The 109,590-nt window shown below is 46.6% G+C and carries 124 protein-coding genes and 7 tRNA genes (2 of these 131 cut by a window edge); 68 read left to right on the forward strand and 63 right to left on the reverse strand.

Features of this window, described 5'->3' with window-relative positions:
* Positions 1 to 842, reverse strand: the 5' portion of a protein-coding gene (locus tag GACE_RS06190; RefSeq protein ID WP_048092041.1) for a DEAD/DEAH box helicase. 1,852 nt of this gene lie to the left of the window's left edge; 842 of the gene's 2,694 nt are visible here — the first part of the coding sequence; its start codon is at positions 840 to 842; the stop codon falls past the left edge of the window.
* 36 nt (positions 843 to 878) lie between these two features.
* Positions 879 to 1,514 (reverse strand): helix-turn-helix domain-containing protein, encoded by a 636-nt coding sequence (locus tag GACE_RS06195; protein WP_048092042.1) that lies wholly within the window; start codon positions 1,512 to 1,514, stop codon positions 879 to 881.
* A 120-nt stretch (positions 1,515 to 1,634) separates the two neighbouring features.
* On the opposite strand from GACE_RS06195, the gene GACE_RS06200 reads away from it, so the two are divergent.
* From GACE_RS06200 to GACE_RS06210, 3 genes are read left to right on the forward strand one after another with little or no spacing between them, the layout of a single operon-like run.
* Entirely contained in the window at positions 1,635 to 3,134 is a 1,500-nt protein-coding gene (locus tag GACE_RS06200; protein ID WP_048092044.1) for a DUF2193 domain-containing protein, read from the forward strand.
* A 28-nt stretch (positions 3,135 to 3,162) separates the two neighbouring features.
* Positions 3,163 to 3,372, forward strand: a complete 210-nt coding sequence (locus tag GACE_RS06205; protein WP_048092046.1) for a DUF2180 family protein — start codon at positions 3,163 to 3,165, stop codon at positions 3,370 to 3,372.
* A gap of 2 nt (positions 3,373 to 3,374) precedes the next feature.
* Positions 3,375 to 4,109: an MIP/aquaporin family protein gene (locus GACE_RS06210; RefSeq protein WP_048092048.1), complete on the forward strand. Its 735-nt coding sequence runs from the start codon at positions 3,375 to 3,377 to the stop codon at positions 4,107 to 4,109.
* A gap of 25 nt (positions 4,110 to 4,134) precedes the next feature.
* Here GACE_RS06210 and GACE_RS06215 read toward each other — a convergent pair whose 3' ends face one another.
* Positions 4,135 to 5,928, reverse strand: coding sequence for a sensor histidine kinase (locus tag GACE_RS06215; protein WP_158413821.1), 1,794 nt, complete (start codon positions 5,926 to 5,928; stop codon positions 4,135 to 4,137).
* 107 nt (positions 5,929 to 6,035) lie between these two features.
* Here GACE_RS06215 and GACE_RS06220 point away from each other — a divergent pair, with 107 nt between their 5' ends.
* From GACE_RS06220 to GACE_RS06235, 4 genes are read left to right on the forward strand one after another with little or no spacing between them, the layout of a single operon-like run.
* Positions 6,036 to 7,043 (forward strand): 2-hydroxyacid dehydrogenase, encoded by a 1,008-nt coding sequence (locus GACE_RS06220; protein ID WP_048092052.1) that lies wholly within the window; start codon positions 6,036 to 6,038, stop codon positions 7,041 to 7,043.
* On the forward strand, positions 7,043 to 8,716 hold the full coding sequence (locus tag GACE_RS06225) for a thiamine pyrophosphate-dependent enzyme (protein WP_048092054.1): 1,674 nt from the start codon (positions 7,043 to 7,045) through the stop codon (positions 8,714 to 8,716). Before GACE_RS06220 ends, GACE_RS06225 begins: the two co-directional genes overlap by 1 nt.
* Positions 8,717 to 8,734: 18 nt before the next feature.
* The gene (locus GACE_RS06230; protein ID WP_048092055.1) at positions 8,735 to 9,745 is read left to right on the forward strand and encodes a M42 family metallopeptidase; all 1,011 of its coding nucleotides are present in this window, start codon (positions 8,735 to 8,737) and stop codon (positions 9,743 to 9,745) included.
* 40 nt (positions 9,746 to 9,785) lie between these two features.
* On the forward strand, positions 9,786 to 9,980 hold the full coding sequence (locus GACE_RS06235) for a ferritin family protein (RefSeq protein ID WP_318249134.1): 195 nt from the start codon (positions 9,786 to 9,788) through the stop codon (positions 9,978 to 9,980).
* Here the strand turns inward: GACE_RS06235 and GACE_RS06240 are convergent.
* The gene (locus tag GACE_RS06240) at positions 9,967 to 10,998 is read right to left on the reverse strand and encodes a hypothetical protein (protein WP_048092056.1); all 1,032 of its coding nucleotides are present in this window, start codon (positions 10,996 to 10,998) and stop codon (positions 9,967 to 9,969) included. The two genes, GACE_RS06235 and GACE_RS06240, sit on opposite strands and share 14 nt — an antisense overlap.
* Positions 10,999 to 11,139: 141 nt before the next feature.
* On the opposite strand from GACE_RS06240, the gene GACE_RS06245 reads away from it, so the two are divergent.
* The 6 genes from GACE_RS06245 (at position 11,140) to GACE_RS06270 (ending at position 15,318) form a co-directional block, all read left to right on the forward strand.
* On the forward strand, positions 11,140 to 12,183 hold the full coding sequence (locus GACE_RS06245) for an acetate and sugar kinases/Hsc70/actin family protein (protein ID WP_048092057.1): 1,044 nt from the start codon (positions 11,140 to 11,142) through the stop codon (positions 12,181 to 12,183).
* Between the two features lie 81 nt (positions 12,184 to 12,264).
* Positions 12,265 to 12,816, forward strand: a complete 552-nt coding sequence (locus GACE_RS06250) for a hypothetical protein (RefSeq protein WP_158413822.1) — start codon at positions 12,265 to 12,267, stop codon at positions 12,814 to 12,816.
* Positions 12,813 to 13,616, forward strand: a complete 804-nt coding sequence (locus tag GACE_RS06255; RefSeq protein WP_048092059.1) for a MinD/ParA family ATP-binding protein — start codon at positions 12,813 to 12,815, stop codon at positions 13,614 to 13,616. The genes GACE_RS06250 and GACE_RS06255 overlap by 4 nt, the downstream gene beginning before the upstream one ends.
* Before the next feature lie 50 nt (positions 13,617 to 13,666).
* A tRNA-Trp gene (locus GACE_RS06260) sits at positions 13,667 to 13,802 on the forward strand.
* A gap of 244 nt (positions 13,803 to 14,046) precedes the next feature.
* Positions 14,047 to 14,391 (forward strand): hypothetical protein, encoded by a 345-nt coding sequence (locus tag GACE_RS06265; protein ID WP_048092060.1) that lies wholly within the window; start codon positions 14,047 to 14,049, stop codon positions 14,389 to 14,391.
* Positions 14,392 to 15,318: a hypothetical protein gene (locus tag GACE_RS06270; RefSeq protein ID WP_048092061.1), complete on the forward strand. Its 927-nt coding sequence runs from the start codon at positions 14,392 to 14,394 to the stop codon at positions 15,316 to 15,318.
* Positions 15,319 to 15,342: 24 nt separating this feature from the next.
* Here GACE_RS06270 and GACE_RS06275 read toward each other — a convergent pair whose 3' ends face one another.
* Complete coding sequence (locus tag GACE_RS06275) at positions 15,343 to 16,164, reverse strand: hypothetical protein (protein ID WP_048092063.1); 822 nt, start codon at positions 16,162 to 16,164, stop codon at positions 15,343 to 15,345.
* A gap of 173 nt (positions 16,165 to 16,337) precedes the next feature.
* Here GACE_RS06275 and GACE_RS06280 point away from each other — a divergent pair, with 173 nt between their 5' ends.
* The 3 genes from GACE_RS06280 (at position 16,338) to GACE_RS06290 (ending at position 17,888) form a co-directional block, all read left to right on the forward strand.
* Positions 16,338 to 17,111, forward strand: coding sequence for a hypothetical protein (locus GACE_RS06280; RefSeq protein ID WP_048092065.1), 774 nt, complete (start codon positions 16,338 to 16,340; stop codon positions 17,109 to 17,111).
* Positions 17,112 to 17,172: 61 nt separating this feature from the next.
* The gene (locus tag GACE_RS06285) at positions 17,173 to 17,577 is read left to right on the forward strand and encodes a hypothetical protein (RefSeq protein WP_048092067.1); all 405 of its coding nucleotides are present in this window, start codon (positions 17,173 to 17,175) and stop codon (positions 17,575 to 17,577) included.
* Between the two features lie 50 nt (positions 17,578 to 17,627).
* On the forward strand, positions 17,628 to 17,888 hold the full coding sequence (locus tag GACE_RS06290) for a type II toxin-antitoxin system RelE family toxin (protein ID WP_048092069.1): 261 nt from the start codon (positions 17,628 to 17,630) through the stop codon (positions 17,886 to 17,888).
* Here GACE_RS06290 and GACE_RS06295 read toward each other — a convergent pair.
* The 3 genes from GACE_RS06295 to GACE_RS06305 form a co-directional block, all read right to left on the reverse strand.
* Positions 17,885 to 18,073 carry a hypothetical protein gene (locus GACE_RS06295; protein ID WP_048092071.1) on the reverse strand — a complete coding sequence of 63 codons (189 nt, stop codon included), beginning with the start codon at positions 18,071 to 18,073 and terminating at the stop codon, positions 17,885 to 17,887. The genes GACE_RS06290 and GACE_RS06295 overlap by 4 nt on opposite strands.
* Positions 18,074 to 18,119: 46 nt before the next feature.
* The gene (locus tag GACE_RS06300; protein WP_048092073.1) at positions 18,120 to 18,362 is read right to left on the reverse strand and encodes a hypothetical protein; all 243 of its coding nucleotides are present in this window, start codon (positions 18,360 to 18,362) and stop codon (positions 18,120 to 18,122) included.
* 171 nt (positions 18,363 to 18,533) lie between these two features.
* Positions 18,534 to 19,289: an enoyl-CoA hydratase/isomerase family protein gene (locus GACE_RS06305; RefSeq protein ID WP_048092075.1), complete on the reverse strand. Its 756-nt coding sequence runs from the start codon at positions 19,287 to 19,289 to the stop codon at positions 18,534 to 18,536.
* 169 nt (positions 19,290 to 19,458) lie between these two features.
* On the opposite strand from GACE_RS06305, the gene GACE_RS06310 reads away from it, so the two are divergent.
* The gene (locus GACE_RS06310; RefSeq protein WP_048092076.1) at positions 19,459 to 20,970 is read left to right on the forward strand and encodes a xylulokinase; all 1,512 of its coding nucleotides are present in this window, start codon (positions 19,459 to 19,461) and stop codon (positions 20,968 to 20,970) included.
* 110 nt (positions 20,971 to 21,080) lie between these two features.
* Here GACE_RS06310 and GACE_RS06315 read toward each other — a convergent pair whose 3' ends face one another.
* The gene (locus tag GACE_RS06315) at positions 21,081 to 23,003 is read right to left on the reverse strand and encodes a KamA family radical SAM protein (protein WP_202962729.1); all 1,923 of its coding nucleotides are present in this window, start codon (positions 23,001 to 23,003) and stop codon (positions 21,081 to 21,083) included.
* A 169-nt stretch (positions 23,004 to 23,172) separates the two neighbouring features.
* On the opposite strand from GACE_RS06315, the gene GACE_RS06320 reads away from it, so the two are divergent.
* A complete protein-coding gene (locus GACE_RS06320; protein ID WP_048092077.1) occupies positions 23,173 to 25,119 on the forward strand; it encodes an IGHMBP2 family helicase in 1,947 nt (648 codons plus the stop codon).
* On the opposite strand, the gene GACE_RS06325 is transcribed toward GACE_RS06320, so the two are convergent.
* Both GACE_RS06325 and GACE_RS06330 read right to left on the reverse strand, forming a co-directional pair.
* A complete protein-coding gene (locus tag GACE_RS06325; protein ID WP_048092078.1) occupies positions 25,116 to 25,943 on the reverse strand; it encodes a DMT family transporter in 828 nt (275 codons plus the stop codon). The genes GACE_RS06320 and GACE_RS06325 overlap by 4 nt on opposite strands.
* 61 nt (positions 25,944 to 26,004) lie before the next feature.
* The gene (locus GACE_RS06330) at positions 26,005 to 26,655 is read right to left on the reverse strand and encodes a hypothetical protein (protein ID WP_048092079.1); all 651 of its coding nucleotides are present in this window, start codon (positions 26,653 to 26,655) and stop codon (positions 26,005 to 26,007) included.
* A 114-nt stretch (positions 26,656 to 26,769) separates the two neighbouring features.
* Here GACE_RS06330 and GACE_RS06335 point away from each other — a divergent pair, with 114 nt between their 5' ends.
* Positions 26,770 to 29,349, forward strand: coding sequence for an ATP-dependent helicase (locus GACE_RS06335; RefSeq protein ID WP_048092081.1), 2,580 nt, complete (start codon positions 26,770 to 26,772; stop codon positions 29,347 to 29,349).
* Here the strand turns inward: GACE_RS06335 and hypD are convergent.
* From hypD to hypA, 4 genes are read right to left on the reverse strand one after another with little or no spacing between them, the layout of a single operon-like run.
* On the reverse strand, positions 29,344 to 30,402 hold the full coding sequence (gene hypD / locus GACE_RS06340) for a hydrogenase formation protein HypD (protein ID WP_048092083.1): 1,059 nt from the start codon (positions 30,400 to 30,402) through the stop codon (positions 29,344 to 29,346). The genes GACE_RS06335 and hypD overlap by 6 nt on opposite strands.
* Positions 30,378 to 30,593 (reverse strand): HypC/HybG/HupF family hydrogenase formation chaperone, encoded by a 216-nt coding sequence (locus tag GACE_RS06345; protein ID WP_048092085.1) that lies wholly within the window; start codon positions 30,591 to 30,593, stop codon positions 30,378 to 30,380. Before GACE_RS06345 ends, hypD begins: the two co-directional genes overlap by 25 nt.
* Positions 30,571 to 31,233 carry a hydrogenase nickel incorporation protein HypB gene (gene hypB, locus GACE_RS06350; RefSeq protein WP_048092087.1) on the reverse strand — a complete coding sequence of 221 codons (663 nt, stop codon included), beginning with the start codon at positions 31,231 to 31,233 and terminating at the stop codon, positions 30,571 to 30,573. The genes GACE_RS06345 and hypB overlap by 23 nt, the downstream gene beginning before the upstream one ends.
* A complete protein-coding gene (gene hypA, locus GACE_RS06355; protein WP_048092089.1) occupies positions 31,233 to 31,568 on the reverse strand; it encodes a hydrogenase maturation nickel metallochaperone HypA in 336 nt (111 codons plus the stop codon). Before hypA ends, hypB begins: the two co-directional genes overlap by 1 nt.
* A 49-nt stretch (positions 31,569 to 31,617) precedes the next feature.
* On the opposite strand from hypA, the gene hypF reads away from it, so the two are divergent.
* The 5 genes from hypF to GACE_RS06380 are packed head-to-tail and all read left to right on the forward strand — an operon-like array spanning position 31,618 to position 37,252.
* The gene (hypF, locus tag GACE_RS06360) at positions 31,618 to 33,852 is read left to right on the forward strand and encodes a carbamoyltransferase HypF (RefSeq protein ID WP_048092091.1); all 2,235 of its coding nucleotides are present in this window, start codon (positions 31,618 to 31,620) and stop codon (positions 33,850 to 33,852) included.
* Positions 33,853 to 33,854: 2 nt separating this feature from the next.
* On the forward strand, positions 33,855 to 34,886 hold the full coding sequence (gene hypE / locus GACE_RS06365) for a hydrogenase expression/formation protein HypE (RefSeq protein ID WP_048092093.1): 1,032 nt from the start codon (positions 33,855 to 33,857) through the stop codon (positions 34,884 to 34,886).
* 37 nt (positions 34,887 to 34,923) lie between these two features.
* Positions 34,924 to 35,805, forward strand: coding sequence for a mevalonate kinase (gene mvk / locus GACE_RS06370; protein ID WP_048092095.1), 882 nt, complete (start codon positions 34,924 to 34,926; stop codon positions 35,803 to 35,805).
* The gene (locus GACE_RS06375; protein WP_048092096.1) at positions 35,768 to 36,475 is read left to right on the forward strand and encodes an isopentenyl phosphate kinase; all 708 of its coding nucleotides are present in this window, start codon (positions 35,768 to 35,770) and stop codon (positions 36,473 to 36,475) included. The genes mvk and GACE_RS06375 overlap by 38 nt, the downstream gene beginning before the upstream one ends.
* Before the next feature lie 21 nt (positions 36,476 to 36,496).
* On the forward strand, positions 36,497 to 37,252 hold the full coding sequence (locus GACE_RS06380) for an SPFH domain-containing protein (protein WP_048092097.1): 756 nt from the start codon (positions 36,497 to 36,499) through the stop codon (positions 37,250 to 37,252).
* A 21-nt stretch (positions 37,253 to 37,273) separates the two neighbouring features.
* On the opposite strand, the gene GACE_RS06385 is transcribed toward GACE_RS06380, so the two are convergent.
* From GACE_RS06385 to GACE_RS06395, 3 genes are read right to left on the reverse strand one after another with little or no spacing between them, the layout of a single operon-like run.
* The gene (locus tag GACE_RS06385) at positions 37,274 to 37,657 is read right to left on the reverse strand and encodes a PaaI family thioesterase (protein ID WP_048092098.1); all 384 of its coding nucleotides are present in this window, start codon (positions 37,655 to 37,657) and stop codon (positions 37,274 to 37,276) included.
* Between the two features lie 8 nt (positions 37,658 to 37,665).
* Positions 37,666 to 39,876 (reverse strand): efflux RND transporter permease subunit, encoded by a 2,211-nt coding sequence (locus GACE_RS06390; RefSeq protein WP_048092099.1) that lies wholly within the window; start codon positions 39,874 to 39,876, stop codon positions 37,666 to 37,668.
* Positions 39,873 to 41,684 (reverse strand): COG1361 S-layer family protein, encoded by a 1,812-nt coding sequence (locus GACE_RS06395; RefSeq protein WP_048092102.1) that lies wholly within the window; start codon positions 41,682 to 41,684, stop codon positions 39,873 to 39,875. Before GACE_RS06395 ends, GACE_RS06390 begins: the two co-directional genes overlap by 4 nt.
* Positions 41,685 to 41,751: 67 nt before the next feature.
* Here GACE_RS06395 and GACE_RS06400 point away from each other — a divergent pair, with 67 nt between their 5' ends.
* Entirely contained in the window at positions 41,752 to 42,384 is a 633-nt protein-coding gene (locus GACE_RS06400; RefSeq protein ID WP_052400245.1) for a TrmB family transcriptional regulator, read from the forward strand.
* On the opposite strand, the gene GACE_RS06405 is transcribed toward GACE_RS06400, so the two are convergent.
* From GACE_RS06405 to thsA, 3 genes are all read right to left on the reverse strand, one after another.
* Positions 42,381 to 42,638, reverse strand: coding sequence for a helix-turn-helix domain-containing protein (locus GACE_RS06405; protein ID WP_048092104.1), 258 nt, complete (start codon positions 42,636 to 42,638; stop codon positions 42,381 to 42,383). The genes GACE_RS06400 and GACE_RS06405 overlap by 4 nt on opposite strands.
* Before the next feature lie 61 nt (positions 42,639 to 42,699).
* Positions 42,700 to 44,067: a single-stranded-DNA-specific exonuclease RecJ gene (locus GACE_RS06410; protein WP_048092106.1), complete on the reverse strand. Its 1,368-nt coding sequence runs from the start codon at positions 44,065 to 44,067 to the stop codon at positions 42,700 to 42,702.
* Positions 44,068 to 44,104: 37 nt separating this feature from the next.
* Positions 44,105 to 45,751, reverse strand: coding sequence for a thermosome subunit alpha (gene thsA, locus GACE_RS06415; protein ID WP_048092108.1), 1,647 nt, complete (start codon positions 45,749 to 45,751; stop codon positions 44,105 to 44,107).
* 190 nt (positions 45,752 to 45,941) lie between these two features.
* Here thsA and GACE_RS06420 point away from each other — a divergent pair, with 190 nt between their 5' ends.
* Positions 45,942 to 47,015, forward strand: a complete 1,074-nt coding sequence (locus tag GACE_RS06420; RefSeq protein ID WP_318249143.1) for an acyl-CoA dehydrogenase family protein — start codon at positions 45,942 to 45,944, stop codon at positions 47,013 to 47,015.
* A 34-nt stretch (positions 47,016 to 47,049) separates the two neighbouring features.
* Here GACE_RS06420 and GACE_RS06425 read toward each other — a convergent pair whose 3' ends face one another.
* From GACE_RS06425 to GACE_RS06445, 5 genes are all read right to left on the reverse strand, one after another.
* The gene (locus GACE_RS06425; RefSeq protein WP_048093740.1) at positions 47,050 to 47,823 is read right to left on the reverse strand and encodes a CoA-transferase subunit beta; all 774 of its coding nucleotides are present in this window, start codon (positions 47,821 to 47,823) and stop codon (positions 47,050 to 47,052) included.
* Between the two features lie 10 nt (positions 47,824 to 47,833).
* Entirely contained in the window at positions 47,834 to 48,796 is a 963-nt protein-coding gene (locus tag GACE_RS06430) for a CoA transferase subunit A (protein WP_048092110.1), read from the reverse strand.
* Positions 48,797 to 49,015: 219 nt separating this feature from the next.
* On the reverse strand, positions 49,016 to 49,279 hold the full coding sequence (locus GACE_RS06435; protein WP_048092113.1) for a hypothetical protein: 264 nt from the start codon (positions 49,277 to 49,279) through the stop codon (positions 49,016 to 49,018).
* Complete coding sequence (locus GACE_RS06440) at positions 49,280 to 49,486, reverse strand: DUF7557 family protein (protein WP_048092115.1); 207 nt, start codon at positions 49,484 to 49,486, stop codon at positions 49,280 to 49,282. It lies immediately after the preceding gene.
* A 742-nt stretch (positions 49,487 to 50,228) separates the two neighbouring features.
* Positions 50,229 to 50,301: transfer RNA gene (locus GACE_RS06445), tRNA-Asn, on the reverse strand.
* 79 nt (positions 50,302 to 50,380) lie between these two features.
* Here GACE_RS06445 and endA point away from each other — a divergent pair.
* From endA to GACE_RS06465, 4 genes are read left to right on the forward strand one after another with little or no spacing between them, the layout of a single operon-like run.
* Complete coding sequence (endA, locus tag GACE_RS06450) at positions 50,381 to 51,283, forward strand: tRNA-intron lyase (protein WP_048092116.1); 903 nt, start codon at positions 50,381 to 50,383, stop codon at positions 51,281 to 51,283.
* A gap of 50 nt (positions 51,284 to 51,333) precedes the next feature.
* Positions 51,334 to 51,732: a biotin/lipoyl-containing protein gene (locus tag GACE_RS06455; protein ID WP_048092118.1), complete on the forward strand. Its 399-nt coding sequence runs from the start codon at positions 51,334 to 51,336 to the stop codon at positions 51,730 to 51,732.
* Positions 51,729 to 52,238, forward strand: a complete 510-nt coding sequence (locus GACE_RS06460) for an NTPase (protein ID WP_048092123.1) — start codon at positions 51,729 to 51,731, stop codon at positions 52,236 to 52,238. Before GACE_RS06455 ends, GACE_RS06460 begins: the two co-directional genes overlap by 4 nt.
* A complete protein-coding gene (locus GACE_RS06465) occupies positions 52,228 to 53,271 on the forward strand; it encodes a tRNA (guanine(10)-N(2))-dimethyltransferase (RefSeq protein ID WP_048092125.1) in 1,044 nt (347 codons plus the stop codon). Before GACE_RS06460 ends, GACE_RS06465 begins: the two co-directional genes overlap by 11 nt.
* Here GACE_RS06465 and GACE_RS06470 read toward each other — a convergent pair.
* From GACE_RS06470 to GACE_RS06485, 4 genes are read right to left on the reverse strand one after another with little or no spacing between them, the layout of a single operon-like run.
* The gene (locus tag GACE_RS06470; protein WP_048092127.1) at positions 53,249 to 54,313 is read right to left on the reverse strand and encodes a Cdc6/Cdc18 family protein; all 1,065 of its coding nucleotides are present in this window, start codon (positions 54,311 to 54,313) and stop codon (positions 53,249 to 53,251) included. The two genes, GACE_RS06465 and GACE_RS06470, sit on opposite strands and share 23 nt — an antisense overlap.
* Positions 54,310 to 54,819, reverse strand: a complete 510-nt coding sequence (locus tag GACE_RS06475; RefSeq protein WP_048093741.1) for a MogA/MoaB family molybdenum cofactor biosynthesis protein — start codon at positions 54,817 to 54,819, stop codon at positions 54,310 to 54,312. Before GACE_RS06475 ends, GACE_RS06470 begins: the two co-directional genes overlap by 4 nt.
* Positions 54,819 to 55,829 carry a flap endonuclease-1 gene (gene fen, locus GACE_RS06480; RefSeq protein ID WP_048092128.1) on the reverse strand — a complete coding sequence of 337 codons (1,011 nt, stop codon included), beginning with the start codon at positions 55,827 to 55,829 and terminating at the stop codon, positions 54,819 to 54,821. Before fen ends, GACE_RS06475 begins: the two co-directional genes overlap by 1 nt.
* Before the next feature lie 32 nt (positions 55,830 to 55,861).
* A complete protein-coding gene (locus GACE_RS06485; protein WP_048092129.1) occupies positions 55,862 to 56,182 on the reverse strand; it encodes a hypothetical protein in 321 nt (106 codons plus the stop codon).
* A 199-nt stretch (positions 56,183 to 56,381) separates the two neighbouring features.
* Here GACE_RS06485 and GACE_RS06490 point away from each other — a divergent pair, with 199 nt between their 5' ends.
* Entirely contained in the window at positions 56,382 to 57,446 is a 1,065-nt protein-coding gene (locus tag GACE_RS06490; RefSeq protein WP_048092130.1) for a phosphotransacetylase family protein, read from the forward strand.
* Here the strand turns inward: GACE_RS06490 and GACE_RS06495 are convergent.
* From GACE_RS06495 to rpl7ae, 8 genes are all read right to left on the reverse strand, one after another.
* Positions 57,426 to 58,070: an RNA-binding protein gene (locus tag GACE_RS06495; protein ID WP_048092132.1), complete on the reverse strand. Its 645-nt coding sequence runs from the start codon at positions 58,068 to 58,070 to the stop codon at positions 57,426 to 57,428. The two genes, GACE_RS06490 and GACE_RS06495, sit on opposite strands and share 21 nt — an antisense overlap.
* Positions 58,071 to 58,079: 9 nt before the next feature.
* Positions 58,080 to 58,697, reverse strand: coding sequence for a methyltransferase domain-containing protein (locus GACE_RS06500; RefSeq protein WP_048092133.1), 618 nt, complete (start codon positions 58,695 to 58,697; stop codon positions 58,080 to 58,082).
* 3 nt (positions 58,698 to 58,700) lie between these two features.
* Positions 58,701 to 59,090, reverse strand: coding sequence for a 30S ribosomal protein S6e (locus GACE_RS06505; RefSeq protein ID WP_048092135.1), 390 nt, complete (start codon positions 59,088 to 59,090; stop codon positions 58,701 to 58,703).
* 104 nt (positions 59,091 to 59,194) lie between these two features.
* Entirely contained in the window at positions 59,195 to 60,961 is a 1,767-nt protein-coding gene (gene infB, locus GACE_RS06510; protein WP_048092137.1) for a translation initiation factor IF-2, read from the reverse strand.
* Positions 60,958 to 61,410: a nucleoside-diphosphate kinase gene (gene ndk / locus GACE_RS06515; RefSeq protein WP_048092139.1), complete on the reverse strand. Its 453-nt coding sequence runs from the start codon at positions 61,408 to 61,410 to the stop codon at positions 60,958 to 60,960. Before ndk ends, infB begins: the two co-directional genes overlap by 4 nt.
* Positions 61,411 to 61,412: 2 nt before the next feature.
* A complete protein-coding gene (locus tag GACE_RS06520) occupies positions 61,413 to 61,601 on the reverse strand; it encodes a 50S ribosomal protein L24e (protein ID WP_048092141.1) in 189 nt (62 codons plus the stop codon).
* 13 nt (positions 61,602 to 61,614) lie between these two features.
* Entirely contained in the window at positions 61,615 to 61,830 is a 216-nt protein-coding gene (locus GACE_RS06525) for a 30S ribosomal protein S28e (protein ID WP_048092143.1), read from the reverse strand.
* A gap of 26 nt (positions 61,831 to 61,856) precedes the next feature.
* Positions 61,857 to 62,219, reverse strand: coding sequence for a 50S ribosomal protein L7Ae (gene rpl7ae / locus GACE_RS06530; protein WP_048093742.1), 363 nt, complete (start codon positions 62,217 to 62,219; stop codon positions 61,857 to 61,859).
* 290 nt (positions 62,220 to 62,509) lie between these two features.
* On the opposite strand from rpl7ae, the gene GACE_RS11415 reads away from it, so the two are divergent.
* From GACE_RS11415 to rbr, 3 genes are all read left to right on the forward strand, one after another.
* Entirely contained in the window at positions 62,510 to 62,683 is a 174-nt protein-coding gene (locus GACE_RS11415; RefSeq protein ID WP_084063688.1) for a 5-formyltetrahydrofolate cyclo-ligase, read from the forward strand.
* Between the two features lie 96 nt (positions 62,684 to 62,779).
* A complete protein-coding gene (locus tag GACE_RS06535) occupies positions 62,780 to 63,304 on the forward strand; it encodes a ferritin-like domain-containing protein (protein WP_048092146.1) in 525 nt (174 codons plus the stop codon).
* Positions 63,305 to 63,337: 33 nt separating this feature from the next.
* Positions 63,338 to 63,913 (forward strand): rubrerythrin, encoded by a 576-nt coding sequence (rbr, locus tag GACE_RS06540; RefSeq protein ID WP_048092148.1) that lies wholly within the window; start codon positions 63,338 to 63,340, stop codon positions 63,911 to 63,913.
* Between the two features lie 40 nt (positions 63,914 to 63,953).
* Here the strand turns inward: rbr and GACE_RS06545 are convergent, their stop codons facing one another.
* Genes GACE_RS06545 through fni form a run of 3 tightly spaced genes read right to left on the reverse strand, consistent with a single transcriptional unit; the run spans position 63,954 to position 67,640 of the window.
* A complete protein-coding gene (locus GACE_RS06545) occupies positions 63,954 to 65,612 on the reverse strand; it encodes a glutamate--tRNA ligase (protein WP_048092149.1) in 1,659 nt (552 codons plus the stop codon).
* Complete coding sequence (locus GACE_RS06550; RefSeq protein WP_048092150.1) at positions 65,612 to 66,571, reverse strand: polyprenyl synthetase family protein; 960 nt, start codon at positions 66,569 to 66,571, stop codon at positions 65,612 to 65,614. Before GACE_RS06550 ends, GACE_RS06545 begins: the two co-directional genes overlap by 1 nt.
* Positions 66,561 to 67,640, reverse strand: coding sequence for a type 2 isopentenyl-diphosphate Delta-isomerase (fni, locus tag GACE_RS06555; protein ID WP_048092151.1), 1,080 nt, complete (start codon positions 67,638 to 67,640; stop codon positions 66,561 to 66,563). Before fni ends, GACE_RS06550 begins: the two co-directional genes overlap by 11 nt.
* Positions 67,641 to 67,959: 319 nt before the next feature.
* Between fni and GACE_RS06560 the strand changes: the two genes are divergently transcribed.
* Together GACE_RS06560 and GACE_RS06565 are read left to right on the forward strand one after the other, a co-directional pair.
* Positions 67,960 to 68,328 carry a cell division protein SepF gene (locus GACE_RS06560; RefSeq protein WP_048093744.1) on the forward strand — a complete coding sequence of 123 codons (369 nt, stop codon included), beginning with the start codon at positions 67,960 to 67,962 and terminating at the stop codon, positions 68,326 to 68,328.
* Entirely contained in the window at positions 68,325 to 68,927 is a 603-nt protein-coding gene (locus GACE_RS06565) for a ZPR1 zinc finger domain-containing protein (RefSeq protein ID WP_048092152.1), read from the forward strand. The genes GACE_RS06560 and GACE_RS06565 overlap by 4 nt, the downstream gene beginning before the upstream one ends.
* On the opposite strand, the gene GACE_RS11225 is transcribed toward GACE_RS06565, so the two are convergent.
* The 5 genes from GACE_RS11225 to GACE_RS06590 are packed head-to-tail and all read right to left on the reverse strand — an operon-like array spanning position 68,911 to position 72,834.
* Positions 68,911 to 69,960, reverse strand: a complete 1,050-nt coding sequence (locus GACE_RS11225; RefSeq protein WP_052400246.1) for a cytochrome c3 family protein — start codon at positions 69,958 to 69,960, stop codon at positions 68,911 to 68,913. The two genes, GACE_RS06565 and GACE_RS11225, sit on opposite strands and share 17 nt — an antisense overlap.
* A complete protein-coding gene (gene nrfD, locus GACE_RS06575) occupies positions 69,957 to 71,114 on the reverse strand; it encodes an NrfD/PsrC family molybdoenzyme membrane anchor subunit (protein ID WP_048092154.1) in 1,158 nt (385 codons plus the stop codon). The genes GACE_RS11225 and nrfD overlap by 4 nt, the downstream gene beginning before the upstream one ends.
* A complete protein-coding gene (locus GACE_RS06580; protein ID WP_048092156.1) occupies positions 71,115 to 71,816 on the reverse strand; it encodes a 4Fe-4S dicluster domain-containing protein in 702 nt (233 codons plus the stop codon).
* Positions 71,817 to 71,827: 11 nt separating this feature from the next.
* Positions 71,828 to 72,514 carry a cytochrome c3 family protein gene (locus GACE_RS06585; protein WP_048092158.1) on the reverse strand — a complete coding sequence of 229 codons (687 nt, stop codon included), beginning with the start codon at positions 72,512 to 72,514 and terminating at the stop codon, positions 71,828 to 71,830.
* A gap of 29 nt (positions 72,515 to 72,543) precedes the next feature.
* Positions 72,544 to 72,834, reverse strand: coding sequence for a hypothetical protein (locus GACE_RS06590; protein WP_148305942.1), 291 nt, complete (start codon positions 72,832 to 72,834; stop codon positions 72,544 to 72,546).
* Between the two features lie 303 nt (positions 72,835 to 73,137).
* On the opposite strand from GACE_RS06590, the gene GACE_RS06595 reads away from it, so the two are divergent.
* Positions 73,138 to 74,172 (forward strand): S-methyl-5-thioribose-1-phosphate isomerase, encoded by a 1,035-nt coding sequence (locus GACE_RS06595; RefSeq protein WP_048092162.1) that lies wholly within the window; start codon positions 73,138 to 73,140, stop codon positions 74,170 to 74,172.
* Positions 74,173 to 74,179: 7 nt separating this feature from the next.
* Here GACE_RS06595 and purF read toward each other — a convergent pair whose 3' ends face one another.
* The 3 genes from purF to GACE_RS06610 are packed head-to-tail and all read right to left on the reverse strand — an operon-like array spanning position 74,180 to position 75,962.
* The gene (gene purF / locus GACE_RS06600; protein WP_048092164.1) at positions 74,180 to 75,550 is read right to left on the reverse strand and encodes an amidophosphoribosyltransferase; all 1,371 of its coding nucleotides are present in this window, start codon (positions 75,548 to 75,550) and stop codon (positions 74,180 to 74,182) included.
* Position 75,551: 1 nt separating this feature from the next.
* Positions 75,552 to 75,731 (reverse strand): 50S ribosomal protein L37e, encoded by a 180-nt coding sequence (locus GACE_RS06605; protein WP_048092165.1) that lies wholly within the window; start codon positions 75,729 to 75,731, stop codon positions 75,552 to 75,554.
* Positions 75,732 to 75,740: 9 nt separating this feature from the next.
* Entirely contained in the window at positions 75,741 to 75,962 is a 222-nt protein-coding gene (locus tag GACE_RS06610) for an LSm family protein (protein ID WP_048092167.1), read from the reverse strand.
* Positions 75,963 to 76,206: 244 nt separating this feature from the next.
* Here GACE_RS06610 and GACE_RS06620 point away from each other — a divergent pair, with 244 nt between their 5' ends.
* Positions 76,207 to 76,674 (forward strand): DUF1947 domain-containing protein, encoded by a 468-nt coding sequence (locus GACE_RS06620; RefSeq protein ID WP_048092171.1) that lies wholly within the window; start codon positions 76,207 to 76,209, stop codon positions 76,672 to 76,674.
* 114 nt (positions 76,675 to 76,788) lie between these two features.
* Here the strand turns inward: GACE_RS06620 and GACE_RS06625 are convergent, their stop codons facing one another.
* Positions 76,789 to 77,454: a phosphoglycolate phosphatase gene (locus tag GACE_RS06625; RefSeq protein ID WP_048092173.1), complete on the reverse strand. Its 666-nt coding sequence runs from the start codon at positions 77,452 to 77,454 to the stop codon at positions 76,789 to 76,791.
* 44 nt (positions 77,455 to 77,498) lie between these two features.
* On the opposite strand from GACE_RS06625, the gene GACE_RS06630 reads away from it, so the two are divergent.
* The 7 genes from GACE_RS06630 (at position 77,499) to GACE_RS06660 (ending at position 84,941) form a co-directional block, all read left to right on the forward strand.
* Complete coding sequence (locus GACE_RS06630) at positions 77,499 to 78,335, forward strand: tetrahydromethanopterin S-methyltransferase subunit H family protein (RefSeq protein WP_048092175.1); 837 nt, start codon at positions 77,499 to 77,501, stop codon at positions 78,333 to 78,335.
* Positions 78,328 to 79,788: a DUF2193 family protein gene (locus GACE_RS06635; protein WP_048092178.1), complete on the forward strand. Its 1,461-nt coding sequence runs from the start codon at positions 78,328 to 78,330 to the stop codon at positions 79,786 to 79,788. Before GACE_RS06630 ends, GACE_RS06635 begins: the two co-directional genes overlap by 8 nt.
* Before the next feature lie 34 nt (positions 79,789 to 79,822).
* Positions 79,823 to 80,227 (forward strand): hypothetical protein, encoded by a 405-nt coding sequence (locus GACE_RS06640; protein WP_048092179.1) that lies wholly within the window; start codon positions 79,823 to 79,825, stop codon positions 80,225 to 80,227.
* 48 nt (positions 80,228 to 80,275) lie between these two features.
* The gene (locus tag GACE_RS06645; protein ID WP_084063689.1) at positions 80,276 to 80,845 is read left to right on the forward strand and encodes a 4Fe-4S binding protein; all 570 of its coding nucleotides are present in this window, start codon (positions 80,276 to 80,278) and stop codon (positions 80,843 to 80,845) included.
* Positions 80,846 to 80,876: 31 nt separating this feature from the next.
* Positions 80,877 to 81,704 (forward strand): TatD family hydrolase, encoded by an 828-nt coding sequence (locus GACE_RS06650; protein WP_048092182.1) that lies wholly within the window; start codon positions 80,877 to 80,879, stop codon positions 81,702 to 81,704.
* Between the two features lie 147 nt (positions 81,705 to 81,851).
* Entirely contained in the window at positions 81,852 to 82,676 is an 825-nt protein-coding gene (locus tag GACE_RS06655; protein ID WP_048092183.1) for an FTR1 family iron permease, read from the forward strand.
* Between the two features lie 39 nt (positions 82,677 to 82,715).
* The gene (locus GACE_RS06660; protein ID WP_048092184.1) at positions 82,716 to 84,941 is read left to right on the forward strand and encodes a DEAD/DEAH box helicase; all 2,226 of its coding nucleotides are present in this window, start codon (positions 82,716 to 82,718) and stop codon (positions 84,939 to 84,941) included.
* 86 nt (positions 84,942 to 85,027) lie between these two features.
* Here GACE_RS06660 and GACE_RS06665 read toward each other — a convergent pair whose 3' ends face one another.
* The 5 genes from GACE_RS06665 to GACE_RS06685 all read right to left on the reverse strand — a co-directional run bounded on the left by GACE_RS06665 (position 85,028) and on the right by GACE_RS06685 (position 88,316).
* Positions 85,028 to 85,603, reverse strand: coding sequence for a cytochrome c3 family protein (locus GACE_RS06665; protein ID WP_148305943.1), 576 nt, complete (start codon positions 85,601 to 85,603; stop codon positions 85,028 to 85,030).
* A gap of 16 nt (positions 85,604 to 85,619) precedes the next feature.
* Positions 85,620 to 86,204: a hypothetical protein gene (locus GACE_RS06670; RefSeq protein WP_048092186.1), complete on the reverse strand. Its 585-nt coding sequence runs from the start codon at positions 86,202 to 86,204 to the stop codon at positions 85,620 to 85,622.
* Between the two features lie 106 nt (positions 86,205 to 86,310).
* On the reverse strand, positions 86,311 to 86,997 hold the full coding sequence (locus tag GACE_RS06675; protein WP_048092187.1) for an ATPase domain-containing protein: 687 nt from the start codon (positions 86,995 to 86,997) through the stop codon (positions 86,311 to 86,313).
* Complete coding sequence (locus tag GACE_RS06680) at positions 86,997 to 87,740, reverse strand: hypothetical protein (RefSeq protein WP_048092188.1); 744 nt, start codon at positions 87,738 to 87,740, stop codon at positions 86,997 to 86,999. The genes GACE_RS06675 and GACE_RS06680 overlap by 1 nt, the downstream gene beginning before the upstream one ends.
* On the reverse strand, positions 87,741 to 88,316 hold the full coding sequence (locus GACE_RS06685) for a DUF7504 family protein (RefSeq protein ID WP_148305944.1): 576 nt from the start codon (positions 88,314 to 88,316) through the stop codon (positions 87,741 to 87,743). It abuts the gene before it with no gap.
* A 202-nt stretch (positions 88,317 to 88,518) separates the two neighbouring features.
* On the opposite strand from GACE_RS06685, the gene GACE_RS06690 reads away from it, so the two are divergent.
* From GACE_RS06690 to GACE_RS06700, 3 genes are all read left to right on the forward strand, one after another.
* Positions 88,519 to 88,592: transfer RNA gene (locus tag GACE_RS06690), tRNA-Pro, on the forward strand.
* A gap of 192 nt (positions 88,593 to 88,784) precedes the next feature.
* Positions 88,785 to 89,723 (forward strand): DUF7490 domain-containing protein, encoded by a 939-nt coding sequence (locus GACE_RS06695; protein ID WP_048092193.1) that lies wholly within the window; start codon positions 88,785 to 88,787, stop codon positions 89,721 to 89,723.
* A complete protein-coding gene (locus GACE_RS06700) occupies positions 89,693 to 89,896 on the forward strand; it encodes a hypothetical protein (protein WP_048092194.1) in 204 nt (67 codons plus the stop codon). Before GACE_RS06695 ends, GACE_RS06700 begins: the two co-directional genes overlap by 31 nt.
* Here the strand turns inward: GACE_RS06700 and GACE_RS06705 are convergent, their stop codons facing one another.
* Positions 89,897 to 91,177, reverse strand: coding sequence for a TrpB-like pyridoxal phosphate-dependent enzyme (locus tag GACE_RS06705; RefSeq protein WP_048092195.1), 1,281 nt, complete (start codon positions 91,175 to 91,177; stop codon positions 89,897 to 89,899).
* Positions 91,178 to 91,345: 168 nt separating this feature from the next.
* Between GACE_RS06705 and thiC the strand changes: the two genes are divergently transcribed.
* Both thiC and GACE_RS06715 read left to right on the forward strand, forming a co-directional pair.
* Complete coding sequence (gene thiC / locus GACE_RS06710; protein ID WP_048092196.1) at positions 91,346 to 92,626, forward strand: phosphomethylpyrimidine synthase; 1,281 nt, start codon at positions 91,346 to 91,348, stop codon at positions 92,624 to 92,626.
* A gap of 41 nt (positions 92,627 to 92,667) precedes the next feature.
* Positions 92,668 to 92,752: transfer RNA gene (locus tag GACE_RS06715), tRNA-Leu, on the forward strand.
* 418 nt (positions 92,753 to 93,170) lie between these two features.
* Here the strand turns inward: GACE_RS06715 and GACE_RS06720 are convergent.
* From GACE_RS06720 to GACE_RS06730, 3 genes are all read right to left on the reverse strand, one after another.
* Positions 93,171 to 93,245, reverse strand: a tRNA-Arg gene (locus GACE_RS06720).
* Positions 93,246 to 93,413: 168 nt separating this feature from the next.
* Positions 93,414 to 94,772 carry an adenylosuccinate lyase gene (purB, locus tag GACE_RS06725; protein WP_048092197.1) on the reverse strand — a complete coding sequence of 453 codons (1,359 nt, stop codon included), beginning with the start codon at positions 94,770 to 94,772 and terminating at the stop codon, positions 93,414 to 93,416.
* 40 nt (positions 94,773 to 94,812) lie between these two features.
* Positions 94,813 to 94,992, reverse strand: coding sequence for a hypothetical protein (locus GACE_RS06730; protein ID WP_048092198.1), 180 nt, complete (start codon positions 94,990 to 94,992; stop codon positions 94,813 to 94,815).
* A 76-nt stretch (positions 94,993 to 95,068) separates the two neighbouring features.
* On the opposite strand from GACE_RS06730, the gene GACE_RS06735 reads away from it, so the two are divergent.
* Positions 95,069 to 95,141, forward strand: a tRNA-Val gene (locus GACE_RS06735).
* A gap of 782 nt (positions 95,142 to 95,923) precedes the next feature.
* Here the strand turns inward: GACE_RS06735 and GACE_RS11230 are convergent.
* Entirely contained in the window at positions 95,924 to 96,646 is a 723-nt protein-coding gene (locus GACE_RS11230) for an ArsR/SmtB family transcription factor (protein ID WP_148305987.1), read from the reverse strand.
* A gap of 90 nt (positions 96,647 to 96,736) precedes the next feature.
* Between GACE_RS11230 and GACE_RS06745 the strand changes: the two genes are divergently transcribed.
* The 8 genes from GACE_RS06745 (at position 96,737) to GACE_RS06780 (ending at position 102,008) form a co-directional block, all read left to right on the forward strand.
* The gene (locus GACE_RS06745) at positions 96,737 to 96,928 is read left to right on the forward strand and encodes a ribbon-helix-helix domain-containing protein (RefSeq protein ID WP_048092200.1); all 192 of its coding nucleotides are present in this window, start codon (positions 96,737 to 96,739) and stop codon (positions 96,926 to 96,928) included.
* Positions 96,929 to 96,949: 21 nt separating this feature from the next.
* Positions 96,950 to 99,925, forward strand: a complete 2,976-nt coding sequence (locus tag GACE_RS06750; RefSeq protein WP_048092202.1) for a DNA-primase RepB domain-containing protein — start codon at positions 96,950 to 96,952, stop codon at positions 99,923 to 99,925.
* Positions 99,922 to 100,116: a hypothetical protein gene (locus GACE_RS06755; protein ID WP_048092204.1), complete on the forward strand. Its 195-nt coding sequence runs from the start codon at positions 99,922 to 99,924 to the stop codon at positions 100,114 to 100,116. The genes GACE_RS06750 and GACE_RS06755 overlap by 4 nt, the downstream gene beginning before the upstream one ends.
* Positions 100,113 to 100,541 (forward strand): hypothetical protein, encoded by a 429-nt coding sequence (locus GACE_RS06760; protein ID WP_048092206.1) that lies wholly within the window; start codon positions 100,113 to 100,115, stop codon positions 100,539 to 100,541. Before GACE_RS06755 ends, GACE_RS06760 begins: the two co-directional genes overlap by 4 nt.
* A gap of 120 nt (positions 100,542 to 100,661) precedes the next feature.
* On the forward strand, positions 100,662 to 100,898 hold the full coding sequence (locus tag GACE_RS06765) for a DUF736 family protein (RefSeq protein ID WP_318249147.1): 237 nt from the start codon (positions 100,662 to 100,664) through the stop codon (positions 100,896 to 100,898).
* Between the two features lie 5 nt (positions 100,899 to 100,903).
* Positions 100,904 to 101,272, forward strand: a complete 369-nt coding sequence (locus GACE_RS06770) for a hypothetical protein (RefSeq protein ID WP_048092208.1) — start codon at positions 100,904 to 100,906, stop codon at positions 101,270 to 101,272.
* Between the two features lie 50 nt (positions 101,273 to 101,322).
* A complete protein-coding gene (locus GACE_RS06775; protein ID WP_048092210.1) occupies positions 101,323 to 101,658 on the forward strand; it encodes a hypothetical protein in 336 nt (111 codons plus the stop codon).
* On the forward strand, positions 101,655 to 102,008 hold the full coding sequence (locus tag GACE_RS06780; RefSeq protein WP_048092212.1) for a hypothetical protein: 354 nt from the start codon (positions 101,655 to 101,657) through the stop codon (positions 102,006 to 102,008). Before GACE_RS06775 ends, GACE_RS06780 begins: the two co-directional genes overlap by 4 nt.
* Positions 102,009 to 102,415: 407 nt before the next feature.
* Here the strand turns inward: GACE_RS06780 and GACE_RS06785 are convergent, their stop codons facing one another.
* The 3 genes from GACE_RS06785 to GACE_RS06795 form a co-directional block, all read right to left on the reverse strand.
* The gene (locus GACE_RS06785; protein ID WP_048092213.1) at positions 102,416 to 103,342 is read right to left on the reverse strand and encodes a hypothetical protein; all 927 of its coding nucleotides are present in this window, start codon (positions 103,340 to 103,342) and stop codon (positions 102,416 to 102,418) included.
* A gap of 682 nt (positions 103,343 to 104,024) precedes the next feature.
* Positions 104,025 to 104,096, reverse strand: a tRNA-His gene (locus tag GACE_RS06790).
* Positions 104,097 to 104,145: 49 nt separating this feature from the next.
* Positions 104,146 to 105,000 carry a hypothetical protein gene (locus GACE_RS06795; RefSeq protein WP_048092215.1) on the reverse strand — a complete coding sequence of 285 codons (855 nt, stop codon included), beginning with the start codon at positions 104,998 to 105,000 and terminating at the stop codon, positions 104,146 to 104,148.
* Between the two features lie 51 nt (positions 105,001 to 105,051).
* Here GACE_RS06795 and GACE_RS06800 point away from each other — a divergent pair, with 51 nt between their 5' ends.
* The 9 genes in view from GACE_RS06800 to GACE_RS06840 are tightly spaced (at most 44 nt apart) and all read left to right on the forward strand, a layout consistent with a single transcriptional unit that may run on beyond the window.
* Positions 105,052 to 105,420 carry a CBS domain-containing protein gene (locus GACE_RS06800; protein WP_048092217.1) on the forward strand — a complete coding sequence of 123 codons (369 nt, stop codon included), beginning with the start codon at positions 105,052 to 105,054 and terminating at the stop codon, positions 105,418 to 105,420.
* Positions 105,421 to 105,425: 5 nt separating this feature from the next.
* On the forward strand, positions 105,426 to 105,647 hold the full coding sequence (locus GACE_RS06805) for a hypothetical protein (protein WP_318249148.1): 222 nt from the start codon (positions 105,426 to 105,428) through the stop codon (positions 105,645 to 105,647).
* Entirely contained in the window at positions 105,647 to 106,243 is a 597-nt protein-coding gene (gene trmY / locus GACE_RS06810) for a tRNA (pseudouridine(54)-N(1))-methyltransferase TrmY (RefSeq protein ID WP_048092219.1), read from the forward strand. The genes GACE_RS06805 and trmY overlap by 1 nt, the downstream gene beginning before the upstream one ends.
* The gene (locus tag GACE_RS06815; protein WP_048092221.1) at positions 106,227 to 107,348 is read left to right on the forward strand and encodes a tRNA pseudouridine(54/55) synthase Pus10; all 1,122 of its coding nucleotides are present in this window, start codon (positions 106,227 to 106,229) and stop codon (positions 107,346 to 107,348) included. The genes trmY and GACE_RS06815 overlap by 17 nt, the downstream gene beginning before the upstream one ends.
* A gap of 23 nt (positions 107,349 to 107,371) precedes the next feature.
* On the forward strand, positions 107,372 to 107,668 hold the full coding sequence (locus tag GACE_RS06820) for a 50S ribosomal protein L21e (protein WP_048092223.1): 297 nt from the start codon (positions 107,372 to 107,374) through the stop codon (positions 107,666 to 107,668).
* Position 107,669: 1 nt separating this feature from the next.
* Positions 107,670 to 108,020, forward strand: coding sequence for an RNA polymerase Rpb4 family protein (locus tag GACE_RS06825; protein WP_048092224.1), 351 nt, complete (start codon positions 107,670 to 107,672; stop codon positions 108,018 to 108,020).
* 44 nt (positions 108,021 to 108,064) lie between these two features.
* Positions 108,065 to 108,631 (forward strand): DUF655 domain-containing protein, encoded by a 567-nt coding sequence (locus GACE_RS06830; protein WP_048092226.1) that lies wholly within the window; start codon positions 108,065 to 108,067, stop codon positions 108,629 to 108,631.
* Positions 108,632 to 108,638: 7 nt separating this feature from the next.
* On the forward strand, positions 108,639 to 109,370 hold the full coding sequence (gene rsmA / locus GACE_RS06835; protein WP_048092228.1) for a 16S rRNA (adenine(1518)-N(6)/adenine(1519)-N(6))-dimethyltransferase RsmA: 732 nt from the start codon (positions 108,639 to 108,641) through the stop codon (positions 109,368 to 109,370).
* Positions 109,312 to 109,590, forward strand: the beginning of a protein-coding gene (locus GACE_RS06840) for a HemK2/MTQ2 family protein methyltransferase (protein WP_048092229.1). The gene runs 303 nt beyond the window's last position; only the first 279 of its 582 coding nucleotides appear in the window; it begins with the start codon at positions 109,312 to 109,314; its stop codon lies beyond the right edge, outside the window. The genes rsmA and GACE_RS06840 overlap by 59 nt, the downstream gene beginning before the upstream one ends.

The raw sequence follows: 109,590 nt of genomic DNA on the forward strand, positions 1-109,590 counted from the left end.
ACGTCCTTTGAAAGCGAACCGTGATGCACCTCTACATCCATAACCTTCTTAAGGTGTAGAGCGAGAGCCTCAGCGGTCTGCCTGGTGTTAACGAAAATAAGTGTGGAGCGATGACTTTCCGAAATCTCTTTTATTTTCATCAGTTCTGCGGAGAATCCGGCATCTCTTTCCAGCAGCTCTTCAGCCCCATTTTCACCGGCTTCAGCCTTCACAACGCTGAACTCATAGCGCTTCTGCCCGTAGAATTCAATCACATCCTCACAGCCGAAGTATTTCGCAATCGTTTCCCTGTCACCAACCGTGGCTGAAAGAGCAACAGTCTGAAAATTTGAGTATTCCCGCAGCCTTTCGAGTGCTACCGAGAGCTGGACTCCCCTCTCGCTGTCAGCAAACTCATGAACCTCATCAAGAACGACGAATTTTACGTTTTTCAGGGCTTTTCTCAGATTTTTTCCGAGAAACAGTAGCTGGAACGTCTCCGGCGTCGTTATGAGAATCTGGGGCGGCTTAAGAGACTGTCTTCGCCTCTCCCCCTCTCCAGTATCACCATGCCTTACGGCTATGCTTATTCCAAGCTCCTTTGCAATCTGTTCAATCCTCCTGAGCATGTCCCTGTTCAGAGCTCTGAGAGGAGTAATGTAAAGCAGGGCTATGCCCGGAAGATTTTCCTCATATATTTTCTCAATAAGGGGTATAACAGCAGCTTCAGTCTTTCCACTACCGGTTGGTGCAATAATCAGACAGCTTTTACCCCCAGTTATTTCAGAATAAGACATCCTCTGCAGTTCGTTCAGTTCCCTGATACCGAGCTTTTCAAGTACCTCTTTCAGCCTGCTGTTCATCCAGATTAACCGCTTGATGCTCAGAATTTTTAACGTTTACTCAGTCTCTGCAAAATACCTTGAAATTATCTTGCAAAGCCCTTCCTGGATGTGCTTGTGGACAGCACTTTTGGAGACGTTCAAGGCGGTGGCAATGTCCTCAAGGGTTACCTTCCGCTTTCTGTCGAAATATCCCATTTCGTACGCCGCCTTCAGCACTGCGTACTGCCTTTCAGTGAGAGTCTCACCCTTTTCACCGATTATGCTCCTCACCTCGAGGACCTCCCAGTTGCCGACCTTCCTCAGCTTTTCATAGGCATTTCTGAGAAACTTGAGTTCAGGAGCATAAACCGTGTAAAGTTTTGAACCGTTTTCAACGATGATTGGTGGCTTTATGAAGCAGTATGATTCCTCAAAGGCTTTAATGCCGGTTGTATCTCGTATAACCGCAAGGAAATCCAGGTTCGTCTTGGTCTTCTCAAGAATTTGAAAAAATCTCGTGCTGGGATGGTTTTCTATTGCATTGAAGCACTTGCTTGGATCTCCGTCCATTCTTGTTATCCTTCCGAGAAAAAGAGCTTCCTCGTCATTCAAAAGAATGTACTCAAGAAGTTCAATCGTTGCGTTACCCATTGTCGTGGCAACTGCGAGAGAACAGGTGTGCTGATTCACCCTGATTTTTGCGAGATACATGGTGTATATGTCAACTTAATCATATTTAACAATGAGCGTTGACATTTCCACGCACAAAGGGTAGATTTGTCAACCAGAGTATATATTTATCATTAATGATTATATTATTTCGGTGATTAGATGAAGGAAGTCATTGAGAAGATGGTCGAGGAGGCCATCGCCGCCCAGTGGGCGGATGTGAACGTGATTAAGGAGAAGAGAGGAGGAGAGTTTGTTATAGATGATGTAAAGCCGTATGTGGATGCGGTAAACAACATGAAGGCAGTTGGAAACCAGAGCAAGGCAGTAATAAGACTGCACGTGGACAGCGTGAATGCCCACTTCGAAATTTTGAGAAGTCTGACAAAGACCGTAAGGCCGGAAGACGACCCGTTCGTGGAGCATTACCAGACGCCGGCAATTCTTGAAATCCTGTACGAGGAAGATGAAAGTTTCAGAAAGAGTGTGGACAAGTTTATTGAGGCCATAGGGAAAGCCGAAGCCCTGATAGGGCTGGAGGTTGTCAGGAGATATGGCGGTTTCTACGGCCCCACCTGTGTTGTGGACTTTGCCCTCATACCGGGAAGCACAAGCAACATCGTGAACAGAATTTTAAAAACGGTTGACATACCGAAGGAGCATGCACAGGCAATCCTTGCCTCTAAGTCGTGGGGAATGAACACTTCCTACGGCTTTGGAGAGGTTTTTGCAAACGAGATTGAAAAGGGCGCAACACTGAGCGATGCTATAAAGAAGGAAATCGAGATGATCAAGCTCGTTTACGACCAGCCAATAGAAGCCCAGGCAAGGCTGATGGATGAGCACGGCCACGAGAGCTTCGACGTGAGGAAATACATGAGCGAATACAAGAACAGGATGAGAGGAGCGGTTAAGGAGGCAATGGATGACGGTGTGCATTACGGCAACATTGTAACCGTGCCGGCATACTGTGTTGGAGATGCCGCCCACCACATTGCCCAGTCAACATTCAACATGTGCAAGGATGACGTTGTCATGGCAGTCATCGAAGCTGTCAGCAATGTCATGGAATCGACTCTCAGGGCAAATCTCGACAGATTCACAAGCGAGTATCAGCCACTGACTCTGGCAACAGGCTCAACAGCAGTTGCAACAGAGTACATCTTAGAGCTTGACGGGTTCAACGCCCCGATGATCGTTGATCTGCTCACCAAGAGGTACCACAACTACGTCCAGCTTTATCCGACGAGGGGTGGTGCTGCCGAGCTGCACAACCACGACTTCATGGACATGATATACAGGGGATGGAAGTACCTCGACAAGGCAAGAAGAGACAGAAACGGCCTTTCAGACAAGCTCGTGCCAAAGGTCTCGGGCTTCGAAGTGAACCTCGACCCAATCCACGAGAATGAGGTCCTGATGAACCCGCAGCGCTATGCATATCCGGGATGTGCCATCAGCGTAAGGTTCTCGGCTCTGATGAGACTGGCAGACTATCCATGTCTGCTCACGAGCGAGCCAGTTACGGCAACCATGATGACCAACATCATCGCGCTGCACAAGGATACACCTGCATCACCGGCAAGAGTCTGTAAGGACTGTGCCACGGCAGCGCTTGTGGACTTCAGACACTCATATTGCCAGTGGAAAGAGGCTGTTTAACCCTTTCCCTTTTTTTGGGTGAGCGCTTATGAAATGTTATATTTGTAAAGAGCAGGGGAAAGATACCGAGGCTGTTGCGATCTGCATTGTCTGCGGAATGGGAGTCTGCATGGAGCATCTTGTGAGGAAGGACGTCGAGCTCTGGAAAGGAGATTACCCCTTCCCATCAAGAAAGCTGAAAAAGACCGTGCCGAGAATCCTGTGCTCCATCTGCAATGAAGCGTACGAGGAGGGCTGAGGATGACACTTGTAAAGAAATGCGTCTCCGAGCTCGTGGGAACTGCTCTGCTCGTTTATTTCGGTGCAGGTTCTGCAGTAATCACGCTCATGATCTCCAACAAAGCCCAGACACCAAACGAATTCAATATCGGCATTGGAGCTCTGGGTGGACTTGGGGACTGGCTCGCAATAGGAATGGCCTTCGCGCTGATAATATCTGCCGTCATATACTCACTTGGGAGGGTCAGTGGAGCCCACATCAACCCCGCCGTAACCATTGCGCTCTGGGCAACAAAGAGGTTTCCAACCTCTGAAGTCGCACCGTACATCGTTGCACAGCTGATTGGGGCGAGTCTTGGCAGCATTCTCTTCCTGGCAAGTGTCGGGAGCAACGCAGCGCTTATCGGAGGAATGGGTGCCACCGCACCATTTCCGGGAATAAGTTATGGGCAGGCCATCATTACAGAGGCGATCGGAACTTTTGTGCTGATGCTGGTCATAATGGGTGTCGCAGTTGATGAACGTGCCCCACCGGGGTTTGCAGGGCTTATAATCGGCCTTACAGTCGGAGGAATAATCATAACAATCGGAAACATCACAGGCTCATCACTGAACCCTGCAAGAACCTTCGGACCTTACCTCGTGGATTCGATGTATGGTATAAACCTCTGGCAGTACTTCCCGATATACATCATCGGCCCGATACTGGGGGCAGTTGCTGCAGCATTCCTTTACGACTATCTGGCAGGCAAGTAAAGGGCTCTTTTTAATTTTTTCAGCATCATTTTTTAATTCTGATGATGAACCTTGCCCCCTGCTCTGACCTCTCGATGGTAATCTCGCCATCGTACCTCGTGAGCATAAGCTTCACAATGTACAGTCCAAACCCACCTCCAGACGTGCTGAAACCTGGATCGAAGATTTTGTCCGCAATTTCATCAGGTATGCCCCTTCCATTATCATGATACTCGATTATGCAGTATTCCGGAGTCTCTTCAATCCGTATGTCCACTCTGGTAGCATTCCCGTGTTTTATGGAGTTCTGTATGAGGTTGTCAAACACGACCTCTATGCCACTATCAACACTAACCCTGCAATCGCCCTCCACGTTGATTTCAATTTCCGGATAAAGCCTGCCCACCTTCACCAGCACGTCTCTGAGGTTTACCTCTCGTTTCTCGCCCTCCTTGAGAACAGCTTCCAGAACTCTTGAAACATCCAGCACCTTTTTCAGCCTTTCGAGTGATGCTTCCAGCCTTAAGAGGTAATCTTTCTCTCCAGTCTCCTCATACATCTCGAGATAGATCAGTGCGGAGGTGAGGTGGTTTGCTATGTCGTGCCTGATTATGGAATTAACAAGCCTGACCCCATCCCCATACTCCTCAAGCCTCTTGGAATACTTGTACAGGTTTTCCTTCATTTCACCAATGGCCTCTGAAAGCAGCCTCGCTTCCCTGTAATCTCTTCTCGGTCCGATTTTCATTTCATACAGTCCTCTGGATATCAGCCTGGATTTCTGAATGAGGTCCTCAATTGGCCTTAAAATGAAGTTCGAGAGAACGAGCCCCAGTATGGCAAATATCCCCGCAATACCAACGGCACTTATCATCGCACCCCTGTAAGACTCATAGAGAAGCCCGGTAAGAACATCCGACTTCACGGCGCTGATAATGAGATAATCTCTCCCGTTCTTGAGTCTGGCCCACTTGTAATACCCGTAAAACTCAGTCTCGTTGCCATAAGAGAATTTAACGAAACCCTCTTTATCCCGAAAATCAGCGAGATTCAGCAGCGGACACACCGGACAGGATTCGTTAAACTCCCTGGACGGATCGACAGTATTCACAATGAACCTCGGTCCCAGGATTTCGCCCTCGGCGTTTTCATAATGCGGATCTACAATGAAGATATGCTCAGACCCGTTCATGTAAAGCTCCTTAATAATCGAAAAAGACTTTTCAAAGTTGTAATTTGCAATAAGCAGGCCCATTACCTGACCATCATAGTAGAGTGGCATTGTGTATCTTATAGCCGGTGTTTCCGTGTGTCTCGCAATGTTTATCGGAGATATGTAGATGTCGGAAACGTTGCCGGATATTGTCTCCTCAAACCACTTTTTATCGCCCTTGTAATCAAAAAAATCCTCTCGTTCGTAAACGGTCCCCGCAACCACGTAGCCATCCTTCCAGAAGATCCTCAGCATTTCAATGTCATCACTCGAATTGCCCACAGACAGGAAAAGTTCGATTAATCTGCGGTATTCAGAGCTGTTACTGAACTCGGAAGGATAGGGAGGACTCAAATTTCCGGACATTTTGGTTTTTGCGAACCTGTTGAAAAAAGAAGAGACTTCCCTATGTGATGCGACAAACATGAACTCCTTCTTCTGAGCATCTATTTTGCTGTTGAGAAGTTTCTCAATGGAGTTCACCTTAGTCTTCATTTTTTCTTCAATCTGAGTGCTGAAATGTGTGGTATAGGTGTCCAGATTGATGTAAGCGACGGTAATTGCAGCCGAAATTACGGAGGATATGAGAATGGCGGTGATCAAAAATGCGAGAGTAACTTTGTCCATTGAACTCAGATTTTTCAGTGAGCAAATAAATCTTTTTATTTCATGCTTCCTGAGGGAATGTTCAACAGAAGAAGGATATTTATACATGCAAATCATCAGCATTAATCATGACACAGGAAGAGTATGTTGTCGTTTCCATGAGCCCGCTGCCGGAGTCTTTTGTGGAGAGCCTTTTTGCACCCTTTAAAAGCCAGCTGAAAGGAGACCTGAAAATTATAGGGGTGTTCGGGAAACCGAGAGACGAGGTGCTTGAAATTCTTGAAAACGCAGATGTCGTGCTTGGGGACTACAGCTTCCAGATGAAGATTGACGAGGAGATGGTTGAACACATGAAAAAAGTCAGGCTGATTCAGCAGCCGAGCACGGGTTTTGACCACATAGACCTCGAGGCATGCAGAAAGCATGGCATTCCCGTCGCAAATGCAGGCGGAGCCAATACAGCAAGTGTTGCCGAGTGGTCAGTCATGGCGGCCCTCATGCTTATGAAGAGAATTCTCTACGCCCACGAAACAACGAAAAACTGGGAATGGGCACAGTGGAAGCTCATGGACATGGGCACATTTGACCTCTTAGGCAAAACATGGGGGATTATCGGTTTCGGACGGATTGGGAGGGAGACTGCCAGAAGGGCAAGAGCTTTCGGCGCGAGAATAGTATATCACGACAAATTCAGAAATGAACAGGCCGAGAGTGAGCTTGAGGCCGAGTTCTCAGACCTCGGAAAGCTTTTGAGGATGAGCGACGTCATTTCAATCCACGTCCCCCTGACCCCCGAAACAAAGGAAATGATCGGCCAGAAGGAGCTTAGAATGATGAAGCCAACGGCCATTTTCATAAATCCATCGAGAGGCGAGCTTGTGGATGAAGAAGCTCTTGCCAGAGCATTGAAGGAGAAGTGGATCATGGGCGCTGCGATTGACGTGTATTCCAAAGAGCCTCCCGACAGGGACCATCCTCTGCTTAAACTTGCGAAGGAGGCGAAGGTTAACCTGCTCCTGACACCGCACATAGCCGGAGCAAATGCTGATGCACGAGCGAGAATCATTCAGCACAGCGTTCAGAACATACTGAGGGTGCTTGCCGGTGGTCAGCCCGAGTCAGTCGTGAACATGTGATGGATATGAAGACGGTTGCAGAGTTTCTCGCAGAGGCACTTATAGCGGCAGGAGTGGAAAGGGCCTACGGCATCGTCGGGACTTCGGTCCTGGATTTTTATGACGCTCTATCCTCCCATTCCGGTAAACTTGAGGTTATAACGGTAAGGCACGAGCAGACAGCAGTCTCTGCGGCTGATGCAGAGTTCAGGAGTTCCGGAAAGCTTTCCTGTGCGATAGTGCATGCCGGTCCCGGATTCCTCAATTCTGCAATTTCTCTGGGCATAGCGATGAAGGACAGGGTTCCTCTCCTCCTGATTTCCGGAGGTGTAAAGAGGAGGCTCAGGGGAACAGATGCGTGGCTTGAGGTCGAGCAGAAGAGCGTTGCAGATGGTCTGGTTAAGGTTTACGAAGTTGTAGACGACGAAAATGACCTTCCTGAGGTATTTTCAAAGGTTTATGAAAGCATGCTTACCTGGCCGTACGGGCCGGGAGTAATAGAAATCCCGGAAGACCTGTGGGATGCCGAGCTATCGTCAGTCGAACATGTTGAACCACCTCAGTTCCAGGTTCCCAAAGAGGCTCCGGAAACACATGACCTAATTGAAAAAATGAGGAATGCAAAGCAGCCTGCAATCCTTGCATGTGGGGAGCTTGTCAGAAGACCCGACTACAATCCCGAGAGCCTGAAGGTTCTGAGTGAGAGATTATCAGCGTACGTGATAACATCGGGGAATGGCAGGGGTGCAATTCCGGAAGATGATGCGATGTGTGCCGGGAGGGTGGGATTTGGAGGAGGATCGCTAACAGCTGACAGGATACTGGAAGACTGTGATTTTCTGCTTGTACTGGGCAACGAGCTTGATGATGTAACAACGTACGGCTACACCCTACTGCCTCGAGGAGATGTTGTTGTCGTCTCCGAGGATCCTTCGGCAGATGTGCGACCCCTGTATTACACCCGGATAAGAGCCGACCCGGCCCACGTTCTCAACGAGCTTGCCAGGAAAGCCCTGAATGCAGAAACAGCAGACAGAGAGGAGTGGGTAAAAAGGGTCAGGTCCTACACAGAAATGTGGAATTCAACACTTTCGAGCTTCAGTTCCAAGGAAACAAAGCTTGTAAACCCGGCAAGATTCTTCGATGTTCTCAACGAAAAACTCGGCAGAGAGAGGATTGTTGTGGGTGGCCAGGGGACACACGTCATATTCGCCAACAACAATCTGAAGGTCTTCAGCCCCGGCACATACCTTGCAGCCACGAACCTCGGAGCCATGAGCTATGCACTTCCTGCCGGCATAGGTGCCAAAAAGGCAAATCCCGAAAGAGATGTCGTGGTCGTTGCTGGTGACGGAGAGATAATGATGACCATTCAGGAGCTTGAGACTGTGAAAAGAGAGAACCTGAACCTGAAAATCGTGATAGTCAACGATAACTCGTACAGAGTGCTTTACATAAAGCAGCTACTTCAAAAGCAGGGAAGAGTCTTCCAGACCATCCTGGAAAACCCTGACTTCGTCATGCTTTCAGAGTCGTTCGGAATTCCGGCGATGAAGGTCGACAGCAACGACCAGATCGAGGAGGGGGTAGAGTTTATAATCCGGGATGGACCAAGGCTGGTCGAACTGGTCATAGACAGGGACGAGATTCCTCCCCTCAACCTGAATGCAACGCTGAAGATGGGGTCAGTCTGACACACTCGAGGTGAGAGAATGGAGCTTGTGAATAAGCTGAAAGAGCTGGCATCAATACCCGGAATATCCGGATATGAGGATCAGGTCAAGGAAAAACTCAGAGAATGGCTCAAACCGTACACAGACGTTAAGGAGGACAGGATAGGAAATCTCATAGTTGAAGCAGGTAGTGGTGATGAAAGAATCGTTTTTATGGCACATGTTGACGAGATTGGTCTTCTGATAACAGGAATAACACCCGATGGAAAGCTCACGTTCAGAAAGATCGGCGGAATTGATGATCGACTGCTGTATGGACGGCACGTTGATGTCATAACCGAAAATGGAAAGATAGATGGCGTGATTGGGGCAATACCGCCCCACCTCAACATAGAGGGGAGATCAGACACGGTTCCCTGGCATCAGCTCACCATCGATATAGGTGCTGAAAACAGGAACGAAGCTGCAGACCTCGGAGTCAAAGCACTTGATTTTGCAGTATTCAAAAAGCACTTCTCAATCCTGAATGGCAGATACGTTTCCTGCAGATCCCTTGATGACAGGTTCGGTGCGGTTGTGCTTTTCGAGGTTATCCGGAGAATTTTCACTGAAAACCTTGAACCCGGGCTGAACGGTAAAATTGTTTTTGCATTCACGGTTCAGGAAGAGAACGGACTTAAGGGGGCCAGATTTCTTGCAAACAGCTACTCCCCAGATTACGCCATTGCAATAGACTCTTTCGGCTGCTGTAATCTTCTGACTGGAGATGTCAGACCTGGGCAGGGGCCGGTAATACGAGCGGTGGACAACTCAGCAATTTATTCACGAAAACTCGCTTTAAGGGTAAGGGACATTGCCACGAAGGCAGACATCCCCGTGCAGGTGGGTACCACAGGAGGAGGTACGGATTCCTCGGCGTTCGAACATAAAAGCGAAATTCTGACCCTGAGCGCTCCGATAAAATACCTGCACAGCGAGGTCGAGATGATGAATCTGAAAGATATAGAAGCTCTGGCCAATCTCCTTACCCTTGTGGCACTGAAGCTCTGAAATTACCCAAATTTTATATCCTTCAACATTCCAATTCAGGATGATGGGCCCGGAGGAGATACTGGAGAAAGCGAGGGAAATGGAAAGAGATGCAATCAAAATATACACTGAAATGAAAAAGAATGCAGACCACGAAACCAGCGAACTTCTGGATTATCTCATCAATCAGGAAAAGGAGCACCTTCGAATGATTTCCGAGAGATTGAAGGCTCTCAGAATAATCAAAAGAAAATAGTGTAAAGGATTATCGCAATGCACAGGCTGATTAGCATCAAATACACTACAAGTTTCCTTCCAACCCTCCTTTCAAGGAGGTATTCACCAAACGCCTCAGTCAAGAGCGGCACTGTCGCCGAAAGCACCGTGAGTGTCAGGAGTGACAGCCATTTCGGAAGCATGCTAAGATCCGCATATTTGCTCCAAATGCCCATTGTGTAGTAAAATACCACAATAAACTCGATTACTGCCGCTGCGACCTGAAGCGCAGAGGTCCTCTTCTGCAATTCCAGTGTTTCCCTCCTCTGTATGGATTCCAGCTTGAGATGTATTGTTTCCAGTGAGTCCCTCACCGACCTGAGCGTCTGATCAAAGCTCATTTCGTAGTACCTGAGGTTGGAAAGTACATCCTCATATTCAGGAGTCAGCTCATACAGAAAATGTCCGTACTTCCTTGAGAGGCTCTTGAATCTTATCAGAGACTGTCCGATCTCCTCTATTTCGTCCTTGAATTTCATGTATCTGGAAATGAACTTCCCCTTCAGAGAAGACAGCTCAAACGCCAGGTCTTCCAGCACTGATATGTCCATTGTTCCCGCATTTTCCAGAATTCTGACTGTGCGGTCTATGATCTTCGTCTCCTCCTTCGACAGGAATTCACCTCTGTTTCCCGCATCTATGGAAAGTGTCTTCAGAGCTGCAAGCTCCGAGAATATTGGTGACAGCTCGAGAAAATCCATTTCCCGCTCAGGCTGAATCTCCACAGTGTTTTCTTCAAAACGGTAGGTTCCGAACTGGAAATCCCTGCCGTTCTCAAGCTCCCTCAGAACTATCCTGAAAGTCTCAATCGGAGCGTTCTCAAATTCCAGCTCTCCGGATGAAAGCACGATAACATAGTTCCTGTATTTCCCAACTCTGACCTCTTTGTTTTCCGCAATAACCTCCACGTTGCCCAGTTTTCTGAAACTCGGCTTTAAATCTGGTATGCTGTTCAGAACGTCTTCCAGCTCTTCTGCATGGAAAATGCTGAGCTCCACAGGAATAACCTCTCTTCATATTTAAAAATTTGATGAATCGATTTTCTCTATAACTCTCCGCTGTAATTCAAAAAACCCATGCTGGTTGATTGGTAAATTTTAAAAACGCATAACCATAGCAATTATACGGAGGTAATTATTATGGCAGAAGGTAATGGTGGCAACGAAACAAACAAAAAGCCAGGCGTTATTCCTGTGGGTATAAAGGTCGGTTCTCAGAAAACCGTTATTGCGATGGGAGACGAGATACACGTTGAGGAGACCTGCATTAGAGAAAAGGAGAATCCCGTTACCGGAGCAAAGGACTACATCATCGGTAACGATGCTTCCGAGCTTTATGGAGATGACGTCACATACATGCTCAGAGGAGGTTTGCCGGCAACAGAAGAGGAGGCTGAACTGCTCAGAATCTTTCTCGGAGAGGTGGCCAAGAAGTACGGGATTCCTGAAAACTCCTACGTCACGTATGCCATCCCATCCACGGAGCTGGAAGAGGGCATCGCACTTTTCAAGAAGGTTGTGAGTCAGGTTCCAATCGGATGGTCGGGGAAAGAAGTCTGGAATGACTCATTTCTGGCATCACTCGCCCTTCCAGAGGGTCTGGGAATTCTCGACAGGACATACGCAGTTATAAACCTGGGCTCCACAACCACGGAATTTGTTGCCGTGAGAAAGGGTGAAATCGTATTCAGCATGGTTACCGGAGAGGTTTCGGGAGACGTGGTTGACAGGTGGATAAAGAACGAAATCATGAACCTCACGAGAGGTGCGGTTAACGTTGACCTGTCCACCGCAAGAGAATACAAGGAGAGGTATGCAAATCTGCTCGAGTGGAAAAACATAAAGGAGACGGTTCAGCTCTTCGAAAAGGGTCAGTTCACATTCAGACTTGATGAGGCTGTGAACAGACCTGTGGAAAGATATCTTGATGGACTGATAGACTTCGTGACCCTTGAGGTACTGCCATCCCTTGCAGAGTTCAATTTCAAGATTTACAGGCTGGTAACGGGTTCAGAATTCGTGCTGACCGGCGGTATGGCGAGGATTCCAGGACTCAAGGAGAAGTTCGAAACCAAACTGTCAGATGCTCTGGGAAGTGCCATAAAAATCAGAGTTCCGGATGACCCGCTGACAGCCTCAGCAAGAGGTGCACTCACGATAAGCACTCTGAGAATCAAAAAGTGAGCGTGAAAGGTGATGTCCGCTGAAATCCTGAAAAAATGGGACCATCTGTTTGAACAGCTGAAAAAATTCGTTGAAGAGGATTTGCCGGCCCTTGAAGAAGCAATAATACAATCTACAGAACAGATAAAACATATAGATTCCAAAACCGAAGAATTGAGGTCAGAATTCCTTGAAGAACTTGAAAAAAGAGATGATCAGATAAAGAAGATTACGGAAAGAGTCGAAAACCTTGAAAAACTGGTAGACAGTTCAAAAATCAGTGAGCTCATCAAACAAGTGCTTTCATCAATTTCTTTCCAGAAAAAATACAAGGAAGATCTGGAAAACCTCAAACTACTGATTTCTGATCTCGAGAACAAAATAGAAGAAATCAACGCAAGTAGTGTTTTCAACGAAATAAGTCAGATGAAGGCGGAGATCTCACGATTATCAGAATCCCTTGGTCAGGTCGATACCATTTCTGAAGAGGCTTCTGCAAAAGAGCTCGAAAAATTATCAACCGAAATGGCTGAACTGAAGAATGCTGTCGCTCAAATAAGTATGGAGATCGGACAGCTGAAGAACAGCGTCAGTGAGAGATACTGGGTGAGTAAGGAAAGGAAAACAGAGAGTAAATCCCCGAGGATTCTATGAATACAGCAGACACGCTAATCGAGCTCACAAAATTCGAGCGGAAGCTCAGAAGGATTGTGAGAGACTACTTCAGATTAAAAACAGCCGGTGCAAGGGTTTTAGCTTTTCCTTCGGGCAAAGGGGGAGTTGGAAAAACCACGGTAACAATGAACCTGGCCTCTGCTCTCGCTCTGAGAAAAAGGAATGTAATTGTGATAGATGCAAATCTCGCGCTTCCAAATGTCCATACGTTCATTGAAGAGATGCCAGAAAAAACTCTGACAGAGTATCTCATGGGAAACGCTGGCGTTGACGAGATAAAATCCAGAATGAAGGTGAGAAATACTGGATTCGACGTTATTCCGGCAAAATCTCTTGTTGACGTGGAAAAGGGGATCGAAATTGAAAAAGTGAGGGATCTGATACTTGCCCTGAAACCAGATTATGATTACATCCTGATAGATTCCTCGCCCGGATTATCGAAATACGCACTGTATCCTGCCATGATCTCGGATACAACATTCATAGTCTCTGCCGAACTGAAGCCAGCATACATTGACGCAATCAAGGTGGAATCGGTTCTCAGCAGACTCGGTGTGAGCTTAGAAGGGTACATCATAAACATGGTTACAAAATCCGGGATCAAATACTTCTACAACAAAAACATATTCGGGATAATCCCTTATGACGGAAAGCTCAAGAGCATGTTCTCCACAGGCAAGACAATATTTCACTCATGGCTCAGCTTCCTTTACCCGAGCAGAAATGCATTCCTGCACCTTGCCGACAGGATTGTTGCAGAATACCCTCCCATGGTCTGATTCACTCAAACGCAACAGTTATATTCAAATCGTGATAATGCTGAAAGCAGGGGGTCGTGGCGTAGCCAGGAAGCGCGGCGGGCTCCAGCGGTGTGATGACTGATGGGTCTGCTGAGCGGTGATGATCCGCTGGAGTGCTGACCCGGGGAGACCCGCCAGTCGTGGGTTCAAATCCCACCGGCCCCATTCCGATGTGGGTTGGCAATTCCGCCAAACCCCCACATTCATTTTTCTCACACTTCTGGAACTGCATCCGCATACCGGCTGCATCTCCATTAGGGAGATATGTTCAGGACAGTTCAGCACCCCTACAATCAGAATTGTCCATTAAATTAGTCGGACGTGATTGCCCACAAACCACCTATGTTTACAGTCATACAATCTTATTCAACCAACAAATATACTATGAAAAGATACAGCAAAAGTCGTAATGAAAGAAAACCTGATGAAAAATCTGAAAAAACTCTCCAAAACTGGAAGCTTCAAAATACTGATTGCCTTAAATGACGGTTCCAAAAGATGGAGTCAGTTGGAGAAAGTAACTTACAAGAAGAGTCCATACCAAAGCATCAATGGGCTTTTCGATATAGACCTGATTGAAGTAACAGTAGCTCAGGATGTTTCTACAGGCTTGAAAGCCTACCAGTTCGCTCATCCAGGCAAAAAAGTTGTTCAGTATCTGGAGCAGATTGAGAAGGAGTTTGAGGAGTACCATTCCAAGGCTCCGCCTAAGGATCCGGAGGAGTTTATTGGGGAGTTGATGGAGGAAGATTGAATGCTCAATATAGACCTACTGACCAATCTGTCCAACCATCTCAGCAACACGTTAGTGTTAGCGATAATAACGGCCCTTTTAACAGCATTGGTGAATCAATGGTGGGAAACAAGTATAAAGAGAAAAAATATTATAGGGTCGCTAAAAAATCATGAGACTGTTCGCAAATTGATATCTCATGCCAATTTTTATCCCACTAAGACGATTTTTATTTTAATTATGTTATATGTTTTATTGATGTTTCTGATTCCCATTTATGAAATTTATGGTCCCGAAACTTTTAACACATTAATCCACACTCCAATTAAAGATTTAGACGACGACGTACCTGCACGTATGTCTATTTGGAGTTCGTTTCTACTCCTTTTCTTTTACCTAACCTATACTGTGGCGCTCAGAGTTTTCCAACAGCGAGAAAATTTCCTCAAGAAACATTGCGAAGAACTATATACTTTTAAAGTACTCGCTGATGCTTTATTTTCAACTGCAATAGCAGTATTCATAGCAATATTTATAATAGAGTATCTTAAAGCAGTAAATACTGGAATTATCTGGTTTACTGCCGTATTGCTGATCTTAACTGCAATCATTTGGAGTTATATGTATTCAGTTAACCATGATATCTACCTACAATTGAAAAACTACTTGATAACTTCTAAACTAGAGATCTTCGAGCACGAACTACCGTATGTAATAGTTTCAACAAAAAGTGGCAAAGCAGAAGGGAATATTTGGAATTTGTTTGATAAAACAAGTTTGGTTCTTAACACACGTTATGGAAGTCGTATTTACATCCTATGGAACGAAATCTCATGGATCAAAGTAATAGAGCCTAAAGATCAAAACGAGGTATTTATTAAGGAACTCAAAAAAGATGATAGCAATAAGAGTTCCTTCCGGAAACGTGTGTTAAGATTGTTGAAGTGACGAAGAGAAAAAATAACTAAGTTCTCATCTCCTCTTCCTCTTCTTAACCAGCTCAAACGTCCACCCGCCCCTCCTTCTGACCTCTGCCTCAACCTCCACGTATTTAATCCCGTCTTCATCCAGCAACTCCAGAATGTCGTCGATGTTTACTCCCTTTCCAATGGGCCTGACAATGACTGCCGCCACATCTCTGAGCCTTTTCCGATATATTCTGAGCTGAGTTGGCAAATAAGCCAGCCCGGTACTGTCTGCGATCTTGACCTCTATACCATATACTCCATCTATGAGGATGTCAACTCTTTTCCCTCTTTCGATGGTTACCTGCCTCGCCACTCTATCCTCGCCTAGATGCACTTTCAGGAACATGGCCAACTGCTTTTCCAGATCCTCTTCATCCCTCGTCATTTCCGGCCTGAATTCCCTCTGGATCAAATCGAGAATCTCGTCGAACTCGCTTTCAGGTTGAAGATCAACATCTTCCTCTTCACCAAATAGCTCGGCCTCAAACTCTTCGAGATCTCGAAGAATATCCTGATACCTGACTCCAAATTTCTTGGCATACTCTACAACATCGTCAAGATCAAGCTCATCCACAATCAAATCGATAAACTCGTTCTTGCTCCTCGCTTTTCTCGGCCCTCTTTTTCCCTCAACATACGGAGGGATGTCTTCCGATATGCAAATACGCTCAAGCTGCCAGACAGCAAAACGTGAAAGTAAAAGAAGTTTACTCTCATATACTCTCCTATAGAACTCTCTTTTTTTCATATATGTGTCTGCAGCCTCTGAAACTTTCTCAACTGCCCTTTCTGCCAGTTCTTTAAATCGATTTATCCAGTCAGACATATGTTCTGGGATATGCCAATAAATTTTAAAAATTTGCTTTTACGCTAACATATATTGGCTGATTGGCAAACTTTTAAATAAGTATTTATGCGAGAAAAATTGGGCTAACAAAAGTATGTTTCGCCTGAGGGTCTTGAAGGGGCTACAAATGGGACTTTAAGGGAGGAGAGAAAATGGGTGACGCTCTACGCATGGCTATTCTTGTAGGGATCAAAGAGAAACTCGGACACATTGGTGAAGTGGCGTCTGAATTGAGTGCAAATGTTAAGAATGAAAGAAAAAGTTACAAAAGTGACTATCAAAACCAAATCTCGAATTTAGTCAGATTATATGAAGATGCTCAAAAAGAATTAAAGCTAACAGGATTTGGTCAAATATCGGAAATTATGCCTTCCGTATATGTCCCATTATTTCCTAACAAGGAACAGCTGTTGAGTATGTTAACCGAAGTAACTGCCGGATGTGTTGCGGGAATCACAGCTATTAAAGAGCTACTAAACCGGCAAGCACTCCCAGAAGAGTTCGTCAACAAATTAAAAGGTTTCAGAAAAAGATTAGAAACAATTGAAGACATTGATCCACTAATCCACAAGAACCTCGACAAAGCCATTTTAGAAATGGAACATGGCCATTATCTTGCTTCGGCCCTAATATCTGCGAGAGTTGTCGTCTGGATTCTCCAACAAATTCCCCCTGAAGAAAAAGATCTGGAGAACAAAACAAAGAAGAAAATAGAGACTCTAATCAATATGGGGATAATTGACAAAAGCTCAAAAGATGAAATTAAAAAGCTCATTCAAGCGGCTGGATTGGCAAGAAACTTTGTCTCTCACAGAATTTCAGTATTTCCTGAGCCAGAGGAGGCCATGATTTTGCTCGGAAATGCTGTTAAGCTTGCTAAGATCTATACAGAGTTTAAGAAAATGGGCGGATTAAAGGAGGAATAAAACATGGGGTGGAAGCTGAGATATTACGACTCCTTCCACCGGACTGGAGAAAAAGGTTAAGGTGGAGATCGCTCAAAACAGGCTTGAGATCGAGTCCAAACACCTGAAAAAGACCGTTTTCATCCAGCACATCAACTCCATAGAGCTGAAAAGGGATCCAGCGTGGAGATATCTTATCGGCGGAATCATCTTAACGGTTCCGGGGATTCTGCTAATGCTGAACGTCGATCAGATAATGGCCTCTTTGAAAATCACTGATCAATTTCTTAAGTTCCTGATTGTAATGGGGAGCTTTTTCCTGATTCTTTTTGGAGTTATCACGATCGCCTACTGGTGGTATTTACGCAGGTTCATCCTGACGATTTACCTCTCCGGGGATGCTGTCCCGCTCTACGACAGAAAAGAGAAGCCTTTGAAGGAGATTTATACAAGTCTTCAATCTCTCAAAGAACAAACTTCTCATTAATTGATTTGTAGCGAATAAAATAATAAAGACCAACACAAACATTCGATTACATGACTTGGACAATCGTAACAAAAGATGAATTTGAACGCCAGTTCAGGGATCTAACCAGAAAAGACAAACCACTGGCTGGAAGGCTGGCCAAAGCCATTCTGAAGCTGGAAGATAACCCGCATCTGGGAAAACCTCTTTCCTACGATCTCTCGGGATTGTGGTCTCTGAGAGTGGGGAAATACCGGATTATTTACGAAATCAACGAAAACGAAAAGAAGGTTATTCTAAGAGCTGTTTCCCACAGAAAAAAGAGCTATTAAGCGTCAATATCCAGCTCTTCCAGAAATTCCCTGAACTCCCTTTTCTCCGGCTGGGTTTCAGACCTTTTCAGAGACTCCATCAGCTCTTCGTCACTCATTATCTCCAAGGTCTCAATGAGTGAGTCCAGTCTGTCTCTGAGCTCCTTAAGATCCTCGAGAATTCTTTTACCGGCAGCGGTTTGCATACGAATCATTGTTGGATCTATCATTTATAAAGCTATCTTCCCGATTTCAAAAGCTCATCCTCTCAGCAAACTCTTCAATAGCTCTTTTAACCTTTTCCAAGGGCAGCATATACATCAAAATCTCCCAGAACTCCATCACCAGATCCTCTCCCATCTCCACCCTGATCTGCTCCAGATCCAGCCTGTAGGTTCCGTTCACCTTGTTTATGTTGTTCCTCAGGGCGATCTTCCTCGCATCAACTGCCACGGCGTGATCCTTCCCGTTCCCGCGTATTATCGGCACAGTCATGCAAGAATTTGCAACAACTTGTAACTGTTAAATTTCTCTCCATCAAAGAATATCTCAGAACACATTATGACAAAATGCCCCGGTGAAAGTAAGAGAGTGCCGGTGTTCTTGCTGAAAATATGCCATAAGCACAAAAGGAATGGGACATCGGTATGTGTGAGGGAAAGATTATTAAAAACTCTTCATCGCCTCCCTCAACCTCTGCTGAGCCTCATCGCTGAACCAAAGCTCGACAAAGACATCAACATCTCTCTCCAGGCGTTTTATGATGTCTTCCCTCACCCTTTCTGTCCTGTTTGCCTTAACAGCCGCAAATGCTCTGCCAGGGAGTTCTCCAATTTTCTTCACCCTCTCAACGGACTTCTGAAGCAGCTCTTCCGGAGCAAAGACGCCATCCACCACCCCCATCTCAAGAACCTTCTCTGGAGGATAGAAATCTCCCCCGTACACCATTTCAACCGTAACCCTGTCTCCAGCAATTTGCTGGAGGATTCTCTGTGGAAGGTAAGGCACAGACACGCCCAGCTTGACCTCGTTCAGGCCAAACAGCTTTTTTCCCTCGCTCATATATCTGAAATCGCAGCACAGAGCGAGAATGCACCCTCCAGCTATCGCATGTCCGTTTATTGCGGCAGCAGTAGGCTTTGGCAGAGTATAGATATCCAGGCAGAGGAGGTTGAAATCCATTATGAATTCCCTGAATTCCGTTTTGTCATAATCGATCAGCTCCGGCACATCAAGCCCTATTGAGAAAAATCTGTCGTTTGAGCTTGTGAGAACTGCAGACGTTATCCCTCCATCCTCCCTAACCTGCTCAATAACCTCTGAAAGATCACCAACAAACTCTGGATTTATTGGATTCTTTTTTCCTCTGTTAAGCCTGACAACCGCAACACCATCCATGTCCTGGAGATCAACAGTATTCATGATCCAGAGTGAAATCCTGCATATATCAAATTTTTGAAAATTACATTCGGATTCGCGCACATTTGGCATGCCAGATACCATCAGTGAACATGCATTATCCTGTCCGCAACCCCCGGCGGGGTTGTTTCATAAAGTCAATTATAAATAATTTCAAATACAATACATCTGCATGCCCGATTACTTCGCTCTTGTGGATGCCGGCACAACATCGATCAAGGCAGGAATCGTTGAGAGCCAGAGGTTCAAAGTAGTCAGAGAAAAATCTGAGAAAACAGAGGTCGTTCATCCAAAAGAAGGTTATGCTGAAAAAGACCCGGAATTCCTGTGGGAACAGGTAAAATCTCTTTTAGCCGAAATTATAGAGGGTTATGAAGTCAGGGCAATCGCATTCACGGCCCACATGGCTGGTTTCGTCCCTGTGGACAGGAACGGCGACCCACTGTTCAACATGGTTATATGGCTGGATGAGAGAGGCAAGGGCTATCCCGAAGACCTTTTCAGAGACTTCCCATCCATATCGGGATACAGTCCGTTGAGATTGCTCAGGTTCCTGAGGATTACAGGCGGAGCTCCAAGCAAAACAGGCAAGGACGTTCTGCCAAAGATCCTCTGGATGAGAGACAACGAACCGGAGGTGTTCTCCAGAACCTGGAAATTCCTCGACGTGAAGGGGTACCTGATTTACAGATGCACGGGAAAAGCCGTGACGAGCCATGACGAGGCACACCTCACATGGCTCGCCGACACGAGAAGAAACAGGGCAGAATGGCATGAGGGCCTCATGAGAGACTACGGTCTGAAACCAGACCTTTTTCCGGAGATAATGAACAGCACAGATGTGGCCGGATTTCTTGATGAAAGCGTTTCAAAGGAACTGGGCATAAACAGGGTTCCGGTGGTCGTTGGCGCGGGAGACATGTGCACAACGGCAATAGGTTCGGGAGCTGTTGAGAACAACAGAATCCATATTTACTTGGGAACAAGCGACTGGATTGGAGCACATGTGGACAAAAGAAAGGCCGACGTGAAGCATTACATAGGCACAATACTGAGCGGGATTCCGGAAAAGTACTTGCTTGTTGCTGAGCAGGAAATTGCAGGAGGGGCAATTGACTGGGTGATGAACATTCTGAATCTGAAGGATTACGAGAAAGTCGATGAAATCGTTAAAATGACCGAAACTGACCTCATATTCACACCATGGTTTTTCGGAGAGCGGGCCCCAATTGACGACCACTACATCAGGGCGAGCATCTTCAACCTGAGTCTGAAAACCGGAAAAGATGAGATGCTCAGGGCATTGTTCGAGGGTGTGGCAATGAACATAGCATGGGCGTACCATTTCGTGGAAAAGATGACCGGAACCAATGAGTCCGTAAGAATTACGGGCGGAGGTGCAAGATTTGACTCGCTTTGTTCAATAATCGCCTCTGCAATAAACAGAAAAGTCGTGAGAACGGCAAAACCGGAACATGCCGGGTTGAGGGGCTTAGCCACAATAGTAAATACTGCAGTAAACGGAGAAAGCTGCCAGGATGCGGTTAAAAGGTTCGAACATGAAAGAGAGTTTCATCCAGACGCACAGCAGCACAAAAATCTCCAGAACAAGCTTGAAATCCTGAGAGAATACTATAGAAAGACAGCCGGAGTTTTCAAAAAGCTAAACAGAGGTGTTCTTTAACCCCACCCCCGGTTGCAGAAAAACTTATTACACTTCCTGCCAAAAAAATTCAGGGATGATGAATTTGGCAGGACCTGAGCGAAAGCGATGATGAAGGCTGTACTTTCTGATCAGTAGTAATACCAGATGGTCCTGTAATCCTCCAGACTCTCACCCATACTTTCCAGGAAATCAAGATACTCTTTTATTGGAACGTCCGAATACGTGTATGGCTTGGTTTCACTTATGCCCTTCTCCCATGGGTGCATGAGGTACACCCTGCTTCCATCTGGCTTTACAGCTATGAGTTCTCTGTCCTGCCATGCCCGGAGGTGATTTTTGCCCATTCTCGGGACGTTGAAAACGGGTTCATCTCCTCTGAAAACGCCTGGCAGAAGTCTTGCCTCTTCCTTCCCTTCCTGCACGATTCTCGCAATTGGAATCAGGTAGTCTTTCTGCTCAATTTTACCTTTGGGGAAGAAGGTGTAATACGGCTCAACGCCCGCCTTTTTCAGCGCAATTCTGAGGACAACGTTCTCGAACCTTCTGCTCACCATTCTGTGGTACACGTGCTGGTTGTAAATGATGATGCCATACTTTCTGAGCCTGTAGGCAGCCTCACTGACTTCGGGCGTTACCTCGTATGCAGTTTCAAAGTGGGTCGAAACAGACAGGTTCCTCTTACCGGGCTCTATGTAGCTCCCGAGCATCTCCGCAAGGTTTTCAGTTATCCTCATCGGGACCGTAACGATCACTCTCGACCCTATCCTGATGTTCGCCACATGATCGAATTCCGCAACCCGTCCAATGATCCTCTCAAGGGTTTTATCACTGAGAGCCAGCGGGTCCCCTCCGGTGATCAGGACATCAATCATGGAATCGTGCTCACCAAACCACTCTATTGCCCTCTCGATTTTCTCCCACCCCGGAAAAGCGTTTGCCATGAATGGCTCGGTGACCTCCCAGTTTCTCTGGCAGTACACACATATCTGGGGACAGGTTTCATAGGGCTTGACAATCGCAATCATCGCATATCTTCTCGTTACAAGGTCAACCGGTGAGGTGTCGTGCTCACCCATGAAGTCGAAGTAAATTTCCCTGTCATCCTTGTGACCGAGCATGTTCATGACATACCATTCAGGGGGCATCACCTGTCTTCTGACGTGCATGTCATGTCTGTAAGGCTCCTCAAAATCCCAGAGGTGGAGATAGTAGGGCGTTATACCCCACGGGATGTGATTCTCAATCGCAAGCTCCACGAGCTTCAGATTGTCCTCTGGCACCTTCACGATCCCAAGCTCGTTTAGTTCCTTCAGAATCTGAAGGCCCTTTTCTCTTTTGAGGACATGCGAGAACTGCCATTTGTAGCTGTTCCACCTGTCTTCATCTATTCCCCAGAATTCAATCAGCTTTTCTTTCTGTTTCTTTCTCTTTTCAATAATCGCATCATCGAGACCGGTTGGATACCTGTCCACGTAACCCTTTATAATCCTCCAGGCCTCATCAAGATGCTTTGACCGTATCTCGGCTGCTTTTCTGCCCTTTATCCGGTCAAAATCGACAAATTCCACACCCCTTTCAGAGAGCATCTGACCGAGCCAGCCCTTCGAATAATCTGCCTTACCCGCCATTGCCCTGAAAAGGTGTCTGAACTCCTCCACGAAGCCCTCTGTAATGACCGATAAAACGTTTTCATCTCCCTTCGTTGCTCTCCAGAGATACTCCAGAGTTGAGAATCCTGCAACATTCTCCATGTATTCAGACGTCAGGTTCATAAAAACGCCTATCGCCTCTTCGCACAGCCACCTTTCCACCGGTTTTGAGGCTATTTCGCCATTCTTGCATTTAATCAGTAGCTCTCCAGAAAATTTCTGTGCAAGATTTCTGGCTTCATCAATACTCTCCGCCTTCAGCAATAACTCCTTCAGCTCCGGAAGAGGTTCAAATATTTCGAGGAAGTTAGAGTGAGATACACCCTGTTCCAGTCCCCAGGGAGATTTTTCAAGATTTATAAGCTCATTATCGGGCATTTTTACATTGTCCGCATACTCCATATTCTTATTTTTTCTTAGGGATACAAGTTTTTTACGCCCACTTGCTAATACAAGACAAGGACAATATGTATCTCCGCCAGAACATTAGTATGACAGTTCGTATCCAGAAACATGAGTTAGAACCCACAACTGATTTAACCCGCCACGCCATGATATCCAAGGTGGCTGAATGGAGGAGTATTACGACTATCTCGAACACCTGAAAAACCTGATTGAATCCGAAAGAGAAGAGGAAAGAAGAAAGGCAATCGAGGAAATAAAATCCCTCTCCGCAGCACAGAGGGAAAAGTCAGGCAAGACGATTACAGGACTGAAGGGCAAGGTTGTCTCCAAAAATCCTAAAAAGACAGTCATACGATTCGGAAGACGGGTTGAAATCAAAACTGACATAGGTCCGGGAGATGTTGTTCTTGTAAGCAACGGAGACCCGCTTAAAAAGGCCTCCGAAGGAGTGGTTATTGAGAGGGGTGGCAGATATGTTGATGTGGAATTCCTGAAAATACCGGACATCAGGCTCGACAGTGTCAGGGTTGACCTGTTTTATGATGACACAACCTTCAACAGGATGGAGGAGAACCTCGACAGACTGTTTTACGGCGGAATGAAGGCCATAAAGCTGATTTTTGGAGATGATGACGTCAGCGAGGCAGAAACGGTTGATTTCCGACCATTTGATAATAAACTGAATCCCTCTCAGAAAGCAGCAATTTCAAAGGCTCTGGGCAGTGAGGACTTCTTCATCATCCACGGTCCTTTCGGAACAGGGAAAACACGAACGCTTGCAGAGTACATCCTGCAGGAAGTTGAGAGGGGAAACAGGGTCCTCGCCACCGCTGAAAGCAACACGGCGGTGGACAATCTGGTTGAGAGGCTGGCCGGTAACGCGAAAATCGTGAGGGTGGGACATCCGTCAAGGATTGGTGAAAAGCTGAGAAAGGTCTCCTTAGAGGAGAAAAAGAAAGAACATGAATGGTACAGAGAACTGGAGGATATCTGGAAAGAGATTGAAGAACTGATGAAAAGAAGAGAAATGGAAATACAGCCAACACCGAGATTCAGAAGGGGAATGAGCGACAGAGAAATCATGGAACTCGCCCAGAAGCGAGTGAGGGCATACAGGGGTGTTTCAGGAGCTGCAATAAGGTCCATGGCAAGGTGGCTTGAGATTAACGAAAGGCTGAAAGAGCTTTTCAGCGAAGCAGAGAAAATCGAAAAACGAATCGAAAAAGACATTTTTGAAAAAATGCAGGTTGTGCTTACCACAAATTCGACCGCATTTACAGTTGATGCCGGATTCGACGTTGCTGTAATTGACGAGGCGACGCAGTCGATAATACCCAGCACCCTAATCCCAATCAATAAAGCCAGAAAGTTCATTCTTGCAGGAGATCACAAACAGCTTCCGCCTACAATCCTCAATTTAGAGGCAAAAGAACTTGAGAGGACGCTTTTTGAGATTTTGATTGAAAGGTATCCCTTCAAATCAGAAATGCTTGATACACAGTACAGGGCCAGAAGAGAGATTGCCGACTTCCCATCAATGACGTTCTACGGTGGAAGGGTAAAAACCCACGAAAATGCAGAAAAAATATCGATTTCAGACCTCAACCCATCAGCCAGGAGTGCAGCCGAAAGATTTCTCGCCAGCTATCCGCTCATCTTTATCGATACGGAAAAGTCAGGAGGGGAGAGAACCAAGAAAGGGAGCAAATCATACCATAACCCTGTTGAAGCGAAGATTGTGGAAAGGGTTGTCAGAAAACTTGAAAGAATGGGAATAGACAGAGATTGCATAGGTGTTATCTCGCCATACGACGATCAGGTCAGGCTGATAAGAGATCTGGTGGACTGTGAGGTCAAGAGCGTTGACGGCTATCAGGGGAGAGAAAAGGAGGTCATCATAATTTCCTTCGTTAGAAGCAATGAAAAGGGTGACCTCGGATTTCTGCGAGATTACAGAAGGCTGAACGTTGCACTTACAAGAGCGAAAAGGCTTCTTATAGCTGTGGGTAGTGCTGAGACCCTGAGCAAAGATGTTGTTTACAGGAGGTTTATCGGATACGTAAAGGAGAGGGGTGCAGTAATCGGTGCCTCCACTTTTTTAAGCCTTGATTAATCTGTAACCTCATCCCTCAGCGATACGAGCAGGACTGCTACGAACAGGAGGGCAACTCCTGCATACTGGAGCATGTCGAGACGCTCACTGAGAAATACGGCCGCAAACATGTAGGAAAACACACCCTCCATTGACAGAATTATTCCGGCATCAACCGACTTTGTATGTGCCTGCATGTAATTCTGAAGAATCTTTGCAATGAACGTCGCCAGCAAACCCGTAAGCAGCAGGGCAAAAAGAACGTAGCTGTTCAGCGCAAATCTGTCGGTTGTGAAAACCGCCGGCAGGGCTGAAAACATCCCCACAGCCACAACCTGCCAGCCCGCAAGACTCAGAGGGTTCAGATTTTTCGCATAGTGAGATATCATTGCGATTTCAAGGGCGAAAGCTATTGCACAGAGGAGAATGAGCAGATCACCGTAGTTAAAACCAGAATATCCGGAAAGAAGATAAATGCCCGCAAAAGCAAGGATAACAGCCACAACCTCAATCGGTGAGACTCGCTCTCTATAGAGCAGAAAAGCTAGGATGGGCGTTATCACGATGTACACAGAGGTTATGAACCCCGCATTCGTTGCTGTTGTGTACTGAAGTCCAGCGGTCTGAAACGCATAGCCGAGAAAGGTTGCAGAGCCGATGGCAATTCCAGCCCGGATTTCATTCATCCTCAAAAACGGAAGGAACAGCAGCCCCGTGAAAATGAATCTTACCGCATTGAAGGCAAACGGAGACATGAATTCAAGTGCTACCTTGACAACGGGAAAAGTCGCACCCCATATCAACGCCACGGCCAGCAGACCGAGGTCAGCGTAAAGTCGTTTCATCGGACATGAGAAAAAAGGTGGGTAAAAAAATTTTGTCAATTTTTATCAAAATAGCAGTATGTCACCCCTGTGGTGGAGTCATCATCATTGTTACCGAACACACATTTCCATCGGGCTGGAAAAGCGTTAGATCAGCATCAACAAATTTTCCTTCATAGTTCTCCATAACCTGTCCCTGATAGCTCACAGTCGCTGTAAATGCATCTCCCACAGGTTCATCCTTAAGCTCCTCGGCCTCTCCAGGACTGACAGTCTGAGTGGTTTTTACCATAACCCAGTCGCAGTTGGGAGACACAGGCATATTCTGCATCCCTTTCATGTACATGGTCATTGTAAGGGTATTATCCTCGTACTTGTTCCGCATTATGACAACCCCGCCCTCAGAATGCTCCATTCGAATCATCTGCTCGTTGTTATCTGCATCGTAGTAATACCAGAACTCCACCGTCCTTGTTTCTCCATTCTCCACCACCGTTGCTTTACCATAATACATCTTTTTAGCCACAAACAGGTCGTAAAGCGTGTTAATCCCACCAGCAGATGCCCCGCTCCCACCAGAACTCCCGCCCTGTGCTGGTTCAGGGGTTCTCTCAGCTTCAGGCGTTGAGACAGGGGTCGGTGTTGCAGCAGGTTTGGCCCCCTCATTCTGGCCAGAACAGCCAGCCATCAGAAGTACCAGAGCTGCAAAAACAACAATCAGTATTTTCCTCATGCTCTAACCTCCGTCAATTATCATGATTTTAGCTTAAGAATTATATATGGTTTTTCACAGACCGGAGTGCTGCATTGAGATACCACAACATTTTAAGCACCCTCACAGAACCGGATGCTGGTGATAGTTCAGGGAAAGGCATACGACGATGAGGAGATAAAATCCAGGCTCAATCCCATTCTGAGGGAATGGTTCGAAGAAAAATACGGCGAATTCACCCCACCTCAGAAGTACTCAATAATGGAGGCTTTTAACGGCAATAACGTGCTCATCTCATCTCCCACGGGCAGTGGGAAGACTCTTGCGGCCTTCATGACAGCTCTGAGCAGACTTCTCGACAGGGCAGTGGAAGGGACGCTCGAAGACAGAGTGTACGTCGTGTATGTGTCTCCCCTGAAAGCCCTTAACAACGACATAAGAAAAAATCTCGAAGAACCGCTGAACGAAATCTACGAGCTGGCTGGGAGAAAAAAGATCGGGATTCAGAAGATAAGGGTGGCTGTGAGAACCGGAGACACGGACTCAAGCGAGAAACAGAGGCAGCTCAGGAAACCTCCACACATCCTGATTACAACCCCTGAGAGTCTCGCAATTGCCCTTTGCTCACCCAAATTCTCAAAAGTCCTGAAAAGGGTGGAGTTTCTCATAATAGATGAACTTCACGCTCTCGCAGAGAACAAACGTGGCACCCATCTTTCACTCTCGGTGGAGAGGCTCCAGGAAATTCAGGAAGGAAAGATGGTAAGGATCGGTCTCTCAGCAACCATTCATCCACTTGAAGGGGTTGCAAGGTTCCTTGCCGGATACGAAAACGGCAGGGAAAGAGACTGTGTGATTGCAGATGTGACATTCGAAAAGAAAATAGACATCTCCGTGCTTTCACCCGTAGAAAATCTCTTCAACGCCACTGCTGAAGAGATAAGCGAGAAGCTTTACCAGACGCTGGCAGAAATGATAAGAGGGGCAAAGACCACGCTGATATTCACAAACACGAGAAGTGCAACGGAGAGAGTAGTGTTTCATCTCAAAAAAATAATGGGAGACGAGTTTCCGGTTGCCGCCCACCATTCATCCCTCTCAAGGGACGTGAGGCTCGAAGTTGAGGAAAAGCTGAAGAGTGGAGAACTCAAGGTCGTGGTGAGCTCAACAAGCCTGGAACTGGGCATAGACATTGGCTACGTTGACCTGGTCGTTCTCATAGGTTCTCCAAAAAGCATAAACAGAGCACTGCAGAGAATTGGCAGAGCGGGGCATAGGCTTCACGAGACGAGCGTGGGCAGAATTGTTGTTCTTGATCATGATGACCTCGTCGAGTGTTCGGTTCTCGCTAAAGAAGCCCTTGAGAGACGACTTGACAGGATCCACATTCCGGAAAAGCCTCTCGATGTGCTGTGTCAGCACGTTGTGGGAATGGCAATCGAAAGAAAATGGGGTGTCGATGATGCTCTCAGGGTCGTGAAAAGAGCCTACCCGTACAGAAACCTCACAAAAGAAGAATTCGTTGCTGTGCTGAAATATCTGGCAGGGAAATACTCAGAGCTTGAGGAGAAGAACGTTTACGGGAAGATATGGTTTGACGAAGAGACAATGGAATTCGGTAAGAGAGGCAGAATGGTGAGACCCATCTACTACCTCAATACCGGTACAATTCCGGATGAGGTTGCAGTGTCGGTCGTGACAAAGGAAGGACACCATGTGGGAAAGGTCGAAGAGGAGTTCGCAGAGAGGCTCGTTAAGGGGGATATCTTCGTTCTTGCTGGAAGGACGTTCAGATTTTTGAGATCGAGGGGTATGCGCATAATAGTCGAAGAAGTTAAGGACGAGAAACCCACCGTCCCGAGCTGGTTTTCCGAGCAGTTACCTCTGAGCTACGATCTCGCACTGAGAATACAGGAGTTCAGAAGGGTGATGGACGAAAACCTTGAGAGTGCCCATAAGATACTGAAAAGCTTTCCAGTAGACGGAAATGCTGCTGAGTCCATCATCAGGTACTTCGACGAGCAGAAAAGGTTCAGCATCATACCACACAGCAAGAGGCTTGTGGTGGAGAAGCTTGAGGAGGACAGGAACTACTATTTCTTCCATACTCTCGTGGGCAGAAGAGCCAACAGTGCCATCGCAAGGACATTCGCTTACAGAGTTGGAAGGGCAAAGAAGTGCAATGTCCAGTTCACCCTGAACGATAATGGCTTTGTCCTCATCCTCCCCCGGAGTAAAAGATTGAAGGACAGTGAAATAATCGACCTCTTCGAGCTGAAAGGCTTCGAAGAGGACCTTAATGAAGCGCTCATGAAGACCGAAATTCTCAGGAGAAGGTTCAGACATGTTGCTGTGAGAAGCCTTATGATTTTGAGAAACTACCTCGGGAGAGAGAAAAGCGTGTGGAGGCAGCAGGTAAACGCAGACACTCTGCTCAGATTACTTCTGAAGCACTTTGGGAAGGAGTTCCCGGTAATAAAGGAGACATTCCGGGAGATCATGGAAGATGCGATGGACATCATAAATGCCAGAGATTACCTCTCAAGAATCGGGAAGGAAATTGATGTGGTTGTTACACGCATCCCATATCCAAGTCCGTTTGGCCTGAATCTCTATGTAATGGGAGAGGAAGATGTCGTTCTCATGGAGGACAGAAGAAAGGTGTTGAAGGAACTGCACGAAAAAATCCTTGCATACCTCTCAGCGAACTCATGAGATTCTGTATTTGGCCCATATATTGCACGTACCCTCGAAGCTCACCATGCATGGGCCAATGGGGTTTCGGGGTGTGCATGCAGTCATGAAAAGCCTGCAATCCTTCGGAGTTATCAGCCCTTTTAAAACCTCTCCGCACCTGCAGTGCTTTTTCCGCTTATCCACCTTCGGGACGAAGTTCTCAAACACATCCTCGAAAACCTTTTCAGCATCCTTTTCCTCAAAGTCTTTCCTTATTCCTGCACCGGTTTCAGGAATTGCCCCGAGACCTCTCCACTCGCCATCCCCGGGATGAAACACCTCGTTCATGACTTCCTGGGCCTTCACATTGCCCTCGTACTTAACAGCCCTCGTGTATTCGTTGAATATTCCACCCTCATTCTCGCGAATTGCCCTAACGAGCATGTATACTGCAAGAAGCACATCCTGTGGCTCAAAACCCGCTATTGCCATGGGGATACCGTATTTTCTGTATCTCTCATAGGCTTTTACACCCACAATCGTGGAAACGTGCCCCGGATTGATGAAACCGTCAATCCTCATATCTCCGGATACCAGAGCCTCTATCGCAGGGATGAAAAACCTGTGAGCAGAGTACACGTAAAAGTTTTCAGGAGAATCTTTAATCGCCACAGCTATTGACGGCATGGTCGTCTCGAACCCGATACCGAAAAAGACCACGTCCTTTTCCTCCCGTTTTGCGATCTCAACGGCATCGAAAACGCTGTAAACTATTCTGACGTCCTTGCCCTTACTCCTGTAATAAAAGAGACTCCTGTCTTCGAACGGAACCCTGGCCATGTCTCCAAATGTCGTGAGAATCACATCCCGGTTTTCGAGAAGGTGGAATACCTTCTGCAGGTCCGTGTCGGGGATGATGCACACGGGACATCCGGGCCCGCTCAGAAGCTTTACGTTTTGCGGGAGAATACTTCTGAGATTGTATTTCGAAATTGTATCTTCGTGGGTTCCGCACAGATGCATAAGGTTAATCTCCTGTCCTTTGCTAAGCTCCTCTATCTTCCGGACTATTCTTCCAGTATCTTCTGCCATAATCTATCAATCTCCTCAACTTCTTCTTTCGAAACCTTCTGTATCGCGAGCCCAACATGAATCAAAACGTAATCTCCAACCCTCACATCATCAAGCAAATCAACCCTCACCTTCCTCCTGGCCCCCTTCATGTCCACCGTGGCGTAAGGCCACTCAACCTCCACAACTTCAGCCGGAATTGCCAGACACATTCAGGACACCTCTCAGAAATTCAATCCACTCCTCAAACCCGATATCCTTTTTCAAATCCATCCTGATTATCCTCGCCTCAGGATTGAGATTCCTTGCATCCTTTTCCATTTTATCCACATCCGCCTCAACAAACTCCGCAAGCGCAACCTTGTTGATTATTATGACATCGGCAAGCCTGAAAATTTCCGGGTGTTTTTCGACCACATCGTCCCCCTCGGTAACGCTTACCATAACAACCCTGAAGTCCTCTCCGAGATCAAAATCCACCGGGCAGATCAGGTTGCCAACATTTTCAATTAGAAGGAGATCTACATCCTCAAATTTGCGAATTCTGTGATGGATCAGGTGAGCATCAAGGTGACATTCTTTTCCGGTATTCACGGGTTCGGCCACAACATCGTGTGCAGCCACTCTCTCATAATCCGCCCTGCATATCACATCCCCGAGAATTACGCCGATTCTGATGTCCCTGAGAGCTTCAACCGTTTTCTCGATGAACAGCGTTTTCCCAGACCCTATCGCACCCATTATGTTCACCGCAACAATACCCTGTTCTCTCAAAAACTTCCTGTTCTCCGCTGCAAGCCTCCTGTTTTCGCTCAGCAGATCAATTTCAGCATCGATCTCTATTTTATGCATCAATCCACCTCCATAATTACGCTTTTTAAAATCATTTCCTTCCCGCCGTTAACACTCACAAAACCACCGCACTCACAGACTCCCGCAGGGGCATCAAACTCTTTCCCGCATTTCACACACCTGATTTCCGGCTTAACAAACTCGATTTCAAGAGTGCAGTTTTCAGCTATCGTTTCCCTGCTTATTGCCCTGAAACAGAACTCAAGCTGTTCGGGATTTATCAAAAGCAGCTCACCAATTACAAGATGAGCTTTTTTAATTTCCCTGGCATTGTTCTTTTCAGCCAGATTGAGCAGATTTTCGAGTATCGCTTCAGCATAACTCATTTCATGCATCACATCAAGGCATGGAAAACGTAATATAACCATTTTCCCTCCCAGATTCGTGTTTAAAATCCTCGTAACCGGAAGAGTTCAGGGAGTGGGATTCAGACCGTTCGTTTTTAGACTCGCAAGGAGCATGGGTCTCAAAGGTTATGTGAAGAACGTTGGAGATGGTACTGTAGAAATTGTGGTTGACAGAGACCCAGATGTTTTTGCTGAAAGGCTTAAAAAAGAGAAGCCCCCGATGGCCGTCATAGACCGGGTGATCGTTGAGGAGACAGACGGAAGTTACGATGACTTCACAATCCTGAAGAGTGGTGGTGTCTCCGGGCTTTTTTCACTCCCGCCTCCGGATTTTGCAGTATGTGAGGAATGTTCAGAGGAGATATTTGATGAGAGCAACAGGCGGTACCTCTACCCTTTCACCACGTGCACGAACTGCGGGCAGAGGTTCAGCATCTCATTCTCACTTCCCTTCGACAGAGAGAACACAACACTCGTGGAGTTTCCCCTGTGTGAAAAATGTCAGAGAGAATACGAAAATCCGGAGGACAGGAGATATTTCGCCCAGTCGATAACCTGTCCCGAATGCGGGCCCCACTACCAGCTTGCTCCCCACGGAATCAGAGGTGTCGGGGCAATCAGAAAGGCTGCTGAGCTGCTCGATTCCGGGAAAATCGTGGCAATAAAGGGAATAGGGGGATTCCACATCGCATGCCTTACCGACGATGATGCTGTTGAGAGGCTGAGAGGTGTTCTCAGAAGACCCCATCAACCCTTCGCAGTAATGGTGAGAGACATTGAAACGGCAGAAAAGTATGCATACGTGAACGAAAAAGAAAAGTCCGAGCTCCTCAGTTACACAAGGCCCATTGTCGTGCTGAAAAAGAAGGCTGAACTTTACCAGGTGGCACCACTACTCGATACTGTGGGCATAATGCTTCCATACACTGCACTCCACAAAATCCTGTTCGGCTTTCTGAGGGCTGATGCACTTGTCATGACCTCCGCCAACATGCCCGGAGAGCCGATGGCAATTGAGATGCCAGATATAGAGTGTGATGCCGTGCTGACCCACAACATGAGGATACACAACAGGGTGGATGACTCGGTTCTGAAAATTGTCGGCGGAAGGAGGATGATTATACGGCGTTCGAGGGGATTCGTCCCCACTCCAATCGGTATTGGGGTTAATGCCGAGGCAATATCCCTCGGAGCCGAGCTTTACAATTCCATAGCGGTCCTGAAGGATCACAAGGCCATCCCGTCCCAGTACATAGGCAACACCGCCAACTTCAAAACATTTAACGAATTTTTCAAAAGGGCAGTTGAATTCTGGCTGGAATATCTCAACATCAGGCCAGACTTTGTAGTCCGGGACCTGCATCCGCTGTACAACACCTCACGATACGCCACCGAACTTGCCGAGAGAACGGGGGCTGAAGTGCTGAGTGTTCAGCACCATCTTGCCCACGCCCTCTCAGTCATGGCTGAAAGAGGGCTTGATAGGGCCATGGCCATAACCGTGGATGGAGCCGGTTACGGCATGGATGGCACGGTATGGGGTGGAGAGGTTCTCTACGTTGACCTGAAAGAGAGAATTTTCAGGAGGGTGGCAAGGCTGGAGAGAATAAAGCTACTCGGAGGAGATCTCGCTGTTCACCACCCTCTCAGAACACTTTTTTCAATAATATACAAACATGAAAGAGACTTCGAGCTGTTAGAAGACTATGAGAAGTATCTCAGAGATGGGGAGAGCTTCGAGCTGTTCGAGAAAATGTACGTAAAGAACATCAACACCGCCCCGGCATCCTCGGCAGGGAGATACATGGACGCCATAGCAGCCATGACAGAGGTCTGCCTTGAAAGAACGTACGAGGGAGAACCTGCAATGAAGGCTGAAGGGCTTGCAAGAAGGGATAGCCAGATATACAGCCCGGTAATCGAGGAGAGCTATGAACCATTCGAGTTCAGCATTGATGGTTCAAGCAGGAAGGATTACGTCAGGGTTATCAGATTCACCCACATATTTTCGGATTCGCTCAGAAGGCTCAAGCGGGGAGAGGACAGAAGAGCGGTTGCATGGAGGCTCATAGACTACCTCGCAAGGGCGTTCTGTGAGGTTGTGAAAGGGCAGGATATTCCGGTAGTTGTGAGCGGAGGTGTTGCCTACAATTCCCATTTCATGGCATCCCTTTCAGAAAGTCTGAAGTTTTACACGAATGAGCTTGTTCCGGCGGGAGATAATGGAATATCCCTCGGACAGCTGTATGCCCTAAAATTCCTGGAGGTTTGAAGATGATAAGAAGAGAAGATGGTGCCGGCGGAAAATACATGTCAGAATTTCTCAAAAAGAGGATTTTTTCAAGAATTGACACCAGCGCTGGAGAGATTGCTCTTTCCGACATGGAGGACTCTGCGGATTTCGATGATGCGTACGTGCTGACGACAGACAGCTACACTGCCTTCCCTCCGGTGTTCAGAGGGGGCAGCATAGGAAGTCTTGCGATTTGCGGCACGTCCAATGACCTGGCCGTTGTTGGTGCTGAGCCCGCATTCATGTCCCTTGCGTTCATAATCCAGGAGGGCTTCGAGGACAGTGTTTTCGAGAGAATTATGGACGATATTGCCCACTGGGTGGAGAAGATCGGTGTTAAGATAATAACGGGGGACACAAAAGTTGTCGAAATGAACGCAGGCATATTCGTGAACACATCCGGAATTGGAATGAGAAACGAACACCTTGAAAGGAATCTTGAGACAGTAAGAGAACACAGAAACTACCCGTTCAGGTGGATCAGAGATTCCGGATTGAGAACAGGAGATGCGATAATTGTCAGCGGAGCCATCGGGGAGCATGGTCTGACGATGCTCCTTGAGAGAGAAGACCTTGGATTTGAGATTGACATTGAGAGTGATGTTCAGCCGGTCTGGTTTGCCGTGAGAGATGCGCTTGACGTGGGAGGAATTGTGGCAATGAAGGATCCAACAAGAGGTGGGCTGGCAGAAACTCTGAACGAAATGGCTGAAAAAAGCGGCGTTGGAATAAAGATAGACGAGGAGAAAATTCCGGTCAGAGACGATGTCGCTGGCGTGTGTGAGGCTCTCGGACTTGATCCACTAACCCTCGCCAACGAGGGCAAAGTTGTTCTCGGGGTTGTTAGCGAGCTTGCTGAGGACGTTCTGAAAGCTCTGAGAAGGCATGATAGAAATGCAGAGATAATTGGCCACGCCACCGACAAATTCAAAGAGGTCGTGGTTGAAACGAAAATAGGCACGACAAAGATCCTCCCTCCACCGGTAATGGATCCGATTCCAAGAGTTTGCTGAGGTAAGTTTTTATTTTTCAAATGCGTGGGATTCAGCAATGATCGCCTCATCCCCAGGAAAGGCAATAATATTCGGAGAACATGCTGTGGTTTACGGAAGACACGCTGTCGTATCTGCGATAAACCTGAGATGCTATGTCAAAGCAGAGAAGTCAGGTGATTTTCGGATAATTTCACACTTCGGCAAAACCGGTCTGGATTTCAGAGGGGAGCATGCATACATTTCATATGCAATAAAAAGGTTCTCCGAGTCCTTTGACATTAAAGGAGTTAGAATTGAGGTCAAAAGCCATATACCTCCTGCATCAGGACTTGGCAGCTCTGCTGCAGTTACAGTTGCGACTCTTGGAGCGCTGAATGCCGAATTTGAAGCGGGAATGGACAGAGAGGACATTTTCGAACTCGCAAGAAAGGTTGAACTTGACGTTCAGGGCATAGGAAGCGGCACAGACCCGTTTGTTTCCACGTACGGAGGGGGCTGGATAATTCCTGAAAAGAGAAAATTTACGTCAAACGTCGAATTCGGGGTGATAAACACAGGAATGGAATCCATAACCTCCGAAATGGTCAGAAAGGTAAGGGAACTGAAAGAAAAGTATCCGGAACTGATTGAGAAGATTATGGATTCAATAGACCAGGTTGCATTGGAAGGCGCCAGAGCGCTCGAAAATGGGGATGTAACAAAGCTGAATCTCCTTTTCAGAATAAATCAGAGTCTCCTCAGGGCCATAGGGGTCAGCACACCTGAGATAGACCGGATTGTTGCTGATGTTGAATCAAAAGGCCATTCAGCAAAAATTACCGGGGCAGGAGGCGGGGGTTGCCTGCTGACCACGGGCGAGGGAGACTTCAGAATAAAACTTTCTGCGGAGGGGGTCAGAGTTGAAGATTTTGAAGATTGGCGGGAGCCTTATAACTGACAAGTCTGAAGGGGCGTTTGAGATTGCAAAAACAGACGTAATGGACATGATTTCCAGGCAAATACGTGGTGAGGTGATCCTCGTTCACGGGGCTGGCAGTTTCGGTCACCCACATGTAAAAAAATTCGGTCTTTCTCCGGAGGGCGTTTCAAGGACGCACAGCGCATGCCTCAGGCTCAATGCAATATTCTGCAGCTCGCTGATAGAACACGGGCTGAACCCGATTCCTCTGCACCCAATGGAGTTCTTCAACAATCCAGATTATGAATTTGTTAAGGAACTCGTTTCAATGGGATTCATTCCAGTGCTTCACGGGGATGTCGTTCTGGAAAACAGTAAGTTCAGGGTGATGAGCGGAGACGAAATTGTCAGAGTCCTTGCGGAAGAGCTTGAGCCTGAAGCCGTTGGATTTGCAAGCGACCTGCCGGTGATTGTGGAAGGCAAACCCGTTGAGGAAATAAACCCCAGAAACTTTACCGAAATTCTAAGGAGGATCGGGGATGCAGGAAACAAGGAGGACGTTACAGGTGGAATGAGGGGGAAACTGGAGGAAGCAGTCAGAATAGCCAGAATCTGTGACGTTTTCATATTCAACGGTCTTGAGAATGGAGCCGTTGAAAAATTCCTTGAAGGTCGTCATGTTGGAACGCGGCTGGCAAAAATTATTTAACTTAAAAATACCATTTTATTCATGGCAAGCGAACTTTTGATAGGACTGCTGGTAGTGGTATTGCTGTTCCTGCTGTCCTCGATTAAAATAGTGAAGGAGTACGAAAGAGGCGTTATATTCAGGCTCGGAAGGCTCGTTGGAGCGAGAGGGCCGGGAATATTCATTGTCATACCGCTCCTCGAACAGATGCAGGTAGTCGATTTGAGAACTGTAACTTACGACGTCCCATCACAGGAAGTCGTGACAAAAGATAATGTTACGGTCAGGGTGAATGCAGTCGTTTACTACAGGGTTCTCGACCCGGAAAAAGCTGTAACGGAGGTTTTTGATTACAGATATGCCACAGCCCAGATCGCCCAGACGACTCTGAGGAGTGTAATAGGTCAGGCTGAGCTTGATGAACTTCTTTCAGAGAGGGAGAAACTCAACGTCAGGCTGCAGCACATTATTGATGAGGCTACGAATCCATGGGGGATAAAGGTATCCGCAGTTGAGATTAAGGACGTTGAACTCCCCAAGGAGATGCAGAGGGCAATGGCAATGCAGGCTGAGGCAGAGAGAGAAAGAAGAGCCAAGATAATCAGAGCAGATGGTGAATTCCAGTCAGCCATGAAGCTGAAGGATGCCGCTGAGATTCTTGCCGAGAGCAGAGGAGCAATGATGCTCAGAATTCTCCAGACCATGAATGAGATAGGCAATGCCGAGAACGCTACCATCATATTCCCGATACCCATAGAGATTCTGGAGTACTTCAAGAAGAGCAAAGGTGAAAAGTGAAACATTCAGTGTTTTTATTTTTTATTTTTCAAACACATGTCTGTCCGGGATGTAGCAGTACATCAGGCCTTCAAGCACCGTTTTATCCGTAAACGCCCTCACATCAACCGTGATCTTTTTACCCTCGACCCCGGTAACTGTGGCTTCAGCTGTAATCTCCTCCCCAGCCCTGACAGGAGCCGTAAACCTCACCTCGGCCCTGTAAAGCACCACGTTGGGATGGTTTACCGCAACCATTGCGGCAAGGTCTGCGGCACCAAACGTGAAGCCACCATGCACAAGTCCATGTTCATCAACAGCCATACTGTCAGTGGTTTTCAGCACAACCCTTGCATAGCCATCACCCACCTCAACAACCCTGCCAACAAGTTCCCTGTCCGCAAGCTTATGTGTTCGCACATCCATATTCCAGATTAGCTCTCATCCAATTTCTCTTTTTTGTTTTTACTGTTCAGGTTGTCAGTAAAGACCAGAAATGCTGGAACGACCGTGAGGGCTGCGAAGAGGCTCAGGATTATCGCCATCAGGCTGACCACACCAAAATCAGACATGATGGGGAAAGGTGAAGCGAGCATTGCGGCAAAACCCCCTGCCATGGTGAGACCGGACGTTAAAATCGGCTTACCTATGTTGGTTATTGTAATCTCAACTGCCTTTTCAGGTTCAAATCCCCTTCTCCTCTCCTCGAAATACCTTTCCATCACGTGAATGGAAAAATCGATTCCGAGACCTATTGTCAGGGAGTTCAGAGAGGCGGTAACAAGAGTTCTGGAATAGCCGAGAAGATACATAAGACCTCCATTCGCAAGTATAACCACAGTAATGGGTATTATTGGAACGATTGCTTTCCTTGGACTTCTGTAAACAAACAGAAGCAGAATAAACACGAAGACAAAACTTGCAATGGTCATCCTGTTCTGACCGTTGACAATCAGATCAGCGACGAACATTTTCAGGACGACATCACCCGTGAGGTAGAACGGATACTCTATACCGAAGAACTTCATTTCCTCAGTGACCCTTTCATAAAGCTTCCTGAACTCGAGCCAGTCCATGGGAGAAACCGTGAAGTATATTGCGTAGCTCGAGCCCTGCATGTACCTCGAAACCCTGTCTTCAGGGATTTTTTCGAGTGCCTGCTGAAATTCCGTGTCGCTGGAAGGGAGTTTGTTGAAGTTCATCCTGATTATTTCACCAAGAGACGAGTACCCGACAATGTTCTGCTCGGAGTTTGTAACATATCTGGCAAGTTCCTCGAATCTCGCAACGACGCTCGCATCAATACCATCAGTCTGGAAAACGGCTATTATTCTATCGTTACTCCCCACAAGGTCCTGAAGCTCGCTGAGCTTTCTCATGGCCGGAAGATCCTGAGGGATGTACTTCATGAAATCTGTCTCCAAAGGCACCTTTGAGTAGCCATAATAGCTCGCAGAGGTTATGACAAGGACAGTAAGCAGTAAAACCCTGTAATGTCTTGCTGAGATTAACGAGGCAAGATCGAGAACTTTCTCCGTAAGAGAGATTTTTTCCTCATCCTTTCGCTCCCTCTCTTTCCTGTCAGTTATGAGGAGAACTGACGGAAGAAACGTCAGGCTCAGGAGATATGCCACGATCAGACCAATTGCCGAAACCAGTCCGAACCAGCCCAGAGCGGGAACTCCGGAGAATATCATGGAAAGAAAACCGATAACGGTGGTGATCATCGCAAGAGACAGCGCGAGACCCACACTCCTGATGGAGTTCACAGCGGAAATTGCCGGGCTGTTTCCCTTCCTCCTCTCCTCCTCATACCTGCCCATGAACTGAGCGGCATATTCAATACTGAGGCCTATCAGAATCGGAGCGATGGCGTTTGTAATCTCTGTGAGAGGGATTCCGAGTACGGGCATCAGTCCGAATGCAAACAGGAACGTGAGAATCGATATCACGAGGGGCAGAAGAAGATACCTCTTGAGTTCAACAACGCCCCTGAAAACTATGACAAGCGTCACCACCATCAACACTACGGCTACAGCCCCCATAGTCCCCATGCTTTCTCCAATGCTCTTATCCACCTGGTACATTATCATTGGATTTCCTGTGGCCTCGACCACGATTCCGGGGGGCTTTTCAATTTCAGAAATTCGTTTCTCGACCTCCTTGGCTATGAAATTATACTGGCTTTCATCTGCAGTAACCTCGAACTCCATCAGCATCAGGGTTTTTTTGGGAAGGTAAAAAGAGGAATACTGGTAAGACAGCTGTTTCAGGACTTCTTCATCAGCAGGCAGATATCCGAGGATATCTACCACCGTGTGGGCTGGCGATTTCACCCGCCCGATACCATCGATCCTCGAAATTTCCTCTCCAAGCTTGAGAGCGAAATCATATGTCTCGTAGTTCACAACATCGTCGCCCTTTATGAAGATGTAGATGCTCGCGACACCCCCACCGAAGTTCTTTGAAAACAGAACGTACTGCTGATACTCCCTGTAGTCCTTGCTGAAATACGTTTCATAACCCTGATCCATCGTTATGTTCTGACTCGAATGAATTGCGAGTATAACTGCTACCGCTACCAGAGCCAGAATCAGATACCTTCCCTTCACTACAGAAGAAGAAAGAAGGTCGAAGACCTTCATTTTCTCATCCAGACTGCCACAGCAATCAGGGCTATAACTGCCACCACTGCCTCAAATCCGGGGATAGTATTCCTGCCTTCCGTAACGACTATCGGAAGCTTCACCGGATCGCTTATGACCCACTCGTCATTCAGATCCCTGTACTTTATCTCGAGATTCAGGGCGTATGTCTTTGGTGTGGCATCCCTATCAGCCTTCAGTCTGAACGAGACCTCTTTTGCCTCTCCCGGCTTTAAACTGCCTATGTAAGAGGAATCATCAGTGGTCGAGAAGGGATCAACGACCGTGATTCTTGCGGTGGCGTCCTTCACCTCAAATGCACCGGTGTTTTTGATTTTCACGGTAATGATTTTTTCTTCTCCAGCCGGAATCTCTCCCTGACCGTCAAGCTCAAATTTAATCTTATCACCCACTTTGATTCCAATATCAAACGATTCCTCAACCTCCTTTCCGTTCAGGTCATACGTGAGAGTGAGCTTCGCAGGATACACTGTACTTTCAGCATCCCCGCTTGCCTTAACCCTGAACTTGAGTGTGGCCTTTGCAGAGTCTCCGACAAAGTACTCCTCGGTTATTGCCGAAAGCGGGGGCTTCGTCTCGAGCTTTGCCTTCAGATCCTTCAGAGTTTCGGTTGATTCAACCTCAATAATCACATCTCCCTTGCTGCCTGCAAATACGGTGGAATTGACCGAGACAATGCGTATCTCCGGCTTGTCCTTCACGCTCACACCAAAAGCCACAGGAGGTGTCTGTTTAACGTCCCCGTCAAGAGTGTAGGTTCCCCTTACCTGGAATGGATAATAGCCTCCATCCCCGGTATTGGCCGTAACCCTGAAGGTTACGTTTATGCTCTCTCCTGCCTTCAAAGATCCGACGTAAACGGCACTCTGTGTCAGCATGCTCTGAAGCTCAGGCGGAAGCTGAACCTCAGCACCCTGCAGTCCAAACTGGGAGAACATGGGGTTCTGGGAGAGCATGGTTTCAAGAGCTTTGGTATAGCTTTCAAGATCCACCTGCTGGACACCCTGGGCAGTAAAGCCAGATGGTGTCAGGAGGCTTACAAACAGGTTCTCTGCATCTCTTTTTCCATCGTTCTTTATAACGAGTGTGATGGTTCCCTTGCCACCCGCGACAATGTCCGAGCGGACGTCGGTCACATTCAGAATGACATCTGGCTTTTCCACAACAACTTTCAGCCTGATTTCCTGGGTTTTCTCAGCGTAGTAAATCTTCAGGTAATCCAGAGAATACGTGGTCTGATAATCCTGTATCTGCTGATACGGGACAGGCAGATAGGTTCCCAATGTTGCGTTGTAAGAGTAGTTGTAGATGTCCTGAGATGGCACAGGAGTGATAGATAGCGATGAGGAGAATGAAACATCGTCGACAACCTCATAGCTAATGTTCAGAGTGAGGTCATATTCACCTTCCTCAACGCCAGAGGCGTCAACAACTACAGGAAGCTGAATGGGCTGGAAGGCTGGAATGGCCGGGAAAAACATTTCAGGAGTCTTAACGCCAAGGCCATCGCTTTCAAACCTCACAGAGACGTTGTAGGCCGTTGAAAGCATTTTCAGGTAATCGGGATTGTTGCTGAATAGCTGAAATTCCTGCTGATCAGCATAGTCAATCTTCCAGAGTCTTGCACTGTTCTGCAAAACCACATACAGGGTCTTTTCTTCTCCTGTCGTCAGGTAGTTGCTCTGAGCAATATACCCACTGAAATACGGCTTGTCTGCATAGCTTATGGCTGCCACCGGATGCAGAATTAGTATGAATGCAATTAATGCCAGTAATGCCCTCCTCATGCGTACCACCTGTCGTAGCGGTAGCTACAAAAGATATATAAATATTGCTGGAGTTTTCTATCAGGACATGGACAGACTGGTGGAAGTGCTGAAAGACTTCAGACTTTCAGATTACGAAATAAAGGTGCTTTTAACGCTCATAACCGAAGGAGAAATGTCAGCCTCGGAGCTGGCAGAAAGGAGCAGAATTCCAAGAACTTCGGTGTATGAGGTTATAAGAAGTTTGGAAAACAGGGGACTCGTTGAATCCTTCGGAAAACCAATGAAGTTCAGAGCAATACCTGCCGAAAGGCTGATAGACTTCTTTTCATCCAAGCTGAAAGAAAAAATGCAGGTCATTAGCGAGGGATTGAAGGAGCTTGAGAGGAAAAGCAAAAAGGAGACCGTATCATTCCACAAGGGTGATCTTGCATACAACGTCATTGAAGGCCTTGTGAAGGATTCGGAGATGGTGGAAATATACGGTATCAGCATTGACGATAGAATGAAAGCCATCTTCGAAAAATACAGGGAAAAGGTGATACTGAACCTCATGGGAAAAAGCGATGTCGTTCACGGACTTATTTTCGGACAGAATACTGTGCTGATATTTACGGTGGTAAATGGTGTTCCGAACATAATGATGGGTTCGGGCGAATTTTACGAGTTCTACAGAGATATGGTTGAAATGTTTAAAAATAGGAAGCCTCCGGAAATTTAACCGGCTTCAAGCAGCTCTATACCGTCGTCGGTGAGCTTCAGCTTTCCGTCTTCCTCAACAACGAACCCTTCCCTTATCAACCAGTCGAGATTGAATTTAAGCTGAAAATCAGACAGATTCAGCTCCTGTTTTATTTCATCTCTGCTCTTACCGTGGATACCGATTGCAGCCACTATCTGCCTTCTAACAGGACTCATTGACGCCTTGAAGAGTTTTTCATGGTGTTCTCTATTTCTCTCCTTTTTCTCTGCCACACAATCACCCCCGATTCAATTTAATTTTCAAAAAGTAATAATGTTTTCGAAATTTTTCAGTTCATTTCAAAACCTGTTCACCTATTAATTTATCGAGAATCTTCAGAAACTCATCCTCGCTCCCTTTCGGTATGGTTGCTCCGGCAGCTATGCTGTGGCCTCCACCCTTTCCCCCAACCTTCTCAGCAGCTATTTTCAGAGCCTGGGCAAGATGCACACCCTTTTCAACGAGAGCCTTCGTTGCTCTGGCTGATACCTTGATTCCATCATCGTTCTCAGCAAAGGCAATGATTGGTTTGCCACGGTTCGCAAACGAGTAGCTCATCCCGGCAACGATTCCGATTATGGTATCGAGAATCCTGTTCCCTGCATGGAAGTACTGTATGTGGTCAAGCTCAACAATGCCAATTTCGTCAACAAGTTTTATTCCGTCACTCAGATTTCTTCTGTGGTTCTGGAGCAATGCCTTCGCTTTTCTGAACGCCTCATCCCTGTCTCCAAGGCACACTTTCAGACCGACCATCTCTTCACCATAACGAGCAGTCGCATTCAGAAGGGTCGAGAATTCCATTGCATCCCTTACCTCGGTTCCGGGTTCCTCTTCCCTCAGAAGGTAACTTTCCCCAACAATCCTCCTGATGAGCTTGAAGGGGTACCTCCTCGAAATCAGCATCCTCACGATTTCGCTTGTGATTTTCCTTTTCTCCTCTGCCGTGAGATCAATCCACCTGAGCCATTGCCCGTCATCCTTAACTCGAACTCCAAGCGAGTTCAGAAAGTCGATTGCACCCCTCTCATTACCGCTAATTCCAGGCAGATAGGGGTCGAAGGTGTATTCAAGCATTTTGAAAACCGGTCTGGTCTGCTTTCCGAAAAACCTTATATCCCTGATGGTTTCTATATGGCCAGAATTTTCTGCCTCCTTCAGCACGAGTCTGTTCAGTCCAGTGAGCCGGCCATAATTGCTGTCCTGCAGATCTCCAACAGCCCCGACTATCGCTATCCCCGAGAGGTCAAAATTCAGTCCGAGAAATCTCGCAACGAGGTATGTTGTTGTTGAACCGCTCAGCTCGTACGAGCCATCATGCCCAAAAATGTGAGGATTGATCTGGTTGTCGGTGATTTTTTCGGGATTGTGATGGTCAGATATGACGCACCTTATTCCCGAACGCTCTATAGAGCTTACCTGCCCGCTACCGAGATCCGTAAACCAGACAAACCTGCCCCCGTCAGCTATTTCATTTATGGCTTCATCATCCAAGGTTTTCACAAAGAGAATGTCCGCTTCCTTGCCTGCCCTTTCAAGCGCCCTGTAGGCTATCGCTCCAGAAGTGATGCCATCCGCATCTATGTGAGTTACAATCAGTATATCGTCTTCCCGCCTGAGAATTTCGGCGATAGAATTTGCTTTTTTAAGGAGTTCTTCCACAGAAGTGGTTAAAAGAAAAAAGAATTAAATTTTTTGCTTAGAAGCCCATGCCTCCCATGTCGCCCATTCCGCCTTCGTCGCCTTCGTCACCCTTGCCCTTGCTGAGCTCCTTGGCGGCGATGACGTCATCAATCCTGAGAAGCATCACTGCAACCTCTGTTGCAGATTCGATGGCCTGTGTTTTAATTCTGAGAGGTTCGAGGACTCCCGTGTCCTTCATGTCAACAACCTTGCCTGTGTCAACATCAACACCCGAATAAACCTTGCCGTCCTCGTGGGCTTTCTTCAGCTCGACAAGAACGTCAATCGGATCAAGTCCTGCGTTCTCTGCCAGTGTCTTGGGAATAACCTCGAGGGCTGATGCGAATGCCTCTGCAGCAAGCTGCTCCCTACCACCAAGGCTCGGTGCCCAGTCCCTGAGTCTCAGGCTGAGTTCGATTTCCGGACCGCCTGCTCCAGCAACAACCTTACCGTCCTCGAGAGCAACTGCAACAACCTTTATCGCATCCTCAAGTCCCCTTGCAATCTCATCGACAATGTGCTCTGTTCCTCCTCTCACAAGCACCGTAACGGCCTTCGGGTTCTTGCATCCTGTGACAAAGACCATCTTCTCGTCGCCGACCTTCTTCTCCTCGACGAGGTCTGCCTCTCCAAGATCATCGCTGCTTATGTCTCTCAAGTCTGTCAGAATCCTTGCACCACATGCCTTTGCAATCTTCTCTATGTCGCTCTTCTTGACCCTCCTGACAGCAAGAACTCCTGCCTTGGCGAGGTAGTACTGGGCCAGGTCGTCAATACCCTTCTGGCAGAATACAACGTTGGCTCCAGCCTCTGTAATCTTGTCAACCATGTCCTTAATCATCTTCTCCTCCTGCTCGATGAACTTCTGAAGCATCTCGGGGTCGGTTATGTTGATCTTTGCATCTGTCTCAGTTTCCTTAACCTCAAGCGCACCGTTGTAGACGAGGATCTTTGCGTCCTTTATTCTCTTGGGCATTCCTGGATGCACAACCTCCTTGTCGAGGACGATGCCCTCAATAAGCTCCGTCTCTTCGACGCTCGCTCCAGTCCTCTTCTCAATCTTGATGTTGTCAGTATCCACCTCAATCCTGCCGTTCTCTTCCTCGGCTACCTGCTTTACAGCCTTAACAACAATCTCCGAGAGTTTGTTTATTGCCACCTCAGCACCCTTACCGGTCATTGCGGTTGCAGCTATCTTTTTGAGCGTTTCCTCATCATCCTTGCTCACATCTATTGCAATCTCGTTGAGTATCTCCATCGCCTTCTCGGCAGCAAGCCTGTAACCGTTTGCGATTATCGTCGGGTGGATCTCGTTGTCAAGCAGGTCCTCAGCCTTCTTGAGGAGTTCACCTGCAATAACCACAGCCGTGGTTGTGCCATCTCCCACCTCATTTTCCTGAGTCTTTGCAATCTCAACAACCATTTTTGCTGCTGGATGCTCAACATCAATCTCCTTCAGAATCGTAACACCATCGTTTGTTATCACAACATCTCCAAGGCTATCAACAAGCATCTTGTCCATTCCTCTCGGCCCAAGGGTGCTTCTCACAGCCTCAGCGATAACTCTCGCAGCAAGAATGTTCATTCTCTGCGCATCCCTGCCAACAGTTCTCTGGGTTCCCTCCTTCAAAATCAGCACGGGCTGACCCTGTAGTGTTGCCATTTACATCACCTCAAACTTTGGTGGGTGGGTATTTCTATATAAGTATTTCGGTTAAGTCCTCTCAGTATGTGGTGCAGTGAAAGGCAACGCAAGAACAAAAGCGTGCCCGCAAACAAGCCCTGAAGGTGCACCTCTGAGCAGCCAAAATTTACGAAAACGTTATTATAGCATGATTAATGCATACAGAGTTATGCAGATGATGGTTGATGAATTGAAAAGCATTGTAAAAGAAAAGGCAGCAGAAATTGACAGAAACAACGATATGGGCGAAGTGCTCGATGCTGTCAAAAATTCCGGCATCCTCGGTTTGATTATACCGGAAGAGTATGGGGGTCTGGGCGGAGATTACTATGACGCATGTGTTGTTGCAGAGGAGCTTGCAAAAGTTTCTGCAGGTGTTGCCCACAGCATTATCGTTCACTCAATGGCTGTTGACGCGGTAAGGCTGTATGGCAGCGAGGAGCAGAAGGAAAGGTATTTGCCAAGGTTGCTGAAATCCATAGGCACAATAGCAATCACCGAAGGCAGGGGTGGGAGTGATGTTGCGGGTTCAGTAAGCCTGAAGGCCGAAAAACAGGGTGATGCATACACGCTCAGCGGAAGCAAGACCCTGATCACCAACGGCACGTATGCTGACGTTTTCATAGTCGTTGGAAGAACGGGGGAGGGTCCAAAAGGACTTACAGCGTTCATAGCCGAAAAGAGTGACGGAATAAAGGCCAGCAGAATAGATCTTGCGGGAATGAGAGGGAGCGGGCTTGCGAGCCTGCAGTTTGAGAATGTTGAGGTTCATGAAGACAGTATTCTCGTAAAGGAGGGTGCGGGTTTAAAGGTCGCCTTGGGAACCTTGGCTCCAAACAGACTGCCCTTTTCAGCAATAGGGCTTGGAATAGCAGAGAGATGCTTAGAAATTTCCGTTGAAAGGGCCAAAAAGAGGAAAGCATTCGGTGGAACGCTGTCAGATTTGCAGGCCGTTCAGTTCATGCTCGCCGATGTTGCAGTTGAGATAGAGGCCCTGAGAAGAATGATATATGACGCAGCGAGAAACATGAGCGACCCGGGCTACGAGGGGGCAGTTGCAAAGATACTTTCGGCGAGGGTTGCCAAGAAGGCAGCCGATGTTGCAGTTGAGATATTCGGTGGACACGGGCTTCTGCGTGGCAGTGAGGCGGAAAGGGCCTACAGGGACGCAAAAACCATAGAATTTGCTGAGGGAGCCACAGAAGTCATGAAACTGCTGGTTGCAAGAAAGCTGCTTGCATGAAAATAATGAAATTAATTTGAAATTGACCCGAATTTCATTTTTTCAGGAAAATTCCTTCAGGGTCAACCTTTTCCCTCAGTATTCTTATCTCCTCTTCGGTGGGCGGTTCAGTCTCAGTGGCCTTTGAAACGTCAATCTCAAAGCCCGTGTTTTCCAGCACCTCTTCCGGAGTGAGTCCCGGATGGTATGATTCAAGGTAGGGTCTCTTTGTTTTCTCCTCGAATCTTATGACGCCCATGGTGGTTATTACCGCCGAAGGGCCTCCCCACTGGAGACCTGCCCTGATCCTTCCATCGGGGCCATCAATCCATCCGGGGCTTGTCAGATAGTCCACTTTCTCGACAAATCTCCTCTTTTCGTGGGGCATCAGCACCACTGTTCTCCTGCAGAGGCATGCAATATCTCCCGCACCTCCACTGCCCGGAAAACGAACTGCGGGATTGCTGTAATCTCCGATACATGTGGAGTTCACGTTCCCGAATTTATCGACCTGTGCTCCACCAATGACCCCGACATCAACCCTGCCTCTCTGGGTGAGGGAAAATATGTCAAACAGCCCGGCAGCAATTCCTGCCATTCTGAAGGTTCTCGGTTCACCCACAGACATTGGAAGGTGTTCCAGCTCCGGATCCGCCGCTCCAGCCTCGAATATTATGGTGAGGTCGGGAGCATGGGTGAGCTTCGCCAGCATCCCTGCGACCATGGGTATTCCCGTCCCTATGAAAGCCACCTCTCCATTTCTGAACTCTCTTGCGGTTGTAACGACCATAAGCTCGGTTAAGGTGTAATCCTCCGCATATCTCTTCATGACACCCACCTCACACCCTCTTTAACTCAGGATTGTATCCGACTTCGAAGCTCGCTCTCAGACTCTCGAGCTTCGCTGTACCAACCTTTCTGAGATATTCATCGTGGTCCTCCACTCCCAGCACGTATTTTTCGAGAAAGTCTGCGAAGCTCCCGTCATCTTTCGCCAGAGAGTGATACATCCTCAGGAATTCGGGATCATAGTCGTAGTACCTGGCACAGCTTGTGGGATGTGCCCCAAACTCGACAGGGACGACTGCATCAACAAGGAATCCCGGAAGAGCATTCTGCTCCGGGAATTTTCTCAGCTCATCCGAATCAACAAGTTTCTCACAGGTCACAATCACCCTGTCCGCAGATTTGGCTATTATGTCGTCTGCAAACGCCTGTCCGTAAATTCTGACGTTTCCATCCGCATCGGCAACCTGGGCATGAATTACGGCAACATCCGGATTTATCGCAGGGAGAGCAACAACCTTTTCTCCCGTGAACGGGCATTCAATTACCTCCAGCTTTTTCGATGCAATTTTTGGATCGCTCTCGCGGAACTCCCTGCTGAAACCTTCCCTTGACACCATGTCCGAACCGAGCATGGTTTTTGTTGGAAGAAATGAAACGCCCATCGCACCGGCAAGAAACCTGAGCGTCATTCCAAAGTTGGAATAATCCTCCCATACGATTTCATTTCTTTCGACAGCTTTTCTGAATCTCGGGCCAACTCTACCAAAACCCTCATCCGCCTCATAGGCCAGCTCTATCGCCCTTACACTGCCAGAACCAATCAGAATATCAACCCCAAAACCGGGAGAATGTCCGTAAACGTGCAGACCCTTAACACCCTGGCGTATTATCTCATAAATGAGAGCCACTGGCATTCTGTTGAGAGTAAAACCACCAAAAGCAATGTGATTTCCATTTCTCACAAATTTTCTGACCACCTCATCAAGCCCCATCACCTTATCACTCTCGCCCATCCCAACACCTCTGAAAATTTTTTCAGAGATTCCGCAAATGGCTCATTTTTAAAAGGTTCTGATTGGTGTCGGGGTGTCGATTCTGTTTTACAGATGATGAAGCGTCAGCGTAACCATAACTGAAACGGCAACTCTTGCTGAAGAAAGGCGGAGCATCCTTCGTTCAGGTTCAGGTGGTATATAAAAGCTGTGAGAGAGATCAGAAAAGTTCTTGAGTGATTATCTGTATCCTCTACCCCGCCTGAATGCCTCTACAACATAGACAGTCTTGCCATCAACAAAATACTCAAATCTGATGTCCCCAACTCTCAATCTGTACATAGTTCTTTTCTCTCCTTTCAGTTTCTTAATTGATACTCCTGATCTCGGAGTGAATGGATCTTCTCCAAGCTTTTTTAAGCTATCAACACACCTTTTTCTTTCAACTTCATTCAACTTATCCAAAAACTTCACAACATCAGGGTGAAGAGAGACCAAGAACATTCAAAGTCCTCTTGAGCTTGTGTATTCATCCAAGGAAACAAACTTATCCCTGTCCTTAATTACTTTCTCCCATTTTTCTTCGATGTAGCTCTGAAGTTCTTCGTATGATTCAATCAGCCTTTCAATCACTTCTTCAATTGGCTCATCATTCTTCCTTAGCTTTTCGAGTTTTCTGAAAATTCCTTCCCTGAGGGTTATTGAAGTCATCAAAATAAGTTACCCTCAATGGTATTTAATTTCTTTCTCAGGGCCTCTTTCCATCCATTAACTCCCGGTTATCACATTAGAACATGCTGAGGTTTTGGTGCAAAAATCAGGTTCTGGTGATTCCTTGAGAGTCGAAGGAATTTTAGAATAGGTCCAGCTTCCAAGAAGTCGAAAGATTGTTAGACGAACTGACCGGGTATCCCCGGTAACGCCATATAGCTGGAGTACATACATTTAGAGGCCGGGACTCCGGGAGGAGATATCTCTCAACCCAGATTGCGTGGTTAATTAATGGGAAACCGGGTATTCCAAAAAAAAGCACCTTCTCGAAGGCCTGAAAGAAGCATCACGGGCAGCTAAAAAAGAAGGCCTGCACTCTGGAGGAATTGAGTACATTATCGTCAGCAACTGCCTTGATCGCATACCCGCCAGCTTTGCAGAGAAGTGGATAGCTGCAAGGAAGGGCAAGAACCTCCTGTTAAGCTTCGCACTCATTCAGGCTGAGGCCATGAAGGGCGCAAGCAAAAGGAGAAGGAGATAAGCTTATTTTTATCCCTACGTATAAATAAGCAGGTGTTGGCCATGCCAAAGGTCGGAAGCAATAAAACGAAATTAACACTCTGGGTGGATAAAAATATTCTGGCTGAAGCAATGGCTACGGGGCTTAATCTTTCCGCCTTTTTGGAATTGCGGATTAGAGAATACCTCGCCATGGTAAAAAGCTATTTTAATGGCGAATTTACGCCGCCGGCAGGATTCGAACCTGCGACCACCGGATTAACAGTCCGGCGCTCTACCAGCTAAGCTACGGCGGCTCTACCAGTCAAAGCATGGCATGGAATTTAAATTTTATCCTCGCAACATTTTTAACAGCAATCAGGTTTGAAAAGTTTGATGAAGGGATTGCTTAGAGGAGAAAATATCATCGTCGAAAAAGCCCAGAAATTGATTTCAAGAAATTTTGGAACTGCTGAGGGTAATTCCGTAATCCTCACTCCAGAAGAGGCTGCATACCTCGTGTATAAAGGAACACTTGAAGTTTTTTCCGATGACGAACACATTGTGGATTTTGACCGGCTTTTCAAGCTGTGTAACCCTGTAAAATACTTCGTATTCCAGGATTTGAGAGACAGAGGTATCAGAGTCCGTTTTCTTGATTTTGGAGACTACTTTCCAGCAAGTGAGAAGGATTGCTTTTCAGTTGAAGAGCTAAAAAGAATGTGTGGAAAAAAGCTTGCTATTGTTGATGAGGAGGCGGACGTTACCTATTTCAAAATTGAGACGTTTGACGGGCGTGGGAACCATTACGAAGAGCTGAAAAAATTCAGTTCAAGGTTTTCCGGGGGTTACTTCATCACGGAAAACACGGAGCTGTACAGGAGATACTTTTACGGGGTTCTCAGAGGAAACAGGGTGATAATGTCAATATATGAGGGGCTTTATCTAATGGAAACAGGCATAATGGAGGCAGATGTCGAAAAAAAAGAGGTGCTGGAATTAGCCAGAAAAACCATACCGGATTTCGAGAAAATTTTCACAGTGTACAGAGATCTGAGGGAAAGAAAATTCATGGTGAAGACCGGCTTCAAATTCGGCAGTGAATTCAGAGTGTATGAACAGGTCAAGAACGTTTCCGAGCTAAGACATTCAAAATACCTGGTAAAGCTGAGGAGCAGCTTCAATCTCAGGGAGCTGGCAGGAGATGTCAGACTTTCAGGTGCAGTCAATAAAACACTCATATACCCGATACTCGGCAAGAGCCCCGAATACATCGCAGTAAGGAGGGTCAGAATTTGAGGCGTTAAGTTGAAAAACGTTTTTATAATCCTTGAAGCGTAAATCTGGCCATGAAAAGATTCAAGGTCAGCGTTGGTGGAAATGTCTATTACGCTGAAGTTGAAAAAATATCCCCCGCACTCTTCAAGGTAAAGGTGGATGACAACATCATAGAGGTGGAGGTCGAGGAGGAAAAAATCAAGTCCGCCAAGCTATCTCACTCGCCACAGGTAAGGACAGGGGCTGTTGAAGGAGGCAATAAGGTCGTGAAGGCCATGCTCCCCGGCAACGTTACGAAAATTCTTGTTTCCGAAGGTGAAAGCGTAAGCACGGGAGACGTTCTTCTAATACTGGAAGCCATGAAGATGGAAAACGAAATAACCGCTCCAGCAAACGGAAAAGTAAAGGAGATAAAGGTTTCGGAAGGGCAGAGGGTCGAAACAGGACAGGTTCTGGTAGTACTGGAATGAGGGTGGCAATTACCGGTAAACCGGGCGTTGGAAAGACCACTGCATGTCTGAAGATATACGAATCACTGAAAGACAGCAGGCAGATTTCGGGTTTCATAACAAATGAGATTCGGGAACGTGGATTGAGAATTGGCTTCGTCATCATCGACCTTTCAACAGGAGAGGAGACGCTGCTGGCCAGAAAAGAAGAGGGACTTCCGAGAGTGGGCAAATACAGAGTTTTTGTCGAGAACATGGATGCAGTGGCTGAGAGAATCCAGAAGAGCTGGTGCACCTCAGACACAATCATCATAGACGAGGTTGGACCCATGGAACTCAAGAGCAGGGAATTCGTCAGCGCAATGGAGAGACTGCTCGAAAGCGAAAGAGATCTGATCGTAACTGTTCACTACAGGTCTAACCACCCTCTGGTTATGAAAATAAAGAGAGAATTTGAAGTGGTGACATTAACCCCGGAAAACAGAAATCAGGTCGTGAAGGAGGTGCTGAAAAAAATTGATAGTTGAGGGCCGGGCAAAAATCGTAGCCGAGGGTGTTTTTTACAATCCGAGAATGAAGTTCTGCAGAGATGCGGACATGGAAATTTTCAGACACCTTGGAAGTAAAAGCTACCTTGATGCTCTCTCCGCCAGCGGTATAAGGGGAATCAGAGCATATCTTGAGGCAGGATTTGACAGCGTGGAGTTCAATGACATAAGCAGCAGAGCAGCCAGGGTTATCGAGAGAAACCTGAGCCTGAATGGCATTCAAGCAGTCGTCCACAACAGAGATGCAGCATCCCTTATGCGTGAGAGGAGCTATGAACATGTGGATCTGGATCCGTTCGGTTCGCCATCCGAATTCATAGACTCTGCATGCAGGTCTGCAAAAAAGTACCTCAGCATTACTGCAACAGATACATCTGCCCTCTGTGGCAGTGCGCCCATTTCTGGATTGAGGAAATATTCGGCCTTCGCAGAAAAAACGGAATACTACCACGAGGTAGGCCTGAGAATGCTCATAGGAAAGGCCGTAAGAGAGATCACGAAGTACGACAGGTATGCAGAAGTTCTGATTTCCTGGGCGAGGGAACATTATTACCGAGTTCACATGAAGACAGGCAAGTCAAGCAGAAAAGCCGGGAAAATGTACGAAAAAATCGGCTACATCCTTCACTGCAGAAAATGCAGGAACAGAGTGACAATCAGCATTTTCGATACGCCTGAAAAGGTGTGCGTATGCGGGAATGAATTCAGAATGTACGGCCCTCTGTGGCTGGGAGAACTGCACAGAAATGAGTTTGTAGCAAAGCTAAATAAAGAAGGCGAGACCGGCAAACTCTTTTCCGCAATCCAGAATGAGATCGAGACCATCACTCATTACGACATCCATGAAATAACAAGGATGCTTCAGATTTCTCCCCCAAGGCTTGATGCAGTGATAGAATGGCTCAGAGACAATGGCCATCGGGCCTCGAGAACAAGGTTCGGTGGCACGAGTTTCAAAACCGATGCAGACATTGAAACTGTGAAGGAAATCATCTCCCGAATTCCTCGATAGCCCTGAAAATTTCCTCTCTCCGGAATCTCCTCACGACGTACCTCTTCAAACCCTTTTCATATTTTGCGGCAGTGTCAATGAGCCTCAGATTTTCCAGCTTCCTGATAATCTCGTAAAACTTTGTGTAACCCATCTTCCCTTTCAGAGCCTCATAGATTTCGCTTGTAAACTTGATGTCCGAGCCATAGATGAACTTCAGAACGTCCAGGTCCTCTCTGTCGAGAGCCGATATCAGCTTCCTGAAAAAGACAGATCTGCCATCTTCAAAAACGCTTTCGGCATCTTCAAGGGAGACCGAATCCCTGGATTTTCTGTCTGCACTGATCACAGCCATTTTCAGGAGATGGATTCCAAAACGAATGTCGAGGTACTCAAACGCCTTTCCTGCAATGAATTCAAGCGCCTCCTGAGAAACTCTGCCTCCAACAATCCCTGCCTCTGCCCTCTTTTTCAGGATTTCCAGCATCTCATCAAAGTCATACACTGGAAAGAGTATTTCGTCTGGATGAAGAACAGACATCACCTTGGTATCAAACGCTGCCGAAATTTTGGCATCCGTGGATATTCCGGCTACAGCGGCTTTAAAACCCTCCTGATCCTCATGTCCTTTGAGGATCAGATAAATTATGTCGTTCATCAGTTTCGGGCTGAGAAAATTAACGTCATCGAGAACGACAAAAACAACCCGGTCCTCTTCAACACCCTTTTTCAGAACGGCTGAATAAAGCTTCTGAAACGATGTGCCAGATGGTGGAAGGTATCCGTAAAGAGACTCGAATATCTTGGAAAAAATCTGCTGCTTTGTCTGGTGGATCTGGCAGTTGACATACACACCCATGAGGCTGGGCGGAAGCTCCTTCAGAATGAACTTCATTACAGTGGTCTTGCCGGTGGCAGGTGGTCCCAGACAGAGCATGTTGAAGGGGCGGCTTTTCTGCTCGGCCGGCTTCAGATTGAAAGCTATCCTTCTGATCTGACCATCCCTGAAAAGTATCTCTTCAGGAACGTAATCCTCGTCAAAAACCTCATACCTTATAATCATCTGATCCCCCTTGCGTGTGAGATTACGTGCTTAGCTATGGAAACCACAATCTCCATCCCGAGCCTCACAGCGTTTTTTGATCCAGGCAGGCAGAATACTGCTTTTCCGTCGATAATTCCGGCAGTTGCCCTGCTCAGAATTGCGCTGTATCCGATTTCCTTGTAGCTCTCGATTCTGAATATCTCGCCAAAACCGTCAAGCCTCTTCTCAAAGAGAGGTTCGATCGCCTCCACAGTAATGTCTCCGGGGTTCAGACCGGTGCCACCCGTAATTATGACCACATCTTCCTCGCTTTCAACAACAGCCTTCCTTATCTCAGCAGCATCATCCGGAACCAGAACGTAGCTCTTCACCCTCTCTCCGAGGACTTCGGCAATCAATCTTCCCGACCCATCATCCTCAGGTATGTTCTCAACTCCCTCGATCCGGCCGTATTTCTCGAATCTCGAGGTTGAGACAGTTATAACTCTGGCAGTGTAACTCTCAACTGCCTCATGCCGGTGCATCAGAACCACCTGTCCAGGGTTGATTGAGTTGCAGATAAATTCTCCCGAATCTTCTCGACCGCCTTCTCAACCCTGTCTCTGCTGAAGTCATGCTCCTCACACAGAAATTCAATCACCCCGTCAACGTCGGGCTGACCAAACGAGATGTCATAGCTGTCCGTTACAGGCGGGTTAAGGAAAAAGTCCCGAATTTCTTCAAGATTGTCGATGCTCGCCTTCAGCATTTTCAGCGTTCTGAAAATATCTCCATACATCCTGATATATCTGAGAGCCTTCTTGGCACCGACACCCTTAATCCCGTCATTGTAATCCGTACCAACCAGCAGTGCAATATCCACAAGCTGTTCCCTGCTTATACCGAGTTCCCTGAGGTTCTTTTCAAGATAGATCACTTCCGGCCTGACATCGACATAAACGCTCCTTCCCGGTAGCTTCCTTCTACCCGTTATTGTGAGATTCCTCGCCAGAGCCGGAGATCCGAAGAGGAGTGAGTCATAATCCTGACTGCCGGTAAAGTCCACATCGCCCTTTGCGGTCATGTATGCTGCCTGAGCTTCCCCTTCACTCGGAGCATCAACACATGGGATTCCGAGCAATTCAAGCAACCTCTTTGAAGAGGAAACTATATACTCGTCAACCCTCGCGGCCATCATTGCGTATTTCTTTGCCTCTTCCCCTCTCTCAAGAGCAGTAGCCCACTTTTCTTCAGCCTCAATTTTCCTTTCAATCCTTTCTCTGATTTCCTTCTCTTTGAATTCTGGTGGTTTGCCATCAAAAACGTAAATGGGTCTTATACCATTCTCTATTAAATTGGCATTTCTGTAGAGAAGCCCTGAAAAATGGGATGTTATTCTCCCCTGTGAATCCTTAAGGGGGGTACCGTCCGGCTGGCGGATGGTCGTTATGAACTGATAGATTGTGTTGAAGGCATCTATGGCGATTTTCCTTCCTGAAAAAGATTCAAGTTCAACCACATCTCTCTCAAGGATGTCACCAATATCCGCACCCATACGCTCAGACCTGTGCTTGAAAATAAATAACCTTACCTGTAAAGCCTCCTCTCAATCTTGTCAAGCCTGTCATCAATTGAATCCAGATATGCTCTCATTTTCCCCTCTATTTTCTCTTCGAGATCTGCAGAGTTTATGGCCACAGTCCTCTTGACGCTCTCGAACTCTTCCTTCATTTTTTCCATCCGGTATTCCATGCTAATCAGAAGGAGGCCGAGAGAAAGCGTTAGAAGAAACGCTGAAAAAATCACGACAGCATCCACGTTATCGTAGAGAGACAGCCACTTCCATGTTAATATCACTGCAGAGATTATCATCACAGCGGCAAAAGCAACGTCCCTTTCCATTTCCATCCCCCAGAAAGTATAATGGATTCTCATATTTATATTTTTACGGTAAAGGCCCACGAGCTTTTGTTGCCCCGACTTATTTCAGTGAAGGCAATGGAAACAGTTAATTAGTTTAAAAAAGTAGATTCTGCAGGATCAAGCCGGTGGCAGAGGGGAATCAAACCCGGAATGACAAAACATCCACCGCAGGAGGTAGACCGAAATGACCCACTCAATCCTAATATCATCTCTGGAAGAGTATTCTGGAAAGAGTGCCCTGATAATAGCCATTGGGAATATTCTGCAGGAGGAGGGTTACGAAATAGGATACTTCAAGCCATTTGCCGTAAACCCGGTGAAAAGAGAAGGAGAGATTACTGACGAGGATGCAGCCATAACTGCCCGGCAGCTCGGAATTGATGATGACGTTGTCGGGCTGATGCTGGACAGACCATATGTGGAATACATACTCAGCGCAGAACCTTCAGAAATCAGGGGGAAAATTTCTGAGAAGTATGCGGAAATCTCGAGAGGAAAGGACGTTGTATTTGTGGAAGGCTCCACAGACTACAAGACGGGCAGAGCAATCGGACTTGGGGATTTCACCGTGGCCAGACTTATTGCTCCAAAGGTCCTCATGGTCGCAAGATATCGGAACGATTTCATTATTGATAAGCTGCTTAACTCGAAAGACGTTTTTGGGCCGATGCTGGAGAAGGTAATAATTAACAGACTGATGGGCTACAAGCTCTCCTACGCTCAGGCCGTGGCATCCAGAGTCATAGAGTCTGCGGGAATGGATGTTCTGGGAATCATCCCGCATGATCCTCTGCTCGCAGGAGTGTTCGTCAGCGATTTAAGGGAAAAGCTTGGTGGAGAGTTCATCGTAAAGCCCGAAAAAGACACAATAATCGAACATCTGATTATCGGAGCCATGTCCCCTTCCTCGGCTCTCCGATACTTCAGAGATGTGAAAAATGCCGTTCTGATCACAGGTGGAGATAGAAACGACCTCCTGGAGGTTGCTCTCAGCGTACCAAGTATAAAATGCATAGTACTGACAGGCAATCTTGAACCGAACAGAGCAATAATTGGACGTGCGGAGGAAAAAGGAGTTCCTGTAATACTGGTGAGCGAGGACACCCTGACAACAACAATCAGGATCGAGGAAATTTTCAGGAAAGCGAGGGTTACTGGCGAGATTAAGGCACAAAGGATCAAAACACTTGTAAAGAACCACATTAGAATTGAAGAACTGAAAAAATACTTAGGACTGCAGGATGCTTAAAACCATGGCCTCGACCTCTCCAAGCTTATCCTTTATTGACAGAATTTCCTGATGGTCAAGTTCGCCCTTCCTGTCAAGCGATGCATCAACAAACATGCCCTCGCTCACGACATTTCCAAACTGTCTTGGAGGCAGGTAGCTCACAACCGCATATCTTCCGCTCCTGAATACCTCAGAATTCGTTACAACGTCCATTTTAAACCCACAATCAACGTTGCACAGCCACAAATTTTCCGAAAGCTGAGTTACTGAAATTATCTCTCCCGAAAAATACCTGATAGCTTCGTAAGCCTTCTGAATTTCACCTCTCTTAAGGAGAGACGGAAGAAATCTCAGGTACTCAAGCCAGTATCTGGATGTGAGGTAGTGAAAATCCCTTTCAGCAGAGGCAATGGCTTCCAGAATCCCGTTCGCAGACTGGGAAATTTTGACAGTCGTTTCATACTCTGCCAGTTCTCCAAAGGGCATGTACGAATATTTGATTATCTGAATCTCACTCTTCAGTTCCTGAACCTTCTTAACAAGCTCTTTCCTTCTCTGAACCCTAACATTATTCAGGGACTTTTCAAGCTCTGAAAAAGCTTTTTCAGCGAGCCTTATTCTGATGTCGTTCGCCGTGTCCATACAACCACCTCAGGGCTTCCTGCCCGAAATTATTACAACAAGTTTATCCCAGAAAAAGTAAGGGCCCATTTCAACGAACCTTATGTCCTCAAGTCCAGCTTTCTGCATCCACAGTATCATCTGCTGCGTGGATGGGAAAAGCATTATCCCTTCCGCAAATTTCCTCGCTAACGGGTTGTCGGGCTTTCTTGGGGCGAGTATTACCACCCTGCCACCTTTTTTCGTTACTCTCGCCATTTCTTTAATCCCCTCAGCAGGATGCGGCCAGTACTCTATGCTCCCGGCAGAAATGGAAGCGTCGAAAACATCATCTCCAAAAGGCAGATTCTCGGCATCCCCCCTTATGAAGTTTGATCCGGGATACCTTGCTATCGCCTTTGCCATCTGTTCCGGGGTTAGATCAACCGCAACAACATTGCTTTCCCCAACCCTCCTCACGATCTCCTGTGTCGTAAAGCCAGTTCCACAACCAACCTCAAGGACAAAATCGCCCTTCGCAACCCTGGCCATGTCGACAACAGTTTTTCTCATCTCGTCCGAATAAAAAAACGGGTTCACGAAATCGTATATTTTTGAAAAATATTTGTAAAAGGTTCTTGCCCTTTTCTTATCCTCAAGGATCCCCATAATTTACTCCTGCTGGCTCTTGAAATACTCCTCCAGAGGGACCTTTCCGTGCTTGACAACCTTCATGTTTATCTGGACGATGTCCCTCGTTATCACCCTGCCCCTGACCATCTTTTTCTTTCTGATACCCCTTTCTCTCGGTCTGTATCCAACGCCTCCTGAAAGCAGGATTCTTTTTCTGACAGGGCCGGGGATGTCCGGTCTTATCGGGAATCCGTCCTTATCGCTCCCTCCGGTGATGACAAGCTCATAATCGGGAGGAAGCTCAACAAGGGTCCCGTTTATTGAATCACCAACTTCCTTACCGATCAGCTTGTTTGCGTTTGCACCGCTAATTACCTTCTGATACGCTCTCCCGGTTGAAGGATCTGAAATCACGACTTTAAACTCCATCTTTCATCACCCCATCTGATTCTTACCTTTTTGAGAGGTTATTGCAAGAGATTGAAGCTTCTGAAATGAAGATGTTAATATACATTACGTCTCACCGCCCGAGCTCACTTCCCCCAGAACCGGTTTTCTTTTCGCTTTATCTCAAGGAACTCCTTAAGAGCCATCTTTGTCCCCTCGCTCAGCGTGTCCACAAGCTCCCTCTCAATGATTCTCGCATGTCTTTCCGGCAAATCAACATAGAGGACCTCATCACCCTCAATCTGTCTGCCAACAGTAACACCATCTATCGCAACTGCCACCTCATCCCCTTCCTTCGCAACACTGATGTATTCGCCCATTTTCTGCATGCTCCTCACAAAGCCCACCGGAGTGCCGTCTGGCTTTATCAGCTTAACATCCTTTCTGAGTTCTCCCCCAAGAACCTTCACACCGATTACTGCGGGTTTGCTCCTCCTGAATATGTAGTTCTTGAGCAATTGAATCTTGCCGGGCATGATGAGCGACTCGATCTTCTGCTTCTCCCTCTTTCGTTTCTCCTCCTCCCTCCACTGGGTGAAATTATCTATCAGGCTGTAGATGATCTGATCCGTGAAAATCCTGACACCGTATTTCTGAGCCTCTTCCTCTATTCCAGGAAGAAGTTTCACGTTGAAACCTATGATAACCCTGTTCAGCTCATCCCTGTTGGCTGACGCTTCGATAACGTCCTTCTTAGTTACATCACCCACCTGGGCTTTCTTTATCGGAATGCCCAGCTCTCTGAACTCATTGATCAGCGCCTCAAGAGAGCCCAGAGTGTCGGTTCTGATTATCACTCCTTCATCATCGGTTTCAATCGTTATCTCCTGATACTCCTTCTGTATTCTATCTTCAAATGCCTTTATATCCTCATCGCCCTCAACAGTTTCGAATTCGCTGCCTGCAAGGACGTTCTCTATGTCGGGGGCCACAACCTTGATTCCTGCCGCTGCAGTAACACTCTCAACGCTCTTGAACCTGCTTTCAAGCCTCATTTCCTTCGCAGGCCTGGGCCGGAAGATGCCTCTGACGTGCGTTACAATAACGCCCTCAATCCCGCCGATTACAATCCTGTCTCCAACATGCAGGGTTCCATCGTAGAGGATCGCATCGAACGTCAATCCAAGACCCTTTTCCTCCTTCACTTCCAGGACTGTGCCCCTTGCCTTACCCTCCACATGGAGTCTGAGATTGCTTTCGAGGTACCTCTGAGCCAGGCCAGTAAGGAGCAGAAGAAGCTCGGGAATGCCCTCCCCGGTCATTGCAGATATTGGCACTATGGCAATATTCCTCGTGAAGTCCCTTATTCTGTCAAATCTGTCGGCTGAAAATCCACGCTGATACAGCTCACCGATAAGCTCGTAAATTTTGTTGTCCAGCCTCTGCTTCACGACATCGTCCTGCAAGGAGTAACTCTTCATGAACGGAGAGCCATCCTGGCTCTTCCATCCCGGAACCTTGTCAATCTTGTTCGCCGCAACAATGAAAGGAGTTTTGAATGTCTTGAGGATCATCAGAGCTTCTTCCGTCTGAGGTTTAAAGCCTTCGTTTATGTCAATGATCAAAATCGCAAGATCGGCTAAAGCCCCCCCTCTCTTCCTCAGATTTGTGAAGGCCTTGTGGCCAGGAGTGTCAATAAATAATAGTCCGGGAATGACCACATTGGCATTCCAGACCTCCCTGCAGATGTCCTTGATGACTGTGAGAGGGACCTCTGTGGCTCCGATGTGCTGGGTTATCCCCCCTGCTTCTCTTGCAGTAACATTGCTCCTTCTGATTCTATCCAGTAGTGTTGTTTTGCCGTGATCCACATGTCCGAGGACAGCAACAATCGGCGTTCTCAGCTGCTTCATTTTTCGTAAACCCAGTCTTCATCGACTTTTGCGTAATCGAAAATCTCATCCGGTTTAAAGAAGAGGCCGATTTCCCTCTCCGCAGACTGCAATGAGTCCGAGGCATGAACAACGTTTCTTCCGGTATCCATCGCAAGGTCTCCCCTCACAGTACCGGGAGCAGCCTCGGCAGGATTGGTCTTGCCGATCATCGTCCTCACAACGCTCACGGCATTTCTTCCCTCAACCACCATTGCAACTACAGGCCCTGAGGTGATATAATCGATAAGAGCATTGAAAAATGGTTTTTCTTTATGCTCTGCATAGTGCTGTTCCGCAAGCTCCCTGCTGATCCAGAGCATTTTCATTGCAGCGATTTTCAGGCCCTTCCTCTCAAACCGGGATATGATCTCTCCTGCAAGACCCCTCTGAACACCGTCGGGCTTGATCATGACAAAGGTCCGTTCCATGATTACTGACCTCCCTTGACATAGTATTTCGTCCACTTAACCCTCCTCGGATTTCGCCCCAGTTTGACCATGTTTTTCTCGCACTTTCTTGAGCAGAAATGAAGGATTCTGCCGTCCCTTCTCACATAGATCTTGCCCGTCCCTGGCTCAATTTCCTCGCCACAGAAAGAGCATATTTTCTTTTCAAGCACCAATGTTATCACCTCACTTAACCGCCAGTTTCCTTGCCTCTCTTGCAGTCTCCTTGATCATGAGAATATCTCCAATTCTTACAGGCCCGAACACGTTCCTCGTTATGATTCTGCCCTTGTTATCTCCTCCAAGAACCCTTACCTTTACCTGAGTAGCCTCACCGTGCATTCCTGTCCTGCCCACTATCTCAACAACCTCGGCTGGTTGAATATCTTCATCTTCCGCCATAACCATTCACCTCAAAAAAGAGATATTTATTTTTTGAGTCCGTTAACTTTGGTAACAATATCCTCAAGCTCTTTCTTTGCCTCTCCCTCGCTGAGGATCGCTGCCGCAGCACATGCGACCTGAATTCCGGCTGCGTTTCCAAGATCTTCCTTGCTCTTCACGTAAATGTATGGAATGTTCTTCTCCTCGCAGAGAAGAGGCAGATGAGCCACAACCTCAGGTGGGTCCACATCCATCGCAATATATACAAGCTTTGCAAGCCCCCTCTCCACAGACTTCGTCGTTTCGTTGGTCCCTTTCTTTACCTTCCCCGTTTCCCTTACCTTCTGCAGCAATACAAGCGCTTCATTCTGCAATTCCTCAGGAACATCAAACCTGACATACACCATCTTCATGCACCTCCTTCACATGTGTTCATCATTCATCGGCTCTTCGCCTCTTTGCCGTGAGGATATAAATCTTTTTGCCAGAATTCCGGGTGGATTTATAAAGACTTTGGCAGGTAAATACTGTCGGAGACATGGAGATGGATTTTAAAAACATTAAACATGAGAAAAACAGGGTGAGAAAGAAAATCTGGGACGAAATGATTGAGAGAAGGATAGCCAGATTTCCGTATCCTCCTCATGGCAGAATACCGAATTTTGCCTGAGCTGAAAAATGTGCCGAATGGCTTGGAATGATAAAGGAATGGAAAAAAGCCGAAGTGGTGAAGGTAAACCCGGACAGTCCTGAGAGATGCGAGCGTCTTTCAAAGATTGAATCCATTGAGTTTATCGTCGAAGGAAGTGTGGCAGTCAACCGTTATGGCGAGAGACTCGGCAAGAGAGAGGGATACGAGACCTTGAATTGATTGAATCCGGATGAGTGAAAATTCACATTTTCAATCCCTGTGCTCAGAAATCAATACTTCAAAAGTTTTAAATCATTAATCGATTAATTAAATTACATGAGTTCCATCAGCGAAAAGATGGTTGAAGCATTAAACGAGCAGCTCAACTGGGAGCTGTACTCCGCATACATTTACCTCTCCATGGCAGCATACTTCGATTCCATCGAGCTAAAGGGCTTTGCCAACTGGATGAGAGTCCAGTGGCAGGAGGAGATAACACATGCAATGAGATTTTATGACTACATAAACGAGAGGGGAGGGAGGGTGAAGCTTCATGCCATTCAGGAGCCGAAAGCAGAGTGGTCATCACCACTCGAAGCTTTTGAAGAGGCATACAATCACGAGGTCGGCGTAACCAAGAGGATCCACAATCTGATCGACCTCGCCCTTTCGGAGAAGGACTACGCAACGTACAACATGCTTCAGTGGTTTGTGGCTGAACAGGTGGAAGAAGAAGCTTCAACAAGCGAAATTGTCGGTAAGCTCCGCCTTATAGGAGACGATAAGCACGCTCTGCTCCTGCTCGATCAGGAGCTTGGAAAGAGACAGTTCAACCCTCCTGCAGATGCTCAGGAGGTTTAAAAGTTTGAATTTAAAAAAAAGAGGTGAGAAAGTATGTCTGAAACTTTAGAGAATCTGGTTAAGGCATTCATAGGAGAGAGCATGGCAAGAAACAGGTACACGTTCTACGCAAAGGTCGCCAAGGATGAGGGTTACGTGTTCCTGCAGAGGGTATTTCTCGAAACTGCTGAAAACGAGAAGGAACATGCCGAAAATCTCCTCAAATACATACAGCAGCTGAGAGGAGATGCCGGGTCCCTGACGATTGAAGCCGAGGCTCCACTCGTCTGGGGAACCACGGTGGAAAACCTGAAAACAGCAATAGCTGGAGAACACCACGAAAATTCCGTGATGTATCCTGAATTTGCAGATGTGGCTGAGAAGGAAGGATATTCAGATATAGCTGAAAGACTGAGAGCAATTGGAAAGGCAGAGGAACATCACGAAAAGAGATACAGAAGACTCCTCGAAGAGATTGAGAAAGGTACGTTTTTCAAGAGGGATGAAGAAACTGAATGGATCTGCCTCGAATGCGGATATGTCCATTACGGGACCGAGCCGCCGGAAGAGTGCCCAAGCTGCGGACATTCCAGGGCATATTACGTGGCAAAGGACCTGCTATCCCTTTAATTTTTTACAAAAATATTTTCGGAATTAAAAATGCAATAATTCAGGGATGTGTGTATACCGCAGTAATCCTTTCTCCGGCCCTTTCAATTCTGCAGAACGCATATCTTTCAAACTGAACAACTTCTCCCTCAGCGTCTACAGCATTCGACTCGAAAAGACCCTGCACAGTACCCTCCGGAGTTATAACCTCACCCCCGATAACCTGCCCCTCTGGCAACCAGTGTATGATGTTCCTGCCCTTCTTTGCGCTCTCTATGTCGTCTCCAAGATACACCGCCTTTCTGTTTTCAATCCTGATATTGCAGAACCCCTTCAGTCTGACCTCCTTACCACTGAAGTTTCTGTAATCGTCCTCTGTTATGTATATTACTCTGCTCACCCTGAGTGTTCTCACACCCATATCCCTTGAGGGGTGTACCGGAAGATTGACCTCCACCTCACCATCCAACCCATCCATCTCAAGTTTAACCGGTTTCCAGACGAAAAAGAACCTTTTGGCTTCACCATCAACAATCTTTCTGTTTTCAGCATAGAGGTTCTTCAGGCTAACGCTCACGTCGTTCTCCCCTACACCCAAGGAAAGCAGGAAATTCCTTATAGCTTCAGCCCTGAAACCTCTGCGCCTCAATGCCCTCACGGTAGGCAGGGCAGGGTCATCCCAGCCAGAGTATTTTCCGCTTTCTATGTCCTTCCTCAGGGTGCTTGTTGAAAATTTTCCGAACTCGTGGATTTTGACACGTCCCCACAGCCTGACAACAGGATACTCCCAGCCAAAGTACTCGTAGATATACCTCTGCCTTTTCTCCGAATCCGCCAGGTCCTTGCCTCTCAGGATGTGTGTAACTCCAAGCTCGTGGTCCTCCACAGCAGATTCAAAATCGAGAGTGGGGTATACTCTGTATCTCGCGCCAACAAGAGGGTGGTCTGAGTCGATGATCCTGAAAGCAACCCAGTCCCTCACCGCGGGATCCTTGTGAGCCATGTCTGTTTTAATCCTGAGGACTGCCTCGCCCTCCCCGTAAGTGCCATCAAGCATCCTCTCCCAGTCTTCCAGATTTTCCTCCACACTCCGTTCCCTGTGAGGACACGGAAGCCCGGCATCCTTGTACCTCTTGAATTCATCTCTTGCACACCTGCAAACGTAGGCATGCCCCATTTCAATCAGTTTCACAGCATAATCATAATAGAGGTCTATTCTCCTGGATGCATACACAACCTGATGAACTTTTGCCCCGAGCCATTCAGCATCCTCCAGATACCAGTCGTACGCCTCAATCATGGGCCTTTTTGTTCTCGGATCGGTGTCATCGAACCTCAGAATCAGCCTGCCACCATACATCTTCGCATACTCATCATTGACAACAATGCCCCTTGCCGAGCCTATGGTCGGAGGACCGTTAGGATTGGGGGCAAACCGCATCACAACCTTTCCCTTTTCTGCGTTTTTCAGGGGAGGCAGACCCTGATCCTGCTTTTCACCACTTTTCTCTTCAGAATAAAGAGCGTAAAGCTCCTTTTTTCTCGCATCGTCCAGATTTTCAAATTCATGAATTACGGCCTTTATCCTTTCGAGCACTTCCTTAGCATTTTTCCTCAGTTCAGGACTCTCGGCGAGAATTTTTCCGATCACTGCCTTCTCATTGGGCTTTCCGTATTTCTTTGCGTTCAGCACCACATGCTTCCAGATCAGTTCTTCCATCAGTGATCCCTCTCGATGAGGTAATCTGCAAGCTCCACCAGATAGTTTCTGGAGGGAGACTCATCAATCACCTCAAGGTTCTTCTTCGCCATCTCGATATATTCCCTGGCCCTTTCCCTCGCATAATCCACCGCACCACAATCGAAGAGTTTCTTAATGTCCCTTTCAAGCTCCTCCTCGCTTGCCCTGCCCTTTCCAAACGTTTCAAGCTCAATTCCCTCTTCAAAGGCCTTGATAACTATGAGTGTCTTCTTCCCCTCAAGGATGTCACTTCCCCAGTCCTTGCCTATTTTCCCCTTTCCGGATATATCAAGAAGGTCATCATGAATCTGAAAACCGATTCCCGAATAAATGCCATAGTTCCAGAGAGCTTTTTCAACAGATTCATCTTTCCCGAAAAGAACAGCCGGGATGGATGCTGAAATACCGATTAAAACACCTGTTTTCTTCCTGACCATTTCCAGGTATTCGCTCTCCCCAACGCTGTCCCTCTCCTCAAAACTCATGTCCATGAACTGGCCCTCACATATCTCAACGCAGACCCTTGCAAGCTTTGATACTGCTCTGACGATGTTTTCAGGTGGGGCATCACTCATTGAAAGGATTTCAAACGCCTCTGCATAGAGAGTGTCCCCTGCCAGAATTGCGGTCGGAATCCCAAACAGGGTGTGAACGGTCTTTACGCCCCTCCGCATCTCATCCTCATCCATTATGTCATCGTGCACGAGCGTGAAGTTATGCACCGTCTCAATGGCTATGGCTGCGTGAATCGCCTTCCGGTAATCCTCACCCAGAGCTTCCGCAGAAAGCAGCGTTATTACCGGCCTCAGCCTCTTTCCACCGGCTTTCAGATAGTGCCTCGCTGCCCTGTAAAGGCCTTCAGGCTCCTGCTCCTTTAAAAGCTCCTCGATTTTTTCATTAACGAGCTTCGCCCTGTCCTTAATTATCTCAGAAATCATGAAACCTCCTCCTCACCAATTCAAGATAGTCAAGCTCTCTGAACTCAATCCACTCTTTCAACAGCCCCGATACAAAAATTTTTGTTTTGTGCAGATCATAAACATGGGTGCATCCTGTAAGAAACAGCACCTTCTTTAACCCGTCTAAAAAATACCTTATTTTCCGCTCAACATCCTCAACACTGCATTTCGCAGGTTTCAGAAATGGGAGCGCCGAGCTTGCAATTTTGGCTCCGAGAGCTATTGCCTTCGCAGCATCTATCCCGTTCCTGATGCCCCCCGTGGCAACGACCGGCAGAACATCGTGGCAGTCAACAATTGAAAAGGCAGTTGGAATGCCCCAGTCCCAGAAATCTCTTGCCACATCCCTGTTGAGTTCATCAGCAATTCGGTAAACCTCCACACCGCTCCAGCTTGTCCCGCCCTTGCCTCCAATGTCTATGGCCTTCACACCAGCCTCCCGCACACTGAATGCAATTTCACGCGGTATGCCCGCTCCGGTTTCCTTTATCATTACCGGAACCTTCAGGTCCGATGCAACTTCCCTTATGATGGAAAACCCGCCCTCGGCGTTCCTGTCTCCCTCAGGCTGGACAATTTCCTGGAGAAAGTTCAGATGGATTGCAAGAGCATCAGCATCAATCATCTCAACCGCCTTTTCCGCATATTCGATGCCCTTCTCGATCAGTTGCGGAAGACCAATGTTCGCGTAGATGAAGGCATTCGGTGCGTGTTCTCTCACAACTGCAAATGTGTTGGCTACGGTTTCATCCTCTATCCCGGCCCTCTGACTGCCCACACCCATCCCGATTCCGGCATTCTCAACAGCAATTGCAAGATTTTTGTTGATTTCATAGGTTTCGGGATGCCCACCAGTCATTGAGGCGATCAGAAAAGGTGCTTTCAATTTTTTACCGAGAAAACTGACCTCCATATCTATTTCATCATAATGTACCTCGGGAAGCGGATTGTGGATAAACGTAACATCTCCAAAACCGGTGTAACTCGATTCCACATCCTCGTTCAGACAGATGTTGATGTGGTCCAGCTTCCTTTTTGTGGTGGTCATTGGATTAGAGTTGCCTGATTGCTTTTTAAAGGTTTGTTTCAGACAATCCACAGTCTCAGAATAACTTTGCTCTGAAGTTGACCCGGGCATCAAACCGCTTTCCAACAAACATGAAAACGAAACATCCGGAGAACAGGACACCGGCGAGTGGAGAAGTTACGTGTCGGAAAATAGACGTTCACAGCGTATCGTTTCACCGGGCTTAAAGTTATTCAATCGCAGGAGGACTGAATCTGAATCTGCGTCCGGTAGCTGATGTGTTTCAGGCATGTGAAACTTTTAAATAGTAATTCCGAATAATGTTTTTCAGGTGAGTGTCATGAGTCTGATGGAAAAGCTCTTTGGCAAACAGGAAAGAATCAATGTAGAAGAATATGAGGAACTGGACTTAAGCGAATTTGAAGCCGAGCTTGAGGGTGACAGCGAGACATACATCAAGGTTGCCGAGGTTACCAGTCTCAATGAAATTCCTGAAATAAGAAGACAGGTTTATGATGGAAATATAGTCATAGCAGATGTTGCATTCCTCAAGCACGACAAACTCACGCTCGATAGAGTACTGAAAGACCTGAAACAGCTTGCAGAAGATGTCCACGGAGATATAGTCGGACTTGGTGAGGATTATGTGATCATCACCCCCATGGGCATAAAGGTGGACAGGAACAAAATAAAGGGAACCAGAAAATGATCCCCTGTCCTGCCTGCGGAGAGGAGCTGGACGTAATAACTGCAATTTATGATACCCCTTATTTTGGTAAACTTCTGATCACATCAATTAGCTGTAAATGTGGATTCAGACATTCAGATTCCTTTTCAGCCGAGATTAAAGATCCCGTGAGATTCACCCTCAAAATAAGCGAAAAAACCCTTTTCGCAAAGGTCGTCAGATCAACGTCCGGAACGATAAGAATTCCCGAACTCGGTCTCGCCCTTGAACCTGGCCCCGCCAGCCAGGGATTCATAACGAATGTCGAGGGCGTTCTCGTGAGATTCATTGATATAGTCGAAACTGCCAGGCGATGGAACTCTGGTGATGAAGAGGCCGTAAAGCGCTGCGATTTCATTCTTGAAAAGCTAAAAAAGGCAATGGACGGCAGTGAAACGCTTACGCTGATTCTTGAAGACCCTCACGGCAACAGCGCCATAATAGATGACAGCGTATTCGTTGAAAAAATGTCAGAGATTGAGGCAAAGAGTTTGAAAAGCGGCTTATCGATTATAGACATTGCAGGTAGAGATTTTCTGTCAGAGGAGCTTGAAAAAAAGGAGTTCAGGGAGAAGAAATAGGTACGTCGTAGGGTGTTTCATTCAACGTTCCATTCAATTTTACAGCGTTTCCGTTGACCACAGCCGGACCCTGAAACCTGATATTCATTCCACGGTGACACAGTGAGCATTTCTCAAAGTCAACCTTGGGTTTGTGCTCCGGCGTTTCATGACAGGTCACGCAGTCCAGCTTGTAGGAATTCACATGTACCGAATGTATTTCCAGGTCGGAGAGCTGTTTCGTGAGAACATCATCGTCGCCATGGCACTGCTTGCAGTTCAGAGACATGTTTCCGGAAAACTTTATGATTTCCTTGTGGCAGAACTCACACTTGATATCTTTTTCGAGGTGCAGTGAATGGCTGAAGGATATGTTTCCAAGCTCAATGTTGTCTGACGGGCTTTTGTGGCAGGACGGACAGCCAGTAATTGGAAGTCCCTCAGGGGTCTTGTAGAAGTGGCAGACAAAGCATGTTGTATCCTTCACGGCAATGTGGCTGCCTATCACGATTTCCCTGTGACAGCTCACACATTCGAGATGGAGAAAACCCCTCTTATATCCGTTTAGATGGTTGCTATGGCTGAAAGAGAGGTTCTTGTAATTCAGGTAACCCACATTCGTGATGTTTCCGTGGCAGGCAAGACAGTTGTCAGATGAGACATTGGCAGGCAGGTTTCTGTAGACCTGGGGCTTTTCGGAAAGGACTGACAGCGAGTGGTATGCGCCCCTTATAAAGTCCACAGGATTTGTGCCGTAATGGCAGACATAGCATTTCACACCCTTGTGCGTGGATTCCTCCCAGCTGTGGAAGTAGTACTCCATCTGATGACATGTTGTGCACAGCCGGGGATCACTGGCATATTCGATTCCAATTAGGGCTGCATTGAAGAGCAAAAAGGCCAGTATTAAAAAAATTGAGATCAGGTACTCTGGAGGTCTGGTCTTGACCTCTACCAGCTTACCCCCGGATACCCTGAATTTCTTCCCGCAGACCTCACACCTGTAGTCTTTCGTTTCGTTTTCTGATCCGCAGAACGGACATGTCCATTTCATAGCTTAACACTAACCTTTTTCTCGTAGGGTGGAAAGAAATATGTTACTATTGGCAGCATCACGAAAGGTGCAAGCAGCACGCCGAGTGCAGCCAGCAGACCCTCCCTTCCAAGCAGTGGTGGTGTGTATGATACAAAGCCCCTGAGGCTGTAGTCGATCAGCTGCGCACCGATGACCATGTTCCACCTCATTGCAAACACCACCACCAGAATCGTCAGCGCAGCGATTGTAACAAAGAGCGTGTTCATGCTTCCATTCCTGCATTTGTAGCAGATGTACCTCAGAAACAGCAGTGCCTCTAACGAGCCTATGACCTGAATTGCAAGCGGAATTGCAAGCTGTGTTGATGCAAGCTTGATGACTGCCCAGGCAATGTCTTCTTTGTAGGCATAGAGGATGGTGTTTATCGTTTCAAGAGCAAAGGCAGCGAGAAGGAAATAGAAGACGTAGTTCGACACGGTCGCTATGATTTCGGGCTTCCTTTCAACGCCATAACGTGCAGTGAATGCCATGTAAAGCAGAAGAACCATCGCTCCACCCGCGGCAAGCCCACCAAACACGAAACTTACAGGCAGAATAGTCGTGTTCCACCATGGATTTGACTTGACAACACCGAACAGGAATGAAACGTAGCTGAGACACCATGCTGCAATCAGCTCAATCCCTGTTAAAATCTTTATGACCTTCTTATCCACATTTCTTGCCTCTTCGCTCGTATCGTAAACTCCCAGAGTCAGTACTCTGTAAAGGAGTCTCAAAACCGGGTTTCTCTCGCTCAGCGCCCTGTTAACAATATCAATTCTGAAGAGGAACCACATCTCGCCGAGCAGCGTGAAAAGTTCGGTCAGATACACAATACCGAAGACAGCCATCACCGAGCTGAAATTTGGAGTCACGTAGAGCTCAAACGCTCTCTGGGGCTGACCGAGGTCAAGAAGCAGAGGCATGAGAGCTGAAAGAACGAATGGGAGACTTGAAACCACCACGAGTTTTTCCAGGTCTTTAAGTTCCTTCTTCCAGAATTCAGCAATTGCATAAACGGTTACCATTCCTGTAATGATGCTCACGAAATAGGGATATATGACGATGAGAATACCCCAGAACACCTCGTGATTGGGATACACGTAGCCCTCAAAAAGCGTTGTAGCACTCATTTACCACACCTCCCAGCCGACATTCTTGTAAAAGACCTTGGGTCTTGTATTCAGCTCCGGCTTGAGCACCTGGATGTTCCTGTCCCTCAGAGCAGCCTGAATGTGATCGTCGCTCAGCTTTCCAAAAATCCTCGCTCCTGTCGGGCATACTGTAACGCATGCGGGCTTCAGTTCCCGCATAATCCTGTGGTAACACCAGGTGCATTTATCAACAACCCTCTCATGGTGGTTGAAGTATCTCGCACCATAGGGACAGGCCTGAATGCAGTACTTGCACCCTATGCAGTGGGACTTATCGATCAGCACAACACCCTCTGGAGTTAGCCATGTCGCCTTTACGGGACACACCTTCACACATGGAGCCTTTTCACAGTGCATGCAGAGCTTTGGAACAAAATACGTCCTCAGAACTTCTTCATTAACCTCAATGTCCTCAAACCCATACTCACCGCCGTGAGGGGATTCGACTTGGACTGACTCTATGCTGCCGTCTGTCGTAACCACATACCTCTCAACCCAGGTTCTGTATTTGCCCTCCATGACTTTATTTTCCTTCCTGCAAGCTCTCACACAGCTCCCACACCCTATGCATTTAGCAGCATCGACAATATAAATGAAAACGTCATCACTCTTGGCCGGCTTTATCATCAGCACGATGGCCGAACCGGCTATAATTTTTTTAACGAATTCTCTCCTCTGCAAAGCTCACCACCTCATCCACTGCCCATGGGATTGTGAGGTTCATGACACGTCGTGCATTTCCAGTCCGGCTCATGGCCGGCTGGCATGTTCAGCGTATGGCACTTCCGGCACAGTCTGTCGGGCTTCTCGATTACAGGTGCAGGTGATTTCGGATGGTCTCCAACTTCGCCGTGACATGCCTTGCAGTCTGTCGTGTGTTTTCCGGCCACAATCCTGTCATAAACGTCAGAATGGCAGGTGGAACACTGGTATGGCTCGTGGGGATTGTGACACTCGACACACTGCCTGCCATCTCCATGGTCATCCCCAACCGTCGAAACCACGGCATCATATCTGCCAATAACATCCCTGTGGCACATCAAGCAGAAACCGGATGACTTGTTCACCACCATCTCGGAACCCGGGTGACCATCTGGCGGTCCATGGCAGGTCTGACAGTCAAATCCATGGTAATTCCTGTTAATGGTGGCAAATACATCCTGGTGACAGTTCTCGCAGTAACCGGCATCAGCAAAAACCGGTTTTTTTGTCAGCTCCTTGGCCTCGCCACTGATGCCATAGATGCCCTCGACTCCGAGAAGCCTGTCAGCCATGCCAGGGTAGAACTCTTCACCCATTGATCTCAGGGCAACAATCACTCCCAGAAAAATGATCAGGATATTCAGAAATACGAATAAGGCCCTAAAAACGTGCTTCATTCCACCACCAAAAATATAAAAAATTAAATTTAATGTTCAGCCTTTTCCGGTTCCTTGACAGTTGACAGGCTCTGTACCGCAACTGCAACCACTGAGATCGCTGTCAGTCCAAGAATACCCACCATTGCAGAGAACATCACTATGGCTCCAAACCAGCCCATGTTACCATACAGCGCATCTATGAGCAGCACTCCGATTATCGGAAACACCAGAGCCAGCGTGAACACCGCAAGCAGCTCCCACTTCTTCACGTAGGCCAGCAGCAGATTGACAATACCACCAAGAATGCCAACCGTAATTACCAACATAGCTTCGTTCATATCCATTCACCCCCACTATATACTTACATTCGAAAATATTTAAAGGTTTTGAAGTATTGATGTGTAAAAAGAGGCAGATGAAAAACCGAATCCTTAAATACCGGGATTTCCTTCATTATTTTTAATCATAAATTATTTAGCGCTTATAATTAACATCGTTAAAAATTACAATTTAAGGAGTGCAGATACGGAAAAACACCGCCAGGAACCCGGTAAAACAGTCTGTCAAAACCCGGAGACAGTAATTGCCGCAAATTGCAGGTAAAGTAAAGGATATATAGCCAGCATATCATGTGGTTATTCATGAGGACCATCCTGTGGGAAAATAATGCCATAAAGCTGATTGATCAGAGAAAACTGCCGGATACTTTCGAAGTTCTGGAGTGCAGGAACGTGGTTGAGCTGGGAGAGGCGATCAAAACACTGGCAGTCAGGGGTGCCCCCGCCCTTGAAGCTGCAGGCGGATATGGTGTAGCTCTCGCAGCCTTCGAAAGAGACTTTACGAGCGTTGAGGAGGTTAAAGAGCATATCAAAAAAAGGGCAGAATACCTTGCATCCACACGACCCACGGCGGTAAACCTCTTTGTCGGTATCGAGAGGGTGCTGAAAGAGGCACTGAAGGGTGAAAGCGTTGAGGAGGTCAGAGAGCTGGCGCTAAAAGAGGCAGAGAGGATCGCCGATGAAGACGTTGAAAGGAACAAGAAAATGGGCAGAATTGGTGCGGAGCTTTTTGAAGATGGAGACTCCATTCTGACAATATGCAATACGGGAAGCCTTGCTACCGTTTACTGGGGCACCGCTCTGGGAGTGATAAGAAGTGCAGTCGAGGAGGGAAAGAAAATCAGGGTTTATGCGTGTGAGACAAGGCCCCTCAACCAGGGTTCGAGGCTTACGACCTGGGAGCTGATGCAGGACGGAATAGACGTAACCCTGATTACCGACAGCATGGCGGGAATAGTCATGCAGAAGGGTATGGTCAACAAGGTTATCGCCGGAGCGGACAGAATCGTCAGAGATGCCGTGTTCAACAAAATTGGAACATACACGCTGGCGGTGCTGGCAAAACACCATGGCATCCCGTTCTACATCGCAGCGCCAAAAACAACCTTCGACTGGAGCAAGAAAGCAGACGACGTCAAAATAGAAGAGAGAAGTAGAGATGAGATCATCTACTGCAACGTCAAATGCGGAAAAACTCTGATGGCTCCTCAAGACGTGAAGGTATACAACCCTGCATTTGATCCAACCCCTCTCGAACTGGTATCCGCAATAATCACTGAATACGGAATAATACGCCCCCCATATGACAGAAACGTTCCCGAAATTTTAAAACTCTAAATATTTTTCAGCATCTTCTGCATTCCATTGCTTCGCTGACATCCACCGGATACTCGGCAGTCAGGCATGCGAGACACAGTTCGCCTTTTTCCAGCCCAACTGCCTCAATCAACCCGTCAAGGCTTAAATAGGCAAGTGAATCCGCATTTATCTCCTTTCGTATTTCTTCAACTTCCCTGTTAGAGGCGATAAGCTCCTCCCTTGTTGACATGTCTATGCCAAAATAGCACGGAGAAATTATCGGTGGGCTGCCAACTCTGAAGTGCACCTCTCTCGCCCCAGCACTTCGGACCATATCGACGATTTTTCTGCTGGTTGTGCCTCTAACAATGCTGTCATCAATGAGAACGACCCTCTTTCCCTCAACGTTTTTTCTCACCGCATTCATTTTTATTTTGACAGACAGTTCCCTTGTGCTCTGATGTGGAAGGATGAACGTTCTGCCAACGTATCTGTTCTTTATCAGTGCTTCGAGATACTCTATTCCAGACTCCTTGGAAAAGCCTATTGCAGAAGTCGTTCCGCTGTCAGGAACGGGTGATATCATGTCAGCATCAGCGGGAGATTCCCTGGCGAGTATTTTTCCAATCCTGTGTCTGACTTCATAAACGCTGATACCATCAATAACAGAGTCGGGCCTCGCGAAGTAGATGTACTCAAACACACACAGAGCTTTTCTGCTGGATTCCTCTATTTTGACGAATTCAAGCTCGCCATTTTTGATGAATACTGCTTCTCCCGGTCTGACCTCCCTTATGATTCTGCCACCAACAGCGTCGATTGCGCAGCTTTCACTTGCTATGATGTATCCGAAGTCGCCTTCCCCGATAACAAGTGGCTTGAAACCAAGCGAGTCCCTGAAACCTATGAGCGTATCATTCAGAGCCATCACAAGAGTATATGACCCCTTCAACTGTTCCGAAACTCTTTTCAAAGCGTCTTCCGGTTCCTTTGTAAGAAGCTCTTTTGCCATCAGCTTGGCAATCACTTCAGTATCTGAGTCGGTGATGAAGACTGCACCCTCATTTTCGAGCTGGTTTCGTAAGGTCTGATAATTAACGAGGTTTCCATTATGGGCTATGGCAAGAGCCCCGGACTTCGTTTTCACGAGCAGAGGTTGAGCATTCTCAATTTTGCTCTCGCCAGTGGTGGAATATCTCACGTGGCCAACAGCAATCCTGCCAACCATCTCGGATAGTTTCTTATCGCTGAAAACGTCATTTACGAGCCCCATCCCCTTGTGTATGTGTATATAATCTCCAAAAACAGCAATACCCGCAGATTCCTGACCGCGATGCTGAAGAGAATATAGAGAAAAGAAAGCGAGTTTTGAGGTCAGAGCCTCATTTTCGGAATAAACGCCGGTTATGCCACACATCTCAGTATCTGGATTTCTTCTTCCTGACCCAGTTATAACCTCTCAGCCTTTTGCTTCTGCCAAAGCCGCATGCCGCACAGTATCCCTTTCTCCTGTGGAACGAAACCCTACCGCACCTTCTGCATTTGATATGAACTATTTTCCTGCCCCTCTTACCCATTGAAGCCGTTCCATCCGACATTGCACCACCTCACTGCGATGGTGAGACAAAAACAACAGTGTCTCCCCTAATCACAACACTGCCCATTTTTTTGATAACCTCTCCATCCTGTATTTCCTCGGCATTCAGGAGAACAAGATTCATGTGAATATCGTAACCGTCCAGGATTCCCCTGAATTCTCTTCCACCCTTTAGCCTGACAAGCACGGAAGTGTTCAACGCTCTGTTCAGCACATCAAGCGGCCTTGCCATTTTTCTTTCCTCCGTTGTTTTTAATCCCCATTGGTTTGTGTGTATTTAAAAATATCGGAAGACTCAACCAAATTCCTCAGGGCCAACACACATGGAACAAACCTGCTTTTTAAAGGGAAATCAACCAACTCACCACCGAACGGGATTTCCGCTTTCATGCAGAGAATCACAAAACCAGAGAGCAACACGAGACGTGAAGCCACAAAGGTGAAAATTTTAAAACCCGTGAAACAATTGAAAGACGATGAAGAGGCAGAGATTGAGGAAAAAAGATACCAAAAATATCCTGGGAAAGATTAAAGACGCTTATGGTGTGGAATTATCTGGAGAAATCGACAAGGTCGATATAGATGGCAGAACCGTTTTTCTTGTCAATAACGAGCCCCTGCTCATGGAGCATGATGGTAATGTGTACTTCACGGTTTACGGAATAATTAAACTCATGCCCGGAAAGGGCAGAGTTGTCGTGGATGAGGGGGCGGTTAAGTTCATAATGAATGGTGCTGACGTGATGAAGCCAGGTATAGTCGAGGCTGACGAGAGTTTAAAGCAGGGCGATTTCTGCTACATCGTGGTGGAGAAGAAGCTAACTCCACTGGCCGTCGGTGTTGCACTTGTTGATGGAGCGGACATGATCGGTGAGAAGGGGAAGGCAATCGAGAACATCCACCATTTAAACGACAAGATATGGAAGTTCTTTTTCAAGAAATAAATTGAATTTTACCAGCACCTCAGAGCCGTGGAGGCTCATCACCCTTCAGCATGTCCAGATTTCATCATCGGCAGTATGAATTCACACACAGATTATATAAGGTTTTGAGTCAGCTCATATCAGTCCCAGGAACTCGAGTGCCTCAACAACCCCGTCTCCGTTGGGCCGGGAGGTTACAACGTCTGCAATTTCCTTCAGCCTCAGGTCCGCATTCGCCACAGCAACACCAACTCCCGCTGCTTCAAGCAGATCAATGTCGTTCTCGGAATCTCCTATGGCGAGGAAATCTTCCACACCAATGCCAAGCCTGTCTGCTATGAACCTGAGAGCTTTACCCTTGCTCACCTCAGCATCTGCAATATGGTAGGCGAAGCCTGAATCGAGTAATTTCACCCCCATTCTGGCAATGAGTTTTTCAGCCTCATCTTTCGGGAACGTTCGCCTCAAACAGACCTCAGATTTTCGATAAACATCATCAAGAAGCACGACATCATATTTTTCCCTCAGAACTTCAAGAGCCCTGTAGCATTTCTCCTTGTTACCGAGCACAGTGTCCTCTCCATCATACTCAAACCTCACAACGCCTCCGTTTTCACAGATTACTATGTCTGAAACCCCGATTAGCTTTGCGGCGGTTCGTGCAAAACAGGAAATATTTCCGGTTGCAAGCACAACAGGGATTTTAAGCTTCCTCAGAGCTTCAACAGCCCGGCAGTTGAGCCTTCTCTTTCTGTCTGTTATGGTACCATCAATGTCTATGGCAACGCCCTTTATCTCCATGCAAAATCGAAAAGCTATTAATATTTTTTAATTCTTCCGTTTTTATGTCCTGGCTCGACTTCAGCAGGGTTGTGCTTATTGGCAGCATATTCTACTCGCGCCACAAGATTGTTGAGAACCACGATAAGGGAATTTTCGACAAGAATAGAGCCGAAGAACTGATTTTAAAGCAGGAAGAGCTCTCGGACCACTATCAAATTGAGGGCATACTTGATGTTGTCGCCGAGACGAGGGACGCGATAGTGAAGTACATAGATTTCGTGGCAAGCGTTACAGAAAGGCCATTCATCCTCGATGGATACCTGGAGGCAAGACTTGAGGGATTGAAATTTGTGAAAGAGACTGGTCTTTCAGACCGAGTTATATACAACTCAATCAACCCGATAAACACCAGAGAAGAACTTGAGGCAATAAAGGATGCCGGAATAAAACACGCCATTATCTTCGACTACGATCCATCATACACTTCCCCGAGCAGAAGAATACTCCTCCTCTCCGGAGACGGAAGGAAGGAAAGTCTGATTCAGAGAGCCAAACAGCTCGGAATAAAGAACATGATGATTGATGTTGTGCCAACAGACATCAAAAGCCTCGGGGAGGTCATAGAGACTCTCCTGCTCGTGAAGTCCACATATCCCTACCCCGCAGGCTGTGGACCGGCGAACGTGAGCTATTACATGGCTGACTACCTCAAGGAAGAGCTCGATACCGGAATACTCGTGAGCAGTGTTGACAGTGCTGCTCAGCTTTTCAGCGACTTTCTGCTTTATGGCCCCATTGAAAGAGCCGAAATAGCATTCCAGAGTGCATACATTGTGGAGGAGATCAAAGAGGGTCTGAGCATGAAACTGCACGAATTCCTGGGTGGTAGCCATGATTGAGGAGGTTGCAGAAAGCGCTTTAAGGCTCCAGAATGAAGCGGTAAAAGCCATCGACACACACAGATTTGACAAATTCAGATTTGAACATGCAGAAGGTTTTGTGACTGCCGTTAGAGAGATGAAAGCCCTCGACAATCAGAGCGATTCAGCATTCCAGCTTTACAGAAGTTCACTCATCATTCACTTCGAGACACTCACTGCCCTCACAGACTCCATAAAGCCCTTCGAGTCGGCATTTCTCGAATGGATGCAGACCCCAGTTGCTTTCGAGAGGCTCAAAGAACTGGACAGCTCATTCAGAGAGAGTGTTGAGACTCTTGCAAAAACTGTCGATGAAAGTGATGAAATCATAGGAATAGAGGCCATGAGACTGGCAAACGGATTCTATGGCGTTACATCTGCGAAAGATTTCGCCGCAATCCCCGGTTCAACCCTGAGTGTTCTTGCGAAAATTGCTGAATGGGCGGGGATTGACAGAGAGCATGCAAAAACGATTCTGGCAAGCAAATCATGGGGGTTGCTAACATCATACGTGTTCGGAGACACATTCCTGATGGTTCTGAAAGAGACTGGAAACATCCAGAAGGCTCTTGATGCTGAAAAGAACGCGATGAAAAGGATGCTTTTGAGTCCGGTGGAGATGCAGATCGCCATAATGAAATCGTTCGGTTTTGAGTCATTTGATCCCGCAAAATATTACGATATCTACGTCAAAAAATTCACCCCGTACATAGACCGGGCTTTTGATGAGGGTGTTCATCCCGCAAACATTGCAGTCCTGCCAACCCACGTTGGTGATGTTGGCCACCACATAGGGTGGCAGTATTACAGCATCTGCAGGGATGAGATGAACATGGAAATTCTCAGGACTCACTACAGGCTGCTTGAAACGAATATACGGAACGCAATTGATGGTGGACATGTAAAGAGCATATTCGACCTCTCGACTCTCTTCACCGGTGTTTCAGCCGGATTCATATACAGACTGCTCAGCGATGAGGGATTCACGGCAAACATGCTCACAAGGCTGTTCAGTGAAAGGTTTTACCACAGCGTAATGGGGAACCAGTTTGAGCGATACATAGTGAGGGAGCTTCACGTGAATGATTTCCTTGACTTCGCCACAAGAGGAGAAAAAATCGGAAGAAACGGATGGAAGATCAGGAACTACAGAATAGACTTCTCTCCGGTTGAAGAGTCTGACCTGCTCAATTCCGGAGAGCTGTACGCATTTCCTTTATGCAACAGCGCAACCCGGTTTGCCTCACTCATGAAATTCATCGACATGCCCTGTCTTCTCGCTCCAGAGCCTCCAAGCATAACCGTGATGGTCAATGCAATAGCAATTAACCCTGAAAGAGCGTTCGCCCCGGTTAACCTGTGCAAGGGTTGCGCCACTGCAGAAATCCAGCCTGCAAGGTGCATGCTCTGCAAGGCCAGGGACGTGATCTGAAAATCTTTTAATTTTTTGCGTGCAAATCAGCATCATGGAGAAAGATGAAATACTCGAAATGTTCAATGGGGACTGCAGCGGGAGAATTTTCTGGGTTTCAACCTGCGGTGACCTGCCACACCTCGCTCCGGTTTGTTTTGTGAAAAACATGGATGGGAAGGTCGTTGTCGCATACAACTTCATAGTTAAGACCACAAGACTTGTGGAGGAAACCGGAAAAGCGAGTATAGGGTTTGCAGAAAGAGGAAAATCGGGATTCTACGGATATCTCGTAAAGGGCAGAGCATGGATGGATTACGATGGAGAATATTTCAGAGAAATCAGGAAGTTCGTCGAGGAAAAAACTGGCGGGAAGAGGAGTCCAAGAGGGGCGCTTGTAATCGAGCCTGAAGAGATATACTCGCTGAGTCCGGGAAATGAAAGAAAGAAGTTGTTCTAACCTAAAAGCTTAGGGAACAAGCTTATCTCAGCCATGGCAGGACGTTAAATGATGTCAGGTGGAATAGAAATAACATTCTGCAGACAGTGTAAAAACGCCCTCGCAGACCTGAAAATCATCGAAGCAGAGATCGAAGAAACTGCAAAGAGGGCTGACTGGAAAGTCAGGAAAAGCCATGAGAAAATAAAAGCAGGTATTTCGGCATGCCCGAACGCGTGTGCAGCCCCACAAATAAAGGATTTCGGAGCTTTGGCATTCATAATTCCTGAAGTCGACAGAAAGAGATGCACAGCATGTGGAATGTGTGTGCAGGCATGCAGAGAAAACGCCATAGAACTGGAGGAGTACCCTGTTTTCAGCGAAAAATGCATAGGGTGCGGGGACTGCATGAGAGCCTGTCCTTCGGAAGCCATAAGCGGGCAGGTGAAGTTCAGGATTCTTGCCGGTGGAAAGCTCGGCAGACATCCACGGTTTGCAGAAGAAGTGCTGATAGCTGACGATACCAACAGCATAGCTGATGTCTTCAGCCAGATTGTGAAAATCAGCATGGAGAACAAAATGCGCTTCAGCCATATTCCCGGCTGTGTGGATATTCTGAAGAAAAGGATAAGGGGCTGAGTTTTTAAAGCGCAGCTTCCATTTCCAGAGCATGATAATCACCGACAACCACATGCACCTGTACAACCACCTAAGACTCAAGGCTCTGAAGCAGTTCAGACAGGTTGGCGGGACTCATGTCCTCCTTGTTTCTCTCCTCAGTCACCATTACGGCATTCTCCCATCGAAAGGAGAGGATTTCAGACAGATCTTTGAAGAGCACGTAAGACTGGTCGAAAAAGCAAATGAAATCGTCAGGGCCTATGCTGTCCTTTCAGTCCACCCTGCAGAGATAACAATCCTCTCAAAGAGGTGGGGGGTGGACAGAGCGGCTGAGATAATGAAGGAAGCTCTTGAGATAGCGGGCGAATACGTCAGTGAGGGAAAAGCCATTGCAATTAAATCGGGCCGTCCACACTACGAGGTGAGCGAGTACGTATGGAAAACGAGCAATGAGGTTCTGCAGCACGCATTTGAGGTTGCGAAAGATGTCGGGTGCGTGGTTCAGCTGCACACCGAAAGCTACACGAGAGAGGGCATGGAGGAAATCGCAAAGCTTGCAGACGGGGCTGGTCTCAGCAGAGAGAGGGTCGTGAAGCACTTTTCTCCGGCAAGAATAGACGAATTCAGGGAACTCGGATTTTTTCCATCTGTGATCGCCATGGGAGACAATGTCCTGAAAGCGGCTCAGCAGGGCGACAGGTTTGTTGTAGAGACAGACTACATAGACGATAGAGACAGGCCCGGAAGCGTCCTCGGTCCAAAAACCGTACCAAGAAAGATCAGAGAACTCCTGCAAAAGGGTTTTGATGAAGATTTCGTGATGAAAATCTGCAAGGACAACGTTGAGAGAATTTACGGAATCGAAATGGAAATCTGACAAATCTCTTTCATTCCTGCCGGTATCTCCTGACATCAGAGCTTTTCCGGCCTTCCCGGTCAGAGGTCGAAATGCTGAAAATTGAAAATTTCGGTGAACCGAAAGATTTAAATAATTAGGGAGACCTAAATTTTAACGGTGTTTAGCATGATGGGACAGTTCGTGATCACACTAAGAGAAGGATTTGAGGCCGTGCTGCTTGTGGCAATACTCGTGGCATACCTGAGGAGGAGCGGCAGAGCGGGCGAGATAAAATTTGCCTACTACGGAGCTTTGGGGGCGATTGTAGCGGGAGCGATCATTGCAGTTGGAGTTCTAAAGATATACGGAGGTCTGCAGGGAGATGGCAAAGAGCTTTTCGAGGGTCTCGCATCGTACCTTGCGGTTGCCGTGCTCACGTACATGATCATCTGGATGACCGGTAAGGACGTGAAAAGAGATATAGAGTACAGGGCTGAAAAGAAGTTTGCGTGGGGAATAGCTCTGATCGCTTTTATATTCGTGGTAAGAGAGGTTATTGAAACAGTGCTGTTTCTGACTCCATTTGCCGCACAGAATTCAGTCGAAACTGTTACCGGCGCAGTTCTCGGAATAACGGCTTCACTCGCACTCAGCATCGCAATACTCCGGTTCGAGTACAGGCTGAGCCTTAGAAAGTTCTTCTTCGTTACAGGTGTGCTTCTTGCATTCATAGCCTCCGGACTGCTCGGCTACGGCACCCATGAGCTGATAGAGGTCGCAGAGGAGAGCGGGTATGAGTCGTGGCTCTTCGAAAAGGCCTACGATCTCGGTATCGATGCTTCAAATCTGCTCCACCACAAGGGCGCTGTGGGAAGCATATTTGCAGTGCTGTTCGGATACTCCGCAAGCATGGAATACCTGAGAGTCTTCCTCCAGTTCGGATACCTGGGACTGACTCTGCTCCTGATCACCCGGAAATTCAGAACTTCCAGCATGCGAAATCAAACATGAAGCCATAATTTTTTAACACTCTGCTCCGATATTCCAGCAATGGAATACATCTCACACCCAATGATAAAACCAAAGACAGTTGAAAGGAGGGGATATCAGCTTTCTCTTGCTGCATCAGCTCTTCTCAAAAACACGCTGATCGTGCTCCCCACCGGACTCGGCAAAACAGTAGTGGCGCTGCTTGTAATAGCTTCAAGGCTGCTGAACGAGGATGGTAAAATCCTCTTTCTCGCACCAACAAAACCGCTGGTTGAGCAGCATGCCAAATTTCTGAAAGCGACCCTGAAAATAGATGAGAACAGCATCGTCTCAGTCAGCGGTGAGATGCTTCCCGAAAAAAGACCGGATATTTATAAAATTTCAAAAATCGTCGTATCCACACCTCAGGTCATTGAAAACGATATCATAGCTGGAAGACTGAACCTCGAGGATTTCGTGCTTGCGATATTTGACGAGGCTCATCGTGCGGTTGGGAACTACTCCTACGTCTTCATAGCAAAGGAGTTCAGGAACAGATCAAGAAAACCACTCATACTTGCAATCACCGCTTCACCCGGTAGCGATTCCGAAAGAGTCAGAGAAGTCATCAGAAACCTGTACATTGAAAATCTCGAGATAAAAACCGAATACGACCCGGACGTGAGGCCCTACGTTTCCGAAAAAGACATTGAGTGGATCAGGGTGAACATACCTCCCGAGATGGACAGTGTGAGAAAGAGTTTTGAAAGGGCGCTTGAACTGAGATACAGAAGGTTCGAGCGTCTCGGGCTTGAAATAGATCTGAAGGGACTTACCAAAAAAGAGATACTCGGTTTGCAGGAAGCTCTTCAAACCCAGGCAGGAGAGAGCGGAGAGCAGGTTTATTTTGAGGCACTGTCGATTCTCGCCGAGATAATGAAAATACAGCACGCCATTGAGCTGATTGAGACTCAGGGGCTTGAAGCTCTGAAAAAGTATCTGAAAAGACTGTTCAGGGAGGCAAAGGGCAGAGGAAGCAGAGCCTCCAAATCACTTTTCGAGGACCCTGTCTTCAGAGATGCTATGATCAAAGCCATGAAAATAAACATCGAGCATCCAAAGGTGAAAAAACTGCTTGAAATTCTGAAAAAACAGCTTGATAGCAATTCCGAATCCAGAATTATCGTCTTCACCAACTTCAGAGATACTGCAGACAAAATTACAGAGATCCTGAAGGAAAAAGGATTTCGGGCAGAAAAATTCATAGGCCAGGCCAACAGAGAGGACGACAGAGGAATGAGTCAGAAAAGACAGATCGAAGTTCTGGACTCTTTCAGAGCAGGTGAAATCAATGTTCTGGTATCAACCAGCGTTGGAGAGGAGGGGCTTGACATACCTGCCACAGACCTCGTCATTTTCTACGAGGCCGTTCCTTCAGAGATAAGAGCGATACAGAGAAAGGGCAGAACGGGCAGAGGAAGAGAGGGAAGAATTGCAGTTCTCATAACCAGGGGGACGAGAGATGAAGCGTATTACTGGGCGAGCGTTAGAAAGGAGAAAATGATGTATGACATGCTTTACAGAATAAAAGACGAGCTCGCAGAGAGAAAGAGCGAGGAGAGCTTAGCAAGGTACATTGATTATGAGGAAGATCAGAAAGTAATCATATTTGCAGACAGCAGGGAGATGAGATCCTCAGTCGTTAAGAAACTGAGAGAAAGGGGAGCAAAAATCGAAATAAAGAGCCTGGAAGTTGCTGATTACGTTCTGAGTGAGAGAGTTGCGGTTGAGAGAAAAACTGCAGAAGATTTTGTGAACAGCCTGATTGGAAAGGAAAGGCTGTTTTCCCAGCTGATAAACCTCAAAAAAAGTTATCAGAGGCCACTTCTGATTATAGAAGGTGAGAACCTCTACGGAAGAAGAATGGTCAGTCCCGCTGCGATAAGGGGGGCAATAGCGACCATAACGGTTGATTTTGGCATTCCGGTGATTTTTACAAAAAACGAGGACGAAACTGCTGAGTTTTTAACTGCAATTGCAAAAAGAGAGCAGGAAATTAAGAAAAGAGAGATCACCCTGCATTCGGATAAAACCAAAAGGAGTCTGAAAGAGGAGCTTGAATACGTGGTCTCAGCCATCCCGGATGTCGGGCCAGTGATTGCAAAAAATCTGCTCAGCCACTTCAAGACTTTGAGGAATCTGGCCAACGCAGATGTGGAGGAGCTGAAAAAAGTACCGAAGGTGGGAGATAAGACGGCTGAAAAAATCTGGAGTTTCTTCAATGCAGAATACTATGCAGAAGAGTGAGACGGGTTTCATCATGCTGCAATAAAGCAAACAGATAAGTTCAATTGTGTTAAAAAATAAGGTTTGAATTGTTTCCCACTGCCATTTCAGCTTTCAATGCCGAATTTGTCCGGGAAAATCTTTTTGTCCTGGTGAATTCTGAGAAAATCAGTCCCATGGCAGTCCTTGCAGCCCACACCCCTGCTCAGGTGTATCTTCAGCAAATTGCCATTGCTCGGCTCAAAGGGGTCAGGATATGCATGGCAAGAACCACAGTCCATTTTCTCGAGATCATAATCCACATGGCACTTGGTGCAGTCCGAGTATTTTGAGTGGTGAAGATTGCCCAGCTCTCTGACCACGTCATCACCCTTGGTATGGCAGTACTGGCAGAATTCTGTACCGTCCAGATGTCCCTCGACCTTGTCCGCCTGCGGAACATACTGTCTCTTGCTGTTCAGATGGCAGTTTTCACAGACTGGACCTTCCAGTTCCGGAGCAGTGCTTCCATAGTCTGTACCGGTCTCTGGAGCAGGAGTTGGAGTCACAGACTTCTGAACATCACTGAGGGGAGTCTGTTCTGGGACAGGAGTTTTCTCTGGGGCTTTTTCATAGCTCTGGGAGCACATTGGTACAACAACTGCGAGCACTATGACAAAAAATAAAAGAGTGGTTCGTTTCATACTCTATTCTCTGGGATTACTCCACAAAGGAGTCTGCTGCCGTGTGCAGACCGGAGACATCCGTTCCGTGGCAGACCGTACAGTACTTGCCTCTTGGCAGGTGGATGTTCACAAGGTTGCCGTAGCTTGGCTTTGTGGCATCAGGATAGGCGTGGCAGTTCTCACAGACAGTTCTGCCCTCTTCGATGGGCTTGGGTATCTGTATGTTGTCAGGAGGACCGTGACAGACACTGCACTCAAGGTTGATTGTTCCTGGGCCAACGTGGATCGTATGCGGGTTGCTGCCGTGGCAGTTAGCACAGTACTGGCCACCATTGACATGAGGCTTGTAGTCTGTGGACTTGGTGTGGCAGACCGTACACTCCACCAGTGGTGAGCTTGCCTCGACTTTCTTGGGTGTCGGCGTTGGAGTCGGTGTGGACTTCTTCTCAGGGGTAGGAGTTGGTTTAGGTGTCTTCTCTTCCTTTGGTTTCGGAGTCGGAGTTTTCTCCACAGTTTTTGCTGGAGTTGGAGTTGTCTTTGCTTCCTCCTGCTGGGCACAGCCGAGAACAAGAACGCCCAGCACAAAGAGAGCCAAGAGAATAACAATTCTTCTCTTCATGATGATAACTGTAAGTGAGATATATATTAACATTGCGCTATTTAATCGATGACGGGCTGGATGACCGGTTCCGGAAAACCCTCAGCACCCGGAATCCCACAGCCCTTCAGATCAATTCTGATTCAAGGAATACCTCGATCCCCGATGAAGATATGGCATACGGCCTTGGAATGCGCATGTGTGCCCTTCTCCTCATCTTCAGAACCTCGATTGCAAGTGTGGCCTCTTCAAGCTCGTTTTCCCTGTATATTCTCATAGAGATCATTCCGTCAGAGACATATTCGAGGATGCCAAACTTTGACCTGAGGGGGTTATCCTTATCGCACTCAGAAGTGACCACTGCAGTGGCGTTTATCGATTTCAGAAGGCCTCTTAGTTTTGAGAGGAAGGAGTACCTTCCTGCATCATCAAAGAGTGTTTCCAGAACTGTTATGGAGTCCACGAGTATCCTTGCTGGCATTATCTTTTCGAACATGTGTCTGAGTTCATTTTCAAAACTTTCAAATCTCTTCTTGACCTCAAGAGGGTCGAGTTTTATAACCTGTATGCTTCCACCGCCCGATGAAAAGTCCATGCCATAGTTTTCTGCTGTGGCCAGAATGCTCTCCTCATCCTCGTCGAAACTTATGATCAGACAGCTATCACCCTCTGAGAAGCCCTCATTTATAAAATGCAACCCCAGGGTCGTCTTACCTGTCCCAAAAAATCCGATTACCGAAACAAAATAGCCTTCGGGGATTCCTCCTCCAAGCATGGCATCCAGTCCCCGTATTCCCGTGGAAAGCAACCTCATCACAGCACCCTCTCATACTGCGTGACCATGAAGCCCGCCGCAGGATCAAACCTTATCTTCATGCGGGTGATATTTTCTCTCTCGAGATGAGGCAAAAGACCGGAAAGCTTTCTGAAATACAGCCACCTTTCCATGCTTCCCTGCTTACCCCACTCAAAAAACATTATTCCATCAGAGATGCTGAGGAAAAGGTTCTGATACTGCTCTGAAATGACTCCCTTCGTCATCAAAATCACCACCAGAACGCTCTTTCTCAGGGCGATTTTTCTCAGGCCGTGTATCATGGCAAGAATATCTCCAACATCATACTTCCCAGGAATTCTGAGAAGGTCCGTAAGTGAATTCAGAACAAGCACAGTATTTTCCTCAATCGCATCAACCTGATTTGCCAGTTCGCTCAAGAGATCTCCTTCCCCCTTCAAATCCTCCAGATCCGGTTCTTTACCAAGCACCCACCTTACTGGTATGCATGTACCCTTGAAGTAGAACCTGTCAAGACTCACGATCTGGAGCTTTTTCGCAATTCTGTTGAAGCTCTCATCCGAAAAGTTCATCTGAAGCTCTTTTAAAATCTCCTCCCCGGATTCAGATATCGAGATTATCTTGAGATTCTTGTCGGTGTTTTTCATCAGTAAGTAATATGCAAATTCCTTCCCCCCTGCTCCCGGTTCCTCGATTACATAATTAAGCCCCTCATTCAGTCCGCCAAATCTATCAATTATCTCTATGCCAGTTCTGAACAATTACCTCACCTCTATCAGCGAATCACACAGAAGAGAGAGCTGGGAGAGATGCTGGGGATCGATCTCATTCTCCAGAACAGTAATGACACAGAACGTTCCGTGGATTCTTGTCTTCCCGGTAAGCTGCCTCAGAAACTTAACCAGCGATTCCTGAGACTTGTACAAAGTAAATGTCGAAAGGGAATCTATGTACACGAACTTAAAATCCGAATTCAGCTCTCTGAGAAGTCTGTCAACCGTCACTATAACCTGAACAGGGTTTGGGGATTCCAGAAAAACATACCTCGGGTCTTCCAGCTCGTGGCCTCCAAACTGCCTTGTATTGCAATCAACATACCTGATATTCTCAGTGAAAATCCCGGCTTTCCTGAGCTGTTTATCCAGAGAGGCACAGGGTTTATTGAGAGCAATATATATTCCCTCTCCTGCCGCCGTTAAGAGCCTCATGACCTCGTTTAAAGCTTTGAAGTATAGAGACGGCGCTACATTCAGCAGAACAACTTCTTTTTCAGACTTGATATTGCTGAAAAGCTTATTTCCGAGGGCTTTGACAGAGTTCACGGACAGCTCAGACATACCCTCAACCCCATGCTGAGAGGTAGCGGGCACGATTGCCCTGCATGACCCTCACATTTGACTTGTTACCAGCGGTATTTGCTCCGTGTCGTGTTATAGCATGAACCATCGCTAAAAAATTTATACTGTAGTATTTAAAATAATCGGCAAAAATACACCAAACGTAGATTATATAAACCCAGTTCAGCTTGAACTTCAGCAGGGGGCCGTAGGGTAGCCTGGTTATCCTTCCATCTTGGGGGGGTGGAGACCCGAGTTCAAGTCTCGGCGGCCCCATCCTTCCAACAACTTTTTCACTGGGTTATATTCAAGCGATAGGAATTCCATAAGCATCTTCTGGCGAAAAAATTTCATTTTTGCTGAATTTCGGCAAAATAATTTCTCAGAGCAACCGGAAATTTTGCAATATCAGATAATTTTACTGAATCTGAAAAAGTTTATATAATTCCAGATACTACTATTTTCAATATGAAAACACTTCATTTCACAATTGCTGTGACCCTCCTTGCCATCATTTCAGCAATCATAGCTGCCCTCCCGATGGAAGACGAAAAATCATCATACGCATACATAACAGACGTAGAAACCAGGGCAGGGAACATCAACTCAACCCATGCAGAACTGATTTTTTCCGTAAAAATGACAAAATCAAAGGACATTGAGGGGCTGTATTTAAGAATAAAGTTCTTTGACGCCTCAACCAACCTACTCCTCAATGAATTTTCCAGAAAAATACCCGAAAAAACAGAAGAGTATCATTCAGAGAACCTGACATGCACCATCGCAAAGAATCACGACTACAGGGTAAAAATCAGCCTTGAAAAGGATGGACGAATCTATTCGACCCGTGAAATCAGCATATTCGGGCTGTCCACAATACCACCGGACGACGAAAAACTGGAGATTGTGATAAAGGGTGCTGACTTCACGGTTACCGGGAAGTCAGATGACAGAGTGAACATAACAGCGACATATTACATTGAAAGCATTGAGACCTACGAAAAGGTCAGATTCAGGATCAAGGCAGTGCAGCTCGAATCAAACCTCCTTGCAGATGAGTTCTGGGCCGAGAGAAAAGTGGAATCCGGGAAGACCAACCTCATCAAATTCAACCTCACATTACCTGACAAATACAACTACAGGATTGTTCTCGAAGTGTGGAGCAAAAATTACGTCACGGGGAAAAGAGAAAACGTTGTGAAGCTCAATCCTGAAACTTTCAAGGAGGGAAGTTCGAAAGAAGATACATTCAGGGTGGAGGATTTCATTAGGGAGCAGGAACTGAGAAGACCTGTTCCAACCCCCCCACCATACATGCCCAGAGCGGCTCCGGGTTTTGAGCTGGTAACCGCGATTGTATCGGGAGGTGCAGTCCTATGGCTGAGGAAAAGGATTATGGGAGACTGATTCAAATAATTGCAGGAATACTTGCATTTGTCGGCATAGTGGGGCTTTACTTCAACATCAATTCGGCAATCGGTATGTTCTTTGACTACAGAAAGGCAACACTTATCAGAATAATTCTGGATGTGGGTCTGATCATAACCGCAGTATTTCTGCTGGGAAAAATAAGGAGGTGATCATGCAAGTTTGCCCTCCATGAAGTCCTGGTAAGCCTTCAAATCAAAGTGTCCATGACCGCTGAGATTGAACACTATTGTTTTTTCCTCGCCGGTTTTCTTTGCCTTCAACGCCTCATCTATTACGACCTTAATTGCATGTGTTGACTCTGGTGCAGGAGGAACACCCTCGGTCTCTGCAAAAATCTTTCCGGCCCTGAACGTGTCCACCTGGGGGACTGCCCTTGCATCCACAATTCCGGACTTCACGAGCAGGCTGAGAGTTGGAGCGTCCCCGTGATACCTCAGCCCTCCGGCGTGTATCGGTGGCGGGATGAAATCTTTTCCGAGAGTGTACATCTTGAGCAGAGGTGTGAAGCCTGCAATATCTCCGAAGTCGTATCTGTATTCACCCTTGGTCAGTGTGGGACATGATTCCGGTTCAACTGCTATGAACTCCATGCCACCGTCCTTTATGAAGGGAAACACGAGACCCGCAAAGTTGCTCCCTCCTCCCACACAGCCCACCATTATGTCCGGGCTTTCTTCAGCAATCTCAAGCTGCTTTTTCACCTCGAGACCTATGATGGTCTGGTGGAGCATAACGTGGTTGAGGACGCTTCCCAGACTGTAATTCGTGCCATCATCCTTCACCGCATCCTCCACAGCCTCGCTAATTGCTATCCCGAGACTTCCGGGGCTGTCTGGGTCGTTTTCAAGAATCTTCCTGCCGCTATCCGTCAGATTTGATGGACTCGGTATGACCTCTGCGTTCCATAACTCCATCAAAACCCTGCGGTACGGTTTCTGGTAATAGCTCGCCTTCACCATGTAAACTCTGCATCCCATATCAAACAGGTTTGCTGCGAATGCGAGAGCTGAACCCCACTGCCCTGCACCCGTCTCTGTGGTCAGTCGCTCCACACCCTCTTTCGCATTGTAATATGCCTGAGCAACGGCCGTATTTGGTTTGTGGCTGCCAGGAGGTGAGACACCCTCATACTTGTAATAGATCCTCGCAGGGGTTTTCAGATACCTTTCAAGCCTTGTCGCCCTGATCAGAGGAGTGGGTCTCCACAACCTGTAGATTTCGAGGATCGCTTCAGGTATTTTTATGTACCTTTCATCACTCATTTCCTGCCGTATCAGTTCCTTTGGAAATATTGCCCCGAGCTTTTCCGGTTTAACCGGCTCATTCGTCTCAGGATCGAGCGGTGGAGGTAACGGCTCCGGCAGATCCGGAAGAATGTTGTACCAGCGATCGGGCATTTCATTTTCATCCAGGTGTATTTTTCTGTCCATACCTCAACTTTCAAATCCAAGTATATAAGCTTTTGCCCATATTATGAGAATATTCCCAAAATAAAGGAACAAAAATTGGTGTAGGAGAAGTACCTCAAATTTTACCGGAAATGGAACTGGCGGTAAAACACACAATGTTTTTATTACTGACTTATCAAATCAAATTTCATGGAAACACTCATGGAAATGGCCAGAAGAGGAGAATATCCTGAATGGTTAAAAGATGTGGAAAAACACGAGGGCATAACGCTTGAAAAAATAATAAAGCTGATCTCTGAAGGCAAAATCGTAATTCCAAAAAACATTCTCAAAAATGACGATACTTTCAGGCCGAGAGCGATAGGAAAATACATGTCCACGAAGATAAATGCAAACATCGGCACATCCGCAGATTATGTCAATCTTGAAGAAGAAATAGAAAAGGCAATCATCGCTCAGAAATTTGGAGCGGATGCAATAATGGATCTCAGCAGTGGGGGCGATCTCGACCATATAAGAAAAAAGATAATGGATGTCGTTGAGGTTCCTTTCGGTACCGTGCCAGTGTATCAGCTTGCAAGAGAGAAAAACATTCTCGATGCCGACGAAGACGATTTTTTCGGGGTCGTTGAAAAACATGCAAAAGATGGCGTGGATTTCATGACAATTCACGCTGGAGTGAACTGGGTATCCATCGAGAGGCTGGAAAAAAGCAACAGGCTGCTCGGAGTTGTGAGCCGGGGCGGTTCTCTGACCATTGCCTGGATGAAACAGAACGATTCCGAGAACCCATATTACAAAAACTTCGACTACCTTCTCGAGCTGCTCAAAGAATATGACGTTACCATAAGTCTTGGAGATGCGTTCAGACCAGGATGCATCCACGATGCAGGCGACAGAGTGAAATTCACCGAGTTTATAATCCTCGGAGAGCTTGTCGAGGTTTGCAGGCAAAGCGGTGTTCAGGCAATGGTCGAAGGCCCCGGACATGTTCCAATGGACCAGATTGAGACCAGCGTCAAGGCCATGAAATACGCCACGAGAGATGCCCCACTCTACCTGCTCGGCCCGCTTGTGACGGATGCTGCTGCAGGTTATGACCACATCGCCGCTGCAATCGGTGCGGGAATAGCAGGCATGCATGGGGCAGATTTTATATGCTACGTCACACCCGCCGAGCATCTCGGGCTGCCCACAATAGAAGACGTGAAAGAAGGGGTTATTGCGGCAAAAATCGCAGCCCATGCAATTGATCTCGTGAAGGAAGGTCAGAAAGAGAGAGCAATGAAGAGAGACTACGAAATGAGCGTGGCAAGAAGGGATTTCGACTGGGAAAAACAATTCATGCTCTCACCGGACCCCGAAAAAGCAATGGAAATCCACACGAGAGTCAAGCCATCGAGCGAAACGTGCAGCATGTGCGGCGATTTGTGCGCTATAAAGACAGTTAAGGAAGCTCTGAAAAAATAACCATAAATTAAATAAACACAATTTTTAAAAAGCCTTTTTGAGCGGGGGTTGCCGAGCCAGGCCAAAGGCGGTGGACTCAAGATCCACTCCCGGAGGGGTTCGTGGGTTCAAATCCCACCCCCCGCATCTGCGAATCTAAAAAGAGACCAAAGACTTCATAAAAAGCACAGCCAATACAGTTGCTGTAACAATATCTCGGCACAAGCACTGACCACAGGAATATAAAGGGCAGGTAATAGCCAAGAGCCAGATAAAGATCAATGAATGGGTCTGAACGGAGAAGGACCCCTGACTTCTGCCCAACCACAGACACATTTCCGGCAGAGGTTATTTAAAACCTAATCAAGACATTGAGACCAAGTGCATGAAAATTTCCGAACACCATTCTATTTTACACCATTTAAGAGCTCCACGAACGCCTATCACCGGGGCTCCGTGAGAACAGCAGAAATAATCTCCATCTGTCTTTTCTCCTGACATTTTTCCGCCCCTCTCAGAATGCCAGAAAAATGAATTCAGAAAGTAGTTAGGAATAAATAATGAGCGGACCCGCCGGGATTTGAACCCGGGATCTACGGCTTAGAAGGCCGTCGCTCTATCCATGCTGAGCCACGGGCCCTCCTGCATTAACCCACTTTATCGATTTATAAAACTATTGGCAAAACCAAGATAGAGTCAGGATTAATTCTGGATGTATGAATACAACCTCTCAGGCCCAGGTTGATTCAGGAAAATTGAAGCGATAGCTGAAGAAATAAATAAAAAACTAACTGCACCAGTTTACAGATCAGCCGAGATATTTTCCTGCTACTTCTCTGGCCTTCTCGACCACACGAGCGATCTTTGAAAGAGAAGTCCCAAGATAATTCTCAGGTTTCAGCAGTTCCTCAATCTCTTCCTCTGTCAGATAAATTCTCAATTCCTCATCCTCAATCAAAAGCTCCATAAGGCTTTTACCTGTCTGATACGCTTTCATCGAGTTCCTTCTCAGTAATTCATGAGCAACCTGTCTTGATACGCCTTTTTTCGTCAGGGCAATCATCACTGCCTCACTCTGGTTTATTCCCCTCCATCTTTCAAGATTATCTCTCGCCCTCTGTTCATCGATCTGAAGATTTCTCAGCAACCTTATCGTTTTCGTGAGGATGTGATCCACCAGAATCGTTGCCTCCACAAGAATTATTCTCTCAGCAGAAGAATTGGAAAGGTCTCTCTCTTCCCACAGCAGGGCAGACTGGTGCTGTGGTTCAACAAACCCCCTCACAATTCTGGCAAGCCCACATATCTGTTCGCTGTCAATGGGATTTCTTTTGTGTGGCATCGTGGAGCTTCCAACCTGCTTTTCGGTATCAAAGCTTTCAAAAACCTCCTGAGTTTCGCTTCTCTGCCACAGTCTGATGTTAAGGGCAATTTTTTCGAGAGTTGTTGAGAGATTTGCAAGCCACTCCACATACTCGCAGTAAATGTCTCTCGGAATAATCTGAGCGGAGATTTCCGCGGGAGTAAGATTCAGATAACCCATGACTCTTTCCTCAATCTCAATTCCGTCATCCCCAAAGGCCGCCTGAGTGCCCACTGCTCCGCTCAGCTGACCAACGAGAAGTCTCTTCTTCAGTTCTTCCATCCTCTCAAGATGTCTTATCAATTCAGAAGTCCAGATGGCGAACCTGAATCCATAGGTCACGGGAAGTGCCGGCTGTCCGTGTGTTCTGCCAAGACAGATAGTTTTTTTATGCTCTTCGGCCTTACCGGCCAGAATGCTGATCAGCCTGGCGAGCCTAACCTCGAAAATCTTTATGCTGTCCCTCAACTGGGTTGCAACAGCAGTATCTATGATGTCGTTGGATGTCGCACCGAAGTGAATCCACCTGCTTGCATTGCCTGCAACTTCCGATACAGCCCTGACCAGACTCATAACATCATGCTTTATCTCTGCCTCAATCTCCTTAACCCGCTCTGGAGATACCTCACGGGAGTTTCTTTTCGCCACTTCATAATCCTGATGGCTGAGAAAGCCCTTATCAGCAAGTGCTTTCAGAAGCGCAAGCTCAACCCAGATCATCCTTCGTATGCGGCTCTCCTCGCTCCAGATTCTTTTCATTTCCGGTGTTCCATACCGGTAGTCAATGGGATGAACAATGTGCATGGTTGAACCTGAAGGTCAGGAGGATATAAATATTTGGAATTCAGAATAGCAGACGGTTGTCAAAGTCTTTTACGGCATCCTTAACGCAGTAGAATTCTCTGCCTATTTTTTTCAGATATTTACACTTTTTTCCGGTGTATCCTGAGATGCAGAGCTGGCAGTCTTCAGGATAAACCTTCTTTATACCGATACCCAGTTTCTCAATTCTTGAGCCTAACATGAGCCATCACCATAAATTAATAGTGCTTTCCATCATAAAATTCTTATTCCCAAGCTCATTCACACACCTTGCTGATGGGTCCGTGGTCTAGTGGTTATGACGCTGCCCTTACGAGGCAGTGATCGCCGGTTCGAATCCGGCCGGACCCACTGTAATTTCCTGCCAGAGGATGATTTACCCACCTTAGAAACTCCAGAAGACGGTCCTCAAGAAACTGGGACAGGTTAGGGATGTATTCCCTTGAAGCTTCCAGGACATCCTTCCGAACAGTCAGGCTGACACGAACCTTCCCAAGGTTTGGACGAGGCATAATGAAATAACATACGCATAAAATGATAAAGTTAGCGGGAGCTGTAATAAAATAAAAAATAAGAGTTTAGAGTAAAAAAGAGTTTATTATTATATTCCCCAGTGAGGGTGTTCTCTTACTCTTTTACTCTTCTCTTCTAATTGGACATATTGGACACATTGGACACGGGACATGACACCCTTCAACTTGGACACGTTGGACACATTGGACACAGGGTTCGACACACCTTAACCTCACAAAATTATATGTTTGTTTACTGTGTCCAATATGTCCAAGTGAAATCTGAGGAATCTGACAGGAGTTTCAACCGAGAACAGAATGAAAAGTATTGGACATGGGACTATACTCCTCCTTCAACTGGGGTTATCTCTTAAACTCCCAACTCATCCCTTAGATTGTCTTCTCATCATGACTGTTTTTGGACATATTGGACATCCACAGGAAATGGTGGTGTTAGCATGTGGCATAGTATGTTGTTATTGAAAACATTAGAACTTTTGACTAACGCCCCCGACCTTTTCAAGCTTTATATTTGCAATAAATTCCAAATGTACTATGGAGATTGACGTCAAGAAAGATAAGATCAATCAGATACTATTCATCGGAAGACAAGATAAGATTTCAATCAAGAAGCTGAGATAGTTGCTCCTTGTACTTCTCTTTCCTGATCTCTGAAAATTTCAGAAACTCCTCCTTCACGTTCTCTGGGATTACATCAAGGATTTTCTCACCTGTAATTAAAAGCAAGGCATATAATTTTGAAAGGGTGTCCTTTAGTTCATCATCAATTTTGATCTGCTCTGTTCCAGTGTGGATCACCCTATAATGCTGAAGCTGCACTGTTGGAAGCCACTCAAACACGATTTTCCACCCTTTATCAGTGAGTACTAACCTGTTGTCCTCAAATTTAACCCAACCAGCTGAAACCATATTTAGCACTAAATCAGATAGTCTCTCATCGACATCAATATCTAAAGCAATGAAGTTCAATAACAAATCTAGGGCTCGATAAAGTTCGTGATTAATTTTTTCTTCTTCAAATTCTTTGTCATAATTTTCAGATTCCAAAATCGTTATGAGTTTGTTGAGTTCCTCTTTCCTTATTCTGCCAAGTTCTTTCAATTTTTCGAAGTTTAGCGTATAGATTTTCTTTCTTCTGTCTTCTCTGTCGATTTTTTCTTCGATTAACCCTATTTTTAGGAGATCTTTTAGATGTTTTGCCAAAACAGGATCAGAAAGTTTTGTTTTCATTTTCAACTCCGCCCATGTTTTCTCCCCACTCGCTAAAAGTTGTAAGATTTTCCTCTTGCTATCACTCAGTACTTTTAACCCTGTATATTTCATACCAACCACTAAGTAACTAAGTGTTACCGAAACATTTAAATTTTTTGAGTTCTTTACTTAGTATGTACTAAGTGATTGAGGTGATAATTAGTGGTGGGAACGCTAAGGGATTACGGGATGATCCAGCTTAACATAACTGTATATCCAGAACACGCTAAAATCATTGATAAAATTCTGAAAAAGCAGTATTCAAAACCTATTGCCCACAAATCTGCTTCTGAAATTGTAAGACGGGCAATTGAGCATTATGCAGAGTTTCTCGGGGTAAGATTAGATGCTTAAAAATTAGAAAGGGAGGGGCACATGCTGGTCGGAACTTCAGAAAATGGAGGGTCCAAGGGATATTTAAACGGTGGGGTTCGAGGTTTCCTGGATTTCATAGTCTCACCAAGCAGAAACAGACTCCTCGAAATTCGACTAATCGAGAAGGGAAAAGCCAGATCCCACTTCTTCTCCTCAACTGGTGAAGCTCTCTCATTCCTCTCCTCCCGCAGCTTCAACGGTTCAAACGTTTATTACGGCGTTCTCCCTAGGAAAGATAGGGCTGGGAACAAGGAGGCTGTGGTTGATAAAGCTGATGTCTGCTGGGTGGATCTGGATGTTCTAAGCCTTGAGGAGTGTAAAGATCTGGACCCAGAGGAGATCTGGAGAAGGTGTTTTGACGTTCACTATCGGGCCTGCGAAAAACTCTCAGGGCATGGCATAACTCCCACTTTTGCGGTCTTCACAGGTCATGGTGTTCAGATCCTGTTCAAGCTGAGCCGTGAGGTTCCGAAGGAGGAGATTGAGAAGCTGAATTCCATCCTCATCTCTTTCCTGAGCGAATTCAGGGCTGACAACAAGGCCAAAGACTGTGCAAGGGTGTTAAGACTTCCCGGTTTCTACAACTTCAAGGATCCGGAGAAGCCCATCAAGGCCGAGATCATAGAGTTCAGCCCAACATCCAGCGTTGATCCAGAGCTCATCCTCTCCCTGCCGGTCGAAAGGCCCTTTGAATCCTCCCACACTGGGGAAAACTCACCCTCTCCCACTCTTCCTCCCACCTCTCAAAAAGTAATCTGGAAGAGGCTGGACAGAGAAACCAAGGAGAAGATAATCACCCAGATCTCTGAAGTTTACAGGAAGGGCCACAGGCAGAGCCTGGTCTTCCACCTGTCAGGTTATCTGGCCAAGTCTGAGATACATCCCTCTGACTGTGCTGAAGTTGTCCACAGAATCGTTCTCTCAAAGTCTGATGAGGAAGCTGAGGAGAGGTTTGAGGCTGTAGCCTGGAGTTATGGAAGGGTTTCAGCTGATGAGGATGTAATTAATTCGATTTACGAGTTTGCCAGACTGCACAAAATTGAGAGGGAGAAGATATCCAGCTGGGTTAAGTCTGCAAGTAAAGGAGATTCGGGGAAGCTTAGGGGGAGTTACAACCAGCTGAGGGATGAGATCAGGGAGATTCTTAAGGAGGATGGAAAGAATGAGGATGAGGCCTCAACCATAGCCATTGATTTCGTTTCAAGACTTGAGGATCTTGTTGGCCAGCCTGTTGAGAAATCGGTTATTGGAGTTCCCGTTAAGATCAGTAAATCTGGAAAAGGGTTCAGGGTTTCATTTGTCAACAATCCGGATAAGGGGATTGCTAAGGTAAAATACCCACTGGACGGCTGGGAGGTTCTTGAATACGACTACATAACTTCGTTCTGCATTGAGAGGGTTAAGGTTCTGGCCGATCCTTCAACTGGAGACAGGGAATATATCATTACGATAAGGTATCCTGGTAAAGGGATCGAGAGAACTTCCCCACCTCTGAAAGTTGAGGAATTAATTGAATGGTTCAAGGAGCAGGAAGGAATAAGGAAACTCCAGATTTTGAGGGATGCTGTCAGCTCATTACTGGATGCTTTTGAAACAAGGGGAAGGGCTGAGATTAAGCATACCTCTTTAGCCACTGGGTTTGTCGAGGTTGATGGAAGGCTGGAATTCTTCAATTACGAAAGCTCACCTGTCAGAATTCCTGAGCCTTCAAAGGAAGGACTGAGAAGAGCTTTAACAATCCTTGATGAGCTGGCCAGGAAATACAATCATGCGGATGGTTTTGTTGCAGGAGTTCTTTTCGGAATTATCCAGCCTCTTGGATACGTTAAGAGACAGAACCACGTCAGGAGTTTTCATTTAATGCTCACAGGAGAGCCCAAGACTGGGAAGAGCACAATTGGAGATATAATTCTCGCAATGTGGGGATGTCCGAAGAAAAAGCCGTTCTATGTTTCCGGACAATCAATTAAATCTGTTGCGAGACTGGGTTCTTTTCTGGATTCAACCTCTCTTGTTATCTCAATCAACGAGGTGAGAGACTCCATCACCATTCCTGAAGTTTCTGACATGCTGAAGAATGCAAGATCAGAGCTAACGATTAGAGACAGGTATGAGGGAAAGAACAGGATAAGAACGTTCCACTCCAGGGCCTCAGTTTTCATGACCACCAATTACCTGCCAATGCTGAAGGATAAGGGCCTGATTGAGTCTTTCATGATCTTCGAGTTCACAGTTAAGCAGAAGCCGGGCAAGGAGGAGAGGGATGAGTTTGCCAGATGGTTCTCTGAGATTGAAAAGGATCTGGCATATATCGGTGCATGGCTGGTAAAATTCTACACTGAGAACTGGGAGAAAGTCAAGCCCCACATAATGAAAGAGGACTTTATCGAGCCGGGAAGGAAGGTTTTAAGGTATCTGTATGCTGAGGCCGGGCTTGAGGTTCCTGAGTGGGTGGATAAGCCGTTAACTCCTGCAGAGATTGAGGAGGAGATTGATGAGCTGGATCTTATTGTTTCAACGATTAAGAAAGACATTCTGCAGGCTGTCAAGGATGTCGGTGTTTCTCTGCATGCTGAGGGAATGGAGAGCTGGGCTGGAAGGATTGAGGAGCTGAAAAGACTGGATGCTCTGCCTGAATATTTAAAAGCTAAAAAAGACTTGTCCAAGATTTACATTAAACCTGAAATTGTCGAATCTGTCCGGAGAAGAACCGGATACGAGATTGCAGGAGGATTAAGAAATATTGCCGATAAATACGGTTTCAAATACGATAAAACACCTGACGGAAGAGGTAGGGCTATAGTCCTCTATTATGACGAATTTCTAAGACTTCTCGGAGAATCGGATGAATCGGAGAAAGAAGCGGACTCTTCTGGGGTAGTCAATGAGGTGGAGTTTGACATGACTGAATTGATGGATGATGACTGGAAACATGAGCTTTTGATGGAAGAACTTGAGAGAGGTGGGAATGAATGAAGTATAAAACCATCAGAATAACCAGTTTCCTTGAAGCTGACAGAATAATGGGAGTTGACGGGAGAATTTACAGGGTCGGTTATGGAATGATAGTCACTCTTCCAGAGCTGAATGCTGATGTTTTCCTGAAAAGGGGAGTAGCTGAGCCTGCTGACGAGGCGGATCTGTTTCTGGAGGAGGCGATACTGTGAGGTGTCCCCACTGCGGAAACTATATTGAAAATACGATTTGGGAGGCCCTGAAGCCGTACAGAGGAGTAACTGACAGGGTAGTTATCACCAACATAGACACGATCCTTGATGTCGGGCCAAGAATCAGGGCAATTTTCGAGGAGAAGAACGGAAAGCTGAAGATCAGAGGTTATCAGGCCGTTACTCTCAAAAAGGTTGCCAGGGCTTTAAGAGTCCCCCTTTACTACATCGAGAGAATTGATGATAGAGTCAGACTTTTCGAGTTCGACAGGTATCAGAGAGTGAATTCTGGAGAGTTCTTGAGAGCTGATCATCTAATTCCAGTCTTTTCCGGGAGTGTTGAGGAATTTGGAGACTGGATTTATAGGAAATACATCCTTCATACTCCTCCCTCATCAAAGGGGAGGAAGAAGTGGTGGAGGTGAGGAGAGGTATGGACGTGCAGTCGAGATGTAGGAATGTATGGGGTCGTAGAGTATCGGGATTTTGTAACACGTTGGAGGGCACACTGAGGGAAATTTTGGGCAGGTCTGGAGGTGGTTGTGTTGCCCCAGCATAAGCAGAACGCGGGCAAAAAGTACCTTGCAGGAATGGTGGATTTTGGAATACTTGGCAGGAGAGAGGCATACCTCTTCAAGAACGAAAAAAGAGAGAAAGACACTCAACCGGCCTTCAGACTGGTTATCAGGGAAGGAGACACATGGAAGGAAGTTGGCGCTTTCTGGGTCAGAGAGGTCAAGCAGAAAGAGCCTGAGGAGGAAGTTTTCGACATGACGGGGTGATTTAGATGGCAGAGCAGAAAAAAGACCACTGTATCGCTCACTTTGAAATGCGAGGAGAGAGTGAAGAAGGGTGCCGCATGATAATGAAATACTCAATGGCTTTTCGTGGAACAGAGCTCGGCATTTCACGGACTGGTGAGATGGTCGAATATAGGTTTGGCAAATTCCTGAGCGTAAAAATTCCAAGAGACAGATTATTGGAGGTTGCAGTGGACACTTTCACAATGATGCCTCTCAAACATAAGATGGAGTTCCTTAATCAGGCCTTTGAGATTCTCAATGACTCTTTGCTCACACCCGAGCTGGCCACATGGGATGAAGAGAACCCACAGATGGGAGAGTATGAAGCTAAAGAAGAGAAGATTCATGCCTGAGATCCCCTTGGGTGAAAACGGCAAAATCAGTAATCTGGAGGTAGGTAATATTGAAAGCCAGTAATTTTGAGAGATTTCAAACAAAAACTGAATTTTTTAAATTTGGAAGATTTTGGTGGAACGAAAGAAGACCAGAGAAGATTCTCGTGGATATTCCTTACACTCTGAAAAAACTTATTCGAGCAGGGGAGAGACTGAAAGTAACCATATATTTAAGAGATGCTACAATTGTTAAAAGCGTTTATGTGTGGAATCAAAAGACCATCCAGATTTACATTCCATCTGCATGGGATTTAAACGGGGATGAAGCTGTTGTGGCGAGATTTGAAGCCACTTCTGAAAGTACATTCAAGGTCCTAATCTTAATTGGGGAGATGGAATTATGACAAGAGCTGATGTAAATATGAAATACTGGAAACGGAAGCTTGTAATCGAATTTACTCCGCTAGTCCTCTTTTTAGTAATGAACAACCTTTATACCTTCAGATACTCAGACCTCACAGGATTATTCAATTACAGATACGTCCATAGATTCGTTTTGAAAGGGAAAGCTTTTGGAATTATCGAAAGAGTAGGTCAAAAAACCTATAGAATCTCTGAAAATTTCTTTGAGACTGTGGTAATCACTAGAAACGGATATTACGATGACAACGCAGAGAACATACTGATAAAAGGTGGTTGGACATTCATATTTAACCCAAAATCTGTGAAAAGTGAATATAATGAGGTTCTTTGACTTTCATAGGTCTGGCAAGAATACATATAAACACAAAACTGTGCATAGCCTCTAACTAAAAAACAATACCAAGTATGCTTATATTTGTGAAACTCAGGAAATTACGGGCCTCTACTCTTATTAGCCCCCTACAACGTTCAGTTTGTTCTACAGTGGTGAATTTTGTAGTCACCCCCCAAATTACTTTCTCGCCAAACGTCCCTTTTCCCGCTTATGCGGATGGAGTTTGGCGAGAGAGGCGCTTGATTTTATTAAAATAGCTCCTTTAAGATTGCTATTTAAAATGTGAGCTTAAAATACATTGAACAAGACAATCATTGCATGAGATCACACACCAAAACCTCAGCATGTTCCGAGGTGATAACTGGGAGTTAACGGGTGGAAGAGAGTGAGTTAAAGGGAGAGAGTTAATCCCCAGTGTGGGGGAGCATGGAAACCAGCTTCTCCAACTTAACCCCCGGTGGTACAAGGTTAACCTTTCCCCACTTCTCCATGTATTGCCGATAGATCTCGGACGGGAGTTTCCCATCATAGCTCTGAACGTCCAGACTGCCTGTATTGTGTGCCATGATGTAATCTCTCAGTCCAGGGTGGACCATCAGAACGTTGTTGCACATCTGCTCGAAGAACTTCCTGAAGTGGGATGGCTGAATCCTCATTCCTGTATGATGGGCTTTAATGTCCAAGTCGATCAGCACAATTCTAAGGGAGTTGTAGGGGAAGACTGGAACACTGTCCTTGGCATTAATGAGGTGTCTGAATTCGATCACAGGTTTAATCCATTCAACAACAACAGGGTGAAGAGGGACCCAGTGAGGGAAGGACTCTTTATCCTTCTCCTCAGGTATCCAGAGCATAGGAGGATTTCTTTTCAGTGCTTTTTCAAAATCCTCAAAGGTTAGCCTGTCAGTTGTGGACTGAGGCCTCTGTCCTGTGTAGGCCAAAAACAGGGTGTTTGCTATGTGCTTAATCCTGAAGTATGCATACTTCCAGGGTGGATCATAGGGAGATTTTGGAGTGTTGTAAATCCCTTTTATCACATTCTCCACATCAACAGGTCTGATGATGATTTTGTTCAGTTTCTTTGATTGTCTTTGCGGTCTGTCAAGGACTTCTTTTAGCTCTCTGAAGGTCAAATCACCAGTTTCCTTATAAAGATATTCAAGGAAAGCCCTAGTGTTGTCATAAAACTTTTTCTGGGACTCATACCCGAAATTACGCATATACCAGGACTGAAACCTAAGGAGGGATTCTCTTGTGATTTTTCCACCTGTATGTTCGAGAAGTTTCTTCAGCGTTTTCTCTATCCAGATCTTTGACCGCTCAGATTTCACCTTAGAGAACCTGAATTCAAGATATCTCTGTGCTACGGATTCTAAATCAGAAAAATAACCCCTTACGAGGCAGTGATCCCCGGTTCGAATCCGGGCGGACCCACTGTAATTTACTGCCGGAGGGTGATTAGCGAATTCTGAGGACTCCAAAAATTTCTTCTCCACGAAATCGGACAGATTTGGAAAGCATTGGCGGACGGCGCTGAGAAATTTTTGCTTATGGTTGCGGTCAACTTGGCTTTTTTGAGGTATCGGGAGCCATGAAATAATTCTATGTGTGTAAAATGTTAAACCTTTGTCTCAAAACATGAATTAAGTCAGTCACCTGTATTCCCCCTTTTCTCTACTTCAAAAGCACATAATCTTCCCCTTCAACGAAGGTCTTGGCCTGTAATCTCCAACCCTCTGCGGTAGATGTTACTGTGGCCTCAGGTTTGACAAAATCAGCCTTCCGTTCTCCTCAAAAATCTTCAGCTTGTCCGGAATTCCGGTCTTTTCTTGGGAGTTTGCCCATTTCCTTGAAAATCTCTTTTCGAATTTCAGATTTCGGACTGTCCCATAAAATCTACAGACCTGCAGCCATGACCTCCAATAACCTCAAATACGCTCGAGAAAGGAAAAAGCATACGCCCTCAGTCGACCAACCTAAAGATGCAATCAGGATAGGAACCGGAAGTGAAAGGGCCCGGACCGGGATTCGAACCCGGCTCCTGGGATCCACAGTCCCAGAGGATGACCACTACCCTATCCGGGCCATCCGCTGTATGCTGTCTGACATGCTCGGTATATATCTCTTTTTCTACTCAGATATCCATTTCATAAAGTTCCCTTCTTCTTGCTTCAAGCAGGTTCTCTCTCAAACCTGCAAACTCAGCGGCGGACAATACCTTCACCCCATAATCTCTGGCTTTATCAAAGACCTCAGACACGTTGTCTCTCCATTTCAGGTCTCTTGTGAGATGATGGTCAATCACAAGCACTTTCAGATTTCCCTGCATGAGTCTTTCCAGATTCTCAATGCTCCTGTTCAGGCTTTCATGCGAGTACCTGTAGCCGAGCATGTAGGTCATGGGACCATCCATTACGACAATTTCAGCATCCTTTTTGAGAAGCCAGTTTATCTGCTCTTCAAGACTTGCGCCCTCAACGTCGCTTGTGTGTACAAAGGTTCCTGACCCATCGTCTACGAAAACCATTGTTACATAACCGAGCTTTGAGTCAGTTCCGTGAGGCACAGCATTTGAGAATTCAATGATTGTGTTTCCCTCCACAATTCTGGCTCCATCCGAGGTACCAACACTGTTCCGATCAAGAAGAGACAGGAAGTATCTCGCTCTCCTCTTCTGGCTGAAATTTATATTCTTCTCAGGATGTTTTAAAAGTATTCGCCTTGTTTTCAGAATTTCCGGCTCCTTAGGGTTGTGATGGTCGTAATGGTAGTGGGTTACAGCAACAATGTCTGACTTTTCCACGTGGCTTTTTACTGTTTCCCACAGCACATCCATCTGCTGAATTTCTAAAGGATGCGGGGGCAGACCGTACCGTCTTGGACCCAGAGCAACTCCGGGATCAATCGTTATGGAGACATCCTTGGTTTCCACGAAAGTCGCCATGCTTCTGACACCCATCGAATCAAATGCCAGCGGAACAATCTTCACACATGAAATAGAAGGGGAAGAAATATATCTTTTTCACAGCAATTAACAATTATGAAAATTGGAGAATTCATGCAAAAGAATGTGGTGATGGTCGACGAAAAAACCAGGGTGCGTGAGGTGGCCAGAATCATGGGAGAAAAAAGGATAGGAAGCGTAATCGTTACAAAAGACGGTAAGCCGTACGGGATTTTTACGGAGCGTGATTTCTTTTCCAAGGCCGTGCTGAACGAGGGACTCGAAAATCCTGTATCAAACTTTGTGTCGTCCCCCCTCATAACGGTAAACCCGGAATACACCATTCACGAAGCCTCAAAAATAATGGCTGATATGAAGATAAGGCGACTGGTTGTTGCCGAAGGGGAAAAAATAGTCGGGATTTTCACCGCAAGCGACCTTGTAAGGGCAATTTCCGGCAGGTGATTGTGATGCTGAAGTGCAAAACATGCGGAAAGGAACTTAAAGAAAATGAAGAGGGCATAACCTGGAGAAAATGCAGCATATGCAAGGAACCCGTTTGTTTTGACGATATACACTACATAGGCACCTGGATGAGGGGCCTTTACAAGGATTACGTTACTGTAATTCCAGTATGCGAAGATGAGCTTCCCCGAAAAAGATTAAAAAAGGAACTCGAACAGAGGCTTTGATGGACAGAGTCTTTGTTCTGATCGCCAACAGGGCTGTAACTGCCCCGTTCAATCTCAACGACCTCCCCGGATCGGCAGGAAGAATGGACATAGTGTGCAGATTTATTTCTCAGTCCCTCTTTGTTTCCCACGGCATCAGAAAAAATGTGACCGCATACATCATTTTAAAGGGCCCACCAGACCCTGTAAAGAGCATTCGGGTGGAGGGTTCTCAGGTAAGGTATCTGGCTCCCGACGAAAGAAACATTGCGGGAATGATAAACAAAGCCCTTAAAACAGATGTCGGAGAAGGGTGGACAAGGGTGTCTCCCGGAATATTCATATCATCAAAAGGGCTTGACGATGTGCTGAAGGAGTTATCCGGCAGAAACATCTACTATCTCAAAGAAACCGGTAAGGACATTGAGAATGTGGAGGTAAGCAGACCCGTATTCGTAATTGGAGACCATCTCGGCGTTTCGGAAGAAGATGAAAAATCGATACTGGAAATATCAGAAGAAGTGATATCCCTGGAAGAAACAGCCTATCAGGCCGATCAGTGTGTAACCATCCTTAACTACATTCTGGACAGGAGGGAACATGATAGAGGTATGTGATCAATGCAAAAGAAGGATTGGCTTCGGCAGAGAGGGCAAATGCACGGTATGCTGCAACGCATTTGATCGGATCGAAAGCTTAGCCAGGAAAATCCTCAGTGAACTTGAAGAATATGAATTCGATACGTTTGATGCGGGTATCAGGCTCTATGGAAGTTCTAAAGCTATGCAGGACTTTCTAAGAGAAAAATTTGGAATAGAGGATACGCTGAAAGAACATTTCAGAACAGAATTTATAAGGAGATTCTCCGAAATTTCTGGCAGGAAAAGAAAGGTTGGCGGAGACATAAACATAATCGTGAATCTTGAAAATCTGAACTACAGCATAGAAATATCTCCAGTTTTTATTTATGGACGATACAAGAAACGGGTCAGATTCCTTTCCCAGACAAGATGGCTGTGCGGAGATTGTGGGGGCAAGGGCTGTGAAAGGTGCAACTACACCGGCAGAAAATACCTCAGCGTTGAAGATCTGATTATTCAACCTGCACTCGAGCTTTTTAAAGGGAAAAATGCATTTCTCCACGGATCAGGAAGAGAGGATGTCGACGCCAGAATGCTCGGAACTGGCAGACCATTCATTCTTGAAATAGAGGCTCCAAAAAAAAGAAAAGTCAATCTAAATGAGCTTGAAACTGCAATCAATGAAAATGCTGGCGGAAAAATCGAGGTGGAGTTTTTCTTCTACTCGGATAGAAAAGCCGTTGAGAGAATAAAGAAAGCAGCTTACTCGAAAACCTACAGAGCGATAATAAGTCTGGAGGAAGATGTGGATTCTGAACAGCTCGAGAAAGCGCTCAAAAAGCTGGAAGGGCATGAAATATCTCAGAGAACTCCCCAGAGGGTGGAACACAGAAGGGCTGATAAGGTCAGAAAAAGAAAAGTGTACTCCATCAGGCTCCTTCTGAAAAAAGGAAGGAAGGCTGTAGTAACAATTCATGCCGAAAGCGGACTGTACATTAAGGAGCTTATAAGCGGTGATGGAGGAAGGACAACTCCAAGCCTGAGCGAACTTCTTGGCATGGATTGCAGGGTCGAAAAACTTGATGTGTTATCAATAAATGGTGGGCTTGAGGACGGAAATCTTAAATACAATCCCGCATAGTCAGGCTGAGAGGGTGATTCGTCATGGGATATAGCAAATCACACGGGTTCAGATTCAAGTCGGGTAGGAAGCTCAGAAAAAGAGTTAGAGAGAGGGGCATTAAAATAAGAAAAGTGCTTCAGACGTTTGAAGTCGGCCAGACCGTCCACATTGACATCGAACCAGCATCACACAGAGGGATGCCCCACCCGAGATTTCAGGGAAGAACCGGAAAGATAGTTGGAATCAGGGGGAGAGCTTACCTCGTAGAAATAACGGACGGAGGTAAGAAAAAGGTCATCTTCGCACGGCCAGAACATCTGAAGCCTCAGGGGGCCTGAGATGACATTCAAAGAAGTTCTTGATTTTCAATATCTCACCTTGGCTGAAGCAAAGGAGAGACTCTCGGAAATAGTTGAGAAAAGGAAGGAAGTTGCTGAGCTCAGCTTTGAAACTCGAAAAACCCTCAACTATCTGAATGCCGTCACAAAACTTGATGCCGAAACCTCGAGAAAACTTGTTGAAGAACTTGAGAAACTTCCACATGTTTCGACCGAAATAGCGATAAAAATTGCAGATATCCTTCCAGACATTCCAGACGAAATTAGAGTTATTTACGCAAAAGAAAGAATAACTCTGACCCCCGAACAGATCCAGGAGATTCTTGATATAGTCGCCAAATATAAACATTGAGAAAAAATTATATACTTCTCTTTTTAAAATAAGGAGTGATTACCATGACAGCAGATAGAAAAAAGTTAGAGGATTATGCCTACGTGCTGGACTTCATGCCATACGGCCATCCTGACAGCAAGGCGCCCATCCACAAAAGGGAGCCTCTGGCCCAGGTAATAGGGGAAAATTACTTCACACTTCTGGAAGTTAGCATCAGACGGGATAAAAACCCGCTTATTGGAGACAAGGTGTATATAGGAAAAGAGGGAAGAGATGTCGTGAACAAAATAAAGAGAAGACTCAGATACGAGGACCTCACCCCTACAGCAAAATCCGAGCTGCCTTTCGTTCTGGAAAAGATTGTCAAAGAGCAGGAAAAGAGGTTTGTGGATTTCTTCAACAATGCCGGGCCGATTACCACCAGACTTCACCAGCTTGAGCTTCTGCCAGGCATAGGGAAAAAGCTGATGTGGAATATACTTGAAGAGAGGAAAAAAGAGCCTTTCAAAAGCTTCGAAGACCTTGCCAGCAGAGTGAAGGGACTGGCACATCCTGAAAAGACCATCGTTTCAAGAATAATAGACGAGCTTAAAGACCCCAGAATAAAATACAGACTTTTTACAGCATAAATTTTTTATGAAATTCTCCAAAAAGCTCGGTCAGCATATTCTGATAGACAGAGGAGTTGTTTCGAGAATTTCAAGATATGCAGACCTCAAACGAACAGATACAGTTCTCGAAATCGGTTGCGGAACAGGTATTCTAACAGAACAGCTTCTCAAACATGCTGGCAAGGTCTATGGGATAGAAAAAGACAGGAGATTCGTCAAACTTCTCGAGAACAAATTTCTGAATGAGATTAACGAGGGGAAGTTTGTACTGATTGAAGGAGACGCTCTCAAAGTTGAATGGCCTGAATTTAACAAATTCGTATCCAATATACCATATCAGATCTCCTCCGAGCTTACATTCAGACTGCTGAAAAGAAGATACGAACTTGCAGTGGTTATGTATCAAAAAGAATTTGCAGAGAGGCTCGTTGCAAGAAGCGGAAAAAAATACGGAAGGCTGAGCGTGGTTGCCCGGGCCTATGCCACCATAAAAATCCTTGAACACGTGAAGGCTGAAGCTTTCAGGCCCAGACCGAAGGTTGATTCTTCCATCGTCATCATAAAGCCCATCCCGGAAATAAACGTAAAAAACATGGAAAATTTCGAGAGACTTGTCAGAGAGGCATTTTCCAGCAGAAGAAAGAAGTTTGGAAAAATTGCAGAAAAACTCGGAATAGATATTCCGGAGGACCTGAAAAATGAGAGGCCTGAAAGAATTCCACCGGAAGTTTTCGCAAAACTGTCAGAACGTTTATGAACCGGCAGAGGATTCCGAGCTGCTTCTTGAGGCAGCTCTTGTCGAGATTAACGAAGACGATGTTGTGCTTGAAGTTGGTGGGGGGAGCGGGTATGTCTCGTACTTCCTGAAGGACAGATGCAGGTACCTGCTATCCACAGACCTCAATCCACACGCAGTAAAATGCATGAAGAAACTGGGAATAGAGAGCATCAGGACCTACCTCGCCAGAGGCATAAGG

The organism is Geoglobus acetivorans (genome assembly GCF_000789255.1).
Classification (GTDB): domain Archaea; phylum Halobacteriota; class Archaeoglobi; order Archaeoglobales; family Archaeoglobaceae; genus Geoglobus; species Geoglobus acetivorans_B.

Excerpts from the sequence above, each read along its gene's own strand:
- GACE_RS06195 (WP_048092042.1), bottom strand. The coding sequence starts at position 1,514 with ATGTATCTCGCAAAAATCAGGGTGAATCAGCACACCTGTTCTCTCGCA.
- GACE_RS06200 (WP_048092044.1), top strand. The coding sequence starts at position 1,635 with ATGAAGGAAGTCATTGAGAAGATGGTCGAGGAGGCCATCGCCGCCCAG.
- GACE_RS06205 (WP_048092046.1), top strand. The coding sequence starts at position 3,163 with ATGAAATGTTATATTTGTAAAGAGCAGGGGAAAGATACCGAGGCTGTT.
- GACE_RS06210 (WP_048092048.1), top strand. The coding sequence starts at position 3,375 with ATGACACTTGTAAAGAAATGCGTCTCCGAGCTCGTGGGAACTGCTCTG.
- GACE_RS06215 (WP_158413821.1), bottom strand. The coding sequence starts at position 5,928 with ATGGACAAAGTTACTCTCGCATTTTTGATCACCGCCATTCTCATATCC.
- GACE_RS06220 (WP_048092052.1), top strand. The coding sequence starts at position 6,036 with ATGACACAGGAAGAGTATGTTGTCGTTTCCATGAGCCCGCTGCCGGAG.
- GACE_RS06225 (WP_048092054.1), top strand. The coding sequence starts at position 7,043 with ATGGATATGAAGACGGTTGCAGAGTTTCTCGCAGAGGCACTTATAGCG.
- GACE_RS06230 (WP_048092055.1), top strand. The coding sequence starts at position 8,735 with ATGGAGCTTGTGAATAAGCTGAAAGAGCTGGCATCAATACCCGGAATA.
- GACE_RS06235 (WP_318249134.1), top strand. The coding sequence starts at position 9,786 with ATGATGGGCCCGGAGGAGATACTGGAGAAAGCGAGGGAAATGGAAAGA.
- GACE_RS06245 (WP_048092057.1), top strand. The coding sequence starts at position 11,140 with ATGGCAGAAGGTAATGGTGGCAACGAAACAAACAAAAAGCCAGGCGTT.
- GACE_RS06255 (WP_048092059.1), top strand. The coding sequence starts at position 12,813 with ATGAATACAGCAGACACGCTAATCGAGCTCACAAAATTCGAGCGGAAG.
- GACE_RS06265 (WP_048092060.1), top strand. The coding sequence starts at position 14,047 with ATGAAAGAAAACCTGATGAAAAATCTGAAAAAACTCTCCAAAACTGGA.
- GACE_RS06270 (WP_048092061.1), top strand. The coding sequence starts at position 14,392 with ATGCTCAATATAGACCTACTGACCAATCTGTCCAACCATCTCAGCAAC.
- GACE_RS06275 (WP_048092063.1), bottom strand. The coding sequence starts at position 16,164 with ATGTCTGACTGGATAAATCGATTTAAAGAACTGGCAGAAAGGGCAGTT.
- GACE_RS06280 (WP_048092065.1), top strand. The coding sequence starts at position 16,338 with ATGGGTGACGCTCTACGCATGGCTATTCTTGTAGGGATCAAAGAGAAA.
- GACE_RS06290 (WP_048092069.1), top strand. The coding sequence starts at position 17,628 with ATGACTTGGACAATCGTAACAAAAGATGAATTTGAACGCCAGTTCAGG.
- GACE_RS06295 (WP_048092071.1), bottom strand. The coding sequence starts at position 18,073 with ATGCAAACCGCTGCCGGTAAAAGAATTCTCGAGGATCTTAAGGAGCTC.
- GACE_RS06300 (WP_048092073.1), bottom strand. The coding sequence starts at position 18,362 with ATGACTGTGCCGATAATACGCGGGAACGGGAAGGATCACGCCGTGGCA.
- GACE_RS06305 (WP_048092075.1), bottom strand. The coding sequence starts at position 19,289 with ATGAATACTGTTGATCTCCAGGACATGGATGGTGTTGCGGTTGTCAGG.
- GACE_RS06310 (WP_048092076.1), top strand. The coding sequence starts at position 19,459 with ATGCCCGATTACTTCGCTCTTGTGGATGCCGGCACAACATCGATCAAG.
- GACE_RS06315 (WP_202962729.1), bottom strand. The coding sequence starts at position 23,003 with ATGGAGTATGCGGACAATGTAAAAATGCCCGATAATGAGCTTATAAAT.
- GACE_RS06320 (WP_048092077.1), top strand. The coding sequence starts at position 23,173 with ATGGAGGAGTATTACGACTATCTCGAACACCTGAAAAACCTGATTGAA.
- GACE_RS06325 (WP_048092078.1), bottom strand. The coding sequence starts at position 25,943 with ATGAAACGACTTTACGCTGACCTCGGTCTGCTGGCCGTGGCGTTGATA.
- GACE_RS06330 (WP_048092079.1), bottom strand. The coding sequence starts at position 26,655 with ATGAGGAAAATACTGATTGTTGTTTTTGCAGCTCTGGTACTTCTGATG.
- GACE_RS06335 (WP_048092081.1), top strand. The coding sequence starts at position 26,770 with ATGCTGGTGATAGTTCAGGGAAAGGCATACGACGATGAGGAGATAAAA.
- hypD (WP_048092083.1), bottom strand. The coding sequence starts at position 30,402 with ATGGCAGAAGATACTGGAAGAATAGTCCGGAAGATAGAGGAGCTTAGC.
- GACE_RS06345 (WP_048092085.1), bottom strand. The coding sequence starts at position 30,593 with ATGTGTCTGGCAATTCCGGCTGAAGTTGTGGAGGTTGAGTGGCCTTAC.
- hypB (WP_048092087.1), bottom strand. The coding sequence starts at position 31,233 with ATGCATAAAATAGAGATCGATGCTGAAATTGATCTGCTGAGCGAAAAC.
- hypA (WP_048092089.1), bottom strand. The coding sequence starts at position 31,568 with ATGCATGAAATGAGTTATGCTGAAGCGATACTCGAAAATCTGCTCAAT.
- hypE (WP_048092093.1), top strand. The coding sequence starts at position 33,855 with ATGATAAGAAGAGAAGATGGTGCCGGCGGAAAATACATGTCAGAATTT.
- mvk (WP_048092095.1), top strand. The coding sequence starts at position 34,924 with ATGATCGCCTCATCCCCAGGAAAGGCAATAATATTCGGAGAACATGCT.
- GACE_RS06380 (WP_048092097.1), top strand. The coding sequence starts at position 36,497 with ATGGCAAGCGAACTTTTGATAGGACTGCTGGTAGTGGTATTGCTGTTC.
- GACE_RS06385 (WP_048092098.1), bottom strand. The coding sequence starts at position 37,657 with ATGGATGTGCGAACACATAAGCTTGCGGACAGGGAACTTGTTGGCAGG.
- GACE_RS06390 (WP_048092099.1), bottom strand. The coding sequence starts at position 39,876 with ATGAAGGTCTTCGACCTTCTTTCTTCTTCTGTAGTGAAGGGAAGGTAT.
- GACE_RS06395 (WP_048092102.1), bottom strand. The coding sequence starts at position 41,684 with ATGAGGAGGGCATTACTGGCATTAATTGCATTCATACTAATTCTGCAT.
- GACE_RS06400 (WP_052400245.1), top strand. The coding sequence starts at position 41,752 with ATGGACAGACTGGTGGAAGTGCTGAAAGACTTCAGACTTTCAGATTAC.
- thsA (WP_048092108.1), bottom strand. The coding sequence starts at position 45,751 with ATGGCAACACTACAGGGTCAGCCCGTGCTGATTTTGAAGGAGGGAACC.
- GACE_RS06420 (WP_318249143.1), top strand. The coding sequence starts at position 45,942 with ATGCAGATGATGGTTGATGAATTGAAAAGCATTGTAAAAGAAAAGGCA.
- GACE_RS06425 (WP_048093740.1), bottom strand. The coding sequence starts at position 47,823 with ATGAAGAGATATGCGGAGGATTACACCTTAACCGAGCTTATGGTCGTT.
- GACE_RS06430 (WP_048092110.1), bottom strand. The coding sequence starts at position 48,796 with ATGGGCGAGAGTGATAAGGTGATGGGGCTTGATGAGGTGGTCAGAAAA.
- GACE_RS06435 (WP_048092113.1), bottom strand. The coding sequence starts at position 49,279 with ATGTTCTTGGTCTCTCTTCACCCTGATGTTGTGAAGTTTTTGGATAAG.
- GACE_RS06440 (WP_048092115.1), bottom strand. The coding sequence starts at position 49,486 with ATGACTTCAATAACCCTCAGGGAAGGAATTTTCAGAAAACTCGAAAAG.
- endA (WP_048092116.1), top strand. The coding sequence starts at position 50,381 with ATGAAGGGATTGCTTAGAGGAGAAAATATCATCGTCGAAAAAGCCCAG.
- GACE_RS06455 (WP_048092118.1), top strand. The coding sequence starts at position 51,334 with ATGAAAAGATTCAAGGTCAGCGTTGGTGGAAATGTCTATTACGCTGAA.
- GACE_RS06460 (WP_048092123.1), top strand. The coding sequence starts at position 51,729 with ATGAGGGTGGCAATTACCGGTAAACCGGGCGTTGGAAAGACCACTGCA.
- GACE_RS06470 (WP_048092127.1), bottom strand. The coding sequence starts at position 54,313 with ATGATTATAAGGTATGAGGTTTTTGACGAGGATTACGTTCCTGAAGAG.
- GACE_RS06475 (WP_048093741.1), bottom strand. The coding sequence starts at position 54,819 with ATGCACCGGCATGAGGCAGTTGAGAGTTACACTGCCAGAGTTATAACT.
- fen (WP_048092128.1), bottom strand. The coding sequence starts at position 55,829 with ATGGGTGCGGATATTGGTGACATCCTTGAGAGAGATGTGGTTGAACTT.
- GACE_RS06485 (WP_048092129.1), bottom strand. The coding sequence starts at position 56,182 with ATGGAAATGGAAAGGGACGTTGCTTTTGCCGCTGTGATGATAATCTCT.
- GACE_RS06490 (WP_048092130.1), top strand. The coding sequence starts at position 56,382 with ATGACCCACTCAATCCTAATATCATCTCTGGAAGAGTATTCTGGAAAG.
- GACE_RS06495 (WP_048092132.1), bottom strand. The coding sequence starts at position 58,070 with ATGGACACGGCGAACGACATCAGAATAAGGCTCGCTGAAAAAGCTTTT.
- GACE_RS06500 (WP_048092133.1), bottom strand. The coding sequence starts at position 58,697 with ATGGGGATCCTTGAGGATAAGAAAAGGGCAAGAACCTTTTACAAATAT.
- GACE_RS06505 (WP_048092135.1), bottom strand. The coding sequence starts at position 59,090 with ATGGAGTTTAAAGTCGTGATTTCAGATCCTTCAACCGGGAGAGCGTAT.
- infB (WP_048092137.1), bottom strand. The coding sequence starts at position 60,961 with ATGAAGCAGCTGAGAACGCCGATTGTTGCTGTCCTCGGACATGTGGAT.
- ndk (WP_048092139.1), bottom strand. The coding sequence starts at position 61,410 with ATGGAACGGACCTTTGTCATGATCAAGCCCGACGGTGTTCAGAGGGGT.
- GACE_RS06525 (WP_048092143.1), bottom strand. The coding sequence starts at position 61,830 with ATGGCGGAAGATGAAGATATTCAACCAGCCGAGGTTGTTGAGATAGTG.
- rpl7ae (WP_048093742.1), bottom strand. The coding sequence starts at position 62,219 with ATGGTGTATGTCAGGTTTGATGTTCCTGAGGAATTGCAGAATGAAGCG.
- GACE_RS11415 (WP_084063688.1), top strand. The coding sequence starts at position 62,510 with ATGATAAAGGAATGGAAAAAAGCCGAAGTGGTGAAGGTAAACCCGGAC.
- GACE_RS06535 (WP_048092146.1), top strand. The coding sequence starts at position 62,780 with ATGAGTTCCATCAGCGAAAAGATGGTTGAAGCATTAAACGAGCAGCTC.
- rbr (WP_048092148.1), top strand. The coding sequence starts at position 63,338 with ATGTCTGAAACTTTAGAGAATCTGGTTAAGGCATTCATAGGAGAGAGC.
- GACE_RS06545 (WP_048092149.1), bottom strand. The coding sequence starts at position 65,612 with ATGGAAGAACTGATCTGGAAGCATGTGGTGCTGAACGCAAAGAAATAC.
- GACE_RS06550 (WP_048092150.1), bottom strand. The coding sequence starts at position 66,571 with ATGATTTCTGAGATAATTAAGGACAGGGCGAAGCTCGTTAATGAAAAA.
- fni (WP_048092151.1), bottom strand. The coding sequence starts at position 67,640 with ATGACCACCACAAAAAGGAAGCTGGACCACATCAACATCTGTCTGAAC.
- GACE_RS06560 (WP_048093744.1), top strand. The coding sequence starts at position 67,960 with ATGAGTCTGATGGAAAAGCTCTTTGGCAAACAGGAAAGAATCAATGTA.
- GACE_RS06565 (WP_048092152.1), top strand. The coding sequence starts at position 68,325 with ATGATCCCCTGTCCTGCCTGCGGAGAGGAGCTGGACGTAATAACTGCA.
- GACE_RS11225 (WP_052400246.1), bottom strand. The coding sequence starts at position 69,960 with ATGAAATGGACATGTCCGTTCTGCGGATCAGAAAACGAAACGAAAGAC.
- nrfD (WP_048092154.1), bottom strand. The coding sequence starts at position 71,114 with ATGAGTGCTACAACGCTTTTTGAGGGCTACGTGTATCCCAATCACGAG.
- GACE_RS06585 (WP_048092158.1), bottom strand. The coding sequence starts at position 72,514 with ATGAAGCACGTTTTTAGGGCCTTATTCGTATTTCTGAATATCCTGATC.
- GACE_RS06590 (WP_148305942.1), bottom strand. The coding sequence starts at position 72,834 with ATGAACGAAGCTATGTTGGTAATTACGGTTGGCATTCTTGGTGGTATT.
- GACE_RS06595 (WP_048092162.1), top strand. The coding sequence starts at position 73,138 with ATGAGGACCATCCTGTGGGAAAATAATGCCATAAAGCTGATTGATCAG.
- purF (WP_048092164.1), bottom strand. The coding sequence starts at position 75,550 with ATGTGTGGCATAACCGGCGTTTATTCCGAAAATGAGGCTCTGACCTCA.
- GACE_RS06605 (WP_048092165.1), bottom strand. The coding sequence starts at position 75,731 with ATGTCGGATGGAACGGCTTCAATGGGTAAGAGGGGCAGGAAAATAGTT.
- GACE_RS06610 (WP_048092167.1), bottom strand. The coding sequence starts at position 75,962 with ATGGCAAGGCCGCTTGATGTGCTGAACAGAGCGTTGAACACTTCCGTG.
- GACE_RS06620 (WP_048092171.1), top strand. The coding sequence starts at position 76,207 with ATGAAGAGGCAGAGATTGAGGAAAAAAGATACCAAAAATATCCTGGGA.
- GACE_RS06625 (WP_048092173.1), bottom strand. The coding sequence starts at position 77,454 with ATGGAGATAAAGGGCGTTGCCATAGACATTGATGGTACCATAACAGAC.
- GACE_RS06630 (WP_048092175.1), top strand. The coding sequence starts at position 77,499 with ATGTCCTGGCTCGACTTCAGCAGGGTTGTGCTTATTGGCAGCATATTC.
- GACE_RS06635 (WP_048092178.1), top strand. The coding sequence starts at position 78,328 with ATGATTGAGGAGGTTGCAGAAAGCGCTTTAAGGCTCCAGAATGAAGCG.
- GACE_RS06640 (WP_048092179.1), top strand. The coding sequence starts at position 79,823 with ATGGAGAAAGATGAAATACTCGAAATGTTCAATGGGGACTGCAGCGGG.
- GACE_RS06645 (WP_084063689.1), top strand. The coding sequence starts at position 80,276 with ATGATGTCAGGTGGAATAGAAATAACATTCTGCAGACAGTGTAAAAAC.
- GACE_RS06650 (WP_048092182.1), top strand. The coding sequence starts at position 80,877 with ATGATAATCACCGACAACCACATGCACCTGTACAACCACCTAAGACTC.
- GACE_RS06655 (WP_048092183.1), top strand. The coding sequence starts at position 81,852 with ATGATGGGACAGTTCGTGATCACACTAAGAGAAGGATTTGAGGCCGTG.
- GACE_RS06660 (WP_048092184.1), top strand. The coding sequence starts at position 82,716 with ATGGAATACATCTCACACCCAATGATAAAACCAAAGACAGTTGAAAGG.
- GACE_RS06665 (WP_148305943.1), bottom strand. The coding sequence starts at position 85,603 with ATGAAACGAACCACTCTTTTATTTTTTGTCATAGTGCTCGCAGTTGTT.
- GACE_RS06670 (WP_048092186.1), bottom strand. The coding sequence starts at position 86,204 with ATGAAGAGAAGAATTGTTATTCTCTTGGCTCTCTTTGTGCTGGGCGTT.
- GACE_RS06675 (WP_048092187.1), bottom strand. The coding sequence starts at position 86,997 with ATGAGGTTGCTTTCCACGGGAATACGGGGACTGGATGCCATGCTTGGA.
- GACE_RS06685 (WP_148305944.1), bottom strand. The coding sequence starts at position 88,316 with ATGTCTGAGCTGTCCGTGAACTCTGTCAAAGCCCTCGGAAATAAGCTT.
- GACE_RS06695 (WP_048092193.1), top strand. The coding sequence starts at position 88,785 with ATGAAAACACTTCATTTCACAATTGCTGTGACCCTCCTTGCCATCATT.
- GACE_RS06700 (WP_048092194.1), top strand. The coding sequence starts at position 89,693 with ATGGCTGAGGAAAAGGATTATGGGAGACTGATTCAAATAATTGCAGGA.
- GACE_RS06705 (WP_048092195.1), bottom strand. The coding sequence starts at position 91,177 with ATGGACAGAAAAATACACCTGGATGAAAATGAAATGCCCGATCGCTGG.
- thiC (WP_048092196.1), top strand. The coding sequence starts at position 91,346 with ATGGAAACACTCATGGAAATGGCCAGAAGAGGAGAATATCCTGAATGG.
- purB (WP_048092197.1), bottom strand. The coding sequence starts at position 94,772 with ATGCACATTGTTCATCCCATTGACTACCGGTATGGAACACCGGAAATG.
- GACE_RS06730 (WP_048092198.1), bottom strand. The coding sequence starts at position 94,992 with ATGTTAGGCTCAAGAATTGAGAAACTGGGTATCGGTATAAAGAAGGTT.
- GACE_RS11230 (WP_148305987.1), bottom strand. The coding sequence starts at position 96,646 with ATGAAATATACAGGGTTAAAAGTACTGAGTGATAGCAAGAGGAAAATC.
- GACE_RS06750 (WP_048092202.1), top strand. The coding sequence starts at position 96,950 with ATGCTGGTCGGAACTTCAGAAAATGGAGGGTCCAAGGGATATTTAAAC.
- GACE_RS06755 (WP_048092204.1), top strand. The coding sequence starts at position 99,922 with ATGAAGTATAAAACCATCAGAATAACCAGTTTCCTTGAAGCTGACAGA.
- GACE_RS06770 (WP_048092208.1), top strand. The coding sequence starts at position 100,904 with ATGGCAGAGCAGAAAAAAGACCACTGTATCGCTCACTTTGAAATGCGA.
- GACE_RS06780 (WP_048092212.1), top strand. The coding sequence starts at position 101,655 with ATGACAAGAGCTGATGTAAATATGAAATACTGGAAACGGAAGCTTGTA.
- GACE_RS06800 (WP_048092217.1), top strand. The coding sequence starts at position 105,052 with ATGAAAATTGGAGAATTCATGCAAAAGAATGTGGTGATGGTCGACGAA.
- GACE_RS06805 (WP_318249148.1), top strand. The coding sequence starts at position 105,426 with ATGCTGAAGTGCAAAACATGCGGAAAGGAACTTAAAGAAAATGAAGAG.
- trmY (WP_048092219.1), top strand. The coding sequence starts at position 105,647 with ATGGACAGAGTCTTTGTTCTGATCGCCAACAGGGCTGTAACTGCCCCG.
- GACE_RS06815 (WP_048092221.1), top strand. The coding sequence starts at position 106,227 with ATGATAGAGGTATGTGATCAATGCAAAAGAAGGATTGGCTTCGGCAGA.
- GACE_RS06820 (WP_048092223.1), top strand. The coding sequence starts at position 107,372 with ATGGGATATAGCAAATCACACGGGTTCAGATTCAAGTCGGGTAGGAAG.
- GACE_RS06825 (WP_048092224.1), top strand. The coding sequence starts at position 107,670 with ATGACATTCAAAGAAGTTCTTGATTTTCAATATCTCACCTTGGCTGAA.
- GACE_RS06830 (WP_048092226.1), top strand. The coding sequence starts at position 108,065 with ATGACAGCAGATAGAAAAAAGTTAGAGGATTATGCCTACGTGCTGGAC.
- rsmA (WP_048092228.1), top strand. The coding sequence starts at position 108,639 with ATGAAATTCTCCAAAAAGCTCGGTCAGCATATTCTGATAGACAGAGGA.